Origin of the sequence: Sulfurimonas sp. HSL3-7 (assembly GCF_039645985.1) — a bacterium.
GTDB classification, from domain to species: Bacteria; Campylobacterota; Campylobacteria; order Campylobacterales; family Sulfurimonadaceae; genus Sulfonitrofixus; species Sulfonitrofixus jiaomeiensis.
This window is the reverse complement of sequence record NZ_CP147919.1, coordinates 2,410,456-2,525,798: the sequence shown is the minus strand read 5'-3', so window position 1 is coordinate 2,525,798 and position 115,343 is coordinate 2,410,456. Positions and strand designations below refer to the sequence as shown.

Genomic DNA, 115,343 nt, shown 5'->3' with positions numbered 1-115,343 from the left:
GACGATCACTACCGGGTCGTATTGCGCTTGGATAGAGTACACAACTACAATATAGAAAAAAGAAAATACGGTCAGCTGCTTAGAATCACAGACTAGTATGCATCATGCTGCTGAAACCGTCTGGCTCTGGCAGGTCCTTTCGGGATGGCAGAAGACCAGAGCCGAGGTAGACTGTTCGGTGTGGATCTGGAACGATATGCCATTAAAAGGGTGCTGAACGCACGCTTTTATGGCTAAAGTGATATCGATAAAAACCGTTCCGTCAGACGTTATAGTACGTTGCTTCGGGGTGGTAGACGACCAGAGCCGAGGTAGACTGTTCGGGGTGGATCTGGAATGTTTCCGATAACTCTATTCCGAACTCTTCCGGCTTCAAAAGATCGAAAAGGGGACGGTTCAGCTCAAGGTCCGGACAGGCGGCATAGCCGAATGAATAACGTGCGCCCTGGTACTTGCTCATCTGTACGTCTGAAAGTTTAGAACCTTCGTTTTCGGTGATGTTCAGGTCGAGTCGTATCTGTTTATGGACGATCTCAGCCAGGGCTTCAGCCAGTTCGACTCCAAGACCGTGCACCATGTAGTACTCGGTGAACTCGCCGGCATCATACAGGGTACGTTCATACTCGCTCAGTCTGGCACCGGCACTGACACAGGTCATAGCCAGTACGTCATGACGGTCGCTGTGGAAAAAATCGGAGAGCGCACGGTGCGGCTCTTTGCCCTGTCGAGGGAAGGTAAACTGCTGCTCGGCCCGTCCTATGACATGCTCAAGCGGTTCTCGGTTGACTTCATCCGGGTTATTCCACCCTTCGGATTCATCAAAGACAAGCAGGGTCGTGTCGTCGGAACGTACCGGCCAGTAACCGTAGATGATAGTCGGCTCGAAGAGTTTTTCATCAAGAAACTGTGCTTTGAGACGGTCGAATGCCGGCCAGAGTACATCGTCAACCTGTTTCTGCATCGCCTCTTTGGTCATCCCTTTGCCGTTATAGCCCCATCGCTGTCTGAAGAGCATGCGGTGGTTGATCCACTCGAAGGCCATCACCAACTGCGCTTCTGTGAGGGAGATGACTCGGCGTCCCCAAAAAGGAGGTGTCGGTACACGTACATCCCGATCTGGCATCTGGAGCTCTTCAAAAGGGGGAATAATCACCTCTTTTTTCGCTTTCTTTGCTTTTTTCGCTTTGCCTTCGCCGTGCAGATCGGTGTCAAAGTTCCCCGCTTCAATGCGGCTCATTGCCGTGACACCGTCAAAGGCGTCTTTGCAGTAGAAGATAGGACCGTCATATGCCGGACGGCAGAAATCGTCGATAAAGCTGCGTGTCAGCGCTGCTCCGCCAAGCAGAATCGGGGTGGTGATGCCTGCTGCTTTCATGGCGTCCAAATTCTCTTTCATCACCTGTGTCGATTTGACCAAAAGACCGCTCATACCGATAGCCTGGGCATTGGCCGTTTTTAACGTCTCGATGAAATCCTCAAGCGGCACCTTGATACCGAGGTTGATTACCTTATAGCCGTTGTTGGAGAGAATGATGTCAACCAGGTTCTTTCCGACGTCGTGGACATCGCCTTTGACCGTCCCCAGTACCAGTGTCGTATCGACCGTTTTGTCCACTTTTGGCAGATAGGGGTTGAGATGGTCGACGGTTTTTTTCATCGTCTCGGCGCTCTGCAGGACGAAAGGCAGCTGCATCTCGCCGGCACCGAAGAGCTCGCCGACCACTTTCATCGCATCGATCAGTATCTCGTTGACGATCACTTCGGGTCTGATGCGGTGGCGTGCCTCTTCGACCAGCGGGATCATACGCTCTTTGTCCCCGTCCATCAGCAGTTTGGCGATCTTCTCCTCGTCGCTCATCGCAAGATAGGCTTCATCGACTTGTTCGCTGCTGGCTTTGACATTTTTGCTGAAGTAGTCGATAAACTCAAAGAGCGCTTCGCCGTTTGGTTTCTTGTCAAAAAGAAGGTTGTTACAGACCTCCAGCTCCTCTTCGCTGATCTTGTTGCTTGGAATGATGTGTTTGACGTTGATGATAACGGTACTTAGTCCCGCATCTAGACAGTGGTTCAAAAAGACTGTGTTCAGGTAGGGGCGGGCATCCTTGTCAAGACCGAAAGAGATGTTGGAGAGGCCGAGCGTCGTCCCGACTTCGGGGTGGCGGCGGGTCAGTTCGCGGATAGCATCGATGGTCTGAACAGCCGCATCACGGTACTCTTCATCGCCCGAACCGACCGTAAAGGTCAAAAGGTCGAAGACAAGATCCTCGGGGTTCAGCCCGTGCTTCTGCGTAGCCAGTTCATAGATGCGCTCCGCGACCTCGAGTTTGCGCTCTGCCGTCTTTGCCATCCCAACTTCATCGATGGTGAGACAGACAAGTGATGTCCCGTATTTTTTGGCAAGCTGACAGATGGTGTCAAACTTTTCAATGCCGTCTTCAAGGTTGACCGAGTTGATTATGGGTTTGCCGCCGATGAGTTTCAGCGCCGTTTCGATCCCCGTCACCTGCGTCGAGTCGACCATTAGCGGCAGGGGTATCTTCTGCGCGTAAAGCGCGCCAACGGCATTCATGTCCTTGGTCTCGTCACGGCCGGCAAAACCGACAGAGAGGTCGATGGCATGCGCCCCTGCGCGGACCTGCTGCTGGGCAACGCTGAGGGTACCCTCGTAATCCTCGGCCAAAAGTAATTCCCTGAAGGCTTTGGAACCGGTCGCATTGGAGCGTTCACCGATAAGCAGCGGGGCCGGGTCCTGCACCAGCGGTGTCGTGCCGAAGAGCGAAGCCAATGCGGTAGGCTGTGATCCGGAGGCCGGTTTAGGCGTGATGGTGCCGACACGGTTGGTGAGGGCACGGATGTGCTGCGGCGTTGTTCCGCAGCAGCCGCCCAGAAATGAGACGCCGTCATAAGCCAAGAAAGCCTCCTGACGGTCGGCGAACTCATCAGGCCCCATCGGATAGTAGCTGTAACCGCCGCGGTTTTGCGGCAGTCCGGCATTGGCATGAACCGAGATCGGTTTGCCCCACACCTCGGAAAGGGTCTTGACATGTTTGAGCACCTGTTCCGGTCCGGTCCCGCAGTTAAAACCGAGCGAGAGGATGTCGAAAGGCTCCAAAATGGCGGCTATCGTCTGGGCATCGGTACCGATAAGCATCGTACCGGCAAGTTCGATGGTGACAGAGACCATCACAGGTATACGGGTACCGCGGTTCTTGTTAGCTGCTTCACAGGCGTGAAGTGCCGCTTTGATCTGGAGCGGGTCCTGGCAGGTCTCGAGCAGAAAAACGTCAACGCCGCCGTCGATCAGCCCTTCGGCACAGACGGTGTAGCCTGCAAGCATCTCGTCGTAGTGGATGTGGCCGAGTGAAGGGAGCTTTGTACCGGGGCCAATGGAACCCAGAACATAACGCGGCTGTTCGGGGGTGCTGAAGCGATCGCACATCTTGCGGACAATAGCAGCCCCCGCTTTGGAAAGTTCATAAGAGCGTTCACCGATCTGATACTCGTCGAGGACCCAGGGAAAGGCCCCAAAGGTGTTGGTCGTGATGAGATCGGCGCCTGCCGTCAGATAAGCGCTGAAAATGCTCTCCAAAACTTCAGGTGCTGTAACGTTTAGCAGTTCATTACACCCTTCGTTCCCTTCCCAGGCGTCTTGAGAGATCTGATCTTCTTTGGCCTGAAGCTGGGTGCCCATTGCGCCATCGATGATCAGCGGACGTTTTTTAATTGTTTCTAATATCTGTTCTTTTACTGACATAGTGCTCTTTCCGATAATTCATGACATTTTTGAGATACTCTTGCCAAAAGAACATGTCAAAAATGTTATTTAATTTTAACAGATGCGAGCATAAAAGGGGGTGAGGAGCGGATCTAATATCTGTTTGTATGTTTTTTTTAAGCGGATGCAACTGATACAGCGTCTAGCAAATCGTTCCTATTTATGATAGACTCAAGTACGGACTTTCGAATTATTAAAAGACAGGTCATGAAATATCTTTTTCTCTTTTTTTTTATTATAAACATTGCTGCTGCAGAAGAGGGGGAGTGGGAAGCTGAACGCATCAATTTCTATTTTGAAAATGATGTTTTTTTTGGGACCGACAGCGACTATACGGACGGGTCCCGTCTCTCTATTTTGATGTACCGTCCCGATGCAGACGAGGAGTGGCTTAAGATCCCTTTTTTAGAGGGGTCGGACAGAGTAGATTTCATCTCTTTTTCGCTGACACAGAAGATCTTTACACCTGATGACCTGTTACAGAAAGAGCTGATCGAAGATGATCGCCCCTACGCCGGATGGCTCTACTTCGAGATGGGGCTGCACCAGAGTTCCGAAACAGATCTGGACTCACTGATGATACAGGCGGGAGTCGTCGGCCCCGCTTCGGGCATGGAAGAGCTGCAGCATTTCATACACAAGCTGATTGGTTCGGAAATACCGCAGGGTTGGGACAATCAATTGAAAAACGAAGCGGGAATACAGCTCAATTATCAGCATAAATGGCGATATGTGCCTGAACCTCTCTGGGGTATTGAGTCGAGTGTTGTTCCCTATCTCGGGGGTGAGCTCGGCAACGTCGCCATCAAAGCGAATGCCGGCGTCCTGCTGCGTTTTGGATGGAATGTCCCTGAAGATTTCGGTTCCAGTGCGATCAACGGTGCCAGCGAGAACGGGATACCTGTTCGCAGGCGATGTCTCTTCACGCCTTTCGAGCCCTGGAGCTTTAGTCTATCTTTCTCTGCAGGAGGCTCCGTGGTGGCAAGAGATATCTTTCTCGATGGAAACAGCTTCAGGGAAAGTCACTCCGTAGAAAAGAATTTCCTGAAAGGTTTTGGCAGTTTCGGTTTTTCAGGACGATACAAAAATTACAATATCGACTATATCGGTACCTACAACAGCAAGGAGTTTAAGACCGAAGACAGCAGCCACAGTGTCGGCAGTATCATCTTCTCCTATATCTACTCTCTGTAGCCAGGCCGCTGTGTTAACGGGAAAATTGATGCAGCAGGTCGCTGAACCCGCCGATCAGAACGCCCAGCAGTACAACGGAACGCATAAAGCCTATTGATCGCGTAAGGACTCGGTCCATGTTGTCATCGCCTCGTTTGCCGCCGGATTAGGCGCTTTTAAAAAAGAGATCACAAAATCATTTTTGCGCTCCGCAATACCGATAGAACGGGGTCTGACGGCCAGTACCTCCGGTACAAGGAGCTCTTTGCCGAAGCAGAAGAGGATGTTCTGCGCATCGATGATCTCCGGCGAGACTTCACCGCTCTCCAGGCCGGAGGTGTGCTCATAATGATTAAAAAGACCGATATAGGTCGCTACCGGATGCGCCTCTATGTTTGATCGCAACTGCTCAAGAATGTTACTCAGTGTCTTTACGGAAGTTTCGTTTTTTGCCAGAGTCATTGTGAAAATCGGATATTCGTCTTTGAACTGTATTTGTGTCATGAGGGTACTGCCTTTAGTTATGGCACCACATTGATGGAGTAAATGCGATGGTTTTTATAATTATAATAAGCTGAAGTTAAATGGCGGTTTAAATATGAAAATTAGTTTATTTTAACGTCAGATTTAAATGGGGGTTTTTGCGTCAGAAGATAAAGAGCGCTTCTCTTGGCTCTTGTGTCAATGGGTTTACAGCACTAGCTATGTTTCGGTTCAAGCATCCAGATGTTTTTCTTTGAACCCTGCAGCTTTTTCATGATCACTTTCTCAAGTGCACTGATTTCGCGTTTTTTTTCAGGACGTTTAGTCTGGTACGGCATGATGGCCTCCTCTGTTTTCGCTTTAGGAGATGATCTTCTAAAGTGTAAAGAAAGGTTAGCATATCCGGATTACAAGCGGATTACATTTTATATAAAGGGGTGGTTACAGGGGCGGAATTGTCGAGAGAGGAGAGAACCTGCGGTTTCTTATTTGTGTTAAGCCGCCGTCGGTGCTTCGTGCATCGACACTGGTTTCCCCTGAAGGGATTTCCTTTGGTCACGTTCGCTGTAAAGCCCAGAAATGGGCTTTACTTATCGTGAACTCACATCCCAGGGAGTCTTGGGATCTTGCCGAGTTTGGTGTTGCGGCAGTACCAGCCCCACCCTTTTTTCATCATGTGGCCGACGATCGGCATCGGGAACATAAAGGCTTTTTTGTCGTTTCTGAAGATAAAACCGGCACCGTCACCGGTGTCCATAACGCAGAGGATATTGAGGTGTTCCTGATACCCTTTGCGTTCATCGGAGCCTTTGTCGCGTTCCTGAATGTTAAAGGCGACGTTTTTGGCCATGACTTCGGCAACGTGTCCCTGTTTGGCACGCCAGTCCGGCCCTTCGAGCGCGGCGGTGTCGCCGATGGCATAAACGTTGCTGACGGCATTGTCGATAGTGACCTCGCAGTAGTCGTTGACCGTTACAAATCCGGCTTCATTGGTCGGCAGATCGGAGGCGGTGACGACCTCATGGCCGGCACCGGCGGGAATGAACATCGTAAAATCGGATTCGAGCTTGCTGTCATCTTCAAAGCGGACACCATTCTCTTCAAACTGCTTGATCTTTTTGCCGAGATATTTATGGATATTCTGTTTTTTAAACATCATATCCATCATGGCAAGGGCCTGTTTGCCCATTCTTGCTCCCGGTTCTGCCATCGGTGCAAAAAAGGAGATCTCATAGTTGTCGCGGATTCCTTTTTTCTTGAGCATATTGTGGACGTTGAACATCAGCTCAAATCCCGGTCCGCCCCGGACCGCAGAGCTGTCTTTCGGGTTGCCGCCGAAACCGAAGGCGATCTTACCGCTCCCCTTTTCGATCAGCTTGTCCAGCGCGTCGCGGATCTGCAGTGACTGCTCGGGTACCGCACAGATCGAGAGGGTGTTCTCGATGCCCGGGTGTTTCATCTTCTGCGCCCCGATGGCGACGACAAGGTAGTCGTAGTCATCAAGGACCTTGCCGGAGCGGAGTGTGACACGGTTCTCTTTTGCCGCGATCTCGGTCACCCCGTCAACAACGAGGTTGAAACCGTGTGCGGCCTGAAGCGCTTTAAGGTCGACGCAGACATCTTCAAATTTGCTTTCATGCGTCGGTATCCAGATGGAGGTCGGGTAGATGTAGAAGTAGTCGCGGTCACTCACCAATGTTACGTCATAACCGGCTTTGCAGAGGTATCCGGCCGCATCGACACCTGCAAAACCGCCGCCTAAAATCAATACTTTCTTCATAGAAACTCCTATGCTACAATATCACCAAACTTTATATTTGCAGATATTATAATATATATTATTTGAGTAATGATACATCATATGACGATAAAAGTCAATAGATTTTTTATTTTTTTCGTCATTTGTGATTTTTTAGTGGAGAAAGGCGGAGTATGCGCATAGTAGTAGCAGGGATCGGCGGCGTCGGCGGTTATATCGGAGCACACTTATGTGCGCTCGATGATGAGGTGGTCTTCATTGCCAGAGGTGATCATGCGGCGGCGATCAGAGAAAACGGGTTGCTGATCAAGGAAGACGAAGGTTCATTTACGGCGCATCCCGATGCTGTTATGTCAGCCGGAGAGCTCGTAGGCGATATTGACCTGCTGCTGCTCTGCGTCAAAAGCTATGATATTGCGTCGGCTTTAGCGGAACTCTCCGGCAACATCACCCCTTCAACGGTTATCGTCCCTTTTGCCAACGGGGTTGAGCATAAAGAGAAGATAGCGTCGCTTGTCGAGGCCAAAGTGTTGCACGGGGCGCTCCATATTTTGGCGCATAAAGAGTCGGATGGTGTGATTATAAAGAAAGGGAAGGTCTTTGCCGCCATTTTCGGCAGCAGGGAGTATCCTGCTGAGACGGCGGCAGTGGCCGCCTTGTTTGAGAAGGCGGGACTGCGCCATAAAACGCCGGAGAAGATCGAAGAGGCGCTCTGGCGAAAATACCTCTTTATCAGTGCCTTTGCGGCACTCACCACCTATTTTGATACCAGTATGCGCAAAGTATACGAACAGCATAGGAACTGGGCGGACACCCTTTTAAAAGAGATTGCCGATGTCGCCGATGCCAAAGGCATCCATATTCAGGACGAGGTCGAAAAAGCGCTCCGTGTTGCTTCGGTACTGCCTGAAGAGGCCTCAAGCTCAATGCATCTTGATTTCCAGCACGGGCGTAAAACCGAACTGGAGACTCTCTGCGGTTACGTGGTACGGGAGGGCAAGAAATTACGTCTGCCGACACCGCTGATGGCAAAGATATACGGGGTTCTGAAAGGGAAAGTCGTTTAGCAAGAGAGAGAACAAAAAGAGGGTTCTTAAACTATCTTTCCGATTTTTTTTCATCTTGGAACGATAGGGGTACTAAAGCCAATAGTGCGCATAATTGCCGCTAAAAATAGAGGATGTTAATGATGGAAAACATACTAAGAACTAAAGTTCAATGCAGGGAGGCACTAAATGTCGAGTCGTGAAAAAGCGCTTTTGGGCGGAGGATGTTTCTGGTGTATCGAAGCGGTTTACAGCCGAGTCAAGGGGGTTGAATCGGCGATCAGCGGGTATGCGGGCGGAGCGAATCCGAACCCGACCTACCGTGATGTCTGCAGCGGGACAACGGGGCACGCCGAGGTGGTCGAGATCACTTTCGATGCCGATGTTATCAGCTTCAGCGAGCTGCTTGATATTTTCTGGGTGATCCATGATCCGACCACGCTCAACTATCAGGGCGCTGACAGGGGTACGCAGTACCGTTCGGTGATCTTCTATCAGGATGAAGCGCAGAAAGAGGCGGCGATCGCCTCGGCAAAGGCAGTGCAGGAGCACTTCCGTGATCCGATTGTGACAGAACTCTCGCCGGCTCCGGTCTTTTACCCGGCAGAAGCGTACCACCAGCACTATTTCGAACTCAACCCGACGCAGGGGTACTGCCAGGCGGTCGTTGCGCCGAAGGTTCAGAAGTTCATGATGAAATTCAGCGATAAACTGGAACGCTAGATGGTGTTCGGAACCTCTTCCTATACCCACCTGGCCGAGGTGATCTTTGTCGGGGACCCGATGTGCTCCTGGTGTTACGGTTTTGGTCCGGAACTCTTCAAACTGCGTGCGGAGCTCAAAGGCGTACCTTTTTCGATGATCATGGGCGGTTTGCGCGACGGCGAGATATTTGACGCAGAGAAGCTCAAAAATCATCTGGGGTATTGGCAGGCCGTACATGATGCGACGGGACTGCCGTTTGATGCGACAGCCCTTTCGCAGGAAGCGTTCAACTACACGACAGAACCGGCCTGCAGGGCTGTTGTTACCGTGCGGGCTTTGGACAGTTCCAAAGCGTACGCCGCTTATGCCGCTCTGCAGAAGGCTTTTTATGCCGAAGGCCGAGACATCACCCGTGAAGAGGTGATCGCAGAAGTGATCGCTTCGATCGGTTTCGATATAATGGCGTTTTCAAAAATGTTCCGAAGCGATGCGATGAAAAAAGCGACGGCAGCCGACAAGCAGAAAGCACGCACCTACGGCGTGAGCTCCTTTCCGACGCTGATCGTTATTGACAAGCAGGGACACCTCTCCCAGATTCGCGGGTATAAAAAATATGAAGAGCTGATAGCTCTGATCAAAAGGTAGACAATGTTTGAAGCAGGTTTTTTAGGGACAAGAGCCCCTCTTTTTATGGATCTGGTAACGATCTATTTCGGGCTCCTGCCTTTTTTGGTGGGCTATGCCATTGTATTGGCGGTTAAAGGCAATTACCGTGCCCATTTCAAAACGCAGGCGACACTCTTTTTGATCACGATGGTGATGGTGGTTATTTTCGAGATCGGTGTCCGTTTCGACGGCGGATTCAACAGCTACATGCAGGGCAGTGATCTCACCTATGTCTGGGTGCTGGGCTATCTGATCGTGCATATCATCATTGCGCTCATTACCGTCGTCGCCTGGGGGATCACGATCTATAAATCAATGAAAGTCTTTGTTAAAGAAGGTCCCTCTTCTCCCTATTTTTCGCAGCATAAGGCCAAAGCAAAATGGCTCTACCTGGCAATAGTCGTCACCTCTGTGATGGGGTGTTCGATGTACCCGATATTATTCATTCTCTAGCCGGGAATCAAGCGAGAGATACTGTTCTGCAGTGTAAAACAATAAAAATCCAACAGCCTCAAATCGTAGGCATTTGAGAAAGCGACGTTTATGTTAAGTGTAAAATCATTTTTACTACTGTTAAAAGAGGCTTTTCGCGATCTTTTACCGATAATACTGGTGATCCTCTTTTTTCAATTGGCTATTATTCAGAGCATCCCTGCAGGATGGTTGGCAACAACGATCGGGCTGGGTATTGTTGCCGTCGGTCTGGCAGTCTTTTTACTGGGGCTCGAAGTGGCTATCTTCCCCGTAGGTGAGAGGCTTGCAAGTGACTTTGCCCACAAGGGATCGACCTTCTGGATCATTATCTTTGCCTTTCTCATCGGTTTCGGTACGACCATTGCCGAGCCGGCTCTCTATGTCATCGCGCAGAAAGCGGCCGCGATCAGCAGCGGCAGGATCGACGCGGGTGTACTGCGCGGCGTCGTGGCCTTTTCGGTCGGTTTTGCGATCGTTCTCGGGGTCTGGCGTATTATCAAAGGGCACCCGATCCAGTACTACATCATTGCCGGCTATATTCTGGTGGTGGCGACAACCGCATTTGCGCCGCATGAGATCGTCGGTCTGGCCTATGACCTCGGCGGGGTAACGACCTCGACGGTGACGGTACCTCTTGTGGCCGCTCTTGGCATCGGGCTGGCGAGCACCATCAAGGGGCGGAACCCGGTACTGGACGGTTTCGGACTGATCGCTTTCGCCTCGTTGACACCGATGATCTTTGTCCAGGTATACGGCATTGTCGTGTATGAGATGGTCGATGCCAAAAGTGTGGTGGAGGTCATTGCAATGCCTGAAAAAGCGGCGGTGATCGACCATTCGCCTTACGGTATGTTGATGGGGCTGTTCGGCGTGGTCAAAGATGTCCTGCCGATCCTTGCGATCATTCTCTTCTTTCAGTACGGCGTGCTTAAAAAACCGATCGAAAACATCAAGGCGGTCGCTATCGGTTTTGCGCTTGTCATCATCGGTCTTTACGCGTTCATTCTGGGGCTGGAGATGGGACTTTTTTCTCTGGGCGAGACGATGGCGTACCAGCTTACATTGCAGGACAACCACTTCATCATTTACGCCTTCGGTTTTGCGATCGGTTTTGCAACGACCATGGCTGAACCGGCACTGACCGCGATCGCCAAAAAGGCGAAAGAGATCAGTGACGGCAAGATCAATGATTTCGGTCTGCGCCTCTTTGTCGCCTTCGGTGTTGCCATCGGTATTGCGTTGGGGTCGTTTCGTATTGTCGACGGCGGGCATATCGTCTATTACATCATTGCCGGTTATATCGTCGTCATCGCCTTGACAGTGATCGCTCCGAAATACATTATCGGTATCGCCTATGACAGCGGCGGTGTGACAACCTCGACGGTGACGGTACCGCTGGTCGCGGCGCTAGGGCTTGGACTTGCCAGCAACATTCCGGGACGCGACCCGCTGGTCGACGGGTTCGGTCTGATCGCATTTGCCTCGCTGTTCCCGATGATAACGGTGATGCTCTACGGGGTTATCTCCGACAAACTCGGTATCAAAGGCGAACAGGAGAGGGAAGAAGAACAACTTTTCGAACTGCGTCAGGCGATCGAGGATGCCCAGGACATGGGGCTGGCAACCGTCAATGTCGACGGTTTCGGTCAGCGCCACTCCTATCAGGCGCATTTTTCAGCGGTCTATATCATCGTACCGAAAGAAAAACGTGAAAAAGCGCTGCGTGTTGCCCGTGAAGCCGGTGCAACCGGGGTGACGGTGACGCAGGCGCACGGCATGGGGCTGCAGCACAACGAAGAGCAGTTTTATAACCGTTTGGAGCAGGAGAATACCGATGTCAAACTGATGTTCCTGATGCCGACAAAACTGGTGAACAATGTCATCCGTCAGGCGATGGATGAACTCGACATTGTCGGTGAAGGGCACGGGGTCATCTATGCCTACCCGTTATCGCATATCAAAGGGATCACCATCAAACGCGAGCACCTTTAAAAAGTCCCAGCTTCAGCGCATCTTGCGTCCAACTCAGACTCTCCGCGCACAGCAGCACGACTCACGATTTAGTCGTTCGCTGCAGTGAGCTGTTGGCTCTTCTGCGCTATCGGTCTGAGTTAAACACAATCTGCACCAAATCTGGAACTTTTACGACTTTCAGGTTTGGTTGGGATGAGTTGGGTCTGCCCCCTTGGGTATCGCCATCTTAACTCTTAACTTAACGCTTAACTCAGCCCTTATAGTCTTCCCTGTTTGACCAGTGAAAGCACCATCGCCAGGGAATAGCCGTCGTTCTCGTACCCCTCTTCATGACAGCTTTCGCATTTGTCGCCGACCGGGCACTCCTGGTTCTCCAACAGTGCTTCCAATGTTGTAATGTCGTTTTTTTTGATGCATTCGGCGATCTCCTGCATTGAGAGTGAGTTACAGACGCATATCTCTCTGTTTTTGTCGAACATGGCTACTCTTTTTTTGCTGGTATAATATCGAAAAAAAGAGAATATTATGAGCCGTACAGAATCGCAGTTGACTGATCCGCTGAAAGGATTCGGCAAAAAGATATTTCTATTATTGCTGTTTGCCTCTGCTCTTTACGGGGAGTTTAAAGAGGCTGAAGGCGACCACTACACCTATGCGATGGCAGAAAGTTATTGCCACCGTTTGGAAGGTGGAGCGTGGAGACTGCCGTCGATAAAAGAGCTCTTTCCTCTTCGCGGGCAGAGTGACAGATTCAGCAGTGAACGCGCCTACTGGTCAGCCAACAGCACCCGTGATGGAAAGTCTCAGATGGGCACCGGTGGCGAAGGCGAGGACGGTTCTCAGGAGGGAAGGGAGATCGGCTACACCTTTTACCTCCAAGACGGTGACGTCACGCTTTCGCCGCTCAACAAAAGAGCCGGTGTCATCTGCACCAATACCGTGCTGTCGTCCGAAAAATCCGCATACATCGAAACGGAAGCCGGCGTAAAAGATCCGGAAAACGAGATCCTCTGGATGCCCCTAACAGCGGGCAATAAAAAGAAAAAATATACCTATGAAGCGGCGCAAGCATTTTGTGAAGAGAGCAGCTACCAAGGGAGAGAGTGGCGGCTTCCTAGTGTGGATGAGCTTTACAGCATCGTGGATTATGCCTATACCCGCCCGGCTGTCGATACGTCTCTCTTTGGCGTGATGATGAACCGCTACTATTGGAGCGATGATGAGTTCGGCGAAGATCAAGCCTATGTCGTTGGTTTTAAACTGGGTTCGGTGGCCACAAGTTTGAAAAAGAACAGCTCCTACGTCCGCTGTGTCAGCGATACACAGGAATAGCCTTTTATTTTTCTTTAGAATTTTTTTTTGTCATAATTTTTGTAAAAATATAGCTTTTCTTCGTTATTATCCGCTTTTATTTTTTTATGAAAGGAAATATGATGGTCGTTATCGATTTTATCGCCATGTTTTATGCTGCAGCGGCTGTAACAGCAGGAAGCATGTTCGTCTACCACAACACCGGTGCGCGCAAGCACTAATATATAGGGGGCTTTCCCTATCTCCTCTTCTTTAAACCACCGTTACACGCTCTCAAAACAATCGCTCATCCGTCATTGATAAAATCCTGCTAAAATACAACATACTCACGATTGGAGATTCTATGTCAGAAAAAATGTATCAACTTGCTATTATCGGCGCCGGGCCGGCGGGAATCGCTGCCGCGGTGGAGTGTTACCTGCTTGGAATGCGCGATATCATCCTGATCGAAAAGGATGAAAACCATAATGCGACCATCCGTAAATTTTACAAAGACAAAAAACGTGTCGACAAGGACTGGAAGGGACAGACGGTCGAACTTGACGGCAACATCCGTTTTCTGGACGGAACCAAAGAGAGCACTTTGGACTTTTTTGATGAGATCCTGGAAAAACATTCTGTCGAGTTAAGGACCCATACCGAAGTGCAGAAGATCGTTAAGACAGGGGATGATTTCGAGGTGATGATCGCAGGCGGATCGGTAAAGGCGAAACATGTTGTTGTGACGATCGGACGCATGGGCAAACCGAACAAGCCTGACTACAAGATCCCGACCGCGATTAAAAAACAGGTTGCCTATACGCTCGACAGCTGTTCCGAAGGCGAAAAGATCATGGTCGTCGGCGGCGGCGACTCAGCGGTAGAGTATGCTGTCGATCTGTGTGAGAAAAACGATGTGACCATCTGCTACCGTCGGGAGAACTTTCGCCGTGCCAATCCGACCAACCAGAAAGATATCGCCGAGGCCACTGAAAACGGCAGTGTCCGTGCGATCATGGGGGCCAACATATTGGGCCTTGAAGCGGAGGACGGCAAAGTCAAAGTCCTGCTCGACGAGGGCGATGACGAGTGCTATGACCGGGTCATCTATGCGATCGGCGGTACAACACCCAGTGCTTTTTTGACATCATCAGGTATCGAGATCGAAGACGGTAAGCCGGTGCATGACGAAAACTATGAGACCAACATCAAAGAGCTCTATGTCGCGGGCGACATCACGCAGGAGTCCGGCGGTTCAATCGCTCTTGGTCTTAACCACGGCTTTGCGATCGCGAACCATATCCTAAAAGAAAAAAAATAGTATATACGTTTCTTCTCAAAAAAAGTCGGATCAGCCACAGTCAATAGGATTGGGGTTGTTCCGATTTGCTTTCACATGTCTTGATAACATCGAATAATAGATATGAATAAAATTTATTTCAAAGTAAGCTTTAAGGGACTAAACTCTTGGTAAACAGTCACACCTGCTTATTTGACGATGTCACATCGGGTTTGTAGAGTAAATAAGCATTATAAAGGAGAGCTGCATGAAAAAAGTTGAGAAACGGACATGTTCCATTATAAGACCATATCTCTATTTTATTTTGGAAGTTGTATCTTTGCTTCTGATTGCTTATATATTCTCTATGGGTAATGTCTACAGTGCTGTCTGGTTTGTTACCCTTGCTGTCGGTCTGGTCTATCCTGTCGGAAAACTTCCTCGCTATGTCTCAAGAGCAATAGAATGCAACCGGTATAAAAAATCTACGGAAGGTTTGCATCGTTCCTGACATCGCATAAAACAGAACGCCTACTAATTTATAAATAGAGAGCTTGCCTGTTTATCTTTTCTGCTGATTAAACGCGTTGGGCAAAGATGCCGGACTCGGCTCTTTGTGGATCAGTTTGATCATAAGCGTCACAACGATAACCTGGAAGAGTGATGCCAAAATAAAGGCGAAATAGTGGAGCTTGTCGATACTGCTGCTGTGATAGGCAATGGTGGCAACGGCAATCAGCAGCGTCAACGGCATGGAGTGGCTCAGCCCCAGGAGTATCGCAGAACGAAAGCCCAAAATATTTTTAAAGACAAGGGCTCCGACAACACGCATCGCGACCATGGCTGCGGTAATGATCAGGGCGGTTGTGACCAGCCCTTCCATCAAGAGTGATTCAAGGTTGAAGGTGCTGCCGATATTGATAAAAAAGACCGGGATCAGAAAGCCGAAGCCGTAGCTCGCGAGGCGGTGAGGGAGGTCCTGTTTATGGGTAAAGAAAGTCGGGATAAAGATCCCTGCGATAAAGGCGCCGAAAGCGAGCTCAAGATGCAGGTAGAGCATAACGGCGACAAGAATAAAGAGGACACCCATCGAGATGCGTAAGTCCTGCTCCTTGTTATCATCGTGCGGCATCAGTGCGGTACCGACCTCCGGAAACCACCAGAAGAGAATCTGCAGGGCGCGAAAAAGCAGGTAGATGATAAAGATGAAAAGAACCAAGGCACCCATCGATTTGAGAAAGGCAAGTCCAAATCCCTCCTGCAGTGCGGTGGCGGTCATGGTCAGCACCGCGATACTGATCACCTCGCCGATGCCGCCTGCTGTCATCCCCAGTGTCAGCCAGGGTGTCTTTCCGTACTCTTTGGAGAGCGTTACAACCAGTCCGACGGAGATAAGCGGCAACAGTACGATAAATATCTTGCCAAGGTCAAAATAGAGGGTGAACCCGATAGAGAAAAGGTAGAGCAGCGAGAGATAGATGAGAATACGCCTCATCAGGGCCCTGTTGGTGCGAAGTACCTTTTTCAGGTCGACCTCTGTTCCGGCAATAAACATCAGATAGAGAAAACCGACCTCGGCGACAAGCTCGAAAAGATAGTGGTGATGCAAAAATCCCGCATATGCAAAAATCGCCCCGAGAATGATCTCCACAGGGGTTGTCGGCAACCTTATGATTTTTGCAATAAAAGGTGAGAAAATAACGATCAGCGATAAGGTGATCAGCAATAAAACATCATCAAACATAGTGGGGATTATAGCACGATATACAGTTGTAGAACTTATGATAAAATATTTGCACAAAGGGGTTGATGATGAAATTACAGAAGATAGCGTGTATGACACTTGTTTCAATACTGATGCTGGGTTTCAGCGCCTGTTCCAGTGGCCCTAAACCTGATGAGATCGATGCCGATGAAGACCTGAAATGTACCAAAAACGGTGCGCCGGCACCGGAGTGGGTCTGTAAAAATGTTGTCGGTGATGCGATGCAGACGGCAGTCGGCCATAGCGATTACAGCCGCATAGGTGATAACTTTATGCTTCAGGAAGCGACTGACAACGGCCAGAAAGAGATGCAACAGGTCGTGTCGCATTACATCGAGGACAAGCTGGCTACGTTTTCGCGCAAGATAGGCGGGAAGGCGGCTGTATTGACCGATGGTATCGCGTCTAGCATTGCCTCCGAGGTAAGTGGAGCCAAAAAAGAAGATTACAAACAGATCAAATTATGGCGCAACCCCACAGACAGCTCCATCGAAGTGCTGATGGCGGTACAGGAGAAAAACATCAACAAGGATGTCCGTCAAAAACTGCTGCTTGCACTGAAGAAGGATGACGCCGTTTATAAAGAGTATGAAGAGAATGACGGCGAAGATCTGCTGGATGATCTTCTGCCTCTCGATTAAAAAAGAGATTGTCTTCATGATAGTCTGAATGTTAAGGCGTTCTCTCTCTTTACCCCACTATAGAAAGTCAGCTAACAAGAAGAGCGGTCTCCGGACAAGAAATCCAAGTAGGCAATCAGGTGGGGACAGGTCAGCAGGAGTGGACACATTTGAGTGAAGAGGGCGTTGCAAATTCGATGGGGTTTGACTATCAGAGCAATTGGAAAATCCTCTCTTCATGTATCCGAAAAGCGATTGAGAAGGCCAGTATCAAAGCGGTGACGGCCACCAGTATGCGTGAAGGGATCGTTCTTTACGACAGAGAGGGGAAAGAGCTCTTTGGTGTCGCCAATGTGGATGCGAGAGCAGACCGCGAGGTGGCAGAGCTTAACGGAATGTTCCCAGAACGTGAAGCGGAATTTTATGTGAAGAGCGGTCAGACCTATGCCCTTGGAGCACTGCCGCGCCTGTTGTGGCTGAAGAAAAACAGACGTGACCATTTCAACAGCAAAGATACCGAGATCATTGATATCTCGCCGATGGGCTGCCGTACCGGTTTCTATATGAGCACGATCGGCACACCGGCGGAAGAGACGGTTGCCGAAGCGTGGAAAGCATCGATGGAAGATGTCCTGCATGTCGATTCGCAAAAGGACATCCCGGAACTCAACCTCTACCAGTGCGGCACAGCCAAGATACATTCGCTCAAAGAGGTGCAGGAGATAGCGCAGAAAGTGCTCAATGCCGGTATCGGCATCATGGACAACGAAGCACTGAAACTCGACTTTTCAAAAGTCGCTCAGGCATAGACGTGAAGATCCTTTTACCGATGGACAGCGACGATACGCAGGAGGGGCAGGTTGTTGAGATCAACTATTTCGACACTAAAGAGGATGTCGATGACTGGGTGGATGCAGTCGTCGTCATAGGCAATTTCGAGCCGGTCATGGAGTTCATCGAACAGCAGATGATGGTGCTGGTCGCCCACACCAAGCGCAGCATCGACGACATCGTCGAAGCCTTCCTCTTCAAAGAGCTGCACGATCTGGCGATCTGATAGCAAAAGGGGCAGGTGATGGCGGATTATCAGCAGTTTCTAGAGCTTATCCACCCGCAACCGGGCTTTAAAGTGCTCGACGTCACCGCCCACGCTGACGGGTTGACGGCGGCGCTGATCGAACACCTCAAACCCTACCCGAAACACCGTCTCGCCGTAGCGGAGTACCCGGGTGAACACCAGCCCTTTACGGAGTCCGAGCATCTTAAGCTCCAGACGGTTCCCCACTACAAAGCCCCCTTCCGGGCTCTGCCGAGAGATAACGACATCGTTATTATCCGCGACGTTCTGCACCGACACGAATTCGCCGAACGGATTTTGAAGTCGATCTACACCACACTGGCCAACACCGGCAACATTATCGTTATCAGCGAAAAGGGGACGGTGGATGTCGAAGCTCAGAAGGCCCTGCTTGAAGCACATGAGTTTCGAGCCGCCAATGCAATCGAGATTCATGAGGGGTACGACCTGGTGACGGCGAAGAAGATACACATGTGGGGCAACGGGCTTTAGTCGTACACCCCTTTGTGTGTCGGTGTATTGTTAGGCTAATGCCGTATTACTGCATGATCTTATCGCGCAGCTGATCGACACTCAGTGCTTGCAGCACGCGGGTGTCATACAGCTCGAACGATTCGCCCTCAAGACGTTCGTTGACATAGAGTGCGACGATCTTTTTGACGACCTCTTTGGCCTCGGTCAGGGGCACCGCTTTAAAGACCTGCCGCGCCTCTACCGCTTCAAAACTCGCTTTGCCTCCGACAAAGATATGCACGCCGAAACAGCTTTTGTCTTCGGCATCTTTCGCCTTGCACCCTTCAAAGCCGATGTCGGCGATACCGTGAATACCGCACCCCTTCGGGCAGGCCGACCAGTGCATCCGGATCTTGCCGCTCTCCATCGGCAGCTCGCGGTCGAGAAACTCCGCCATTTCGATTGCGTCGGGTTTGTTCGGAATGACGCCGAAGCTGCAGGTCTCTGTACCGGCACAGGCGATCTGGTGGGTAAAGTAGACGTTGTGAAACTTCTTATATTTGGTATAAAGTGCACTAGCCTTCAGCTGGCCGATCTTGGACGCATCGTTAATGAGGTAGAAACTCTGCTCGATCGAGAGGCGGATATGGCTGCCGGTCGAACGTGCCAGTGCTGCCGTTTCGATCAGGTCGCTGCCGCTGAAGATACCCGAAGGGATCGCAAAGAGCAGGGCCTTTTTACCTTCCGCAAGCTCGACACACCCGTCATCGCCGAGGCAGTGCTCGGTCGTGAGCAGCAGCTCACCGCTTTCGGCAAGGTTCAGACCGCTCTGTTCGGCAAGTGCCTTGGCAAAGTTCTCCATACCGACCGACTCCACGAGAAAGTGGAGACGGTTCTTATTACGGTTGTCCCGGAAGCCGTAGGTCTTGAAGAGATGGATCAGCGCTTCGAAGACCGTTGTCAGTTCGTCGGGTTTGATAAACAGTCCGCTCTCCTGGGCCTGTACCGCGACCTTACCGCCGAGGTAAAGATTGAAACCGTAGATACCGTCGCGTTGTGCCGGCAGGAAACAGCAGTCGTGGCCATAGATATTGCAGTCGTTGGTACCGCTGCCGAGGATAGCGGTGTTGAACTTGCGCGGCAGGATGCCGATCCACTCTTCGCGTTTGAGAAAGATCGTCTGCAGGGCTTCTATGATGGGCATACACGCGATGTATTGCGTTTTGTCATAGCCGTCGAACGGGGAGGTGACGACATTACGGAAGTTGTCGATCCCCGTCTGAAAGGTGGTGATGCCGACGGTATCGAGGCGCTGGAGCACCTCGGCCAGGGCGGCAAAGGGGATGTAGCGCAGTTCGATCTGCTGGCGTGTCGTAATGTCGATGTAATCCCGGCTGTACTGTTGCGCGATCTCACCGATCGTTGCCGCCTGCTGCGGTTCGAGCTGGCCGCCGGCGATACGCAGGCGGATCATAAACTCCCCTTCGCCTTTGTCAAACAGGCCGAAACATTTCAGAAAGAACTTGCTGTCCTCATCTTTGAGGTTTTCATAGCCCTCTGCACAGATCTGTTCGAGTTGGTCATAGACCGACTGCGGTGTTTTGAGTGTTTTGAGCCCTTCGATCTTGTTGATCTTTTTGTTACGGGTTTCATAGGCTTCATGCAATTTTGTCATGGAGCAGCTCCTCTTCTAGATTTTCATGTTGCGGCAGGACGGCATGCAGGTTGACGACATCGCCGAAGACGATGATGCCGGGACGCTCTGCAGTTTCGGCCGCTGCAGCCAGCCTTGCGAGCGTGGTGATGACACGTGTCTGGTTCGGTCGTGATGCATTGGAGACGATTGCCGTCGGCATCTGCGGATCGGCCCCTTTCTCTATCGCGGCTTTGACGATCTCCTCGGCGCGGGAGAGGCCCATCAGTACGATCGTCGTGTGGTTTTTGAGGGTGAGCAGGTCGATCCACTCCCGGTTGAAACGGTTGCCGGAAAGATGAGCCGAAACGACCGACAGGTTAGTGGCGTAACCGCGGGCCGTCGGCGCGATACCGGCACTGAGCGGTCCGGCGATCGCCGAAGAGACGCCAGGGATGACATCAACGCGGATATTTGCTGCGATCAGGGCCTGCGCCTCCTCGGCACCGCGGCCGAAGATGTAGGGGTCACCCGCTTTGAGACGGGCGACTTCATAACCCTTGGCGGCGTAGTCGATCAGCATCGCGTTGATGGCCTCCTGTTTGACACTGTGGTGGCCTTTGCGTTTGCCCACCGAAATTCTGAGCGTACGCTCCGGAATAGTCGCTTCGATCTCGTCACTGATAAGGTGGTCGACAAACACCACATCGGCCTCCTGGATGACCCGGTAGGCCTTGAGCGTCAGCAGTTCGACATCCCCGGTGCCGCAACCGACCAGGGAAACTTTACCCAGTGCCTTCTTGGCCGAATTGCGGGCGGCATGGATATCAATGATCCCCTGGTGGCGTTTCTGCTGTAAAGTATGACCAAGCGTTTCGAGCGATTTCGGCAGCATACGGTCGATCTTGTCGCGCACCTGTTGGGCGAGTGTCGGACTGCCTCCCGATGAGGAGACCGCGACTTTCAGCGGCCCGTACTCGAGCAGTGCCGCAAAAAAGAAGTCGCAGTGTTCCGGTGCATCGACGACGTTGAGCATGAACGGCCGTTTTGCTTTCTCGTTCAGCAGCATTTGTGTGACCTCGGGGTTGCCGGTGGCATCGATGATTATCGGGTAAGGCGCCAGGTCGTCTGCCGAAACACGGCGTTGTTGGATCGTATCGACGCTGGGCATGAGGTCACTGCGTGTTTCGGCAATAACATCAAAGGTGATCTGGTTGCGCAGCATCACTTCGGCTTTTTGCGCTGCTACGGCTCCGGCACCGATAAGCAGGACTTTGGGGTTATGGAGGACAATCGGCAGGGTGAATCGCATGGGAATCCTTTTTGTCATGATCACAGTGGATCGTTATGAATGATTCTGGATTCTAAACACAAAAAAGAGGAAAAAAGTGGGAAATCCCCCTGTTATGTTGCATCCGTATTTATGCCCGGCTGTTTTTCGTACCGGCTGACCGTGTCGACTGCCTCCGTTTCCTGCCGGTGTGTCAGCGACCCACGATGCTCTTCGACCTTGATGGCTATCCCCTGGGGAACCTGTTGCGAATGCAGCTGAACCGCCGTCTGTTTATAGTTCGGTTCGCCGGATTTCGGGCAGAACGAGGGTTGGGTCAGGGCGTTGACTAGCTGGGTATTGAAATGAAACGGTACGAAAACAGAACCCGGGGCCACGGTCTGCGTCACTCTGACCACGACGTTATCCACTTTTCCGCGTGGCGATGAGATGCTCAGGCAGTCACCGCTTTTCACCTCAAGTTGCGCCGCATCGGCCGGATTGATGTCCACCCAGGCTTCCGGGGCAAGATCGTTCAAAATATCGATGCTGCGTGTCTTGGTCCGGGTATGCCACTGCTCCACGGTCCGCCCGGTATTGAGCATGAGCGGGAAGGCTTCGCTCTGGGGCTCCTGCATCGGCAGCCAGTCAACACACATCAGATTTGCTTTTGCATCGGGGGTCGTGAACGCGATCTCTTCGGTATAGAGGCGCTTCTGCCCTTTGGGGAACTGTTCGTTACACGGCCATTGGACACCGCCCTCAGCCTCCAGCAGTTCATAGGTGATGCCCGAGTAGTCGCAGAGCCGTCCGCGGCTCACTTCTCGCCATTCGTTAAAGGCATCTTCGGGTTTGCTCCACCCCGGGAAGATGACCGGTTGGATGCCGTCAAAATAGCCGCTCAGCTCGACAAAGATATCGAAGTCGCTCTTGGCTTTGCCCGGAGGGTTGACCGCTTTGTTGGCGCGGTTGCAGCGCCGTTCGGAGTTGGTGTAAACCCCCTCTTTCTCGCCCCAGGTAGCCGCCGAGAAGATGACGTCGGCCACCTCGGCCGTATCGCTCATAAAGGCGTCCTGGACGACCAGAAGATCCAGCTTGTCAAAGGCGTTGCGCAGCCGCTCCTGATCGACGAAACTGACCAGCGGGTTGGTCGCGACGATCCAGAGGGCCTTGATCTCGCCGCGTTCAATGGCCTCGATGATCTCGGCATATTTGTAGCCGCGTTTTGTCGGTACCCATTCCAAAGGCACATTGACCAGTTCGGCATACTCTTTCGCAGCCGCCTTGTCGCCGAAGTTGCGATACCCCGGCAATGACGAGGTGAATCCTGTTTCACGGGTACCCATGGCGTTGCACTGCCCCGTGATGGAGAACGGCCCCGCGCCGTGACGGCCGATCTGGCCTGTGAGAAGGTGCAGGTTAATGATGGCACTGACCGTGTCGGTCCCAAGGAATGACTGGTTGACCCCCATGGTCCAGGCGCTCAATGCCGCATCGGCGTTGGCAAACTGGCGGGCCAGTTCGTACAGGGTCTTGACGTCGATGCCGGTGATGTTGGCGACCTCCTGCGGCGGGTAGCTCTGCAGATGCTTTTTCAGATCGCCGAAGCCGTTGCAGTGGGATCTGACATAGGCCTCGTCTTCCCACCCCTGTTCGAGGATGATGTAGGCAAGGCCGTTGAAAAGGGCCAGGTCGCTGCGGGGTTTCAGCGGCACATAGGTGGTTGCCATCTGGCTCGTTTTGGAGCGGCGCGGGTCGATCACGATGATCTTGGGTTGCTTTTTATTTTTGTTGATATGGAGTTTCAGGATCGGGTGGTTGTCGGCGATGTTGGCCCCGATCAGAAAGATGACATCGGCGTGTTCAAAATCCTCGTAGGCACCGACCGGTCCGTCGGAACCGAGCGACTGTTTGTATCCCATAACAGCCGAGGCCATGCAGAGTGTCGTATTGCCGTCGTAGTTGTTGGTCTTCAGCCCCAGTTGCGCCAGTTTGCCCAGGGTGTAGAACTCTTCGGTCAGCAGCTGGCCTGTTGAGATAATCCCCACGGCCGCCGGTCCGTGGTCGGCGGCGATCTTTTTGAAGGTGTCGCTGACTTTGGTGTAGGCTTGGTCCCATGAGACGTCTTCCAGTTTGCTGTTGGAACGGATTTTCGGTGAAAGCACGCGTTCGGAGGAGTTGATCATCTCATGTTCGCTCAGGCCTTTCGGACAGAGCGTCCCCATGTTGACAGGGTGGGCCGGGTTGCCTTTGGTGTAGACGGCTTTGCCCTCTTTGACCCCGATATAGAGCCCGCAGCCGACACCGCAGTAGCCGCAGGTGGAGAAGACCCATTCGTCGGGCTTCTTGGCATCGCTGATGAGGCCGAAGCGGGGATCAGCACTGAGCTTGTATTTGTCGGCCTTGATGTCGAACCCGAGATAGTTTTTGATCTTGTTAAACATGTTCAATCCTTAGTGACGCTGTTTGCCAGCGAAAAATGCCCCGGCCATCTGCAGCGGGACGGCGGTGACATAAAAGAGGAACCGGTCGGTCAGTTCACTGGCGGTTGCGAGCAGCAGGGCGATGGCCAGAGCGGCAATGGCACCGCCGGTGTACCCGGCACTCCACATGACGCTGGCGACCATCGGCAGCAGCAGGGCACCGGCGGCAAAGAGCCAGTAACGCATCTTGGTATGCACCGGGAACTGCTCCCGGTAGAGTCTGCGGGTGCGCTCGAGCTGGTAGGCGCTCTCGGAGCTGTCTTGCAACGAGCGATGATCCTCATAGGTAAAAAAGGCCTGGGCAACGGCAATGACCAGCCCCAGGCTGATCAGCGAGAGGGCGCTGCCCGTCTCCATGACCATCGCCGCCATCGCCAGGGTAAAGACCCCGATATAGGCGGTGCCGAAGAACTTGAGATTGGTCGCGATGCGGTCCCATGACGGGCGCGCCTTGATACGGTAGATCATCGCCTGCGAATGGATACCTGCGATACCGATGAGCAGTGTAACGGCTTCAATAACCATGATCAGGACCGGCGGTACATGGGCAAGGTAGAGGCCGACATTGACCGTCATCAGCAGGGTAAAGAGCCCCAGCGCCAGCGCTTCGCGGCTGAGCCAGCTGTTTCTGATGTTTTTCATGGCACTCATCGCCTTGAAAGGGCGCCCGAGGTGCAATGCCGACAGCGGCAGTCCGAGAGCAGCAGGCAGCATCACGATCAGCGCCATAACCCAGTTGGGCCCCTGCAGTCCGAAAAGCGAGAGCAGCTGGCCTAAAAAGAGAGCGCAGAAGCCGCCGAGTGATATCTGTGTCAGGACGGTCATGAAGACCAGGGGCAGCTCGGCGTGCGAGCGCTTGAGATGGTGTTCATCCGCCTCTTTGAGGTTTTCGGGCAGCTGCTCTGGCAGAGTATAACGTGTGGTTGACTGTGTCACGCGGGCATCGACACTGAAAGGGATGTTTCCCTGTGTATCGATATCATGTTCCAGCCACGCGTTGACATTGACGGTCTCGATCTCGATGGCACCGGCCGGACAGGCCTGCACACAGGCAGGACTCTGTCCCACCGCAAGCCGTTCGTGGCACATGTGGCATTTGGTGACGATCTTGCGCTCTTCATGGTAGGTCGGAACACCGTAGGGGCAGTTCCAGGTGCAGTACTGGCAGCCTATACAGGCATCGTCATCATGAAACACGATGCCGTTGTCAAACTTGATATAACTCTCTGTAGGGCAGCCGTTGAGACAGGCGGGATCGGCACAGTGGTTGCAGCTCATCGACTGAAAGAGCTGCAGCACGTCAGGGAAGGAGCCCCCTTCCATCCCGCCGACGCGGCGCCATTTGATATCGGCCGGGTTGTTGTTCTGTTCATTACATGCGACTTCGCAGCAGCGGCAGCCGACGCACTTGGTCGCATCAAAGTGGAAACGGTACTGCTCCCCCTGGCCTAGCTCGGGCAGGTCGATCGAGTAGTTGCCGCACTGCATGCCTGTATCGGCTTTGTGGTTGATAAAACTTTCTAACGGGGTCGCTTGCATGTGTTCCTCCACGTGTACAGATTCAGATCAGGTTACCGCTGCCAGAGAACCGGCATTAGAACTTGTAATCGAGCTGGAGCCAGGCCAGTGTTTTGTTGCCGTTGTATGATGTGGCGCCGTTGATGGCGTCATCATTCATAAAGTAGGCACCCTTGACAAGCGCGTTGAGACCGTTGACCCCCGGGACGCTTCTGGTGTAGAGCAGATCGATCTCCGAACCGTATGCATCTCCGGCTTTTGAGGTCAGACCGTCCTCGACCGAATTGTACATGTGGTAGACGGCAAGCACTTTGCCCACCGGCTTGGAGGCATACCCGCCGCGCAGGTTGAAGTCGGCCAGACCTGTCGTCGGCGTCGAAAGGAACTGGTCGGCCCAGCCGTTGAACTTGTGCTTGGTCGCCAACGGCGTCTGAAACTGTGACGTGTCGGCATCGCCGAGATCCGCACCGCCAAGGTATTCATAATTGATACCGGCCAGGAAACCGGAGATATTTGCGCCGACGTCCAGGTTGGCATACATCGCATCGCCGAAGAGGCTGGTGTCGCCTGAGACCCCGTCAACCGTCTCCAGTGTCGCCTGCGTCTGCATGGCCACCTCGGCACGATAGTCAAGCTTGACAGTGTCAGTGACCGCGACATTACCCGTTGCCGCGACACCGTAGGTATCGCTGTAGCTTCCCAAAAGGTAGGCATATGCGGTCACTTTGATTGGGTCTGCTATCTTATAGGAGGCATTCACTACGGCCGAGTTCGTACGGCCCGAAGAGGTCGTCCCGACATAAGACGTGTTGACGCCGTAATCATGACCGTCATCGCCGATCGCATTGACAGCGTAGACATACGCTACAAGAAGGTTGAAATCGCCCACGCCGTACGCCACCGCCGCAAGGTCGAGTGTCTGGAAGTTCTGTTTCCAGCCGACCGAACCGACAAAACGCTGGTTATCGATGTTGACGGTTTTACGGCCGACGATTCCCGTTGCCCCGGCGGCAGAATAGGCGATATTTGCCTGGGAGATCTTTGCGACGGTGGCTTCGCCGCCGACCTGCGCATCGGAGCTCTGCTCCGTTCCGAAATCATTGACGGCATTCAGCTCCATCGTTCCGCTCAAACCGTCGATCTCCAGCAGCTTCGCCGTAAAATTCAGGTTGGTACGGTTCGTCACCTGGTTACCCGCATCTTTGGTGCTGGTCTCCGCATCGGTAAACTGGTAACGCGGACGCAGTTCGCCGCTGAACTTCACCTCACTGAAGATATTGAAACCCTCATCTGCTGCAGAGAGGGAAGATGGTGTTGCTGCCAGAAGAGTGATGGCTGCGAGTGATAGAATATGGGCTTTCATGAATGAGTCTCCTTGTTTGTAATGAATCGTATGGTCGGTATTCGTTTGACAGTATCTTCGCAAACAAAACAAGGAAAAATATGGGAAATGATACGGTGTCGGCGATTCGTATGGAACATCGGCCAAATGATCGCTGGTTAACGTATTATGTGGGCGTTTCAATACCCCTGATAGTGCAGAAGGGTAATGATTTCGAGGATCAGCATAAGGAAAAAAACCATTTTATAGAATGTTTTGGGGACCCTGTCCAGTTTGGAACTGTCTTTAGGGTAGAAAGGCCGGACATTTTCGGGTTTTTGCAGTTCGTAAAAGAGTTCGGAATAGTGCTCATAACGCTCATCCGCAGTGATGGCAACGGCACGTAGAATGACCGAATCAAGCCAGAACGGAATGTTGGCATTGTATTTGCTTGGCGGATAGGCCTGCTTGAAAACCGGGTTTTGAAACGGCTCGATCTCCCCGTAAGGGTATTTGCCGGTCAAGGCCCAGTAGATGGTGACGCCGATCGAGAAGATCTCTGTCGACTCGTTGATCGCATGCCCTGTGAAGCGCTCCGGGGCCAGATAGCTTGGTGTCCCCGCCCGGGAATTTTCCGAGAAGATGCGGACAACAGAACCGAAATCGATCATTTTGAAACGGGTGCCCATCGTATCTTTTTCACGATAGACGATGATGTTTTCGGGTTTGATGTCACCGTGTACCAACCCCAGATTTAAAAGGTGCGCTTCGACTTTATGGAGGAACTTGGCTAGAAGGATGGCACTGTCGACAGAGAGATGTTTGTCTTTGATAAACGCTTTAAGATTGGTGCCCTCTACCAGTTCCATCAGGTAGTAGCGTACAGTACGGTTCTCCGGGATCCAGGCATGTCCGAAGGCTTTATGGGTGATCTGGCCGGCATACCAGGCTTCTGTGGCAAATTTGTCAATGGCTTCGGGATCGTCCGACATGGGAAATTTGATAACCACGGTGGTGCCGTCACTGTGGCACTTGGCTTTCCAGATGCGGCCGTGGGGCATCATCGGCTCGAGCAACTCGATGTCGTCGAAACGGTCGCCTGCGGCAAGGGTTTCGGGGATAGGGAGTTCGGCATGGCGCAAAGCATAGCGGCTGTCCCGTTTTTCGATTTTGAAGATCTGCAGCGAGGCGTCGTCGCGGTGATAATCTTTGTAGTCATTGGTGATACTGTTGATGATCACTTTGGCGCCTAGACCGGAGGCCGCCTTTTCCGCCAACAGATCATCGGAGACAATATTGCTGACACCGTCGCTGCAGAGGATGATACGGTCCCCTTCACTGATAGCAGTGGTGCGGATCTTGGGTGTGACATGTTCATTCAGGCCGCAGGCCTGGGTTAAGACATGCGAAAGGTTCTCTTCATCCATGGTCTGATCGGTGCTGAGCTGCTGCAAAGGGCCGTTGTCATGTTGAAGATAGATCCTCGAGTCGCCGAGGTTCATGGTGTAGAGCGTCGGCCCCTCGACGACGGCGATGCAGAGTGTTGTCAGGTACTCGATCCGTTCGTATTGTGTCATGGACTCTTTGAAAAGCATCCGGTTGATGTGCTGGGTAAAGATGGTGATGGTTTGGGGGATGTCCCAACTTTGGGGACGGTTTTGGAACTGTTTGAGAAGGTACTTGACCGTCTGTCTGGCCGCTTCGCCGCCATGTCTGGCACCGCCGACGCCGTCGCAGAGAACAGCGACCAGCAGCGCGTCGTCGATGAGAACATAGTCACAGGCATCATCTCCCGTGATCTCTTCAGCCTTCGGCCGGATAAATTGGGATGATGTGATCTGCAACATGATCGATCCTTTTAGATTCTGGCGGCGACAGCGGCACCCCATGTTGTACGCCAGCGTGTTTTGACCAGGCTGATACCGGAGATGGCGACCAGCACGACAGCGGCAAAGATCAGGAAGCCTGCCGTGTACCCGTCAAAGGCACCTTTGGACCATCCAAGGGTCTTGATCAGTGCTGTACCGCCGAGACCGCCGGCCGCACCGATGATACCTGTCATGATACCGATATCTTTGCCAAAACGCTGTGGTACCAGCTGGAAGACCGCACCGTTGGCCATTCCCAGGTTGGCCATGATCAGGAACAAGACGATGATCGCCGCCCAGAACGGAAGCGGTACCAATGCGTTGATAACCGCAAGTATCGCTACCGTACCGTAGAAGATATAGAGTGATTTGATACCGCCCATCTTGTCGGCGATCGCACCGCCGACAGGACGAAGGACAGCACCGGCAAAGATACAGACCGCTCCAAAATAACCTGCCATGACTTTGACGTTCTCTTCAGCAAGCCAGTCCAGACCCAGAGCGCTCATCTCCGGCTGGTAGGTGTTCATCAGGTAGACTTTCATATACCCTGCGAAACCGACAAACCCGCCGAATGAGACGGCATAAAAGAGGTTGAACCACCAGGTGTCTCTGTCTTTCAGCAGTTTAGCGTAATCGGAAAGTTTTTTAGGGTTGGGTTTATAGACATCCTCCGGTGCATCTTTGGCCATGAACAGGTAGGTGACAAAGATGATGCTTGACAGGACGGCGCCGACAAGGAAGACCGAATCCCAGCCCCAGATCTCGGCGATCTTCGGTGCGAACAGAAAGTCGATAACGACACCGATATTACCGGCACCGGCAATCCCGAGAACGACCCCCTGCAGTTTCGGCGGGTACCACTGTCCCGCCTGCGGAAGGGCTACGGCAAACGAAGCACCGGCGAAACCGAGGCCGAAAGCGACGACAAGCAGCTGGCCGTAGGTGATTGCCTCAGCCTGCAGATAGGTAAAAAAGAGTGCCGCGATAACGATCCCCTGGGAGACCAGTGCCGTCTTTTTGGCGCCGAATTTGTCAACGCCGAACCCGAGCAGGATACGAAGCAGGGCTCCGGCCAGGATAGGCAGAGAGAGCAGGGTGGCTTTCTGGTCCGGCGTCATCATGAAACCGTTGACGGCCAGTGCCTCCGTGATCTCTGTTGAAAGTGGCCCGAGCATTGTCCACACCATAAACGAAAAATCGAAATAGAGAAACGCAGCCAACAGCGTCGGCCAGTGTCCCTCTCCTTTTAAAGCTTTAAGACTTGCCATGCAGTCCTCCTTGTATGAGTGAATTTTTATATCTGGCAGTATCTTCGCAATAAAAGTGAGGAAAAAAGTGGGAACCGTGTGTATAAATATTGGTCACGATTAATCAACTTTGAAATGCTATACTTCACTCATGTGGAATAGATAGCTAACAAACGGCGGATAAGCTTTCCATTGCTATAAAGGGTACAACTATGTTTGAGAAACTGCAAAACAAAACGATTCTGCTGGTTGAAGATGAGGAGGTCATACGTGAGAACATCGCCTCGATGCTGGGGTTTTTCTTTAAAAAGGTGTATACAGCGAGTGACGGTTTCGACGGGCTGGATCAATACGAAGAGCATCTTCCCGATATTGTGATGACCGATCTTAAAATGCCGAACATGGGTGGTTTTGAACTGCTCGAGGAGCTAAAGAAACGTTCCAGCCATGCCTACACCATTATTGTTTCTGCCCATACCGATAAAGAGCTGCTTATCCAGGCGATTCATGACGGTGTCGACCGCTATTTGGTCAAGCCGCTGACAGAGGATGAACTCTTTGATGCCTTTAACGCCTACCTTGAAAAGATTGACAATGAAACGCCTGACGTGGTCCAGCTCTCGGAACGCGTCACGATTAATTTCGACCGTGCCGAAGCGACTAAGGACGACCAGACAGCACACCTGAATAAAAAAGAGATGTTGCTGTTAAAACTTTTGCTGCTCGATGTCGAACGCATCTTTACCTACGAGGAGATCGAGAACCAGGTGTGGGGGAGCAAATCGATGAGTCTCGCGGCACTTCGCAGTGTCGTGCGTGACCTGCGCAAGAAGATAGGTCAGGAGTTTATCGTGAATATCTCCGGAACGGGTTACCGGATGCAGTAAGGGGCTGTAAAGGCTATTCGCCAGTTACAGGGTGCAAGGCAAGTTTGATCGTAAAGACGGCACCGACATCGGAGTTTGAAACGCTGAGTGTACCTTCCATATTCTTCTCAATAATGATCTTTGACATGTATAGTCCCATCCCTGTTCCCCGAGCTTTGAACTTGGTGGTGAAGTAGGGATCAAAGATCTTCTGTATGATCTCTTTGGAGATACCGCCACCGTTGTCTTTGATCTCACAGTAGACATTAGTCAGATCTTTTTCCAAAAAGATATCGATGCGCGGCTTTTCGACCTTTCGTTCAAACATGACATCCCTGGCATTGGAGATGATGTTGAGAATGACTTGTGAAAACTCGTTGGGGTAGCCGTAACTCGTGATACCCTCTGCACGGTGGATCTCCATCTTGATGTTTTTGGACTCCAGGTTGTCTTTGAGGATCTTATACGCCTTTTCACAGGCGGTAAAGAGGTCGAAAGGCTCCTTCTCTTTATCCGGTTTGAAGAAGTTTCTGAAATCCTCGATGGTCTGGGACATGTATTTGAGCTGTTCGTTTGCCTCCCGCATCCTCTCATCGAGAAACTTCGTGTCCATTCCCTGGTGGATAGCTGTCCATTTGATATTCATCATGATCGCACTGACGGCACTGATGGGCTGACGCCACTGGTGGGCGATATTGCCGATCATCTCGCCAAGTGCGGCGAGTTTGGATTGCTGGACCATGAGCTCTTCCTGTTCACGGTTTTTAGCGACGGAGGCTTGAACCTTTTGTTCGAGGGTCAGGTTTGCCTCTTCGAGCTGGCGGTAGCTCTGTTCCAGCCGTTTAGCAGAGGTACGGAAAACGAAGAACCATGAAAAGGTGATTACAAGCAGAAAACTGATGGTCTCACCCAGTTTGATCCACTGCTGGCTGTGGAGATTGGCTTCGTACTGCTCCTGGTGCAGGACGACGGCGCTGTCAAGATCACGCAGAAGCTGTTTTGAGATCAGCTTGATCGCATTGAAACGCTCCTGCCCCGGATGCAGAATAAAGGCTTTGTGTTGGGTGATATAGTTTTCGACTTCGTCGTTGAGAGCCGGCGTATGTTCGTAGTAGTTCCGCTCTTTGGTGCTGAGGTCCATCGCATTGATTTGGGCGTTGTCGCTCTCCATCAGTTGGATGTAGCGCTGATAGCGCTCTTTGTTAGCAGCCGAGGGGTCGTGCAGGTAGTCGGAAGATTCGATTACAAGACGTTGCGACAGCATACGCTGTTTCCCGGCGATATTGATCAGTTCCCCGAAATATTGGTTACTGAAATAGAGGCGTTCAAAGGTCAGCAGACTGACGATCATCATGATCAGCAGTTGTATGAGTACAGGGATATAACGGTAAATCTCTTTTTTTTCTTCTGTTTTCATAAGCGCTTTGTCGGTGTCAGATGTGACTTCTTGGATTGATTCTGTCATGATAACATACTCATACCGCTCTTCTGACAGTGTACCGGAGTACTTTTATGTTATTAATAAATATGGGAGAATCGAAGATGCGGTTGTTTTCCAGGTATACAAGAGGTTGGCAGGAGATACAAATAAACGATCCTGTATGATTAGGGATCCGGAGGTCATATGGGATTCGATTCAGATAAACACCACTTGGTTAAAAGTGACGATGGCAGTTTCACCGCCTACAGTAGCGAATTTGACGAGCACTACCACTCCACACGCGACGGGGCGCTGCATGAATCGCTATACAAGCATGTTATCCCGGCATTTGAACACCACAAAGAGAAAGATGAGGTGACCATCCTCGACATCTGTTTCGGTTTGGGATTCAATACCCTTGCTACGCTCCATTATATGCGTAAAAACAGTATTCGCAAAAAAGTGCGCATCTTTTCACCGGAGTTTGATGCCGAGCTGATCGCATCGCTGCGGTCGTTTACCTACCCGGAGATTTTCAGACCTTTTCTACCGATCATCGAAGCGCTCAGTACAAAAAACGTTTATGAGGACGAACAGCTCTATATCGAACTCTATATCGGTGATGCAAGAGAGTTCCTGCGAACGACGACAGAACGGTTTGACATCGTCTATCAGGACGCTTTCAGCCCCGCCGTAAACCCCGTTCTCTGGACAAAAGAGTATTTTAGCGATATCGCCCGTCTGATCAAGGAAGACGGCATTCTTACCACCTATTCGATGGCATTGAAAACACGGTTGGCACTCTATGAGAACGGGTTCAATATCTATATCAACAGAGGGGAGGGGTATCGCGACGCCACCCTCGCATCAAAGACAGAGCTGAGCGGTTATGAAGCAGTGGACATGGCGCACAAGATCGCCTGCAACCCCGATGTCGAACCGCTTCATGATCATGAGATTTTGTCTAAAAGCTGAAAGAGCGGTATCCGCACTTTTTATCAGTAGAGCGCACTCATCCGATTGACGGTATTCCAGTCAAGTGAACTTTTCTTATGCTGCAGAATATGGTCAATATAGCGGGCGAACATATCGGTCTCTATATTGACACGAGTCCCTTTCTGATAGCTTCCGAAAAGGGTCTCTTTCATGGTGATGGGGATGATGGTGAGGCGAAAAGAGCTTTCAAAGACCTCGTTGACTGTCAGGCTGACACCGTCAATGGTGATGGAGCCTTTGGGCACGATATAGGCAATGAACTTCGGATCGATCTCGACGAAAACATCGTAGCTGTTGCCGTTGTTCTTGATCTGGGTGATGGTGCCGACGGTATCGACATGCCCCTGGACGATATGGCCTTCGAAGCGGTCTCCCATCATCATCGCCGGTTCTATATGCACCTTCCCTTTCAGGTTTTCCAGTGCGACGGTACCCTGGGTTTCAGGAGAGAGCTCAACGCTGAAGCCGTCGTTTGAGATTGCCGTGACACTGAGACAGACGCCGTTGATGGCGATGGAGTCCCCCATTTTGGGACGATAAGAGGCTTGCAGGGTCAATGTATTGTTGGCAAAACTTTTGACAGTCGCCATTTCGCGGATCAGGCCAGTAAACATCTAGTGGACCTCTGCGTGTGTGTTCTGGAAAGAGGCGAAGAAAAAATCGTTCATTATAGGACTCTCTTTGTTTGATAAAGCAATTATAGCAGAGACCTTGCCCGAGATCGGCTTCCGGATCAGAAAACGATCTTGCCGTCGGCCTGGAGGCCGGCAATGATCTGTTTGGCTTTCGTGTGCCCTTTGTAGGCGGCTTTACGGCAGAGATCGAGCGCTTTGTCATGATCCTCTTCGACACCGAGCCCCTGATCGTAGAGAAGACCAAGGTTGTAAAGTGCCTCCGGGAGCTCCTTCTCTGCCGCGCGGGAGAAACAGATATAGGCGCGTTGATAGTCCTGATGGACGCCGTGCCCCTCCTTGTAGAGCGCGCCAAGATTGTTAAAGGCCTCCACATGGCCGCGTTTTGCCGCCTCTTCGTACCAGAAAGCCGCTTCTGAATAGTTCTGTATACATCCAAGCCCGCGTTCAAGCATCAGCGCGACTTCATACATCGCCGGCGGCACTTCGCGTTCCGCTGCTTCGAGATAGAGTTCAAAGGCCTTGAACTGATCATGCATTACCCCGCCGGTGCCGTTGCTGTAGAGCAGGGCCAGGTTAAAGAGGGCATAGGGCTGTTTTTGCTCGGCCGCCTGGGTGTAAAGAGCGAGGGCCTTGGCATCATCTTTTTCAGTACCCAATGCATTTTGGTACATAAAGGCTAAAGAGGTCATGGCTGTTGCGTCGCCGTTCTCTGACAAAGCTTCATAGAGTTTTAAAGCTTTTTTGTAATCTTGACTGTTGTAGGCATCGTGTGCTTGCTGGATCATTGATATGCTCGATTTTTTATTAATTGACGGAATTTTAGTGCCTTTGGGGTTAAGAGGGACTAAATGCTAAAAAGGGGTAAAAGGTTTTAGCCTGCGTAAAGCTTTATTGCTTGGCAGCGAAAGGTAGATTGGCAGGATAGTTTTCGCTTTAAACTATCTGCGCACTTTTCGGTCACCGCGGTTTTTCTGTTTGAGACGGGTGATGACATCTTTAAGACGCTCTTTTTCGCTGAGAAGTTCTTCCCGAATAAGGTGTTCATCACCGCCATCGACTTGGGGATCGTAATACATTACCTCGGGCACATAGTTTTGAAGCAGCTCTTCGATGTTTCTTCCTCCCGCTGCTTTCTCCGCCTCTTCTTTCGTTTTGAGACGGATAAGGTCATCGCGCAGCCGCTCTTCTTCACTGAGATGACTGGTAGGTGTGATAGCCGTTTTCCCGCTTTCTGTGGCGGGGTCATAGGTCATGATCTCCGGGACATAATCTTTAAACAGCTCTTTGGCACTTTTTTTCTCAGCCATATCAAACCTCCAGAAGCGTAATTCAATCCTAATTGTAGAGTGCTCTCACTTATATATTTTATAAATCTTGCGTTAGATCAAATCTTTTTACATAATAAAAGCGTAAAGTACTGTTTATGAATCTAGTTTTGTTTATCCATATCTTGTCAGCCACCGCCTGGATCGGCGGCGCACTGCTGCTGTTTGCGTTGGGAATCTTCCTTCGGGACAAGCAGGCGCAATCAAATGTTTATGATCACCTGGGTCCGATCTACGGCTATTTTGAGAGTTTTTGGCTTGTTACGCTTTTGACTACAGGCAGCTATATGTTCATTCATCACGGTATCGGAGAGGTGCTGCTCTATGCACCGGGTTCCCAACTGGGACAAAACATGCTTCATAAACTTTATGCCGTCGGACTGATCGCGCTTTTTACCGTTGTGCATATGGTGATTGCTTTTAAAGTACATAAATCAACGCGGACCACCTTTCAAAATATCCTTATGCGCGGCAGTTCGCTGCTGATTTTCATTTTGAACATTGTGATTCTCTGGTATGCGATCAGGATTAGGTCGTTGTTATAAGCAAATATGGAAAAGCTGGGCCTGTTTAGCAGTGAGAACGTATTTTTACTTGGCAAGAGAATGGCAGATCTCAAGAGGGCCATGTACTTTGCCTGGTAGAAGAGACCCGGTAAGGGGCCTGATTGACTTACTTTTTGATCTCCAGTAGTTCGATATCAAAAATAAGTGTTGAGTTCGGTGCGATTGTCTGTCCGGCACCGCGTTCACCATAGGCAAGTTCAGCAGGGATGAACAGCTGCCATTTTGCGCCGACTTTCATATGCTGCAGCGCTTCTGTCCAACCTGCGATCACGCCATTGACCGGAAAGGTCGCTGGCTCACCGCGTTGCACCGAGCTGTCAAAGACCTGACCGTTGATCAATGTACCGGTATAGTGGGTTACGACGGTGTCGGTAGCTGTCGGTGTCGCACCTGTTCCTGCCTGAACCACTTTGTATTGAAGACCGCTAGGCAGGGTGACGACACCTTCTTTGGTTTTGTTCTCAGCCAGGAACTTCTCCCCTTCGGCTTTGTTCTTTTCGGCCAATTCCATCATCTCTTTTTGTGCTTTTTCCTGAACCTTTTTCTGGAAAGCCATCTTTGCCTCTTGCATCTGCTGATCCGTCAGTTTAAGTTCTGTGCCGTTCATGGCATCGGTGAGACCTGCAACAAGGGCTTTGCTGTCAATATCCTCTTTAGTCATCGCAAGCTGCGCACCGATCTGTGCACCGATGGCATAACCGACCTTCTGCTCTTGTGTCGTAAGCGCAGGTGCAGCTGTTTCAGCTTTTTTTTCTTCGTTACAGCCGGCCATAGTGATACCGACTAAAGCGATTGCAAGTGTGGAGAGATAGATTTTTTTCATGGAGTTCTTCTTTCGTTTAGATTTTAATGCTGAGAAATATAACGAAAGATAATTAATAAAAGTAAATGAGAGCCGATTGGCTCTCGAGTGTGATTATTCTGAGATATACGAGCAGCAGTAGTCTGTCGGTGTTTTGATGACCAGGTCAAACGAACTCTTGGCAGGAACTTCAAAGGTGCAGGGTGCTTTCATCGCTTTGAAACTCTCTTCGCCGGGCAGTTTCAGGTCGAACTCGCCGGCCATGATCTCCATCACCTCATATTCGTCCGTACCGAATGTGTACTCACCCGGCATCATAAAGCCCAGCGTCTTGCGGCTGCCGTCGTCAAACTTGACGGTACGGCTAGAGACCTTGCCGTCAAAATAGACATTGGCCTCTTTGACGATGGTTACATTATTAAATTCACTCATAATTTTCCTTCTTTAGAGTTGGTTTGGAATTTTAGCACTATTTGTGTTGTTTGCTTATTTTTTCAGAGGTTTGATCAGCTGTTTGATCTCTTTGGGCAGATGGGCGAAGGCGACGGTGTGTGTCCCTTTTGCCCCTTCATCGAGACACTTCAGCTCTACCTCTTGCAGGTTGGGATTAAAACGCATCAGTTTCTCCTGGCGTTTTTCCAGCTCGAAGATGATGTCGTCCGAACTGTAGTCGATGCTCTTTTTCTTTTTTGCCATCGTCTCGTCCTACTTTCTATAGATGCCGGTCTCGTTGACCTCGATCTTGCCCGCATCGATAAGGGTGGTCAGGGCACGCTTATAGTTTTTCTTGCTCAGTCCGAACACTTCGGTGATGAGGTCTGCGTCGCTTTTGTAGTTGTAGGGGAGCGAACCGTTGTTCTCTTCCAAAAGCTGCATGATCTTCTCGGTAGCAATGTCTGTTTTGGCCGCTGTTCCGATAGGCTGCAGAGAGATGTCCATATTACCGTCTTTGCGAACAAGTTTAACAAAACCTTTTTTGGTGTCACCGACAGCGATATCCTCAAAGATCTCATTGGTAAAGAGCATCCCGGAGTATTTGTCGTCTACGATGACTTTGAAACCCAGCGGTGTTTTGGCAATGACCAGAAGTTTGACAGGTCGGTTTTTATAGTATCCGTCTTCAACCTCATGGGAGAGAAACTGCTTGATCTTCTCGACACCAAGAAGCCGATCGCTCTGCTCGTCTCTGACAACACGCAGTATGCGTTTGTCTCCTACTCTAAAAGGTGTCTTTTGCCGGTTTCTTGGGACAAAAAGATCTTTGGGCAGGCCCCAGTCGACAAAGGCGCCGAAATCGGCAACGTCGACGACCTCGAAAAAGCCGAATTCGTCAACCATCGCCTTCGGCGCATCTGTCGTAGCCACAAGACGGTCTTCACTGTCGGTATAGACAAAGACCTGGATCTCCTGGTCGACTGCCATACTCTCTGTGACATATTGTCCGGGAAGAAGCAAGTCCTCTTCGTTTTGCGCCATTAGATAGGCCCCTGGTTCTGTAAATCGGTCGATTCTCAGGGTATTTAACTTCCCTAGTTCTATTTTTTCATTAATCATAAGAAGAATTATAGCGGATAATTTGATGGCGGAGAGGTGAAGGACTCTTGAAAGTCTGTTAAGGGAGAATGTCTTAGGAAACAATCACATCAGAGTATTGCATTGGACTTTCGCAAGGATAAATGGGGAGGGACAAGCTGGTTGAATATTTCTATGATCTAAAAATACATATGCCCTAATTGTTCTATAAAGTTTAAACAAGCTATAATTTATGTAATTAAAAATAACAGGAAATAATATGTATAAATATAGAAGTTTTATATCGACTGTGCTTTTACTTGTATTGATCTTCATAAGCGGATGCAGTCAGAGTAATGGATATTCAACGAGTGAACAGCGTTCCACAGCAGATATTGAGCCCTTTGAAAAACATGATAATAACACAACTACTGACGTGTCGCTAATCATTAACGGTCACGTACTGCCGTCTGAGCCAGATCCTACAATTAATAATTCCACACTGCTCGGCATTGACGCAAATACCAATGGTGTTAGAGATGATGTTGAGATCTGGATCTTCGAAACGTATGAACATCCCATTGTTCAAGCTTTGGCTATGCAAAATGCCAGAGCATTTCAGATAATTTTGGCGAATCCTTCTAAAGCTAAGAGACTGTAAAGTATATGCATGATCAAACAGATTGTCAATCGTATTACAAATATCAAGATACTCAACATCGCATATTTAAAGAGGAAGATTTGTATGAAGAGTCAAGACCACATATCTTAAATACCAGAGAACGTTCCCGTGCTTATTATGAATATAATCAAGCGCTAAGTGGAGGTGCTTATTCTAGCAGAGATAGAAGTACACATAAAAACAGATGTGACTTTAATGAAACAAAGGTACTTCGAGGTGAGTGGTGAGTAGCTCAATAGTGAGACTTTAAAGATTAAATAGAGCTAAAACCATTAGTAAGTAATATCTTTAATAAAGCTTTTAAGTCTTTTTTTGTAATATACGCGTCCACTTTGCCGTTTTAAACAAAATGGTTGAGTATTTGTACCTATATATAATATATATCAGATACAAGTATTGGCAGGGTGAAACCGCGCTGCCTAAAACGGTAGAAGTGATTAAAATTAAAGGGCTTACAATGAAAGTACGCGCTTCAGTAAAGAAGATGTGTGACGATTGTAAAATCGTTAAACGCAAAGGGATTGTCAGAGTGATCTGCAAGAATCCAAAACATAAACAGAGACAAGGATAAGCATGGCACGTATTGCTGGTGTGGACTTACCTAAGAAAAAACGTGTAGAGTATGGTCTGACATACATCTATGGTGTTGGTCTTCATGCTTCTCGTCAAATTCTTGACGCAACAGGCATTGACTATAACAAACGTGTTCATGAGCTAAACGAAGCTGATGTAGCAGCAATTACTGCAGAGATCCGTGAAAACCACATGGTTGAGGGTGATCTTCGCAAAAAAGTTGCAATGGACATTAAAGCATTGATGGACCTTGGTTCTTACCGTGGTCTACGTCACCGTCGTGGTCTTCCATGTCGCGGTCAAAAAACTAAGACAAACGCGCGTACTCGTAAGGGTAAACGCAAAACTGTCGGCGCAGCGTAAGGAGCTATTGAATGGCAAAAAGAAAAGCAACGCGTAAAAAAGTAGTTAAAAAGAATATTGCACGCGGTATCGTTCATATCGCTGCATCATTCAACAACACTCTTGTAACTATTACGGATGAGATGGGCAACATGGTAGCATGGAGTTCAGCTGGTCACCTTGGTTTCAAAGGTTCTAAAAAATCTACTCCGTTTGCAGCGCAGGCAGCAGTAGAAGATGCTGTTGAAAAAGCAAAAGTTCATGGCATTAAAGAGCTTGGTATTAAAGTTCAAGGTCCTGGTTCAGGTCGTGAAACAGCAGTTAAAGCTGTAGGTGCTATCGAAGGTATCCGTGTTACATTTATGAAAGATGTTACACCACTACCACACAACGGTTGTCGCGCGCCTAAGCGTCGTAGAGTTTAAGGAGATTACTGATGGCAAGATATAGAGGTCCAGTAGAAAAAATCGAAAGAAGATTCGGTGTAAGCCTTAACCTTAAAGGTGAGCGTCGCCTTGCAGGTAAGTCTGCTTTAGAAAAACGTCCTTACGGCCCAGGTCAACATGGCCAACGTCGTAAAAAAGTTTCAGAGTACGGTCTGCAACTAAATGAAAAACAAAAAGCAAAATTCATGTACGGTGTTTCTGAGAAACAGATGCGTGCACTCTTTGCTGAAGCTAAACGTCGCGCAGGGAATACAGGTACAAACCTTGTTGTTCTTCTTGAGCAGCGTCTTGACAACGTTGTTTACAGAATGGGATTTGCATCGACTCGTCGTTTTGCACGTCAATTCGTAAACCACGGTCATGTGCTTGTAGACGGTAAACGTGTCGATATCGCATCTTACCGTGTAAAACCGGGTCAAAAAGTAGAGATCCGTGAGAAAAGCAAACAAAATAACCAAGTACAACGTGCTATCGAGTTGAGCAACCAAACTGGTATCTCTCCATGGGTTGACATCGATGCAGAGAAAGTATTTGGTATCTTTACACGTCTTCCGGAGCGTGAAGAGATCGTTATCCCTGTTGAAGAACGTTTAATCGTTGAGCTTTACTCGAAATAATTTATAAAAAGGCGTTGTGAATGAAAAAAATCAAAACATCTCCGCTTCTTCCACAAGAGTTTGTGGTTGAGCAAATTAGCGAAAATGAAGCAAACATCATTGCATACCCGTTTGAAACAGGTTATGCCGTGTCACTTGCGCATCCATTACGCCGCTTTTTGCTCAGCAGCTCTGTAGGTTATGCGCCGGTAGCAATCAAAATCGAGGGTGCCAAGCACGAGTTTGACTCTGTACGCGGTATGCTTGAAGATATTTCTGATTTCATTATCAACCTTAAAGGGATCCGTTTTAAACTTAAAAACGATGCCAAAGAGGCTGAGATCACATACAGCTTTGCTGGTCCATGTGAGATCAAAGGCAGTGACCTTGATAATGATGAAGTGGAGATTGTTACCCCGGATGCATTCCTTGCGACTCTTAACGATGATGCAACGCTGAACTTTACAATCAAAATCTATCAAGGTATCGGTTATGTACCGAGTGAAGATATTCGTGAAGAACTGGATGAAGGTTACATCGCTCTTGATGCATTCTTTACGCCGGTTCGCAAAGCGACTTACGCTATCGAAAATGTTCTTGTAGAAGACAATCCGAACTTTGAAAAAGTTGTATTGAACATTGTGACAGATGGTCAAATCTCTCCACTGGATGCATTTAGAAATGCTCTAGAGGTGATGCACGCGCAATTGAACGTGTTTAGCAGTGAGATCAGCATTCAGGCTCCGGCGACAATCGAACGCGTTGAAGAGTCTCCTGAATTAAAGAAACTGACTGCGCGTATTGATGATCTTGGTTTGAGTGCTCGTTCATTCAACTGTCTTGATCGTTCAAACATCAAATATATCGGCGAAATCGTGTTGATGAGCCAAAACGATCTTAAGAACGTTAAAAACCTGGGTAAAAAATCTTACGAGGAGATCCTTGAAAAACTGGCTGAAACCGGTTTCTCTGTAGGTGAAAACTTGTCTGATGACCTTGTTAGCGCACTTAAGAAAAAAATTGAAGCTGAATAAGGAAGTATCATGAGACACCGTCATGGATACCGCAAACTAAGTCGTACAAGCTCACACCGTGCTGCTTTGCTTAAAAACTTGAGTATTGCGTTGATCGAAAACGAAAAAATTGAAACAACTGTTCCGAAAGCAAAAGAACTTCGTTCTTATGTTGAGAAACTAATCACTGCAGCGGCTAAAGGTGACTCTAACGCTCACCGTACAGTGTTCGCTGCACTACAAAGCAAAGAAGCTACAAATAAACTTGTAACTGAGATTGCTCCAAAATACGCAGACCGTAAAGGTGGATACACTCGTATCACGCGTACCCGTATTCGTCGCGGCGACGCAACGACTATGGCTTTCATCGAATTAGTCTAATTCGATACCGTCACGCTTCGGCGTGACACCCAATTTTACTACCCACTTTCACAATTTACCTTCTAACTAATATTTTTCTGAAAACAACCATAACCAACTTCTAACAATTTCCTTCTATTTTAACCCTTACCAATATTGATTAAAGTCAACTTTTGAAAACGGCTGTGCTGGTATGATACTGCTGTTAATGTTTATAGAACAGATCAAGCTAAAGGCAGAAGATGCTTATACGACAAGAAGAGTTGCCGATGGTTGCACTGGCAAGTATGAACGATACCCATCTTGAAGATATTATTATGATCAACGAGTTGGCGCAATTAATAGAAGACAAGAAGGTCGATGAGATAAGCCGAAAACTTGACGTCATGCTGGCGCATACTGTTGAGCACTTTGGCGCAGAAGAGAAGATGATGCTGGAAAAAGCGTTCCCCGCATATTTGATGCATAAAAATGAGCATGAACGTGCATTGGCACAGATGAAAGAGGCGGTCGAGAGTTGGAAGAAGCACAAGAACCTGGAGGAACTGCGTGACTACATCGAAGCGGTTATGCCTGCATGGCTGGTCCAGCATGTCAGTACTATGGACACGGTTACGGCACGTTTCCTGGCCTCTTGATCTGATGCGTTTGAACTCCTTATATAAAGCAACGAATGAGCGTTATATTTACAAATTTCAAGAAATTTGACAATTCGCGCGAAAAGCTCTTGACATAGGGTTTTGATTTGTCTATAATTCCCGTCCACAAACGATGAGTCGCTTGAAAGAGAGACGAGAAAGACTTCGAGTTGAAGCTTTTTAAAAGTTTGAGATCATTGAAAACTAAGTAAGTTTGACACTGACCTTTCGGGGTTGGAAGTTAACTTTATAAGACACAAAAACACAACCGTCTATTTCAGTTGAAGTTTAAATACTTAGATTGAAATTGACACTATTTTTTATAGCCAATGATTTTAAAATCTTGGGCATAAGATCAGTAATCTGCTTAGGCAGTCTTTACATAATTAATTATGGAGAGTTTGATCCTGGCTCAGAATGAACGCTGGCGGCGTGCTTAACACATGCAAGTCGAACGGTAACAGGAGAAGCTTGCTTCTTGCTGACGAGTGGCGCACGGGTGAGTAATATATAGGTAATGTGCCCCTTAGTCTGGGATAGCCACTGGAAACGGTGATTAATACCGGATACTCCTTCTTGTTTAATGCAAGTCGGGAAAGGTTTTTCGCTAAGGGATCGGCCTATATTGTATCAGCTAGTTGGTGAGGTAATGGCTCACCAAGGCGATGACACATAGCGGGTTTGAGAGGATGATCCGCCACACTGGTACTGAGACACGGACCAGACTCCTACGGGAGGCAGCAGTGAGGAATATTGCACAATGGGGGAAACCCTGATGCAGCAACGCCGCGTGGAGGATGACGCATTTCGGTGTGTAAACTCCTTTTATCAGAGAAGAAAATGACGGTATCTGATGAATAAGCTCCGGCTAACTCCGTGCCAGCAGCCGCGGTAATACGGAGGGAGCAAGCGTTATTCGGAATCACTGGGCGTAAAGGACGCGTAGGCGGGTTTTTAAGTCAGGTGTGAAATCCTATGGCTCAACCATAGAACTGCACTTGAAACTGGGAACCTAGAGTATGGAAGGGGCAGGTGGAATTAGTGGTGTAGGGGTAAAATCCGTAGATATCACTAGGAATACCGAAAGCGAAGGCGACCTGCTGGGACATTACTGACGCTGAGGCGTGAAAGCGTGGGGAGCAAACAGGATTAGATACCCTGGTAGTCCACGCCCTAAACGATGAATGCTAGTCGTCGGGGAGCTTGTCTCTTCGGTGATGCACTTAACAGATTAAGCATTCCGCCTGGGGAGTACGGTCGCAAGATTAAAACTCAAAGGAATAGACGGGGACCCGCACAAGTGGTGGAGCATGTGGTTTAATTCGAAGATACGCGAAGAACCTTACCTAGCCTTGACATTGATAGAATCTTTCAGAGATGAGAGAGTGCCCTTCGGGGAGCTTGAAAACAGGTGCTGCACGGCTGTCGTCAGCTCGTGTCGTGAGATGTTGGGTTAAGTCCCGCAACGAGCGCAACCCTCGTCGTTAGTTGCTAACAGTTCGGCTGAGCACTCTAGCGAGACTGCCTTCGCAAGGAGGAGGAAGGTGAGGACGACGTCAAGTCATCATGGCCCTTATGGCTAGGGCTACACACGTGCTACAATGGGGCGTACAGAGAGTTGCGATACCGCGAGGTGGAGCCAATCTCACAAAGCGTCTCTCAGTTCGGATTGTTCTCTGCAACTCGAGAACATGAAGCTGGAATCACTAGTAATCGTAGATCAGCAATGCTACGGTGAATACGTTCCCGGGTCTTGTACTCACCGCCCGTCACACCATGGGAGTTGATTTCGCCCGAAGCGGGGATGCTAAAGTAGCTACCCTCTACGGCGGAATTAGCGACTGGGGTGAAGTCGTAACAAGGTAACCGTAGGAGAACCTGCGGTTGGATCACCTCCTTTCTAGAGTAACGAGTTCGCATTCGATTGACGAACTCAAGAGAAAATCTCACGTCTTAGAAGAGTTAACGTGTCTACTTACTTAGTTTTCAGTGATCTATGTTATTTGAACATATTAATTAGGGCCTATAGCTCAGCTGGTTAGAGTGCACCCCTGATAAGGGTGAGGTCGGAGGTTCAAGTCCTCCTAGGCCCACCATGTAAAGATCACGAAGACCGGATGGGGAATTAGCTCAGCTGGGAGAGCGCCTGCCTTGCACGCAGGAGGTCAGCGGTTCGATCCCGCTATTCTCCACCATTAGAGGTTAGAAGTTTAATTCAAGTACTAAACGAAGTATTTGAATTAGACTTTTAGAAGTCTAGATGTTATTTAACTTATTATTGTCAAAGTCAACAAAATTGTAACTACAATTAATTCATTGACTGCTTTATTTGATGTATATTGAATAAGGTAGTGAATACGCAAATTAGAATAAAGATATTAAGGGCCATAGGTGGATGCCTTGGCTGGTAGAGGCGATGAAGGACGTACTAGGCTGCGAAAAGCCTCGGGGAGCTGCCAAGAAGCTTTGATCCGGGGATTTCCGAATGGGGCAACCCAGCATGGAGCGATTCATGTTACCCTACGGGGGGCGAACTCAGGGAAGTGAAACATCTCAGTACCTGAAGGAAGAGAAATCAAACGAGATTCCCATAGTAGCGGCGAGCGAAATGGGATTAGGACAAACCAGGCACTTGTGCTTGGGGTTGCGGACTGCGATATGTAGTTTGGATGATAGACGAACCGTCTGGAAAGTCGGGCCATAGCGAGTGATAGCCTCGTAGTCGAAATCAGAAGAACGCTAGCAGGATCCAGAGTAGGTCGGGACACGTGTTATCTTGACTGAAGCCGGGGGGACCACCCTCCAATCCTAAATACTACTACCAGACCGATAGTGAACCAGTACCGTGAGGGAAAGGTGAAAAGAACTGCGGTGAGCAGAGTGAAATAGAACCTGAAACCTATGGCTTACAATCATTCGGAGCACGATTATATATACGTGTGACGGACTGCCTTTTGCATAATGAGCCTGCGAGTTGTGGTATCTGGCAAGGTTAATCAAACGAGAAGCCGTAGCGAAAGCGAGTCTTAATAGGGCGAATTAGTCAGATGCTGCAGACCCGAAACTAAGTGATCTATCCATGAGCAGGTTGAAGCCGGTGTAAGAGCCGGTGGAGGACCGAACCGGTAGGCGTTGAAAAGTCTTCGGATGACTTGTGGATAGGGGTGAAAGGCCAATCAAACTTAGTGATAGCTGGTTCTCTCCGAAATATATTTAGGTATAGCCTCGAGCAGTAGCATGAAGGGGTAGAGCACTGACAGGGCTAGGGCTGCATACAGCGGTACCAAACCCTATCAAACTCCGAATACTTCATGTGTAACCTCGGGAGTCAGGCGTAGGGTGATAAAATCCTATGTCGAGAGGGGAACAACCCAGACTAGCAGCTAAGGTCCCTAAGTACTGTCTAAGTGGAAAAGGATGTGGAGTTGCTGTGACAACCAGGAGGTTGGCTTAGAAGCAGCCATCCTTTAAAGAAAGCGTAACAGCTCACTGGTCTAGCGATTCTGCGCCGAAAATATAACGGGGCTAAGACAGTCACCGAAGCTCTAGATTCGTACTTGTACGAGTGGTAGGAGAGCGTTCCAAACAGCGTTGAAGGTATACCGGTAAGGAGTGCTGGAGCGTTTGGAAGTGAGCATGCAGGCATGAGTAGCGATAAAAGAGGTGAGAATCCTCTTCGCCGTAAACCCAAGGTTTCCTACGCGATGCTCGTCATCGTAGGGTTAGTCGGGACCTAAGTCGAGTCCGAAAGGGGTAGACGATGGCAAATCGGTTAATATTCCGATACCGACGGTTGTTTGTTTGAATGATGGGGGGACGCATAGGGCTAATCGAGCTCACTGATGGAATAGTGGGTCGAAGGACGTAGGTTGTACAGTAGGAAAATCCGCTGTACATTAGACCGAGATCTTACAGGCTCTTCAATAGCTTCGGCTAGCGAGGAGAATCGATGATGCCGTCGTGCCGAGAAAAGCCTCTAAATGAGAACAACCGTTGCCCGTACCGTAAACCGACACAGGTGGGTGAGATGAGTATTCTAAGGCGCGTGGAAGAATTACTGTTAAGGAACTCTGCAAACTAGCACCGTAACTTCGGAATAAGGTGTGCCATAAATGTTTAGGGACTTGCTCCCGAAAGCATTACATGGTCGCAGCAAAGAGTCCCTCCCGACTGTTTACCAAAAACACAGCACTCTGCTAACTCGTAAGAGGATGTATAGGGTGTGACGCCTGCCCGGTGCTTGAATGTTAAAAGGATCCGTTAGCTTTGCGAAGCGGTGAATTGAAGCACAAGTAAACGGCGGCCGTAACTATAACGGTCCTAAGGTAGCGAAATTCCTTGTCGGTTAAATACCGACCTGCATGAATGGCGTAACGAGATGGGAGCTGTCTCAACAGTAAATCCAGTGAAATTGTAGTGGAGGTGAAAATTCCTCCTACCCGCGGAAAGACGGAAAGACCCCGTGCACCTTTACTATAGCTTGACACTGCTATTGGGATATTCATGTGCAGGATAGGTGGGAGCCTTTGATTCATGGACGCCAGTTCATGATGAGGCATCCTTGAGATACCACCCTTGAATATTCTGATAGCTAACTTGGTACGATTATCTCGTGCGAGGACAATGTCTGGTGGGTAGTTTGACTGGGGCGGTCGCCTCCTAAAAAGTAACGGAGGCTTACAAAGGTTAGCTCAGATGGGTTGGAAATCCATCGTAGAGTATAATGGCATAAGCTAGCCTGACTGTGAGACATACACGTCGAGCAGAGACGAAAGTCGGTCATAGTGATCCGGTGGTTCTGTGTGGAAGGGCCATCGCTCAAAGGATAAAAGGTACGCCGGGGATAACAGGCTGATCTCCCCCAAGAGCTCACATCGACGGGGAGGTTTGGCACCTCGATGTCGGCTCATCGCATCCTGGGGCTGGAGCAGGTCCCAAGGGTATGGCTGTTCGCCATTTAAAGCGGTACGCGAGCTGGGTTCAGAACGTCGTGAGACAGTTCGGTCCCTATCTTCCGTGGGCGTAGGAAAGTTGAGGAGAGTTGCCCCTAGTACGAGAGGACCGGGGTGAACGTGCCACTGGTGCACCAGTTGTTCTGCCAAGAGCATCGCTGGGTAGCTACGCACGGATGTGATAACCGCTGAAAGCATCTAAGCGGGAAGCCAACTCCAAGATGAACTTTCCCTGAAGGACGCTTGAAGACTACAAGCTTGATAGGCTGGGTGTGTACGCATAGCAATATGTTTAGCTGACCAGTACTAATAGTCCGTTCGTCTTTTTCTTTCATAATTGCGTAATCACTGCCTTATTCAGTATATATCGAATGAGCAGCATGAATCGATTATAGTTACAAAACCTGTTGACTGACAATAATTAACTACTCCAATATATCCAAGCAGTTGGAAGTAAGATCATCTCGATGCTTTTACTTCCGATTGTCTAGGTGGCTATAGAGAGAGGGAAACGCCTGGCTCCATTCCGAACCCAGAAGCTAAGCCTCCCTTCGCTGATGATACTGCACCTTTCAGGTGTGGAAACGTAGGTCGCCGCCTAGTTCTCGGATTTACTTCAATTTTTAAACTTCAATCATTTACAATTATTATAAACTTTTTCACATCCATATCGGCGGCTATTGTCTGCGTATTCACTTCGTTCATTTGCTCCATCTTATGCGACTTTACTCAGATAAAACCTGACATTTAGTCAGCTTTTCTATGAGATATCCTAGTTCTCGGATTATACAAACTCCCATAAACTACATTTACTCTTAACAATCATAACTTTTATCATATACAAATCGCCGGCTATTGATCGTTACACTCTCTATTTATTGCTACTTTACTCATACAAAACATGCCTTTGGGCATCTTTTCTATGAGATATCCCAGTTCTCGGATTTATCTCACATCCCTATAATCATTTAATTACAAACTATCTGTGCGCTATATCTTTATCCACACATAAAACATGCCTCTGCACATCTTTTCTGTGCATGTATCAGGTCTATTTTATGCCGCGATGTTGACGTTGATGTTGATCGCAGTATACGAGAGCCTACTTCTCTGTCGGTTCTCTTTTTATTTTAAATTCAAATTAGCTATTTCCCTACAAGACATGCCTCTGGGACCATATCTGTTTATATTGCAGGCCGTAGCGTGTCTTGTCCTATTATATTGTTTCACTTCGTTCATTTGCTCCATCTTGTGCTACTGTACTCATTACAAATCATCCTTTGGGATTATTTTTTATCTGATATCCTACTCTTCAAATCAATCAATCACTTCAAATACTGCTTATATACCAAACAATCATTACTTTCATATTCTGATGTACGTTCATCCTTTCGTACTGGCTGCTCGTTTCTTTATGATATTGCAACTCATCATCCGTATAATTTCTTATTAGATATCCTAGTTCTTTGTCTCTCATGATCATATTGTGTGTTCTTCTGCTCAGTTTGTTTAAGATGTTTATACGAAACCCATTTTATGTATCTATAACAGTCGATACGACGATATTATTTTTCCTATTACATCGTTGAAGTATGATCAATGCATATTTACGAGTTCCAAAATATAAATGTTGCGTAAATATAATGTTTGAGTGAGCTGTACACCGGCGTTATAAAGGCTAAATATTCAAATGTATTATGTACAGGTGCAGCAGTGTCTGCATTTTAATTTATCGATTTATACCGTGTATATAAGGCAAGCAGGGAATTTCAACGAATTTATACATGAAGATACTATCAGAATTTATGATATATATTTTTCATATATTGACCGCTGAAGTATGTAAGTATTTACTAGGTGTTTCTTTTCTACACATGTACTTGCAACTTGATTTAATATAATAATAATACATATACTAGTCGATATAATGTTAATTTGTTATAAATTGTTAATTTTGTGGCTTATTTCAATAGTATCAAAATAATTGTCATTATGTCGACTTATTTAATAAAGAATGTAGTAATTATTATAATAATTTGTTATTACATTTACTTTTCATTTAAGTTTCAGTTTATTTTTACTGACCTATAATGAACGCAGTCAAAATTCGAGAGTTCGGATTTTAAACTTTTCAATTCTTAGGAGAATTAACGTATGAGAAAAACAATTAAATTGGCTCTTGCAGCTTCAATGGTACTTGGTGCAACATCTGCATTCGCAACAAATGGTTCAAATCTAATTGGTATTGGTGCTAAAGCACGTGCTATGGGTGGTGTTGGAATCGGTATGGCTCATGGGGCTGAATCTGCATTAGTGAATCCTGCTCTTATCTCTTCAGTTGAAAGTACTGAAATTCAATTCGGCGGCACCATTTTTATGCCAAATGTTAAAAGCACAAATAACATAGGTGGTGGAGATTCAACTGAGACTAGTGCAGCAGATCTAAGCGTTATTCCTTCAATCTCTATCGCTACCAAAGTAAACGAGAATTTCTACTGGGGTATCGGTATGTGGGGTACAGCCGGTATGGGTGTAGATTACCGTGATGCAGACAAAGCAGCTGATGGCGGAACTCAAATGCAAATGGTTACTAACTTACAACTTATGCAATTTGGTGTACCTCTAACATACGCTAATAGCGGTTTCAGTATTGGTGTTACACCAGTTTTACAATATGGTGCGTTAGATATTAACTATGAATACCCAGGTAATCCGAACCCAGCTGCACCTGCACAAGGAACAAACTTTGGAGCCGGTGTGGGTCAAGATCTTGCTTTCGGTGTGAATATCGGTGCTGCTTATCAGATCGCAGGTGTGACAATCGGTGCTTCATATAAATCTCAAATCGATATGGAATATAGAAACGTATTATCCACGACTGTTAGCCCTTTTTCAACAACTGGATCGTATGACAATGACAAACTGTCAACACCAGCGGAAATTGGTCTTGGTGTAAGTTATGAAATTGCAGGCAATACGATTGCACTTGATTACAAACAGATCAAATGGTCAGACGCTGAGGGTTATAAAGACTTTGACTGGGTTGACCAAGATGTCATCGCAATCGGTTATGAGTATGCTGCTGATTCTTGGGCTGCACGTGTCGGTTATAACTACTCTGCAAGCCCTATTGAAGAACAAAAAGTTGCTTTTGGTGCTGCAGGAGAAACTAATGTTAATAGTGCCGGCCTAACTGCGGGAACAGTAAACACATTTAACTTGCTAGGTTTCCCAGCTACGACAGAATCACACGTAACAGTCGGTGGTACATATGGCTTTACTAAGCAAGCATCAGTTGATGTTGCTCTTGCATATGCACCAGAAATCAGCAAAACTTTCACGAACTTTGCAGGTCAAGACATCACAGCGAAACACTCACAGACAAGTGTTGCTATCGGTCTTAACTATGTATTCTAATTAGAAGCTGATTTATACTTTCTTTACCTATTCCCATCGTTTTGATGGGAATACAGACACTTCTATATCTTGCTCTACTCTCTATAAAATCAATTAATCAAACCTTTTTCATCACCTTCAAGTTGCACTATGTACAAAAGCATTTTGACAGAGTTAATGATAGAGGATCAAAAGTAGTGATAAAACTGAATTAAGTTAGGCAATCGGTTATAAGTAAAAACCATAAGTTAAAGACACTCCACAACCATTCCACAATTATTAGCTACATTCATAATAGTCATAGAGTCAATTTATGCATACAATCACCGATGCTGTCATAATGCTACATTTGGTAAAAATCATATGTAAATATAGGTTTTGTCAATGGTTGTTGATACATTTGTGATAAAATTACTCAGCAAAATTTTTGTGCAAAAAACACAAGAAGCTTAAAAAAGGGAGATTCATGTTTACAAAACTAGTAACAGGTGCATTAGCACTAAGCCTTGCAGCGACAATGGCAATGGGGCAAGAGTTCGGTGTGCGTTTCAACGCTATTAACGATACAATGTTGAAAGACAAGCCTAAGGATGAGAAAGCGGTTTCTGAAGTAGAGAAAAAATACAATGAGATGGTCAACAATGACCTTGAAGATATCGGTTTTATCCTTTCTGACCCGCACGAACGTATCAGTGACGGTTATGCGACAAAATACGGTTCAACGAATCTTGACAATCTTGGCTTCTTCTCTATTGCTGCAGATGAGGCGCTTCGTCCGCTGCTTCTTCAGGCACCGGAACTTGGTGGTTTCAGTCCGTTCAACCTTCATATCTATAAAAACCAGAACGAGAATATCTCATATGTCGGTCATATTACACCGGAGACAATGCTTGACATCGTCGGTGTACAGGACAAAACGATCCGTAAAGAGTTCGCAGAGACCTTCAAACCGCTTGACGATCTTATCGATGAGAAACTTGGCGGTAAAGTGGAAATGGTCTCATATGACAAAATCCCGGCAAACCCTATGATGAAATTCGAAGTGACTTTTGACCGTCCGGAAGATCTTTCCGAATTTATCGATGAGTTCCAGGAAGAGTTCGAAGCAGCATTCGAAGAGCACAAATATATCATCGCGGGCTACAAAAACTTTAAAGAAGCCTATACAGACTTGGAGCTAGACTTCGGCAAATACGATGCATACTTTGTCTACTCGCTATGCCACTTCAAATTCTCTGAAGGTATTTTCAATAAAGAGGGTGGTCGTCCGGATGCCGGTGTTTTTGCACCATGTTCAATGTACATGTACATCGAAAAAGGAAGCAATAAAATGGTCGTCGGTATGCCGAAACTTGAAAACTGGATCGCTGTAATGGGGATCAAAGATCAGAAAAAAGTCGATGCAATCCATACGCTTGACAAAGAGATCGTTTCGATTATGGAAGGTCTTGGAGCAAAAAGTATATGAGAAAAGTATTAGCGTTCATCGTCGCAGCACTCGTTCTATCGTTCAGCGGTTGTTCGTCCAAGTCGGCTGAAGCCGCTGATACGACATTGAGTGCACCGGCTGAAAAAGAGGTAAGTACCTACCTTCTAGGAGCCTATGTTGATGTTGAAACGGCAGAGGCGAAACTGAAAGAAGCAGGTTTTGATGTTGTGACAGCCTATAAAGTCGATAAAAAGGGTCTTTATACGTCTATCGTTTTCACAAATGATGCATTGAAAGTGGCAGCGAACAAACCTGGTCGCGGCTACGCGGCAGTGCTTCGCCTTCTTGTCAATGGTGAGAAACAAGAGATCAGCATTACAAACCCGACATACTACGGTAAAGCATTCCTGCAGGATGAATTTGATTATCAAGCTGCTTTAGCGATCGAAAAAAGCCTCAGCACTGCATTTGGCGAGCTGAAAGGATCTGATGACAAATGGGCATTCGACGGTCTTGCAGACTACCACTTTATGATGGGTATGCCGTATTACAACGAGCAGGCTCTTCTTGCAGAAGGCGACAGCTCGGAACTTTTGGAAAAAGCCAAAGGTTACAAAAAAGGCAAAGGGTTGCTGTTCGAACTTCAGCTTGCTGAAGGACGTACACTTATCGGCTATGCATTGGGGACAAAGACCTCCAAGTTTGTCAAAAAGATCGGCTTCCAGAATGCAAATATCCTTCCTTATACTGTCTTGATCGAAGATGGCAAAGCGAAGGCATTGGCACCGAAATACTATATCGCTATCAGCTATCCTAGACTTACAATGGGTGAGTTTATGACGATTGCCAGTGTTCCGGGCGCAATTGAAAAAGACCTGGCTAAACCGTTTAAATAATTCGTAACTTCAGGTGCATCTTGCACCGAAGTTCGCCTCCTACTGTGCCGATAACACTTTCGGGGCAACTTTGGCACAAAATCTACAATATATAAAGTTCTCTCTCTTTATAGATCAAATTGGCTACCTACAGACACTCTTTTACCGATACAAAGCATCTTTGCTATAATTGCACGAACATTCACACAAGGAAGAATTGTGGCAAAAATCGGATTTGGAACCTATCGAATAAGTGACCGTAACCCCGAGCATATTCAAGCTATCAAGACAGCTGTTGAAGAGGGTGTTGATCTCATTGACACATCGACAAACTATATGGACGGAGGGGCCGAGAGAGCGATTGCATTGGCGTTTCAACCTATGCCGACAAGTGCGATTGAACATGTCGAGATCGTCAGTAAGTTTGGTTACATCCAGGGCTCAACTCTTCAGCGTATTCAAGAGGGGGAACACTTTCCGGAGATCGTCAAGTATGCCGACCATATCTATCACTGCATCTCCCCGGAGTTTATGGAAGATCAGTTGACACGATCTCTGGAACGTTTGAATATGGATAGTATAGGTTGCTATTTGATTCATAATCCGGAGTACTTTATCTTGGATGCCATCAACCATGATCTTGATAGAAATGAGACCCTGGACAGGATGTTTGAGCGTATAGAAAAAGCTTTTGTCGCACTTGAAAAAGAGGTACAAAGGGGTCGTATCAAGAGTTATGGCATAAGTTCAAATTCGTTTGCTAAAGAGAGCAAGGATCCGGAGTTTTTACCGTATGAGGACCTTGTTACGATTGCCAAGCGCGCGGCAAAAGAGGCCGGCGTTGAGAATCATCACTTCTCAACGCTGCAATTACCAATCAATCTACTCGAGACAGAAGGGCTGAAATGTGCGGCGTGGGCAAAGAAAAATGGCCTGCGTGTCCTTGCCAATCGTCCATTCAATGCACAGGCAAACAATTTGATGTTCAGACTGGCCACTTATGAGGAGCCGCACGACTATTACCACCATCTCAATGAGATTCTGACGATGACAGATGACGACAGTTTGCGGAGTGTGCACAATATGATCGCACAGCTTGATGATGTAAAGCACCGTTTTGGATATGTCGGAGAGTACGAACAGTTTTTGCATACACAAGTTATACCCCATCTACAAAACGGGTTACGCGAACTTGATCCCGGTGCGGTCGAACTGCTTGCTGAATCTTTGGACCTCTTCTTGCAGGAGTATGCAAAGATGGTGGCATTCGAGTGCACAAAGATGACCAAGGTGCAACTCAAAGAGAAGCTGGCGGGATGTGACAAAGCGCTTCAGGAGTGCGCACTGAAGTTCCTGTTCGAAGAAGAAAACATCGATTATATTTTAGTTGGAATGCGAAAACCGAGTTACGTGATGCAGGTGCTGAGCATCGTGGAATCCTTTTAAAAAACTTTGTAATAAAGCCATAGCAGTCGCTTTATAGCTTGTTAAGCGCTTTTAGATTATTTTATGTTTATATATTAGGATTATTCCATATAGTCAAAAACAAGGTTTTATATGATTCCATTTACAGATGAAGAGTTAATCTCGCCAGTTAAAAATACAATTGAAAAAGTACGTCCTTCACTGGCCCTTGATGGTGGCGATATTCAATTCCTGGCAGTGAAAAATGGTACAGTCTATGTACAACTGCAAGGTGCATGTGTCGGATGCGGCAGTGCCGGAAATACATTGAAATACGGTGTTGAAAGACAGCTGCGTATGGATATCCATCCGGAGCTTACGGTAATAAATGTACCGCACGGTATGGAAAATCAGATCGATTCAATGTAACAATAATTTGCTAAAAAAGGAAGAGTTATGAAAACAGTAAACAAATATAAAACTCTTGCCCTAGCTAATGAGAGCTTCTCAAAATCAGATTTTGAACAGGCTTTGCGTACTTATGCGCTTGTTTTAAAAGATTATCCAAATTCCAAAGAAGCTTATAACGGGGCGATCTTATCTGAGATGGCAATGAGTGGGGAAAGCGGTGCAGAAGCACTGTTTGACTATTACTCGGTTTTGAGGGAGGATGATGCGGAGCAGGCCGATCTTATTATCTCCGAGATCCTGGAGACGATGGACGGTACGCTTGAGCAGTTGGGCGATATCATCACGCAACCTCTGAAAGAACATTTGGCATTCGAAGACGGCATCATGTATGAGGAATTCAAAGCGATCGTTGATGATGAGGGTGATTTCAGACGCATTTTTGAGAATATTATGTTCTCTACCCGCGTCATCATCACAGAAAAAGAGGATTTTGTAGATTTCTTGGATAAGCTTATGCAAAATAACTACCATGAGATGGCGATGAGTTATCTGGAGGGTGCTTTGGCCGTCCATCCTAACGATAAGGAGCTGCGTAAGCTGCTTCGCCGTCTTGCCAAAGGCAAAACTGTTGAAAATTGAGCTTCCTTCTCAACCTTTTCGTTACGTCACTGAAAACTCGAAAGAGTGTGACGCTGAGACCGCGTTTATAAAAACGAAACAAAATGAGAACTATGTAGAGGATGCCCAGAAAAACGGTGCACACTCCATCATCACCGCTTCTGACATTGCGCCTCTTTTCGGGGTAAACCGTATTAAGATCATTGGCATTACCGGTACCAACGGCAAGACCACTACCGCAAGTGCCATCTATTCGATGCTGCTCGATCTTGGATACAAGGCAGCGATGCAGGGCACCCGGGGGTTCTTTTTAAATGACACGGTTGCCGAGGGTAAAAGTCTGACGACACCGAGCGTCTTAAATACCTACCGTCATATCTATCAGGCTGTTATGGCCGGATGTGAATACTTTGTGATGGAAGTCAGCTCGCATGCTATTGTCCAGAAACGGATTGAAGGAATAGAGTTCGCACTGAAGGTCCTGACGAATATTACACAGGACCATCTGGATTACCATAAAAGTCTTGAGGATTATATCTACGTTAAGAACAGTTTTTTTGCCGACGAGAGCAAAAAACTGATCAACAAAGATGAGCCTCGTGCAGAATTCAATTATAAAAATGCCTTCAGTTACGGCGCAGAACATCCTGCTACCTACAAAGTAATGGCCTACTCTCTGAACGAAGGTGTCAGTGCTGTGATCAAACATTTTGAGGAGGTGGAGAGTTTTAACAGCCCGATGCACGGTTTTTTCAACCTCTACAACCTGACAGCGGCTGTCGCAGCGGTTCACCTGGTGACAGACAAGAAGCTCAGCGAGATCTGTGAAGTGGTCGAACATTTCGGCGGTGTCAGCGGGCGCATGGAGAAGGTAAGCGAAGAGCCTCTGGTCATTGTCGATTTTGCCCACACCCCGGACGGCATGGAACAGGTCCTCAACGCGCTGAGAGAGAAAGAGATCCTGGTCGTCTTCGGCGCGGGCGGCGATCGCGATATATCAAAACGCCCGTTGATGGGCAAGGTGGCGTCAAAGTTTGCCAAAAAGATCTATGTGACAAGCGACAACCCACGTACGGAAGACCCTGACAAGATCATCGAAGATATTTTAAAAGGCATTGATGATCAGAGCGACGTCTATGTGGATGTCAACCGCCGCAATGCCATTGCCAAAGCGATCGAGGACCAAAACGGTGATGAGATCGTACTGATCCTTGGCAAAGGCGATGAAGCCTATCAGATTATCTATGACAAGAAACTGCCGTTTGATGATCGGGAAGTGGCCCGTGAGCTTTTAGCTGCGCGTTAAACACTAATGCGATAGCCGGCGCTTCTTTCCCTCTTCAGCCGGCTTTTTGAAACACTTTTCTTCTATACATTCTCTATATAAAATATTTGTAATAAAAGCAGGAACGAAAAGAGTGAAGCGCAGCGCGCTGAAATCTGATGAGGAAGAGCAGACTTTTATTGGACGGTAACGTTGAGCTCCAACGTACTGTTTATTTCATCGTAAACAGAAACATTGATATCGACTATCCCTGCTGTACTTTGCACTGTAAGTAGACCTGTTGAATCGATTGTAGCAATCGTTGTGTTTGAGCTGCTCCATTGAATATTGCTGCTGATCGGGTCGACAGTTGTCTGATTGTCATCAAAAGTGCCGTTGGCTTTTAGCGTATAGCTGCTTCCGGTATAGACATTTGCACTGTTTTTATCGGTCGCATAGGTGATATTAATATCTTCTGATGTGATGTTGATGTCGTTCAATGGAATGATGGTCACTTTTTTATCTATTGTCGTAAAGAGCTTATTTCTGAATGAAGCCGAAATTGCGGCAGTACCACGATTGGCTGTCGGTGTCAGCAGGCCGTTCTGTACCTCCATGACCGTTGTATCATTGGAATCCCAGTCAAGCTGATAGGTCACGTTTGAACTGCTGCTGTTGTCATCATAAAAAACCGTTGCGCTTAGCTGGTTTTCATCATCTGGCAAAACGATAGCATGTATGCTGCTGTCGGTATCTGTGCCGTCAATCTCTATTGAAGCGATCTCGGGTACAAGCGGATCGCTGTCGGAGGTGGTCCCGCAGCCTGTCATGATGCCAGCGAGGCTCAATGTCAATAGCGCGTATTGTAGTCTTGTATTCATCTGCTTCCTCGCTTAAAAATGGTAGTTCAGCCCGATGTAGGGATTGATAAGGTGTGATGTGACTTTGACATTTTCTGAGACCAGTGTGATGGATTGCCAAGTGCGCAGTTTGTAGTTAAGTCCCAGATCAAAATCAACATCTTCGGTAATCATATAACGGACGCCGCCGCCAAAATTAAAACTGCTGAAAGTAAGCGCTTCCTCAAGCTCTCTATCCACCGGCATGTTCCCCATGCCGATGCCGATATCGAGATATGGATAGAGATCATATCCGGCATCCCACCCTTTGTACAGAGTGATATCGAGCATTAAAGCGGCACCGTCATTTTTAGAGAAGACATTAGTGGCATAATCCATATAGCTCAACGACGCTTCGACAGCAAAGTTGGAAATGTCGCCATAACCGGCTTTGATCTTGTACTGAGGTGTTGACGCATCCAGGTTCTCTTTTCCTTTAAGCACAAAGAACTCTGTTGAATCTTCGATAGAGAGACCGATGTAACCTGCCGGCTCAGCAAGAAGTGAGAAACACAGTGATAATAAAACAGCGATCATTCTCATCAACGTTTGTCTCCCTGATATAAGTTGTTCGCATTTTAGGCAATTTCATCTTAGAATGAGCAAAATCCGAAACTTAAAGATATTGCTTGACAGGCCGGGATAAACAATTGTCTTGAGAGTTTTAGATATAATACGCGGAAATTTTAATCAGATGGGTCAAAATGGGCCTGTCTTATGGAGAAAAAAATGGGCATACCACAGCCAGCTTTTTATATTTTCAAATGTGAACAATCTGCACCTCCTGGGATGCCAAAACCTTCATGCGTAAGACCGGAAACACAAGACCTTTTCCAGCATTTAGCGCAGTCTTTAATGAAAAAAGGTATTATTGGAACAGTTCAGCCGATTCGTTCGGCATGTCTTAACCGTTGTAATGTCGGTCCGGTTATGCTTGTTGAACCGGGTCACACAATGTACGCAGGCTTGACCAAAGATGCAATCGACCGTATCATTGATGAGCATATTATTGGCGGCAATGTTGTTGAAGAATTTGTCATTTCTGATGAGCTTTGGGATGCACCAATAGCGCCGGCAGACATGATGAAGCAGATGGGTAGATAAGGACAGATTTCGATGACCATTGAAATGTTATACAGTAAAATTCATCGCGCAACGGTAACCGATGCGAACCTCAATTATGTCGGGTCAATCACCATTGACGAAGAGCTTTTAGAAGCTTCGAAGATGCGGGTAGGCCAGAAAGTCGAGATCCTCAATATCAATAACGGTGAACGTTTCTCTACCTACATCATCTTAGGCGAACGCGGCAAACGTGATATCTGCCTTAACGGTGCAGCGGCTCGTAAGGTGCACAAAGGTGATAAAATCATTGTTGTCGCCTACGCCACATATGATGAAAAGGACCTTGAGACCTACAAACCACGTGTCGTCTTGTTAAATGACGATAACAACATCGATCATATCCTTGACGAGATTTAAGGATTTCAGCTGAGAAGCTGGGGTTCTTTCGTTACGCTCCTCTATTCATTCCATATGTTTATCTCTAGGCCGTTATCGAGATATAATAGTCCAATACATTGATCAGGATTTATCATGCAGCTAAAAAAACTTATTTATTCGATTCTTTTCGGGGGCGTCACGCTCAGTGCGGCAGGCAGTAGTCAGTACGTGGGCGTGAGCTTTATCGGCGGGCATTCCTTGATTGACCAAAAGGTCTCTGTGCATGGACAGGGTTCAGAAACCAATGCGATCGATCCAAACCTTTACGGTGGAAAGATAAACCTTGGTGTTGATAACGGGGAGCATGTCCGTACCAATATCTACCTGGGTATCGAAAAGTTTGATAAAGACATCTATAGTGATGTCACTAAAGACAATGCTGTTCTTGCCAGCGGCAGAGACGGTCTCTTATGGAGTGTCGGATTTGACATTATCAAAGGCTACGATATCGGATCTGGTTATGAGCCTTATCTATTGGGCGGCGTGGATTTTGCGTTTATGCCGGTTGACGGGTATGCGCAGAAATGGCCAAAGAATGTCGGTCTTAAGTTCGGAGGCGGAACGTTCCTGCATATGGGCGATGCCCTGGAGTTGCAGATAGGTGCGTACTATAAATACCGTATCTGGGGCAACTACAATCTCGATACACCGACAACGACCAATGTAGATCTCTCAGATCATTCATTAATGTTCGAGCTGGGTCTCAACTTTCATTATTAATATGTTAAAATTCCGCATCAAACAGTTAGGATGGAAATGCAGTCATTTGAAGCGTTCATAGCGGCACATAAACCCACCGCAGCAAGCTTTCATCCTCACTATGAAGAAGCCCTGTACACGATGCTTGAAGCGGGCGGTAAGCGTTTTCGCCCTGCGCTGCTTTTAGCTGTCGTCTCCGCTTATAATGAGCTCCTTATTGATGGTGCTTATCATGCGGCATATGCTATTGAACTACTGCATACCTACTCTTTGATCCACGATGACCTTCCTGCTATGGATGATGCTGACCTGCGGCGCGGCCACCTCACGCTGCACAAGCGTTATGATGAAGTGACGGCTATTTTGGTCGGTGACGCTCTTAACACCTACGCTTTCGAGGTGCTGTCAAACGCGCCTTTCTCTGATGCAACACGCGTCAAACTGATCCGTTCGCTCTCACACAATGGCGGTGTTGGCGGTATGGTGCTTGGTCAGGCCATCGACTGTTATTTTGAGAACCAGCCGCTCGACATTGAACAGGTGAAAGTCCTCCATATCAACAAAACAGCAAAGCTGATCGCCTGTGCCCTGGAGATGGGTGCGATTGTTGCCGGACAAAAGGCACTTGAAAGACCGATCTATGATTTCGGGATCAAGTTAGGTCTTCTTTTCCAGATTCAAGACGATATCCTGGATGTGACGCAGAGCGATGAAGAAGCAGGCAAGACGACCAATAACGATGAAGATAAAAACAGTTTTGTCACTTTGCTCGGTCTGGAAAAAGCGATGGATGAGGCTAACGTATTGGCTGCTGAGGTAGAAGATAAGTTGATGAGTTTTGATGAGAATCTACAGCGTAGGTTGTCACCAATACTTTCTACGTATATCAACAGGCACCGCTAGAGAGGATCTCCGGTTATTTGGATACAACGCCGCGTTAAACTCGGCGTTAGCGTCGTCTTCGGGGTTTTGGCTCCAGAGACGTGAAAATGATAATATTGATGAGAATTTGCAAGGTAAATTGTCACCAATACTTACGATTTATATTAACAGACATCGATAAAGGAATTACAATGTCAAACACTATGCGCCAAAAGATGGCCGACAGTATTCGTTTTTTAGCAGCCGATATGGTTCAGGCTGCCAACTCAGGCCACCCGGGTGCACCAATGGGTCTTGCCGATATCGCGGTGGTCCTGAGCGAGCACCTTTCACACAATCCCACAAATCCGGCATGGCTGAACCGTGACCGTCTCGTCTTTTCGGGCGGGCATGCATCTGCGCTGATCTACTCACTCTACTATCTCTGGGGATACGGTCTGGAGATCGAAGATCTCAAAAACTTCCGTCAGCTTGATTCCAAAACGCCGGGTCACCCGGAGTATGGTCATACCGAAGGGATAGAGATCACGACCGGACCACTGGGTCAGGGTGTTGCCAACGCGGTCGGTTTTTCAATGGCAAGTAAGTATGTGGGTGCACAGGTCAACTCCGATACGGCCGAAGCGATCGATCATCATGTCTACGTGCTTTGCGGCGACGGCGACCTGGAAGAGGGTGTTTCGTATGAGGCATGTTCGGTAGCAGGCCACCTCAAACTTGACAATCTGATCTGTATCTACGACTCTAACCGTATTACGATCGAAGGCTCAACGGACTTGAGTATTTCAGAAGATATCCGCAAGCGTTTTGAGTCGCAAAACTGGGAAGTGCTTGAGATAAACGGGCACGATTTTGACGAGATCGACAGCGCGATCAAGCAGGCAAAAGGGATTGATAAACCGGTGCTTATCATTGCGAACACAACGATCGCTAAAGGGGCATGTGAGCTTGAGGGGTCACACCACTCACACGGTTCACCGCTTGGCGATGCGATTATCAGAGAAGCAAAAGAGTGTGCAGGATTCGATCCTGAGAAAACATTTTTTGTTCCTGAAGATGTTCTTGCACGCTTCAGATGCGCTATCGAAGAGGGCGATCTTGCAGAACGTGCATGGAAACATTCACTTAAAACCCTGCCGTTGATGGAGCAGAACGAAGCGCTTGAGGCGCTTCTAAACCCGGATTTTTCGCGTATTCAGTGGCCGACGTTTGAGAAGGCCGATGCGACCCGCGGGACGAACGGTGTTATTCTTAATGCTATTGCCAAAGCGATCCCGGGCTTTATCGGCGGTTCGGCAGATCTGGGCCCGTCAAATAAGACAGAGCTGAAAAACATGGGTGATTTTCCTAAGGGCAAGAACATCCACTTCGGCATCCGTGAACATGCAATGGCGTCGATCACCAACGCGATGGCGCTATATGGACCGGTCATGCCGTTTTCGGCGACCTTCTTTGTCTTCTCGGATTACCTGAAACCGGCGGCGCGTATTGCGGCGCTCAGCGGTATACAGCAATTTTTTGTCTGGACACATGACAGTATCGGCGTCGGTGAAGACGGTCCGACCCACCAGCCGATCGAACACCTTTCACAGTTCCGCGCACTGCCGAACTTCTATGTCTGGCGTCCGGCTGACGGCATTGAAAACGTGGCGGCATGGCAGCAGGCGCTGGAGATGAAAAACTCTCCTTCCGCCTTTGTCTGTTCACGTCAGACGCTACCGATCCTCGGCGAAGCCAAAGTGGGTGACGCACGTAAAGGCGGCTACCTTCTTGAAGAAGAGGCGGAGGCGACCTATACGCTAATGGCATCGGGTTCCGAAGTCGCGTTGGCCCTGGAGGTCAAAGCGAAGCTTGCTGACAAAGGGGTCAAAGCCAATGTCGTATCGGTCCCGTGTTTCGATCTTTTTATTGAACAGGAACAAGACTACATCGATGCGATTATCAAGCCGGGAACCAAAACAGTCGCTATCGAAGCGGCGCGCGGCATGGAATGGTACCGACTTGCTGATGACGTGATCTGTATGGACAGCTTCGGTGCTTCGGCACCTGCCGGAGAGCTGTTTGACAAGTTCGGTTTCAATGCCGAAGCGATCGCGGCCAAGCTTTAAGAACCTCGACACTCCTCCAGCCCGGTTTGCCGGGCTGAATCCCATCTCTTTGCTTTAAGACCTCGTTATAGTCTATTGTTCAAAACAGAGTATTATTAAAGTAACAAAACATCAGGACCTCTTTAATGACGGCACTCAAACACTCTCTACTTGATTTTTTTAAAGGCGAATCGGCTGTCGGCATCTTGCTTATCTTAGCTACTTTTCTGGCGATGTTACTCGCGAACAGCCCCTTGGCACAAACGTATCAGGATTTTCTAGATATTCCGGTTGTCGTCAGTATCCATGAATTTGTGATTGCAAAGCCATTGCTTTTGTGGGTGAATGACGGTCTGATGGCCGTTTTTTTCTTTATGGTCGGTCTGGAGATAAAGAGAGAGGTGCTTGAAGGCAGTCTAAGCCATATATCCAAAGTAGTGGTACCCGCTTTCGCAGCTATAGGCGGTATGGTTGTACCGGCTGTTGTTTACAGTCTCTTTAACTGGGGTGACCCGACCGGGATGCAGGGGTGGGCTATCCCGATGGCGACGGACATCGCTTTTGCCTTGGGTATACTCTCTCTTTTGGGAAAACGCGTTCCTGTGGAACTGAAAGTTTTTTTGCTGGCTCTGGCTATCATCGATGACCTGGGGGCTATTATCGTAATAGCGCTTTTTTTCGGGCATGGCCTTACGATGACAGCTTTGGCTGTCTCGGGGATACTCATCGCTGTTTTGATGGTGATGAACTGGCGGGGTGTAACGAACAATACCGTTTATGTTCTTCTCGGTATCATCATATGGGCTGCTGTCCTGAAATCCGGGGTTCATGCGACGATAGCCGGTGTTATCGTCGGGCTTTTGATTCCGCTGCGCAACAATAGAAAGAGTTTCCACGAACTCGAAGAGTCGCTGCATGGACCAGTGAATTATGTGATATTGCCGCTGTTTGCTTTTGTCAATACAGGGGTCGGTTTCGGCAGCGTGAGTGTAAAAGACTTTGTGGACAACGTTACGATCGGCATTACCTTGGGACTGTTTTTAGGAAAGCAGATCGGTATCTTCAGCTTTGGTGCCCTGGCGGTGATGTTAAGGGTTGGCAAGTTGCCTGAAGGATTTACCTGGGGGCATCTCTACGGGATCTCTATTCTGGGCGGTATCGGTTTTACGATGAGTCTTTTTATCGGTTCACTTGCCTTTGAGTGCAGTGGCGATGCCTGTCTCAATATGACGGATGAGCGGATTGGTATTTTACTGGGTTCGCTATTCTCCGGCACTGTCGGATACCTGTTCCTACGGTCGCAATTCCACGGCCAAAAAGAGAGCAGCTGACGATATCTATTTGATCTCTAGACTGCTGTATCTGTAATTAATTCCTTCTGGTGCGCTACACCTCTTTAAACTGTTTGGCGGCATTGTGTCCAAATCTTATCGATTGGGAGTATAATAAAGAATGCGTATAGTAGTACTGCTTTTTTTATTTTTTTCATCCATAAAAGCAACAACGCTGGATGAGCAGTTGACACAGGATGCCTATCTGGCCACAGTGAACGCCGCGATTGTTTTTACTTCGCAAGACGGTCTAAGTTCAGGTGTTTACCGCTTTACCAAGATCGATACGCAAATGCGCATGTATAACCTCCCTCTCAGTTACCAGTTTGATCCTCTGACTGAAAACACAAATCTCTTTGTGCTCTTTGATCTGGGCTACAGTGATACCCGTAAAGCCGGTAATGTCCTGGACGAAAATGGAACGTTTCTGCATCTCAACAATAGAATGCAGACCTATGTCGGTGGTATTGGCGTCGGGATTCGCTACCGGGCTACCGCACACTCGGATCTGTCGTTCGGAGGGGAACTGCTCTATTCACGCGTCGGACTGACTGTCCGTCCGGAAGAAGATCTAGATGGAAGCAGTATCGAAAACTTTTTTTCCGATGATTTCAATGACAACTTCTCCTACAAGCTTTTTGCAGAGTATGATTATCATCGCGAATACAGAGGATATGAGATCTATATGAAGCTGAATTATAAACTCTATAAAACCTTGTCAAAATTTGATCTGACAGACCTTGCAGAAGATATTATCGGCGATATCACCTCTTTGCGTTCTCAGACATCGGTTGCGTCCTTGATAATGGGCTTTGAAACTGATCCTCTTTATAATTACCGTGATATGAGCCTGACGTTAGAGCCGTATTTGAAAGGAAATTACATCTGGGGGGACTTGGCCGAGGTGGCCAAGATGGGCAGTTATGCGACAGCAGGGGTAAGTATCTATTGGAATACGCCGGAAAAACGTGCTTATATCTATCGTTATTTTGTCGAGCCGAGCGTTTCAAGAGGAGAGGGACTTGCCGGTCTAAATCTAAGCCTTGGTTTCAGCCTCGATTTCTAGAGATTCTGGGCAGGGGACAAGCGTTTCTGTTCTGCGCTGTTTGCACATTAGGTGAACGGCATGAAAAACAAATATGGTTATAATGCGATTATGAAAGATACACAAGCCTATTTAGACAAAAAAAACTTTTTTGAGAATGTTATAACCCTGTACGGACGCAACGTTGTCCTGGAGATACTCCAAGATCCGTCACTGACGGTGCATAAGCTGCACCTTGCAAAGAGCAATCGAGAGGAGGGTGTGATCCTTGAGATCAAGAAGATCGCACAGCAGCGCGGCATCGAGGTCAAGATGCACGTTAAAGAGCAGCTTTCGCGCATCTCCAAGAACGCCAAGCAGGACCAGGGGGTGGCGATCGATATTATCGCCCCGAACTACCGCAAGAGCGACGACATCGAAGCACTGCTCGGTGACACCTTCCGTCTGCTGGCCCTGGACGGCGTCCAGAACCCGCAGAACCTGGGTATGATCGTCCGTTCGGCTGCCGCCGGGAAGATCGACGGCATCATCCTGCCGACCAACAGTAGTGCAAAGATCTCGCCGCTGGTCATCAAGGCAAGTGCCGGGACACTTTTCAAGATCCCTATCTTTCACTGCAAGACGCTCGAGGCCCCTCTGGCGCGTCTTGCCGAACGTGCCGAGGTCTATGCACTCTCTTCGCATGCCAAAGAGGATATCTACAGCCTGAAGATGGGCAAAGGGGTTGTATTCGTCCTAGGGAATGAGAGTGAAGGGGTAAGTCCGGCGGTCTCCAAGCTCTGTAACAAGTCACTCTCGATTCCGATGCAGCGCGGGGTAGAGTCTTTGAACGTTGCCGTTACGGCAGCGCTGCTCGCATTTTTACCAAACTAGAGCAGAACCTTACGATGTCATCATGTCGTAGGGGCGTTTGATCTCCTGTACGACCTCGCCGACGCTCATATGACGGCTTTTGCGTAAGAACTCTTTGCCGTCAAGATAGACCAGTAACGTGGGGATGGTAAAGACACTGAAGTGCGAGGCGATCTCCGGTGTCTCCGATATATCGATACTGATCACCTGCAGCTGCGGGAAGTTCTCCTCGAAAGCTGAAAGAAGTTTGGGTTTAAGCGCATGGCAGACGTTGCAGGTTGGTGCGCTGAAATAGAGGGCTACGGCGAGTTCTGATTGCAGGGTTTGTTCGATGGTCTCGATGCTCAACATAAGAGCTCCTTGGTCGTGATGAATGGATTAATGCATTTATATACTATAATGAAAAGAATTATAATATTTTACTCCAAAGAGTCTACATAATGTTGCGTCTTCTGTTTTTGCTGTTTACACTCACTCTCCTCTCCACTGCCGATGAACATAATCAAGCCGACCTCTATTTTCAAAATGAAGAGTATGACAAAGCCTATGGGCTCTATCTGGAGTACGCTAAAAAAGCTGAAAACCCGGATACGGCATTTAAACTTGGCTGGATGCATGAAAACGGCAAAGGGGTGGCACAAGACCCTGAAAAAGCGATCTATTGGTATAAAAAAGCGGCGAAGTGGGACTCTAGCGAGAGCAATAAAGAGCGGGTGATGGAGACCCTGTATCGAAATTTCGATCCGGTGGGCAACAGTGAATCGGCCGATACCCTGGTACAGCTGGCCAGCGGTGCTTTTGCTTTGCGGGCTTACGAACCGAATTATTGGCTCGTCTCTTATACGAATATTGTACCACGCGGCGATCCCGCTCTTGAAGAGACGGAATATATTCATACGGAGACGAAGTTCCAAATTTCGCTTCGTGCGGATTATGTGACAGAGTGGTTTGGATTTACGCAGATGTGGACGGGCGCCTATACCCAGAGCTCCTACTGGCAGATCTTCTTAGAATCATCTCCCTTTCGAGAGACCAACTATATGCCGGAGGTCTTTGTGACGTTCCCTTTTTATCATGCTTTGGATGCGATCCATATGAAGGCTATCTCTTTCGGCTACAAACATGCCTCCAACGGTCAGCCGGGTGAGGACGAGAATGCGACCCGAATTCGTTCGGATGGCCCGTTCGAGGGTTCTCGTTCACGTTCATGGAACCGTCTGTATGCACGCGGCTCTTTCCAGTGGGACAGTTTCTTTGCCGAACTGACACTGTGGCATCGTATGAAAGACAGGATAGAGAAGGATGACAATCCGGATATTGTGGACTATTACGGTCACGGGTCACTGGAACTCGGATATATTTATAAAAAACTGCTCGCGCGTTTGAAACTGCGTAAGAATTTCAAGAGCGGGTACAGTTCGGCAGAACTGGATATGAGCTATCCGATACCTCTGAGTGACACTATCTTTTTCTTTATTCAGGGATTCAGCGGGTATGGCCAGAGTTTGATCGATTATGACCACTATACCAACCAAGTCGGTTTTGGTCTAAGCATATCACGATAAAAGAGGGGACATGAAACTTTTTCTAAGCCGCAAATATGATAACTACATTCTCTTCTTTTCGTTGAGCGGGGTCCTGTTCCTGCTTCCTTTCGTCAATGCGATGCCCCTGTTGCGTTTTGCCTTGCTGGGACAGTACACCTTCGTGATGATCTATCTTATCTTCAGCGGACGCCATATGCGCAGCATCTTTTTTATTGATATGGCGTTTGTCGTCCCGGCCTTGATCGCGACCTGGCTTGAGAGTATCTATCCAAACAATATCACCTTCGCTGCATCACACGTGTTGATGCTGACCTTCTTTGCCTATCTCCTCTACCTGATCATCAATGAGATGGTACATGCGCATACAGTCAACACTAATACAATATTCGGAGCGATCAATATCTATCTGGTCGGGGGGCTGATCTGGGCTTACAGCTATGTCCTGCTGTACCATTTCGATACATCCGCTTTTGCAATCTCTGGCGGTGAGAGCAGTTCTAATACGATTGAACTGTTCACCTATTACAGCTACACGACCTTGACAACGTTGGGGTACGGTGACATCGTTGCACAGAATGCGCAGGCGAGAATGCTCTCGGTGCTTGAGGCGGTATTCGGTCAACTCTATCTGGCGATCGTCATCAGCAAGCTTGTTTCCATCTCGGTCAAAAGCAGAAAGAGCTAAACAGTCGACAGCGTATCAGCCGATGATGCTGTAGACAATCTCTTTTTTATTCTTTATCTCTCTGATCTCTTCGACCTTGAGCGTCTCGATCTCCATCTTCATAAAGGCATCAAGGTTGTTGATCTGGTGTTGTGCAAGTTCGCGCAGAACCAGACCTCTGTAAGCCTTTGCCCAGTGGCTTACGGTTTTGCCGTCTTTTAAAAATTTGAGTGTGGTATAGGGCTGCTTCGTCTTGTAGAACTTGTCATAGTAGCCGGCACGAAGGTCAAGGATCTCATGCTCCATCAGCAGCAGATCCAACTGGTAGGAGAAACGATCCTTGTAAAACTTGTCGGGTGCAATCCCTCCGATGCTGTTACCTTGCTTGACCTTGTAGTTGGCGATTTTGTCACCGCCAAGCACAGGGCCGTAGAGGTTGGAAAAGATAATGACCTGCTCTCGCAGGTAGGCTTTGGCCTCCGGTGCCAGCGAGGCATAGTCGAGGTAGTCGTAGGCAACGCCGCTGTAGCGCTCAATAGCCGCCATCTTCGGTGCCTTGAAAAGATCGTTAAGATAGGGCTGAATGTCACTCTCTTTCTTGATGCCGAAAAGCGCTTTGATCGCATCCATGTCGCCGGAGTTTACAATAGTGTTGTAGGTCAAGAGGATTTCATTGCGGGGTGCGTAGCCGAAGAGTATATTGCTCTGCTGAGAGCTGTCGCCGCCGGGAAGCTTGCCTTCGGAAGGGGAGAATAGGGTATATAGCATGGTCACTCTTTTTTGACAGGATTGTACTCTATAAGAGGAAAAAACAGGCTAAGAGAAAAAAAATCGAAACTTCTTGTAAAAACTCTTGACATTGAAAAAAAAAGTGCCTATAATTGCAGCTCGATTTCAGATGCCGACATAGCTCAGTTGGCTAGAGCAGCTGATTTGTAATCAGCAGGCCCGGGGTTCAAATCCTCGTGTCGGCACCATTTGATTTCGAATATTAGAAACAGTGTTAGACCAAATTAATACAATCGGTGAGATAGTCAAGTGGCCAACGACGGCAGACTGTAAATCTGCTCCCTATGGGTTCCCAGGTTCGACTCCTGGTCTCACCACCATCAATGATGACGCGGGCGTAGCTCAGTTGGCTAGAGCGTCAGCCTTCCAAGCTGAGGGTCGAGGGTTCGAGTCCCTTCGCCCGCTCCATTGAAGACCGTATTATTTCTGGGAGCTGAAGTACAATAACTTATACTTCTTCTTATATAAATCTAATTACTTACTAATATATTTGTATACATAAAATTATGCATTGATTGCTTTGTTTTTAACTTTTTATGTCTGCTCACATGGCTCAGAGGTAGAGCACTTCCTTGGTAAGGAAGAGGTCCCGGGTTCAATTCCCGGTGTGAGCTCCATTATGTAAAATTTTTTTACTAAAAGTTTTTAAAGATATAAGCAATAATTGAATAGTTTTTTGGTATCATTCCATTTCTATTTACTAAAAAGTCGGAGGACACTATGGCAAAAGAAAAGTTTGAACGTACGAAACCGCACGTCAATATTGGTACAATCGGTCACGTTGACCACGGTAAAACTACACTAACAGCAGCTATTACAGCAGTACTGGCTGTAACAAATAATGCAGCGCTTATGGATTACGATCAAATCGATAACGCACCGGAAGAGCGCGAGCGTGGTATTACGATCGCAACTTCACACGTTGAGTATGAAACAGACAATCGTCACTATGCACACGTTGACTGTCCAGGTCACGCGGATTATGTTAAGAACATGATCACAGGTGCTGCTCAAATGGACGGCGCGATCCTAGTTGTATCTGCAGCGGATGGCCCAATGCCACAAACACGTGAGCATATCCTTCTTTCTCGCCAGGTTGGTGTTCCATACATCGTTGTTTTCATGAACAAAGAAGACATGGTTGACGATGAAGAACTTCTTGAACTAGTAGAGATGGAAATCCGTGAACTACTAGACCAATACGAGTTCCCAGGTGACGATACTCCAATCGTAGCTGGTTCTGCTCTTAAAGCTCTTGAAGAAGCAAAAACTGGTACTCTTGGTGAGTGGTCAGAAAAAATTCTTAAGCTTATGGCTGAAGTAGATGCTTACATTCCTGAGCCTACTCGTGAAACAGACAAAGACTTCCTAATGCCGGTTGAGGACGTATTCTCAATCTCTGGTCGTGGTACAGTTGTAACTGGTCGTGTTGAGCGTGGTCAAGTTTGTGTTGGTGAACAAATCGAGATCGTTGGTATCAAAGATACTCAGTCTACTACGGTAACTGGTGTTGAGATGTTCCGTAAAGAGATGGATTGTGGTGTTGCCGGTGATAACTGTGGTGTCCTTCTACGTGGTATCGGTAAAGATGATGTTGAGCGTGGTCAAGTTCTTTGTAAGCCGGGCTCAATCACTCCGCACACAACTTTCGAAGCTGAGATCTATGTACTAAGTAAAGAAGAGGGTGGTCGTCACACGCCATTCTTCTCTAACTACCGTCCACAGTTCTACGTTCGTACAACAGACGTAACAGGTGCAATCACTCTACCAGAAGGTACTGAGATGGTTATGCCAGGTGACAACGTAAAAATTACTGCAGAACTGATCAACCCGATCGCGATGGAAGAGGGAACTCGTTTCGCTATCCGTGAAGGTGGACGTACAGTTGGTGCAGGTGTTGTTTCTAAAATCATCAAGTAATTGATGTCATCTCCTTCGGGGGATGAATTTTAAAACTAGGTAGACACTATGCGTGAAAATATCCACTTGGCTTGTGAGAAGTGTACTCGTCGTAACTATCACACAAGTAAAAACAAAAAGACTCACACTGAGAAGTTTTCAGTAACTAAATACTGTAAATGGTGTCGTGAGCACACTGTTCACAAAGAAGCGAAATTATAATTTCGCCTTCTGGTGAATGTCGAGAGATCTGAAGCCTGGCTTCAAATTTCTTTTACAGGCGTATAGCTCCAATGGTAGAGCACCGGATTCCAAATCCGGGTGTTGGGAGTTCGAGTCTCTCTACGCCTGCCACATATAACGTATCATTTATGATCAATGCAGCTAATGAGCTCTATTGATTGCAAATGTAATAGAGGAATCAGAGATGAAAAACAGTTTAACAGGCGCATTCAGAAATGCAAAAAGTGAATTAGCTAAGGTCATCTTCCCGACACAAGGGCAGGTGAAGCAGGCATTTTTTGCAGTTTTTTTGGTAGTCACTGTCATCTCTATCTTTTTGGCATTGGTTGACTTGTTGATGTCAACCGTGCTATCTGCAATTCTAGGATAAGGATCGGTCAATGGCACACAAATGGTACTCAATTCAGACCTATGGTAGTGAGCGTAAAGTTCGTGAGGCGATTCTTAACCTGATCGAAGAGAACAATCTTCAGGACCGAATCGCCGAAGTGATCGTTCCGACAGAAGATGTTGTCGAGATGAAGAGCGGTAAAAAAAAGCTTTCTGAGCGCTCGCTTTACTCAGGATACGTTTTTATCAATGTAGACCTTGATACTGAGCTGCAGACACTGATTCAAAGTGTTCCGAAAGTATCCGGTTTTATCGGTGAAGGGAATACACCTACACCGTTGAGTGAAAACGATATTAACACGATTCTTGACCGTGTCAATAACCGTCCGGCACCAAAACCGAAAGTCTATTTTGAAAATGGGGAAATGGTTCGCATTATTGACGGCCCGTTTGCCAACTTCACAGGGACTGTCGACGAATACGATGTCGAACACGGAACACTTAAGCTCAACGTTTCGATCTTTGGTCGTTCAACACCGGTGGATATCTCATATTCACAAGTTGAAAAAATTATTTAATCTCAAAAAAGGAAAGAACTATGGCAAAAAAGGTTATGGGTTATATTAAGCTTCAGATTCAAGCCGGCGCAGCTAACCCTGCACCACCGGTTGGACCTGCGCTAGGTCAACGCGGTGTCAATATCATGGAATTCTGTAAAGCATTCAATGAAAAAACAAAAGATAAGATGGGATTCAAAGTTCCAACGATTATCACGGTTTACAGCGACAGAAGTTTCACTTTTGTCACGAAACAACCACCGGCATCTGCACTTCTTATGAAAGCAGCCGGTCTTAAAAAAGGGACTGACAATCCACTTAAAAACAAAGTTGGTCAGATCACCAAAGCACAGCTTATGGAAGTTGTAAAAATGAAGATCGCAGACCTTAATACAGACGACGAAGAACAAGCGGCAAACACTATCGCTGGTTCTGCACGTTCAATGGGTATTGAGATCGTAGACTAAAACCTGCGAAAATGATCATCGACCGCAGTGATCTTAAACTATGCGGCAGATTTATAACGGAGAATCAAAATGGCAAGCAAACGCTATAAACAATTGAGCGAAAAAATTGATAATACAAAAAAATATTCTGTTGCTGAAGCAGCAGCTTTTATGCAAGAGCTAAAATCAGCAAACTTTGATGAAACAGTAGAGATCGCGATGAACCTTAATGTTGATCCGCGTCACGCTGATCAAATGGTTCGTGGTGCAATCGTACTACCTCACGGTACTGGTAAAGTAGTACGTGTTGCTGTATTTGCTAAAGGTGCCAAAGCCGATGAAGCTAAAGCAGCAGGTGCCGATATTGTTGGTACTGATGACCTTGTAGAGCAGATCCAAGCCGGTGACATCAACTTCGACGTTGTTGTCGCAGCACCTGACTGTATGGGTCTTGTTGGTAAGATTGGTCGTATTCTGGGGCCAAAAGGTATGATGCCAAACCCTAAGACAGGTACAGTTACTCCAGATGTAGCAACGGCTGTTAACAATGTAAAAGGCGGTCAGGTCGCGTTCCGTGTTGACAAAAAAGGTAACATCCACGCCGGTATCGGTAAAGTTAGCTTCGATGCAGAGAAAATCAGTGAGAACATCAAAGCATTTGTTACAGCGATCAACAAGCAGAAACCAGCTTCAGCTAAAGGTCGTTATATCAAAAATGCAGCACTTTCATTGACTATGAGCCCTGCAATTAAATTTGATGTTGCAGAACTAGCTGACATTAAATAATTATACTTTTTATCTAAAAAGGCGATTTGATTTTAGAGCGGTTTTTCGCTATAATTTCGTTCGCCTTTTTTGGGTTATGAAGCTTTTTAGTCTGAATTCATCGGAATCCAGCCTAAAGATTTTCATTTTGGAGATCTGAATTACTTGGACTGAAGAGAGTTGGGGGTATCTGCAGAGTATGCAGTGAGCTTAATCGGCCTTTCCCGCCCCGCTTGAAGTTAAAGTCTGGAAAGGAGAATGAACATGCTTAAAGCTAAAAAAGCTGAAGTAATTGCGCAACTTACCTCTTCGTTTGAGAATACGACTGCCGTAGTCATTTGTGACTACAAAGGTCTTGGTGTTAGCGAACTGGAAGCGTTACGTAAAGCGGCAAAAACTAAAGATACAAGTGTTCAGGTTGTTAAAAATACTTTGGCAACAATCGCATTGAATAATGCGGGAATGAGCGGTGTAGAGATTAAAGATACAAACATCTTCCTATGGTCTGATGATGTTATTTCTGCCTCTAAAATCGCTGCTGATTTCGCGAAGACTAACGATAAATTTGTAATTAAGTCTGGTTACCTTGACGGTGAACCGGCTGACGTTGCAAAGATCGAAGCATTCGCAAAACTACCGGGTCGCGAAGAACTACTCGGTATGCTTGCTGCGACATGGATGGCCCCGGTTGCGAATTTCACAATTGGCCTCGATGCGCTTAAACGTAAAAAAGAAGAAGAGGCGTAGCCCCTCCTTCAAGAGATTTGTGGCTTAACCACTCAAAATTAAAAAAAATATATTCATGGAGAATACTATGGCTGTAACTAAAGAAGACGTATTAGAATTCATTTCTGGTCTATCTGTTCTTGAGCTTTCTGAGCTTGTAAAAGAATTCGAAGAAAAATTCGGTGTATCTGCTCAACCTGTAGCGGTTGCCGGTGGTGCTGTTGCTGCTGAAGCTGCAGAAGAAAAAACTGAGTTTGATGTTGTACTTGTTGACGCTGGTGCGAAAAAAATCAACGTTATTAAAGCGGTACGTGCACTAACAGGTCTTGGTCTTAAAGAGGCTAAAGAAGCTGCTGAGGGTACTCCATCAACAATCAAAGAAGGCGTTGATAAAGAGACTGCTGAAGCTGCTAAAAAAGAGCTTGAAGAAGCTGGTGCAACAGTCGAAGTTAAGTAATTACATTACTTACGGGCAAGGAAATCTCCTTGTTCCCGACATTCTGGCCACTTTAGTTTAGTGATATCGTCACTAGGCTAAAGTGGCCTTTGTGCGTTAAAGAGCACAGACATTCATTACTTGTGATCTGTCCAAAGACGTTTGGACTTGACCCGATTGAATCAAACAAAACCTTATTATCAACGCTGAATTATGCAGCAGAAATTGCATTCAGTTTTTTACTGATCCACTTTATTGCATTTTCTACTGCATAAACAGTAGGGATGACCAGCCCCCGAACACCGTTTCGACTGGTCTACGCCTGGTTTTGTCTGATTTTTAAAAATTTACCTTAGAGGTTGCCTATGTTAAATAGCTTGTATTCTGGAAACCGTTTACGCGTTGACTTCGCTAAAACTCCACAACAAATCGAAATCCCTAACTTATTACAACTTCAGCAAAGTTCATATGACAACTTTTTGATGATCGATAAGAAAAATCGTGATGCCAGCGGTATTGAGAAGGTGTTCGCATCTGCATTTCCTATTCACGACGCACAGAACCGTCTTACTATCGAGTATCTGGGTTCTGAAGTAGCAACACCGAAATATACGGTGCGAGAGTGTATGGAGCGCGGTCTTACATACGCTGTCTCACTCAAGATGAAAACGCGTCTTGTCCTTTGGGACCGTGACGAAAACACGAAAGAAAAACTGGGTGTCAAAGATATCAAAGAACAGTCTATCTTTGTCCGTGATATCCCGCTGATGACAGACCGTACCTCTTTTGTCGTCAACGGCGTCGAACGTGTTGTCGTTAACCAGCTGCACCGTTCACCGGGTGTTATCTTCAAAGAGGAAGAGTCAACGACTGCCGGGAACAAACTGATCTACACAGGTCAGATCATTCCGGATCGCGGTTCATGGCTCTACTTTGAGTATGACCCGAAAGACATTCTTTACATGCGTATCAACAAGCGTCGTAAGGTGCCTGTCACGATCATGTTCCGTGCTATGGGGTACTCTAAGCAAGACATTCTGAAGATGTTCTACCCGCTTCAGAAGATCAATGTTTCTGAGAACCAGTTCACTATGGACTTCAAGCCGGAAGATTTTACGGGTCGTCTTGATTACGATCTTGTAAGCGAGAGCGGTGAAGTTCTACTTGCAGCCGGCAAGCGTTTGACTGCTAAAAAGGCTCAAAAGTTTCTTGAAGACGGGATGAAAGCGGTTCAATACCCTGTTGAAGTCTTGGTTGAGCGTTATTTGGCTGAGCCGATCATTGATCCGGAAACAGGCGAAGTGCTGTTCGACACAATGACAGCAATTGATGAGATCAAACTCAAGAAGATGGCTGAAGCCGGTGTTACGGAGTTCATTATTGCCAATGACCTGGCGGAAGGTGTGGATGCATCTATCATCAATGCCTTTAATGCCGATGCCGATTCGCTTAAACTGCTTAAGCAGACAGAAGAGATCGAGGACGAAAACGATCTTTCAGCGATTCGTATCTACAAAGTCATGCGTCCAGGTGAGCCGGTTACCAAAGATGCAGCCAAAGCATTTGTAAACCAGCTTTTCTTTGATCCAGAACGTTATGACCTGACAAAAGTCGGCCGTATGAAGATGAACCATAAACTTGGTCTTGATATTCCTGAGTATGTCACGGTACTGACAAACGAAGATATCATCAACACGGTTAAATACGTCATCAAGGTCAAAAACGGTCAAGGCCATATCGATGACCGTGACCACCTTGGAAACCGTCGTATCCGTTCGATCGGTGAGCTGCTGGGCAACGAGCTTCACAACGGTCTGATCAAGATGCAGAAAGCGATCAAAGACAAGCTTTCAACGATGAGCGGTCCAATGTCCGAGTTGATGCCGCATGATCTTATCAACTCTAAGATGATCACGTCGACCATTATGGAGTTCTTCTCAGGCGGTCAGTTATCACAGTTTATGGACCAGACCAACCCGCTTTCAGAAGTCACACACAAACGCCGTCTTTCGGCACTTGGTGAGGGTGGTCTTGTCAAAGAACGTGCAGGCTTTGAAGTGCGTGACGTTCACCCGACACACTACGGACGTATCTGTCCGATTGAGACGCCGGAGGGTCAGAACATTGGTCTGATCAATACATTGGCTGCGTACTCAAAAGTAAATGAGCTTGGTTTCATCGAAGCACCGTACAATATCGTCAAAGACGGTAAAGTATTGACAGGTCCTGAAAATGTTGTTTATCTGACTGCAACACAGGAAGAGGGCAAAACGATTGCGGCAGCATCAAATGCTGTCGATGAAAACGGGAAATTTGTTGAAGAGCTGATCGAGATCCGTAAAGACGGTGAGATCATGCTCGGCAATCCTAAAGATTGTGAGTACATGGACCTCTCTTCACAGATGGTTGTCGGTGTCGCTGCATCACTGATCCCGTTCCTTGAACATGACGATGCGAACCGTGCTCTGATGGGATCGAACATGCAACGTCAAGCCGTGCCGCTTCTTAAGCCGCAGGCACCGATGGTCGGTACAGGTATTGAAAAACTTGTCGCCCGTGATTCGTGGGAATGTATTAAAGCGAAACGTGCCGGACGTGTTGAAAAAGTTGATGCGAAGCATATCTTTATCCTTGGTGAAGACGAAGGCGGTACCTTTATCGATTACTACCCGCTTCAAAAGAACCTCCGTACCAACCAAAATACGACATTCAGCCAAAAGGCAAGTGTCAAAGTCGGTCAGGAAGTCGAAGCAGGCCAGATCATCGCAGATGGTCCGAATATGGATCACGGAGAGCTGGCACTGGGTATCAATGCCATGGTCGCTTTCATGCCATGGAACGGATACAACTATGAGGATGCGATCGTTATCTCCGAGCGTATGATCCGTGAAGATGCCTATACCTCTGTTCACGTCTATGAAAAAGAGTGTGAAGCGCGCGAACTTAAACATGGTATCGAAGAGATCACACGTGATATCCCGAATGTCCGTGACGATGAGCTTTCTCACCTTGACGAGAGCGGTATCGTCAAGATCGGTACAAACGTTAGCGGCGGTATGATCCTTGTCGGTAAAGTCTCGCCTAAGGGTGAAGTGAAGCCGACACCGGAAGAGCGCCTTTTACGTGCGATTTTCGGCGAAAAAGCAGGTCACGTTGTGAACAAATCACTCTACTGTCCGCCATCGATGGAAGGTGTTGTCGTTGATATCAAGATCTTCACGAAAAAAGGGTATGACAAAGACCCTCGTGCTCTTGAACTAGAGAAGCAGGAGCGTGACGAACTTGAACGCGAGCACTACGACCGCCTTCTGATGATCGACAAAGAGGAGATGATCCGCATCGAGTCGATCCTGACAAAAGCGGAATTGCTTGCCGATGTGACGGTCAACGGTGTTGAATACAAAATCGGTGACAACATCAAGGCGGAAGACCTTGCGAATGTCAACCGTTTTGCGATGAACAACATTGTCAAATCGTTCTCAGAAGAGGTTCAGGCACAGTATAACAGTACCAAAAACCATTTCCAAAAACAGAAGAAAAAATTCCGTGATGAACACGAAGAGAAACTTTCTATCCTGGAAAAAGATGACATCCTTCCTAACGGTGTAACGAAATTTGTCAAGGTCTATATTGCGACAAAACGTAAACTTAAGGTCGGGGATAAGATGGCGGGGCGCCACGGTAACAAGGGTATCGTCTCTATTATCGTTCCTGAAGTCGACATGCCGTACATGGCAGACGGCCGCTCAGTCGATGTCTGTCTGAATCCGCTGGGGGTACCGTCGCGTATGAACATCGGTCAGATCCTTGAGATGCACCTCGGTATGGCAGGGCGCGAGCTAGGTCACCAGATCCAGGATATCTTTGAAGCGAAACAGGCTGATTTTATTGCTCAGCTTCGTGCCAAGCTGATTGAGATCGCTGACGTTGCCCGTTTCATGAACGCTGCGGAAGTGGTCGGCAAGATGTCGGACGAAGAGCTTCTTGCATTCGCTCGGGACTGGGCGAAGGGTGTCAAGTTCGCATCACCGATCTTTGAAGGTGTTGACACGAAAGAGTTCGAAAAACTGTTCGAACTTGCCAAACTTGATGCTGACGGCAAGACAGTACTGTACAACGGTAAGACCGGTGAGCAGATCAAAGAACGTGTCAATGTCGGGTACATGTACATTCTTAAGCTGCATCACCTGGTTGATGAAAAAGTTCACGCACGTTCGACTGGACCTTACTCACTGGTTACACAGCAGCCGGTCGGTGGTAAAGCTCTGTTCGGTGGACAAAGATTCGGTGAGATGGAAGTATGGGCTCTTGAGGCCTATGGAGCATCAGCAGTACTTAAAGAGATGCTGACGATCAAATCGGATGATGTTGAAGGCCGTGTAAGTGCTTACAAAGCATTGACAAAAGGCGAAGCGGTTCCTGCATCAGGAATCCCTGAGACCTTATTTGTATTGACAAAAGAGTTGCAAGCGCTTGCACTTGACATAGAGATTTTTGACGAGGTGGAAGATAATGAGTAAATTGGTACCTATTGAAGTAACAGAAGAGAACCGTCCTAAAGACATTAAACAGCTTCAATTTCGCTTGGCCAGTCCGGAGAAAGTTCTCTCCTGGAGTCATGGTGAGGTTAAAAAACCGGAGACGATCAACTACCGTACGTTAAAGCCTGAGCGCGACGGTCTGTTCTGTGCAAAGATCTTTGGTCCGGTTCGTGACTACGAGTGTCTTTGTGGTAAATACAAAAAGATGCGTTACAAAGGTGTGGTCTGTGAGAAGTGTGGTGTTGAAGTAACAACCACCAAAGTACGTCGTACGCGTATGGGACATATCGACCTTGTCACGCCGGTAGCGCATATCTGGTATGTCAGCTCACTTCCGTCACGTATCGGTACGCTTCTTGGCGTTAAGATGAAAGACCTTGAGCGCGTACTCTATTATGAAGCGTATATTGTAAGACAAGCTGGTGAAGCATTTTATGACGGTGACGAGTCTTCGCCTGTCGCTAAATATGATGTTCTAAATGAAGAGCAGTACCGTATTTTGATGTCTCGCTACTCTGAGACTGGGTTCCAGGCAGAGATGGGTGGTGAAGCGATCCGTAATATGCTGGATGATATCGATCTTGTCGAGATCTTCTCTCAACTTAAAGAGGAGATGGACAACACTAAATCGGTAGCGAAGACAAAAACACTGGTCAAGCGTCTTAAAGTCATCGAATCGTTCCTGAACTCGGGTAACAACCCGGCATGGATGATGCTGACAGCGCTGCCTGTTCTTCCGCCGGACCTTCGTCCGTTGGTAAGTCTAGACGGCGGCAAGTTCGCAGTTTCTGATGTCAATGACCTTTACCGTCGTGTTATTAACCGTAACCAGCGTCTTAAGCGTCTTATCGAGCTGGAAGCACCTGAAATTATTGTCCGTAATGAGAAACGTATGCTTCAGGAATCGGTTGATGCCCTGTTTGACAACGGCCGTCGTGCCAATGCCGTCAAGGGTGCCAACAAACGTCCGTTGAAATCTCTTTCAGAGATCATTAAAGGTAAACAGGGACGTTTCCGTCAGAATCTTCTGGGTAAACGTGTTGACTTTTCCGGCCGTTCGGTTATCGTTGTCGGTCCAAGCCTGCGTATGGACCAGTGTGGTCTTCCTAAGAAGATGGCGCTTGAACTGTTCAAGCCGCACTTGATCGCGAAACTCGAAGATAAAGGGTATGCGACAACGGTCAAAGCTGCAAAGAAGATGATCGAAGATCAGACAAACGAAGTATGGGAGTGTCTGAACGAGATCGTTGACGGTTACCCGATCATGCTGAACCGTGCACCGACACTGCACAAATTGTCTATTCAGGCGTTTCACCCGAAACTGATCGACGGTAAAGCGATTCAGCTTCACCCGCTCGTCTGTGCGGCCTTTAATGCCGACTTCGATGGTGACCAGATGGCGGTACACGTACCGCTTTCTGCCGAAGCGATTGCCGAAGCAAAAGTTCTGATGCTTGCATCGATGAACATCCTGCTTCCGGCATCGGGTAAAGCGATCGCGACACCTTCACAGGATATGGTCCTTGGTCTTTATTATATCACTTTGGAGAAAAACGGGGTTAAAGGTTCTAACAAACTGTTTGCCAACGTAGACGAGATCAAGATCGCACTTGAGTCAGGTTCTCTGGATATCCATGCTAAAGTACGCACAAAAGTCGACGGGCGTATGATTCATACGACTGCCGGCCGTATGTTGCTTAAAGAGATCCTTCCTGATTTTGTTCCTGTAGACGTATGGAACAAAGTGATGAAAAAGAAAGCGATCAATGCGATGGCTGACTATGTGCAAAAACATGGTGGTATTGCTGTTACTGCAGGCTTCTTGGACCGTTTGAAAGATCTCGGTTTCAAACAGGCTACTGACGCCGGTGTATCGATCTCTGTTGCGGACATTATCATCCCTGAAGAGAAGAAAGAACTGATTGCAAGCTCGAAAAACAAGGTTATCGAGATTCAGAAACAGTTTGATGCGGGTCTATTGACAGAGCAGGAACGTTACAACAAGATCATCGACGTCTGGTCAGACACGAACAACACGGTCGCAGGTCAGATGATGGAGCTGGTTGAAAATGATAAAGAAGGTTTCAACTCGATCCACATGATGGCAGATTCAGGGGCACGTGGTTCGGCTGCGCAGATCCGTCAGCTGGCAGGTATGCGTGGTCTGATGGCCAAACCAAGCGGTGACATTATTGAGACGCCGATTGTCTCGAACTTTAAAGAGGGTCTAAACGTCCTCGAGTACTTTATTTCTACCCACGGTGCGCGTAAAGGTCTTGCGGATACGGCTCTTAAAACAGCGAATGCAGGTTATCTGACGCGTAAACTTGTTGATGTTGCCCAAAACGTAAAAATCGTTGAGCATGACTGTGGTACGCACGAAGGTATCGAGATCACTGAGATTTCAGACGGTAATGTGATGATCGAGCCGTTGGAAGACCGTGTTTACGGCCGTGTACTTGCTGAAGATGCGATTGACCCGATCACGAATGAGATCCTCTATCCTGAGGGAACTCTGATCGATGAGATCTCTGCGGCGAAGATGAGTGAAGCGGGTATCAAATCGGCACACATCCGAACACCGACGACCTGTAAGTCCGAAGGCGGTATCTGTGCACTTTGTTACGGTCTGAACCTTGGTACAGGACATATGGTACGTAAAGGTGAGGCTGTCGGTATTGTCGCAGCACAATCGATTGGTGAACCGGGTACGCAGCTGACACTACGTACCTTCCACGTCGGTGGTACGGCATCAAGCACACGTGAAGAGCGTCAGGTCTTTGCAGACAAAGAGGGATTCATCCGTTACTACAACATGAAGACCTATAAATCGAAAGAAGGTAAGACTATTGTTGCCAACCGTCGTAACGCAGCGGTACTTCTGGTCGAACCTAAGATCAAGGCACCGTTTGCCGGTAAACTTGAGATCCAGACGATCCATGATGAGATCCTGGTAACGGTAACTGATACAAAAGATCCTAAAAACGTGGTTCGCTACACACTTCGTAAATTTGAAGTCGCGAAACCGGGTGAGATCGCGGGTGTAAGCGGTAAGATCGAAGGTAAGATCTATCTTCCATATGAAAGTGGTGTCGAGGTCGAGGCGCACGAATCTATTGTTGAGAAGATCAAAGACGGTTGGAATGTACCAAACCGTATTCCATATGCGTCTGAAGTCATGGTCAAAGACGGTGCACCGATCACGCAGAAGATCAAAGCCAAAGAAGCCGGGACTGTTAAGTTCTTCTTGCTTAAAGGTGACTACCTAGAGCGTTATAATGAGATCGAAGCAGGCTACACGGTAACAGAAAAAGGACTTTTTGCTGTTGTTGTCGACAATGATGACCGTGAAGCGATCCGTCACTATATCGCACGTGGTTCTATCGTGGATATCGATGATGATGCTGTGGTTGAAGCGGACTCTGTTCTTGCTCACCCTGCAACTGACGAATCGATTGTGATCGCGGAGTGGGATCCATACTCTAACCCGATCATATCGGAAGCGAACGGTACGGTAACATTTGAGGATATTATCCCGGGTGTAACGGCATCTGAGCAGTTTGACGAATTGACAGGAAAGACGCGTCTGATGGTCAATGAGCACATTGTTTCTGAATACAAACCGGCGATCGTTCTTGCAACGGAAGACGGCGAGATTATCCGTTATGCGATCAGCCCTAAAACAGCGGTTTATGCGCAGAACAACTCGGAAGTCAAAGTGGCGGATATTCTGGCTAAAACGCCTAAAGCACTTCAGAAATCACGCGATATCACCGGGGGTCTTCCTCGTGTATCCGAGCTTTTTGAAGCACGTCGTCCAAAAGAGATCGCATTAATCGCAGAGATCGACGGTGTGGTCAGCTTTGGTAAACCGCTACGTGGTAAGCAGCGTATTATCATTGCTTCTGAAAACGGTATTATCAAAGAGTACTTTGTCGACAAAAGTCTGCATGCACTTGTAAGCACGGGTGACTTCGTTCACGCAGGTGAGCAGTTGACGACAGGTCACATGTCTTCACATGAGATCCTGCGTATTATGGGTACGAAAGCACTGTACAACTATCTGGTAACAGAAGTTCAGCAGGTCTACCGCTCTCAAGGGGTAAGCATTGCCGACAAACATATCGAGGTAATCTTTACGCAGATGCTTCGTCAGATCAAGATTGTTGCTTCGGGCGATACCAAGTTCATCGTCGGCGACCTGATCTCCCGTAACAAATTCCAGGAAGAGAATGAGAAGATTCTGCGTCTTGGCGGTGAACCTGCGATCGCGGAACCGTTCCTTGTCGGTATTACACGTGCTTCGGTCAGTGCCGACTCAATTATCTCGGCAGCATCCTTCCAGGATACGACAAAAGTCTTGACTGAAGCAGCCGTTTCAGCGAAGATCGATGATCTTACGGATCTTAAAGAGAACGTTATTATCGGCCGTACTATCCCGGTCGGTACAGGTATCTACAAAGACCAGACGATTCAATTCAACGAAGACGAGGAAGCTTAAGCCCCTTCTTTGTCGCTGCATGTCTGTCCTACCCGTCAAGGGCAAGGCAGATGGCTTTTTTGTGAAATGACGGCAACGCTATTTCCGCATTTTACTTTCATTCACTTTCATTTCTTCAAAATCATTTAACTGTTTACTTAAAGCTACTATTTATCATTATTTGTGTATTATTGCGCGTTTATTACTCCCTTAAGAGTAATCTACTGGAACATTTTAAGAAAGGAATTGTATGCCTACAATCAACCAATTGATTCGTAAAGAGCGCAAACAAGTGATTAAAAAATCAAAATCACCAGCTCTTGTGAACTGTCCACAACGTCGTGGTGTATGTACACGTGTTTATACAACTACACCAAAAAAACCAAACTCGGCGCTTCGTAAAGTTGCCAAAGTCCGTTTAACTTCAGGATTCGAAGTTATTTCGTATATCGGTGGTGAGGGTCACAACCTTCAAGAGCACTCAATCGTACTCGTACGTGGCGGCCGTATCAAAGATTTACCTGGTGTTAAGTATCACATCGTCCGTGGTGCACTCGATACAGCTGGTGTTGCCAACCGTAAAGTAGCCCGTTCTAAATACGGTACTAAGAAGCCTAAATAATCAGGCCAGAACAGAAGCTGTAAGGCTTTTGAGTAAATTATTCATTAATTGAAGTAAGGAAAACTTATGAGAAGAAGAAAAGCGCCCGTACGTGAGATCATGCCTGATCCGGTTTACGGAAGTAAAGTTTTAACTAAATTCATCAACAAAGTTATGCTTGATGGTAAAAAGAGTACTGCAGAGAAAATTCTGTACAGTGCATTAGATATCGTATCATCACGTGGTGAAACAAAAGGTATCGAAGTATTTAATGCAGCGATTGACAACGTCAAACCGGTGATCGAAGTTAAATCTCGCCGTGTTGGTGGGGCAACATACCAAGTTCCAGTAGAAGTTCGTCCTGTTCGTCAACTCTCTTTAGCTATCCGTTGGATCATTGACGCAGCGCGCAAGCGTAACGAGCGTACAATGGCAGAGCGCTTGGCAAATGAACTTATGGATGCGGCAACTGACAAAGGTTCAGCATTCAAGAAGAAAGAAGATACTTACCGTATGGCAGAAGCGAATAAAGCATTCGCTCACTACCGCTGGTAACAGTTACGTTTACACTTACCAGCAGGTAAGTGTTTTCGGAAAATGGATAACGGAAAGCGGAAAATAGATCACGGTCTGATTTCCGATTTCCGCTTCCCCATTTTCACATTTTAATACAGATAATAGGACATTAATTATGGCAAGATCTCATAAACTTGAAGATGTAAGAAACATCGGTATTGCTGCGCACATTGATGCCGGTAAGACAACAACAACAGAACGTATTCTTTTCTATACGGGTGTTGAGCACAAGATCGGTGAAGTTCACGACGGTGCAGCAACTATGGACTGGATGGAACAAGAACAAGAGCGCGGTATTACGATTACGTCTGCTGCAACAACATGTGAATGGTCTGGTAAACAGATCAACATTATCGATACTCCGGGCCACGTTGACTTCACGATCGAAGTTGAGCGTTCTATGCGTGTACTTGACGGTGCAGTCTCTGTATTCTGTGCGGTCGGTGGTGTTCAGCCGCAGTCTGAGACAGTATGGCGTCAACGTAACCGTTACGGCGTACCATCAATTGTTTTTGTTAACAAGATGGACCGTACGGGTGCTGATTTCTACGAAGTAGAGAACCAGATCCGTGACCGTTTGAAAGGTAACCCGGTTCCAATTCAGCTGCCAATCGGCGCTGAAGATAACTTCCAGGGTGTTGTAGACCTTGTGAAAATGAAAGCGATCGTTTGGGATCAAGATGCGGCGATGGGTTCTAACTATCACGTTGAAGAGATTCCTGCTGATATGCTTGACAAAGCTACTGAGTACCGCGAAAAGATGATCGAAGAGATCTCTTCTGTTGACGGTAACGAAGAGCTTATGGAAAAATTCCTAGAAGGCGAAGAAGTTTCTGAAGAAGAGATCGTTGCAGGTATCAAAGCAGCGACTATCGCTATGCACATCGTTCCGATGACAGCAGGTACTGCGTTTAAGAACAAAGGTGTTCAGACACTTCTTGACGCTGTTGTTGCTTACCTTCCTTCACCGGTTGAAGCTCCGGCGATCAAAGGTACGATGATGGATAATGAAGAAGAAGAGGTTACCGTACCATCGACTGATAACGGTGCATTCGCTTCATTGGCATTCAAGATCATGACGGATCCATTCGTAGGTCAATTGACATTTATCCGTGTTTACCGTGGTTCTCTTGAGTCTGGATCATATGTCCATAACTCGACTAAAGACAAGAAAGAGCGTATCGGTCGTATCATGAAGATGCACGCGATCAAACGTGAAGAAGTTAAAGAGATTTACGCTGGTGAGATCGGTGCGGTTGTTGGTCTTAAATCAACAACGACTGGTGATACACTGTGTGCACCGGAAGATAAAGTCGTACTAGAGCGTATGGACTTCCCGGAACCGGTTATCTCTGTTGCTGTTGAGCCTAAGACTAAAGCTGACCAGGAAAAAATGGGTATCGCACTTGGTAAACTTGCTGCAGAAGATCCATCTTTCCGTGTACACACTGATGAAGAGTCTGGCCAGACGATTATTTCGGGTATGGGTGAGCTACACCTTGAGATCCTTGTAGATCGTATGTTCCGCGAGTTCAAAGTTGAAGCGGAAGTTGGTGCGCCACAGGTTTCTTACCGTGAAACGATCAAAAAAGAAGTTAACCAAGAATACAAATATGCTAAGCAGTCTGGTGGACGCGGTCAGTTCGGACACGTATATCTTACGATCAAGCCGGGTGAACCAGGTACAGGTTATGTCTTCCACAATGAGATCAAAGGTGGTACGGTTCCTCGCGAATATATCCCGGCGGTTGAAAAAGGTTGTGAAGAGGCGATGCAAAACGGTGTTCTTGCCGGTTACCCTATCGAAGATGTCGATGTAACACTTTATGACGGTTCATACCACGATGTCGACTCGAATGAGATGGCATTTAAATTGGCTGCATCTATGGGATTCAAAGAGGGTGCAAGAAAAGCTGATCCAGCGATCCTTGAGCCGTTGATGAAAGTCGAAGTCGAAGTTCCAGAAGATTTCATGGGTGACGTTATCGGTGACCTTAACCGTCGTCGCGGTCAGGTTAACAACATGGGTGACCGTGCGGGCAACAAGATCGTTGATGCATTCGTACCGCTTTCTGAGATGTTCGGTTACTCGACTGACCTTCGTTCTGCGACTCAGGGACGTGCAACATATGCAATGGAATTCGATCACTACGAAGAAGTTCCACGCAACGTTGCCGAAGAGATCATCAAAAAACGTAACGGTTAATTCTTACAGCGTTTATGCGTCTGAGAGTTTGGCAATAGCCAGGCTCTTCTCTTTTATTTCCCCTTTTTTTTTAATTTTTGTGCCACTAACAGCTGATGGGATACGCTTCCAATAGCACTTCTGCTAAAAAACTCTTTCCGAAATAAAATCATTTTGAGTGCAGCAAATAGAATTCCTTCAACAATCATTGATTTTTGTTCCTATTAACACCAACTTTAACTATTTGGATGTAAAATATAAAATTAAAATATAATTATGGGCGTTGTAATGCAAAAATATCTATTCTCTCTCATCTTCTCCGTTGTTCTTTATGCCGAAAATCCGGTCTCTTTTGCAGCTCTGGGTGATGTCGTCTATAACGACATTGAAAAATTCGAGCAGTTAAAAGAGCTGGCGTCAATGTGTGATTACATACCGTTTATTGATACGTATATAGAAGAGGCCGAGCAGAGTAAAACAATGGGCTTTGCCGTAGATGCGAAGAAGCCATCGGTCAACGCAAAAGCCTATCTCAATAAGCTGCGGGCACTCTCTACAGAACACGATACCATCGTATCGGGCGCACGCGAGCGTTTTGAAGAAGCGATGCAGGATGAAGACGGAGAAACAGTGACAGCGATGATTACGATTGGCATCATCGATCCTCAAGCATACAACAGTCAACTGATCCAATATTATGAAGAGTTTTCTGAGGAACAAAACCTTACTGTCATTGAACCGCTCTACAGAGCGTATGAACGTACATTGACGGATGATCAGAATCGCACTCAAAGTGTTAATGCTGAAGCGTTGAGAAAAGAAGCGCTCCTTAAACGCATGCGCGCAACAGAGAAGGCCAGAAGCGAGGCCCTGGAACGTTCTGTCAGCGAAGAGAGGGAACGTGAAAAGAAGAAAGTAATGAACGAACAGAAAAAAGAGCTGGGAATGGAGTAGGGCGCATCATTGCGTTACACTTTTTCATACCATAGAGGTTCGTCACCTTCTTTGGGGCTGCCATCCAAAGTGAGGTAGGGTTTATAGTCTCCTTTATAGGCAAGGCTACGGCACTCTTTCACATAATATCCCATATAGATCCACTCCAGATGATTGGTCTTGGCGTATATGATCTGTCGCAGCATGGAATACTTTCCGAGGGAGAGATGCTGATAGTCCGGGTCATAATAGAAATAGATCGATGAGACCCCGTTTGGCAGTATATCGATGAGATCGACGGCTATGAGCTTATCACCATCAAAGTAGAGCACCTCATAGCCATACTCATTAAACCCGTTGACAAAAGACATGTAATAGTTTTTGATGTTGATCGGCTGCTGTTCCCAACCCCGTTTGTTGTGCATAAACTCATGATATTTTTCAAACAGTGCAATGTGGCTTTGGGATGCAGAAGGTCTGCGGATCAAGGTTTTAAGATGGGCATTTTTTTTGATGACACGTTTTTCAGATTTGGAAAAAACATACCCGTTGACATCGATCTTAATGCTTTCACAGGCACTGCACCCCGTACACATCGGACGAAAAAACATATTACCGAAGCGACGCCAGCCGCGTTCGATAAGCAGTTCATTGTACTCAATACTACACTTCTCTATGATTTTGTAGTGCGTGGTTTGTTCAAGGCCCGGAAGATAGGAGCACTGCTCGGATAGAGCACACTCTTTTAAGAGATGATTCATTGCGGAATATTGCCACAGCAGAGGTAAAACAGAGGTAAAGCAATAGATCAATGCTGCCATTCTAAGCAAGTGTAAAACAGCGATGATGACACTTTTTTCGCTGCTGCAGGTATATAAAAAATTCATTGTTTTTGAGCTATACTGCCGCCAAAATTCAAAAGGATGATAAATGGCTGCCTTGGCTACAGGTACTGTCCGATGGTTCAATGAGGTCAAAGGATACGGGTTTATTGAACAAGACAGCGGCGGAGAGGACCTTTTTGTCCATTTTCGCAATATCAATCTCAATAGCGATAAAAAACGTTACACGCTTAATGAGGGGCTGAGAGTCACATTTGAAGTATGTGAAGGGCCCAAAGGGTTGATGGCGCAAAATGTTGCGCCGATAGCGCAGGTCTAGCTGCGGCTTTGTGCGATAAGTACGCCTTCGAGCATTTTGTCGATGTCGCCGTCGAGGATGGCATTGACCTGTGAATAGGCTTCGTTAGAACGGGTGTCTTTAACCTGTTGATAGGGCTGCATGACATAAGAACGTATCTGATGTCCCCAGCCGATCTCACTCTTTTCGACTCCATCCAGTTCTGCCTGCTTCAGCGCCATCTGGTACTCATAAAGACGCGACTTCAGCATCTTCATCGCGGCCGCTTTGTTTTTGTGCTGTGAGCGGTCGTTTTGACACTGTACGACGATCCCGGTGTCGATATGGGTGATACGGATAGCCGACTCGGTCTTATTAACGTGTTGGCCGCCTGCACCCGAAGCGCGGTAGGTGTCGATGCGGATATCCTTGTCTTCGATAACGATATCGATGTCATCGTCGATCTCTGGTGAGACCATCACCGAAGCAAATGAGGTGTGGCGTTTGGCATTGGAGTCAAATGGGCTGATGCGGACAAGACGGTGTATACCGTTCTCGACTTTCAGGTAGCCGTAGGCATTCTCGCCGCGGATGATGATGGTCGCATCTTTGATGCCGGCCTCATCACCTGCCTGGTAATCCATCTTCTCCACTTTAAAGTCATGGCGCTCTGCCCAGCGGGTGTACATGCGAAGCAGTATCGATGCCCAATCCTGGGACTCGGTACCGCCGGCACCCGGGTGAATGGAGACGATGGCATTGTTAGCGTCTTGCGGGCCGCTGAGCAGCATCGAGACCTCCATGCTTTTTACCTGCTCATCCAGAGAATCGGCTTCGGCAAAGAGTGTCTCAATTGTCTCTTCGTCACCCTCCTCTTTGCCCATCTCGTAAAGATCTTCCGCATCTGTCAGGGCCGTTAGCGCTACATTGAACTTATCGAGTTTACGCTCGAGCTGGGTCTTCTCTTTTTGTACGTTGGCAGCATTGGCCGCATCGTTCCAAAAACCGTCAGAGTTTTCAAGGCGTTCAATCTCCTTGAGCTCCTCTCTGATCTTTTCCGGCTGGACAACACCGGCAATGTTATCCATTTTTGTATGTAAGGTTTTAAGCAGTTCACTGTATTCGTAGTGGTCCATAAATTGTCCAGTAATTCTTGATATAATTGCGTTTTATAGAAGTAGATTATAGTGTATAAGGGCTTAAAATATGAGGGTTGTTCATTCACCGTTGGAGTTGAAAAAACTGTTGAAAGAGGAGCAGGGAACGATCGGGTTCGTGCCGACGATGGGCGCGCTGCATCTAGGCCACCGGAGCCTTATCGAGGCGGCACGGGAGGCTAATGACCTTGTCGTTGTCTCGATCTTTGTCAACCCGACACAGTTTTTAGAAGGTGAAGATCTTGATGCCTACCCGCGCCGTGAAGAGGCAGACAAAAAAGTGTGCGAACTCAGCGGGGTCGATTACCTTTTCTACCCGGATGCAAGCGAGATGTACGGCGAGGACGAGGTGAGCCTCAATGCGCCCAGCGTACGCGGCTATATTATGGAGGGGAACTCCCGTCCCGGGCACTTTTCGGGTGTCCTGACCGTCGTCAATAAGCTGTTCAATATCGTCAATCCGACACGCGCCTATTTCGGTAAAAAAGATGCGCAGCAGTTGATGCTGATCGAGACGATGGTGGCAAATCTTTTTATGAACGTCGAGATCGTTCCGATGGCCACGCTGCGGGAGAAAGACGGTCTGGCGATGAGCTCGCGAAATGTGTATCTGAGCGAGCAAGAGCGGGAGGAGGCACTTAAGATCATCAAGTCCCTGCGTACTGCAACACAGATGGTGATGAAAAATGAATTGCATGTCTCCAGGATCAGAGAAGAGATGCTGGCTATTTTAGCGCCGCTGGATGTTGAGTATGTGACCATTGTGAACCGCTCTTTCGAACCGATTGAACATGTTGAGATAGGCAACACTATCATTCTTGTCGAGGCGATCAGCGGAACGACAAGATTACTGGATAATATTTGGATTTGATAGTATAAAATACAAGACCATTTTTGATAGCAAGTTGTGTTTTCTGAGATATTCTCAAATATGATCAAGATATTTTAGATATACGGTTTTACTCATAAGCTACAATGCTCTTTTTTCTCCATAACGCTTTATACCTCTTTATTTTGACAGGCTGTACTTACGGTACAGGATCCATACCGCATAGAAACTAGTGTATAAAAGGCTTATATTTCCATTAGGCGTTAAAGAGATTCTGATGTGTGTACCGAATTTCAGATCGGATTATGTTCAGGGCGTTATTTTTAAAGGGTCCTCCTGTTTATGCTGTTCATTTATTTTTAAGGAGGATGGATTTATACTGAAAATGATTGCATTTTCACAGCTATTATTCGGCCTGAAAGGATGGATTATGAAATCACGGTATATTTTGACAACGGTAGCGGTACTTGTAGCGATGATGTTCGCCTTAAGCGGATGTTCAAGCAGTGATAATAACAATGACAGCGAGAAGGTCGAAACGACCATTGACAGTGACGGTGGTGTCATAACGCTTTCATCAGGTTTTAGCGTGACTTTTCCGGAAGGAGCTGTTGATCAGCCTTTGTTGGTCAGTGTTGAAGAAACAAAACTGCCTGCGCCACTGCCGGGAATTATTACGGCTTCATCACCTGTGTATAAAATTGATGCAAATAACATTAAGCTTGCCGTGCCGGCAACGATCACTTTCCCGGCAACAGGAATCGACCCCTCTACGCAAGAAGGAGAGGTTGGTATCTATCGATGGGACGGCGGTCAGTGGACGTTTGTTGGCGGCGGTCTGAAGGAGAATGCCGTCACAACTTCAGTGGACAGCTTTTCGGTTTTTATCATCGGTACCGGTCGGGCTTTGCATTTTCCGGTCGAATTTGAACCCCATTTCAATACCTATGATCCGATAGTCAAACCCTATCGGTATATTCTCGCCCATCCTGATCTGGATGCTCCGATTGCGGCGAACAAGGCAGTAGCCGTTCTCGCGCCGCCGTTTGATTATCCGACGGCAAGAATGTACCTGCCGCAGGGAAGTTATACATTCTGTATGGAGTGGATCCAAGACACTATTGACGGACCAAAGCGTTATTTTGGTTTCCTTGGATCGTTGCCTTCCAGTCCGGCCGTCAGTTTGAACGAGAATTCATCGTATGTCGCACCGGCATATGTATTATTGTACGACAATATAGACGGGGAAGGCCGATGTCCTGTGCCCCAGGCCTGGGTTGAAGGCGAAATTTCTGTTGATGATGCGCAGGAATCCGATTTTGTCGGCACCTATAACGCGCTGGACCCCAACCGGACGAGTGCCGCATATCGGGCTATATTTACGTTCAACATTGACGGGACATTCACGGGAACCGAATGGATCGACGGGGTGCAGGGAACATTTAGCGGTGAATGGTCTTATGATGCTTCAACGCATATATTCAGCTTTGCAGTACCTGGCGGCGGGGCATTTTCCGGCGAGGTTGTCGGAAGTATCACAAACTTCATTATCGGGGGAACCTGGAATAACGGTAGTGCCGGCCAACTTCAGCTCTACCGATAGATCTCTTGGGCAGCCATTATTCTATGAATGAATCAGAGTTTCGCTCTGGTTTGTTGTGCATCAGAATCACTCTTGACTTTCTCCCTAATGTTTTGATGGCGGAAAGGGAAGGGCGTAATGTACCAACTATCGCATTTAGAAGTTAACAGTGAGAAGACGGTTACATCTGCTGCTGTACTTCTGATTAGTACTCCATACATCTGAATTTTGAATAGAAACAGCAGACAGCGTTATTAAGATGATTTTGCAGAGAGTGTACAGGAAAAAAACGCATCTAAATATTAGATGAAATTTTATTTATCACATTTAGGTTTCAGTAATCCCTCTTCTATCAGCAGTTCCACCGTTTCTCTAAAAACAGGTGCCGCGCTCTGCGCAGCAAAGCGGTAAGCGATTTTTGGGCGTATGACGGTGACACCGATCGTGTAGTTGTGGGCGCTATCATTGGCGAACCCGATAAAGGAGGTGTTGTACTTCTGTTGGTAGTGGCCGCGCTCGGAGATCTGTGCCGTACCTGTTTTACCGCCGATCTCGATGCCGTCGACCAGGGCCTTCTGCCCGGTCCCCTCTACGGCTGTTTTGACAAGAATACGCTTAATGCGTTCCGCCGTTTCGGGGTTAAGCAGTTGCATAGGCTCTTCCTGTTCCAGAGGGATACTGCGCCCAGTTTCATCAATATACTCCTGGGTCAAACGCGGTGTGACCATACGCCCGCTATTGTTGAAGACGTTGTAGGCTTTAAGCAGCTGGATGAGGTTGGCCCGCACGGCATACCCATACGAAGCACTGGCTTTGTAGGTCTCGGAGTCGAGTTGACGCATGGTCGGGATCTTGCCGAGGTACTCATTGGTCAGATCGATGCCCGAGGGTTGTGTGAACCCGAAATCGAGCAGGCCTTGATGATAGTCACTTGCATTGAGTCGCTGGGCAAGTTGTGCGATCCCGATATTGGAGGAGTGCACGATGACGTTCTCGGCACTCATGTAGTGCATTTTATGCTCATCGGTGATGATGCGTTTGCCGATTTTAAATCGGCCGTTATGGGTATTGACCACTTCGAAAGGGTTGACAAGCTTGTGTTTCATCAATAGGGCAAAAATAATGGGTTTTAAGACCGAACCCGGCTCAAAACTGTATTCGACGGCATGTACCTGAAGGGAGGGAATGTCTTCGGGTTGGATATCTTTGGGTTTAAAACGGTTTGATGTGGCCAGAACGCGCATCCTGCCTGTCTCCGACTCCATGACGGTGACGATGATCTGTCTTGCACCCATCTTCTCCTGCATCTTGTCGCACATCCGTTCGACGCGAGACTGGAGGGTGACCGGGATGGTGAGTTTGACATCAAGTCCGTTGAGCGCGTATTTGGTGTGGCTCTCTTTGTTGAGGATCATATAACCGTTGACGTCACGCGGACCGCGCTGCAGACCATCCTGACGGGGGGAAAGATCATCATTGTACTTGCGTTCGATCCCTTTCATACCGTGCGAACGGGTATAGCCGTGGTCTTCATGCTTTTTGGGGTAACCGATCACCGGGGTAAGGAGATCGCCATAGGGATAGATCCTCGCCTCACCGCTTTCGATAATGTCAAGACCTTGCAAAATATGGCGGCCGTTTGGCGTTTGGTACTCTTGAAAGACATTGAGGCGGCGCAGTTCAAAAGCGAGGGATTTGAGGTACTGCGCGCGTTGTTCGGAGATGCTGTAACTGAGTGTCACAGCTCCTTTTCTGCGGCGGATCTTTCTGCGGATCGTCTCGGCAGGAATATTGCTGTAGATCGAGAAAAGTTGGATAAAAAGTTCTTTTTTATCGGGATCAAGATTTTTGGTGTTGATCATCGCCTTGTAGACTTTTTTGCTGATAGCAAGATGGAAGCCATCGGCGCTGATGATACTGCTGCGTTCCGCTTTTGTCGTGTCTGAAATAAAACGCGAAGGCAGGTCACGCGGTTTGACGGCGGTATAGAACATGGTGCTCAGAAAGATCAAAAAGCCGATAACGAGAAAAATAAATAACAGCAGGACCTTGGAGGCTTTTTTATCGTCGTCTACCATCTGGGAATTTGGCCTTATTTGTGAATGCAAAAATATATCGAGAATAACTTTATAAAGGGGTTATAGCGATGTCTATCCGCTCACGATTGTTTAGGGCTTTATGTTATAGTTAGGTCAGCAACAGAAGGAGTTGATAGATGCGCCTGCTTTTAACCTTTTTAGTGTCGGTTACAGTGCTCTGCGGCACCGAACTGGAATTTGACAAGGTTTACAGCGGGCCGAAGAAACTGACTGTCTCTTCTTTGGGCGCAAGCATGGGGCTGCCTCCGCACTGGAATGCCGTCGCGAAACAAGGCGAAGGGCTGCTGCTGTTTCAAGACGACACCAATGACACGATCGTTATGCGTTCAAAAACGATGAACAGTGTCGAGGCGATCCGTTATCTGAATGAGGTGCATTATCTTGGCGATGATCGCAGGATCTTCCCGCAGGAACACATCATGAAAGTCAGCTCGCGCATTTATCGCCGAAACTATAGTCCTTCCGGCGCTCAGCATAAGAGATCGGTTTTGGTCTATATTATTTTGGGGCCGCAGGAGAGGGCGGTAGCGATAACAGCGGATTATGACGTTTCCAAGGACAGTGCGTTCAAGGTACTCACCATGAATATCGCGCAAGCGCTCGTATTTATACCGACAAGACAGCTGCAAAACGCTCTGGACGATCTGGAGATGCGTCTAAAAGGTGCCCATATCGTTTATGTCAAAGATGCCGGTACTTATGATGAAAAACGTGAACTTTGGCTCTGCTCAGACCGACGATACCTACTGAAAGAGGAGCATACGCTTGAAGGAGGGATGTCGCGGATACAAGAGCAAAAAAGCGGAACCTGGTCTGTCGAGTCCTCGCGTCTGATCCTTCAGGGAAATAATGGGCAGGAGCAGACAATCGACATCACACGTGAAGACAAGGCCCTGTTATTTGACGGTCACCGCAGTTATGAACTTGCGAACCATCACTGCAGGTAAGATTTGCAAGATGAGGCCTCTAGTTTAAACCCAAAACGCTAAAATATCAACACAAATTTTCATCGTGGAACATAATGGCTGATCGACAACTTTTTATCTTGACATCACTGCTTATCGGCATCAGTATTATCTTCACCTATTCTCTCTCGAGTTATGTCGTTGTCTTGTTCGACTACAGCGATTTTCATTTTGTGATTCGCCAGTTTGCCTTTGGGCTGCTCTCGATTCTCATCATGTGGTCGCTGGCGCAGTTGAACCCCGATATATGGCTGGCACGTCTCGGGTTTGCACTCTTTTTCGGGGCACTTTTTTTGATGATCGCTATGCCGTTCATGCCGGCAAGTCTCGTTAGCGAAGTGGGCGGGGCGAAACGGTGGATCAAGGTGGCAGGCTTCTCTTTGGCGCCGGTGGAGTTTTTCAAGATCGGTTTTGTCTATTTCCTGGCGTGGAGCTTTTCGCGAAAGATGGGGCATCACGGCGGTATGGGGCTTAAAGAGGAGTTCTCGCGCTTTGCGCCGTATGCCGTTTTCTTCGTTGTTGTCATGGTGCTGATCGCGGTGCTGCAGAAAGATCTTGGACAGGTCGTTGTCCTGAGCATGGCACTGCTGTTTATGCTGATGTTCGCAGGAAGCAGTTTTAAGTTTTTTATCACCCTTTTGGGGAGCGCATCGGCTTTTTTCCTTATCTTTATCTTTACGGCAGAGCACAGGATAATGCGGATCAAGTCCTGGTGGTCTCTGGCGCAAAACCAGATACTCGCTTTTTTCCCCGAGTCCATTGCTTCGAAATTACGGATCGAGAGCTACTCCGAGCCATACCAGATCTCGCATTCGCTCAACGCGATCCATAACGGCGGGCTCTTCGGTTCGGGACTGGCCAACGGAACCTTCAAGCTGGGCTTTTTGTCCGAGGTCCATACCGACTTTGTGTTGGCCGGCATTGCAGAGGAGTTCGGTTTCCTTGGCGTACTGCTGGTGACGATCATCTTCTTGGCTATTTTGCAGCGCATCTTCAGGGTCGCCAACCGTACCCAAGATGAAAAAAGCTATCTGTTCAGTATGGGCATCGGTCTGCTGATCGCGTTCACCTTTTTGATCAACGCGTACGGCATCAGCGGCCTGACGCCGATCAAGGGGATCTCCGTACCGTTTTTGAGCTACGGCGGTTCAGCGATGATCGCCGCATCTGTCGGCATAGGCATGGTCCTGATGGCCTCACGAAAAGTAAAATTGAAACGTTAGGAATACAATGAGAGTAGCGATTACAGGCGGCGGAACAGGCGGTCATCTGGCCATTGCGGCAGCACTGCTTGAAGCCCTGAAACAAAAAGGGCATGAGGCGATCTATATCGGTTCGGTCTCAGGCCAGGACCGGGCCTGGTTTGGTGAGGAAACACGTTTTGAAAAACGCTTTTTTCTCGATACAAGCGGTGTGGTCAACCGTCGATACATAGGCAAGTTGTGGGCATTGTGGAAGATATTCCGCGCGGTGTTAAAGTCGCGCAGCATCTTAAAAAATGAGAAGATCGATGCCGTGGTCTCGGTCGGCGGTTATTCGGCTGCGGCGGCCACCTTTGGTGCCTATACCAAACATATTCCCTTTTTTATTCACGAACAAAACGCGGTGATGGGACGGCTTAACGCCATGATGAAACCCTATGCCCGTGCTTTTTACAGCTCCTACGATGAAAAATCACCTGTAAAAGGCTACCCCGTGCGTGATCTCTTTTTTGAGACGGCGCATCTGCGTAAAAAGATCAATACGGTCATCTTTCTGGGCGGTTCGCAAGGGGCGAAGTTCATCAATGATCTGGCGCTGGAGACATCCGCCGCCTGCATTGCCAAAGGGATCAAGGTCATTCACCAATGCGGCGAAAGAGATTATGAACGGGTCAAAAAAGCGTATGAAGAGCAGAAGCTCGAAGTCGAACTGTACAGTTTCACAAAAGAGCTTCCGGCCTTGATAGAACGCGCGGACCTGGCAGTCAGCCGTGCAGGTGCCAGTACGCTTTGGGAACTTGCGGCGAACGGGCTGCCGGCACTCTTTGTGCCGTACCCGTATGCGGCAGGGGACCATCAATACCACAATGCGCTCTTTTTGGTTGAGAAAGCGTTGGCGTGGTCCTATCGGGAGAGCCCTTCGTATGCGCGTAACCTCTTGGCTCTTTTGGATGATGACCTCGAAGAGAAGAGTCGTGGCTTGATGAAACTCGGGAATAAAGGTGCCGCTGCGGCAATTATTGATGATATAGAGGAGCGTTTGGATGTTAGCTGATCTTGCCCAGTGGCTTGTACAAAATATATTGGATATGGGCTATCTAGGCATCTTTCTTCTGATGATGATCGAAAGCTCTTTTATCCCTTTTCCGAGCGAGATCGTCTTGATACCTGCCGGCTATCTGGCCCAGCAGGGTGAGATGAATATCGTTATTGTTTTTGTAGTCGCACTGTTTGGCTCACTGAGCGGTGCCTTTATCAACTACTTTGGCGCATTCATCATCGGCAGGCGCTTGTTGCTGAAATTCGGAAAATATATCTTTATCCCAAGCAGTACGATGGATAAGATGGATAACTTCTTTCAAAAGCATGGCCCCATCTCAACATTTACAGGCCGTTTGATTCCGGGGATACGTCAGCTTATCTCGATTCCGGCAGGCCTTTCCCAGATGCCGCTGCTGTCTTTTAGTCTTTACACTGCATTGGGGGCGGGTATCTGGAGTTTGATCCTGATCATGCTGGGGTATTTCTTGGGTCAGAACATAGAGTTGGTGGAAACCTATCTGCATCAGATCACAATTGCTGTTCTGGGAGCGTTGGTTGTGCTTGTATTTGTTTATATTCGTCGTTTAAAAAACGGAAATAATCAGAACTGACGGTTTTTTAGCTTTTTTTCATGTATTAATCTCTATACTTCTTGTAAAAATATCATATAAGGATTTTTTATGATAGAGACGATACAGACTGTTGAAAAACAATTCAGAACCATCGATGCTATGGTCAATACGCAATCGTATGGAATGCAGTTGAAAGACCCGAGTTTTATTGAAGAGCTTTCCATCGTCGTTGAAGAGGCGTACGTATGCCTTAATGACGGGATGTGCGAAGAGATAAAAGTGTGTCATACCTGTAGTTATCAACGCAACTATCTGCGTAATATTATGGCTTTGTTAAGTGAGATCGAGGGTGGCGGCAGTATTTCAAGTACCGTCAAACGGGAGCTTTTTACTTTTCCTGAGAAGATCAGTGAGGTATTGGTACGTATAGAACAGGCGCTCAAAGAGCTCAAAGGCTAGTCTATAAACTTAATGTTCTAAAGCCAACTCTTACATCTTTTAGAATATTTAGCCCTATTACAGCATCCAGAAGTTATACTTCTGGCAAAATATTTGATTATAAAGGAGACCTATGCCAAGTATTCCAGGCGGGTTCGAACTTATTTTAATCCTTGCAGTCGTACTGCTCCTTTTTGGAGGCAAGAAGATCCCTCAACTTGCAAAAGGGTTGGGTGAAGGTATACGTAACTTCAAAAAATCGGTTAAAGATGATGAGCCGGAGGTCGCAAAGAACGACTCGGTTGAGGAGCCTAAAAAAGTAGAGGCTTCAGAAGAAGGTGCAAGTAAAGAAGCACCTAAAGAAACAAAACAAGCATAATCATTGAAACAACGTGTTGCAGCGCTCCTTAGAGAGCAGTTTGATCGAGATGTTGTTTTAGAGAAGCCGAAAGATCGTTCTTTTGGCCACTTCGCAACACCAGTCGCATTTTCCCTAGCCAAAGAATTCCGCAAATCACCGATGGCCATTGCCGATGAACTGGCCTCTTCGTTTGGCGAAGACCCGATGTTCTCGGCGGTTGAATCGGTAAAGGGCTACATTAACCTACGTCTCTCCGAGTCATTTCTGGATGAGTACGCTTCATGGGCGCTTGAGAACGAAGAGCAGTTCGGTTCTGTCAATGCCAATGAGAAGATCCTGCTGGAGTTCGTCAGTGCCAACCCGACAGGCCCGTTACATATCGGCCACGCACGCGGTGCGGTCTACGGTGACACACTGTTGCGTTTAGGGCGTAAGCTCGGTTTTGATATCACTGCCGAGTACTATGTCAACGATGCCGGTAACCAGATCGATCTTCTGGGGCTCTCTATTCAACTTGAGGGACGTTCCTCCATCCTCAATGAAGAGGTCGAATACCCTGAGAGCTTCTATCGCGGCGAGTATATGACAGACCTTGCAAAGGAAGCGGTAGCGGTTTTCGGAACAGAGATCTTTCATGACGAGAACCGTCAGAAAGAGCTGGCGCTCTGGGCAAAAGACAAGGTGATGGAGATCATCATTAAGGATCTTGCCGATGCGAACATCCATTTCGATACCTTTGTCTCCGAAGCGTCACTTTACAAAGAGTGGGATCGTGTCATGGCCAAGATGGCCGGGGGTGTCTACCATCTCGAAGATAAGATCTGGCTCCGTTCAACCGATTACGACGATGCGAAAGACCGTGTCGTTGTGCGCGAAGACGGCCGTCCGACCTATCTGGCCGGCGATATCATCTACCATAACCAGAAGTTCGAGCGCGGTTACGACCACCACATCAATATCTGGGGTGCCGACCACCACGGCTATATCCCCCGGGTAAAGGCTGCAGCCGAGTTCCTGGGCCATGACAGCAGCAAACTCGAAGTACAGCTCTCGCAGATGGTCAGCCTGCTCAAAGACGGCGAGCCGTACAAGATGAGCAAACGGGCGGGCAACGTCATACTGATGAGCGATATCATCGAAGAGATCGGTTCCGATGCCCTTCGTTTTATTTTCGCGAGCAAAAAGAGCGACACGCCGCTCGAGTTCGATGTCGAAGAGCTCAAAAAAGAGGACAGTTCGAACCCGATCTACTATATCAACTACGCGCATGCGCGTATTCAGACGATACTCGGCAAGAGTGAACTCTCGAGAGATGAGATCATGGCGAGTGATCTCAAAGGACTCAACGAGGATGCCGACGGGCTCCTTTTCGAGGCTCTTTTGTTGCCGGAAGTGATCGAAGACGCGTTTATGACGCGCCAGGTCCAGAAACTGCCGGAGTACCTCAAGTCACTTGCGGCAAGACTGCACAAATTTTACTACGACTACCGCATCATCGGCGAAAAAGACGAGGCGAAGATGCTCAAGCTTTTCCTTGTCGTCGCACTCTCACTGCGTACCGGTCTCTCCCTGCTGGGCATCACCGCAAAAGATAGGATGTGAGTTCGCGATAAGAAAAGCCAATTTCTTGGCTTTTCAGCGAACGAAACCAGAGTCGATGTGCGAAGCACCGACGCCGGCTTGAACATCAATAGAAACAAAGGCAAATAGCCTTTGGAACAAATTTAGGTGGCGAACCCGAAGTCGGTGTGTTCACGAAAGTGAATACCGACGAAGGGAGAGCTCCATTAAAGCCAATTTCTTGGCTTTTCAGCGAACGAAACCAGAGTCGATGTGCGAAGCACCGACGCCGGCTTGAACATCAATAGAAACAAAGGCAAATAGCCTTTGGAACAAATTTAGGTGGCGAACCCGAAGTCGATGTGTTCACGAAAGTGAATACCGACGCCGGAGACTTTATAAAAAGCCAACTCTCCTTTTTTATTTGAAAACCCACCATTTTCAGTAAACCGTTTATACGCTAGAATGGTTGTATGAAGCGCATAATCCTTTCAATTTTTCTTTTGTTGATGTCTTTGAAAGCAGATGAGTGTGCAGAGATGAAGCGCTCTTTTGAAAAAGAGGAGTCTGCCTACGATACGGTAGCAAGCATCGCTGTAGCCGGCAATGAAGCCTATGCAATTATCGGAAAATTTGTCAAAGAAGGGGAACTGTTATTACAAAGATGTCCGGACCTCTATTCCCTGGACCGTCAATATACACTCAAACGCAAACTCAAAACGGCAAAACAGAATCGTAAGAGCTATGACGTGTTTACCCAGTCAGAGGTTAGCAGTTATGCGTTCAGGCACCCTGAAGAGATCATTGTCTATAAATGGGGCACGATAAGGCCGGTACCGTGAAACGGGTAGCGATCGCAGCGGGACTGCTGTTACTGATGCTTGACAGTGCTCTTGCGGCAACGGATTGCGAGGCGTATGAAGAGGCCTATGCTACGGCAAAGTACAGAATGGAGGAGATCGGCGGCAGCTCTTACCGGGAACGCTATGACCTGGTCAATGATCTCATCGATGCGGCAATCGTCTATCTGGCATACTGCAAAGAGCAGATCTCTTTGGATGAGCAATACCAGATCCGGCAGGTGATCAAAAAAGGGGACCGGAAGCGTAGAGCATATTTTAGAGGAGCGGTCAGGGAGTATCATGTGCTCTACGGTATTCGTCCCAATGTTAGTGAGATATACCAGGACGGCAGCGGCGAAAATGGCGGAGGCAGCCCGTCGAAAGAACGTTCAGCACCACAATCGCCACCGCGTTTCCCTCCGGTTCAGCAACCGATGATGCCGCCTGTGGAACATTAAAAGTTAGCTTCGTTATAATATCGGCCTCTTTTCTCCTCATCGCTTAACTGGATAAAGCAGGGCCCTCCTAAGGCCTAGCTCGAGGTTCGAGTCCTCGTGGGGAGACCATCTACTACAAAATCCCACAAACCCTTAAATTTATAACAGTTGATTACTGAATGCTGTGTTCATCATTCAAGCCGAAAATATCGCTGCGTTCGATGGCATCTTCCTGAAAATATTCGATGCGTTCTTCCGCTACTTCGAGGTTGTCCGAACGGGCGATATGGAAAACAGCATCCCCCTCCTGAACAAGAGGAATCTGGCTTTTACCGATGATGATACCGTCAAACAGTGATCGCATCTCGATACTCTTCTCGCCGAGCGGCTCATCGATAAATGCGATGATTTCATCTTTTTTGACCGAATCGCCAAGCCCTTTGACCGTCCGCAGCATCCCGCCTTCTGTTGCCCGTATCCAGCTGCTCTGTTTAAAGATCAAAGGATTGCGGTAGCGCTTTTTTACCCTCGGCGGAAGCATTCCCAGTGATTGAAGGACATTGATGATACCTTTGACCCCTATCTTGATGGAGGTGTCGTCAAAACGCAGCGCTTCACCTGCTTCGTAGAGCAGAATAGGGACGCCGTACTCCTGGGCCTCAGCCCGAAGTGAGCCGTCTCTGAGCTCAGAGTGGAGAATGACCGGTGCTTCAAACGCTTTGGCCAGTTCCAGGGTCTGCTCATTGTTGATGTTCGTACGTATCTGCGGCAGGTTCGAACGGTGAATGGCTCCGGTATGCAGGTCGATGCCGAAATTGCATTTTTTGGTGATCTCGTCAAAAAAGATTTTTGCTATACGGGCGGCAAGGGAACCTTTGGTCGAGCCGGGGAAACTGCGGTTCAAGTCTCTGCGGTCAGGCAGGTATCTGGTCAGTGTATTGAGGCCGTAAACATTGACGACAGGGACAAGAATGAGGGTGCCTTTGATTTTTTTCAAAATGGAAAGCTGTTTTAACCGTCTGATAATCTCGATGCCATTGAGCTCATCGCCATGAATGGCAGCACTCACAAAGACCGTCGGTCCTGCTCTTTTGCCGCGAATTACCTGAACAGAGATCACCGCAGGAAGATTGTAGAGTTTTGGCAGTTCGATTTCCAGATTGGTGGTCCTGCCTGCAGGAATATCAATACCGTTGATTTGAAACGTATTGTTAGACATAAGCTCTCTTTATTACGCGATGATTTTGCATCAGATATTGAACGATTTTAGTGTAGAATATTAGCATAGATTAGCACAAGGGATATCAAATCAAAAAGTTAACCATAGGGCGGAATGAGTATGTTTCGCTTCCTGACCTCGGCTTTAACGAAATCGATGCAAAAATTGATACGGGAGCCTATTCCTGTTCAATCCACTGTGACGAGATCCGTCTTAACGACGACGGAACGGTCCATTTCAGACTTCTAGATGATTCGCATCCCGACTACCACGAAAAAGATATTGTGATGCCGGTACATGAGATTAGGCATGTCAAAAGTTCCAACGGTACGGTGCAGGAACGCATATTTATCATGACGACGTTGGAACTTTTTAATCAACAATTTGAGACGGAACTCTCTTTGACGGACAGAGCAAGTATGAAGTATCCGATGCTCATCGGCAGAAAATTTCTCGAAGACCGTTTTATTGTTGATGTCTCTTTAACCTATCAATCCGCAAAAAATTAAAAGGCCTGCTCTATGAAAGTCTACATTCTATCAAGAAAATCAACCCTCTATTCGACTAAAAGACTCCATGAGTCGGCCAAATCAAGAGGCTGGGATGTCCGGGTCCTTGACTATCTGAAGTTCAGTATCGAGATCGCAAAAGGCGAACTGATGATCAACTATAACGGCGAAATGCTTGAGGCGCCCGATGCCATCATCCCCCGGATAGGGGCGAGCCGTACCTTTTACGGCACGGCAATGGTGCGTCACCTTGAGATGATGAATGCCTTCAGCGTTGCCGGCTCTCTGGCGATCTCGCGCTCGCGCGACAAATTGCGCAGTCTTCAGATCTTGTCAAAGGCCGGTGTCGATATGCCCAAGACCGTTTTTGCCTCGAACAAGTCAAATGCAAAAGATATCATCGAGCTCAGCGGCGGTACCCCGCTGGTACTAAAGATCCTTGAAGGGACGCAGGGTGTGGGGGTGGTTCTTGTCGAGACGCAGAAAGCGGCCAAATCGGTTTTGGACGCCTTCTACGGGATGGATGTCAACCTGTTGGTCCAGGAGTTCATCGAAGAGGCGGGCGGTGCGGATATCCGTGTGATCGTTGTTGACGGCGAAGTGGTCGGTTCGATGAAACGTCAGGGTGCCGAAGGCGATTTCCGTTCCAACCTTCACCAGGGTGGCAGCGCAACGCTTCACAAACTGACACGCAAAGAGAAATCGACGGCCGTCGCGGCAGCCAAAGCGATGGGGCTAGGCGTCTGCGGTGTGGACATGATCCTTTCCAAACGCGGTCCGCTTGTGATGGAGGTGAACTCCTCCCCCGGGCTGGAAGGGATTGAAAAGGCGACGGGTATTGATATCGCCGGTAAGATCATGGATTACATCGAACGAAATGTCGATACGAACGAACCGACGAAACGAAGACGTGTGAAAAAAGACAAGATCGGCGCTTAACTGCCGATCGTTTCATTGAATGCATAACGCTTTTACTGGCGTTCGGCCGATCGTGCGGCGCTTTTCAGGGCTCTTTCTTGCGTATCAGGACTTTTCCACTTTGCTGCGCCACAGATAGAAAATGGCCGAACTCATTAAGATCAAGGCGCCCATCAGCAAAACAGCATTCAGCGTTCCCGAGCTCCCTCCGGTGAAGGGGAGGCCGCTGGTATTCATGCCGAAGAAACCGACTGCCAGGTTCAACGGAAGGAAGACGGCTGAGATGATGGTAAGCGTGTAGATAAGCCTGTTCATCTTTTCGTTGGTGCGTATGTTGTAGAAGTTGTAGAGGTAGTCGAGCTTGGAGAGCTGCAGCGCGGCTGAGCGCATGGTACGGTCGATGTGTTCATACAGGTCGGCGTAGCTGTTGATAGGGAATCCCGGGGCCTCCTCATAGGCGTCGATTACTTCTTTCATGGTGTCCAAAGCCCGCACCAGGACCCGTTCGATACGCAATATGTCGCGTTTGAGACCAAGCCACTCTGTCATGAAGTCGTTCGAAGCCTTGTCAGTATAGAGCTTCTCTTCCATAGCTGCTATCAGGTCCTGGTACCGGGTGAACGATTTTAACATCTGGTCCGTCACCCTGTCGATCAGTCCGTACGGCCCTTCAAAACGTTCTTCGAGAAGTTTGAACCTTTTCTCCTCTTTGTCATAGAAGTAGCTTTTCTCCGGCGTGATCACGAAACCTAAAGAGATGACCTGAAGTTCCTTTCCGATGACCGGCAGGCGGACGATCAGCATGTTGTAGGTCTCATTCTCGTCAAATATCGAAGGGTGCAGTTCATTGCGCAGATCTTCAAGATGCAGCGTGTCGATCAGCTGTTCCAAGTGTTCCATGACCACCTCGTGTTAGTTGATCTCTTATTGTAGCAGAACGAGGTGTATTTGTATTCAAAAGGGTTACCTTCGAATCACGATATTACAGTTATCCTCTGTGGCTTTTTTGATATGATATAACTGTTATCTTTTAGTTGAAGGCTGATCATGGAACCTCTCCTGCACATTCCAGAATATGTTCACTCTTTGAAAGTCGAAGAGACCATGGAAAAGCTGCAGAGCACTTCGAATGGCCTCAAAAGTGATGACGTCGTATCACGGCAGCGCGTGTTCGGAAAGAATATAATTGAACAGCAGAAGGTGAGCAGGCTCTCTGTTCTGGCAGGGCAGTTCAGGTCGCCGCTTGTCCTGATCCTCCTGTTTGCAGCGCTCATCGCTTTTTCGGTTGGCAGCTCCGCCGACGGTCTGCTGATCATGTTGATCGTCTGTATCAATACCGCACTCGGTTTCTGGCAGGAGCTCAAGGCCCTCACCTCGATCGAAGCCCTGAAAAAGATGACCGAAAGCAGGGTCACTGTGATACGTGACGGGGATGAGAAGAGGGTTGCCTCATCGGAGATCGTCCCTGGAGATCTCATTCTCCTGAGCGAAGGCGATCTCGTTCCGGCTGATCTTCGGCTGATCACGGTAGAGGGGTTGACTATCGACGAGTCCGTATTGACGGGGGAATCGGTACCGGTAACCAAAGAGGCTGCTGTTGCGCTTCCCAGGAAGACACTGCCGTACGAACTGGACAACATGGCCCTTTCGGGCACCGTCGTCGTCAAAGGAAGTGCCACGGCGGTGGCCGTCTATACCGCCCAGAAGAGCTACCTCGCCTCCATCGCGGAAAAGGCGCAGGAGGAGTCGCCCGAAAGTCCTTTGAGCCGGGCGCTCGGCACCTATACCAGAAAGCATCTTCTGCTTACCCTCTCCATTATTGCGATCGTCGGGATCATCGCCTATTTCCAGGGACGGGACCTTCTCGACATCACGATGCTGCTGATCGCGGAGATCGTATCGGCCATCCCGGAAGGGCTGCCGATCGTCGTGACCCTTGTCCTGACGATCGGGGCCATGGCGCTGAGCCGTAGAAATGTCCTGGTGCGATACCTTCCTACGGTAGAGACCCTCGGCAGCGCAACGGTGATCGCTTCGGACAAGACCGGCACGATCACCCAGGGAAAACTGGTCGTCAAAGAGAGTTTTGCGATCAACGAGAGCTTCACAAAGATCGCCGCCGCCCTGGCCAATGAGTCGGAGCAGGGCAGAGGCGACCCGATCGACACGGCACTGGCCCAATGGCTTGGCGTGCATTTTGAACAGATCAGAGAACGATTCCGACGTACCAGCTTCTACCCTTTCGATACCAAGTATCGGCTGATGGCAAGTGCGAACATTATTCATGAAGAGCACAAGATCGTCGTCAAAGGGGCGTATGAATCACTCAAAGAGTTTGCGCGCAACCGTGAAGATTTTGAAAAGCTCGAGGCGGTTCACGACGAATTCGCACGAAAAGGGCTGAGGGTTCTGGCTTTTGGTGTCGGCACTTATGAAAGCGACGACATCGAGACATGGGAGATCGACATCGTCGGACTGGTGGGTTTTCTTGATCCGCCGAAAGAGGATGTCAAAGCGGCGGTGGAGACTGCGGGAAATTCCGGCATACGCATCATGATGATCACCGGCGACAACGCCCTGACGGCTACCGCTATTGCCGAAGAGGTCGGCATCTACCGCGAAGGTGATCGGGTCGTGAGCGGCGAGGAGGTCGGCGATCTGGATGACGAAGCGCTGAAAACAAAACTTGCCGATACCACCGTCTGGGCCCGTATGTTGCCAGAACACAAATATCGCATCGTCAAACTGCTACAGGAGAGCGGTGAGATCGTCGCCGTCACAGGTGACGGCGCCAATGATGTCCCAGCACTTAAAGCAGCCGATCTCGGCATCGCGATGGGCAGCGGGGCTGAAGCGGCCAAGGCGACAGCGAACATGATCCTGCTCAATAACGACCTTTCAGTCATCATCGAAGCGGTACGCCAGGGGCGCATCATCGCCAACAACATCAGAAAGTCCATCTACTTCCTCGTGTCGACCAGCATCGACGAGATCATTCTGATCTCGGGAGCCATACTGATGGGCTACCCGCTGCCGCTCTATCCGCTGCAGATCCTCTGGATCAACATCGTAGCCGACAGCGCTCTGGACAAGACCTTCCCCTTTATCAGAGAGGAGGGTGATGTGATGAAAGGCAGCCCCAGAAAACCCGATACCCAGTTTTTCGACAAGATACAGATCGCCCGGACCCTCTACGCCTCGGCTGTCATCGGCCTTCTGGGGCTCTGGCTCTATCATGTGACCATCACGGCCCGGGGTCATGATGCTGCCGTCTCGACCGTCTTTACGGCGATGATCGTCGCCATCTGGGTCAACGGCCTGCAGTCGCTCAAAGAGCATGAACCGTTTCTAAAGCATATCCGCACCAGTCTGACCATCAGTCCCTATCTCTGGCTGGGAATCTCTATCGGCGTTTTTTTGCAGGGGGCCGTACTCTTTTTTGCGGGTGAATGGTTTCATGCCGAACTGCCGGATCTTGAAGCGTCGGGCTATATTCTGGCGATGGCGTTGAGCGTCTTTTGTCTCATCGAAGCCAGAAAATGGGCAGAGTTCGGATATCGGCACTATGTCCATACCAAAGTATGATGGCTGCTGCGGGAGAGTGGTGCAATGCGTCCGGATTTAGTGTATGATGTAGAAAAAAAGAGAGCTTATGTATGAGCGCGTGATTCTTCTTGTCGGCGAAGAGACTGACGACACCGTTATCGGCAATATTGAAGAGTATCTCGGTACGCAGTACCGGCTGAAGACAGAGACCGTCACATTCTCAAAATTTGACCAGCCGGCCGAGAAGACGCTCTACCTTTTATATCTATCCGATGGGGAGATCAGAGAACTCTTCAAGAATGAGGCGGTGGGTGCTATGGAGGTGGGTATTCTACCCAACGACCTCTGCCCCTATGCAATGCGAAGCTACGGTATCGTCCATGACCTGTTTGAAGCGATCGACGATGTATTGAAGGCGACGGAAGCGACCCCGGTCGATCTGTTGTTATGCAACGGCTTGCCTGTGATCGGCAATATCGTCATAGGAAACGTCCACGGGATGAACCGCGTACACGACGTCTATAGAGGGCTCTTCCAAAAGACAGCGGCTTTCTTCTCCTCATTCAGAGCGCTTTCGTTCCAGCACTATACGATCACCACGGCCAAGGGCAACATTACCAGTACCGCTGCAACCGGTATTATGATCTTCGAACACAATGTCAGCGGAGTGAGCCACAATTTGCTGAGAGAGAACCTTTCTCTCCACGACGGCAAGCTCAATGCACTGATCCTTGCACCGGCAAGTGTTTTTACCTACCTTTACTACCTCTTTTTGAGCTATTTTCTTAACAGGCTCTATATCGACCGCCTTCCCAAAAGTATCGGCCTGATCATCTCGTCCGGACTCGAGATCAGCAGTCCGAGACCCATCGAATATATGTTCGACGGGATTGTGGCGAGCGATACCCGGCTTACTCTGGAGGTGGCAAGGGATGGGGCCCGCATCTATCTCGGCCGGAAAATCACCGATGTCCCGGCTGAACAGTCGAAAGAGGAGAAGGAGACCATCCGGATACAGGGACTCCCCAAAGGCGAGATGGTCACGATGCTGGCAAGCGAACCTGTCCCCTTCTTTCCGAAGGCGGACGAAGAGGACTTCAAAGAGCTTTTTGTCGGCCTGCGCCAGAGTGCCAGGATCTCATCCGTCTTTATCATACTGATGATCCTCAGTACCCTGCTGGCGACGACAGGGCTCTTCCAGAATTCGGCACCCGTCATTATCGGTGCGATGATCCTTGCACCGTTGATGGCACCTATTGTCTCCTTTTCTATGGGTGTCGTACGGGGTGAAAAAGAGCTCATGAAAGAGAGTACGACAACCTTCCTTGTCGGGATCGTGACGGCGCTCGTCTTCTCCTGCCTCTATGCCTACCTGCTGCCGTTGAATCTTCTGACCGATGAGATGCAGAGCCGGTTAAACCCGAATCTTCTCGATCTTATGGTGGCGATCATCGCCGGTGTTGCGGGAGCTTACGCCCACGCCAAGTCTGAAGTGGCCAAAAGCCTCGCAGGAGTGGCGATCGCGGTCGCACTTGTGCCGCCGCTGAGCGTTGCGGGAATCGGTATCGGCTGGTGGGACGGCGAAGTCCTTTACGGGGCGTTTCTCCTCTTTATGACCAACCTGGCGGGGATTACCCTTTCGGCGGCGCTGACGTTCCTGCTGCTCGGTTTTGCACCCGTCAGGCGGGCGACGAAAGGGATCGTCCTGACGACCGTCTTCCTTGCTTTTGTGTCGGTGCCGCTGCTTTTTTCGTTCTATCAGGTGATAGAACAGCACAGGATCCTTACACAACTTAAAACTGTCGAACATCTGCAGCTCGACGGTCAGCCGGTCACCGTCCGCGCGCTTTCCGTCGATTTGAGCAGGGAGACCCCCGTCGTCTACATTGAGACAAGGAGCGCCTCAATGCTGGGAGGCGATCAGCTTCAGCGGCTCAAAGAGGCGATCGACAAGGCGCTGGAACGGCCTGTTGTCGTCAATGTGCTATCCGAGATCGAACTGCACTAGCGACGGAAAGTGAAAAAGAGGATGGGTGAGATTGGTTTTATCTGCTTTTGCGTAAGATGTCGTCAGGAGATGATATGACCGATATACCTATCTGGCTGGGCATCGCCTTTTGCGTTTCGCAATCGGCGATGTTCTCCGGGCTCAACCTCGCATTTTTCAGCATCAGCAAGATGCGGCTCAAGATCGAGATATCCCACGGCAACCGTGCCGCTGAGACTGTTCTGGCGATGCGCGAAGACGCCAACTTTCTTTTGACGACGATACTCTGGGGGAATGTCGGCATCAATGTCCTGATGGCCCTCCTTTCGAACTCGGTCATGGCGGGGGTGATGGCTTTCCTCTTCTCTACGGTCATCATCACGCTCTTCGGCGAGATCGCACCGCAGGCCTACTTCTCACGCCACGCTCTGCGTATGGCCTCCGGGCTCGCCCCGGTGTTGCGTTTTTATCAGCTTTTGCTGTGGCCGCTGGCCAGACCGTCGGCGAAGGTGCTTGACCTGTGGCTGGGCAGAGAAGCGGTACAGTTCTTTCGGGAGAACGAGATCGAAGAGATGCTCCGTATGCATATACGCGAGAGCGATTCCGAGATCACCCATGTCGAAGGCAAGGGAGCGCTGAACTTTCTGGCGATCGACGATCTAAAGGTGAGCGAGGAGGGCGAACGCATCGATCCGTTGAGCATCATTCCCCTGAAGTTCGAAGGGAAGTGGCCGATCTTCCCCTCTATCACCCCCTCTGCGAAGGACCGTTTCTTGCGCCGTATACACAGGTCAAAGAAGTCGTGGGTCATTCTAACCGATATGCGCGACAACCCCCGTCTGGTCATCGATGCTGACGGTTTTATCAATGCCGCGCTGTTTGAATTTGAGACCTTTAATCCGATGGAACACTGCCATCGGCCGATGATCATCTCCAACCTGGAGTCGACCCTCGGCGATACCCTGTCAGGGTTGCAGGTGGATGCGGAACATACGGAAGACGACGTCATTGACGAAGATATCATCCTGATCTGGGGAGAGGACCGCCGGATCATTACCGGTGCCGACATACTCGGGCGGCTTCTGCGGGGGATCGTGGCGAAATAAACACGGCCGTCTCCACTGTGATCTTCAAAAACCTATATGAGTGGGGTGCCGTTTTCAAGGTGCCAATGCAAGATGCCGTCCCAGATCTCCTGGGCAGTTTCAGCATACCAAAAAAGTTCCGTATCCTCAGGATCGATGACCCCCTCGTCGAGCAGATAGTCAAAATCGAGCACCCTTTCCCAGAACGCCTGTCCGACAAGGATAATGGGAAATGGTGCGATCTTGCGAGTCTGTACCAGCGTCAATGCCTCTGCAAGTTCGTCAAGCGTACCGAAACCTCCCGGGAACGCCACCAACGCCTTGGCCCTGCTAAAAAAGTGAAGTTTACGCATACTGAAGTAGTGGAGCTGGAAACAGAGTTCGGGCGAGATGTAGGGGTTGGGGAACTGTTCGCGGGGAAGGCTGATATTAAGTCCGATCGATTTGGCTCCAACGTCGAAAGCACCACGGTTTACAGCTTCCATGACCCCCGGTCCGCCGCCGGTCATGATGGTGATCCGGCAATCACTCGGCCCTTCCCCCGACCGGCCGACGATCTGACCGAACTCCCTTCCTATTGTATAAAAGCGGCTTTTATGCAGAATATTCTCGCAGCACTTGCATTTGTGGCGCAGCGCTTTATCATCAGGGTCGCGTTCAAGGGCCTTCTGCGCTTCATACAGGTTTCGACGTGCTTCGGCCTCCTCGGCAATCCGTGTTCCGCCGAAGACGGTTATCGTATGTTCAATCCCGTACTGCTGCAGCAGCAGTTCAGTCTTGAGATAATCCGCCTGCAGCCGAAGACCGCGTACGGCATCTTCTCTTAGAAAATCGGGGTCCTCATCGGCAGGACGGTAGTTCGGGCTTTGCAGCAATTCGTGCATCCGCTGGGGAGCACCGGGGTCTTCCATCGCGGGTTTGGGCCTTTCGCTGGGAAGCTGCTCTTCGCGTATTGTCACCTTCGGCGGTTTTGGAATGCCGAATTTTCTGTGGAACCCGTTGTGGTTTTTTCTGCCTTTTCGCATCGTCGTCTGTATCCTTTTATAATGTGACAGGAATGCCGCGTTTCATGATGTGTGCGTCTATTTTCAATGCTTCGTTGATCGCCTTCGCAAAGAGCTCCATCTTCTCTTCTTCGCCGTGGACCAGACAGAGGGTCTTCAGCCCTTTGATAGGACGTATCCAGTCGATGAGATCACTCTGGTCGGCATGGGCTGAAAATCCGTTGATCGTATAGACCTGCGCCTTGGTAATGATCTCTTCATTGTAGATTCTGACAAACTTCGCGCCGTCGATGATACGGCGTCCGAGTGTCCCCTCAACCTGATAACCCACGAAAATCACCGCATTTTTCGGGTTCCAGAGGCGGTTTTTGAGATGGTGCATGATGCGTCCGCCTGTACACATGCCGCTGCCGGCAATGATGATCGCCCGTTCTCTGACCCGGTTGATCTCCATGGACTCATCCCTGGTCGAGGTCATTTCAAGCCACTTGAAGGAAAAAGGGTCACTGCCGATGGCCGCCTCCCATTCAACCTCGTCGCTGAGCTGGAGCGGGTATTTGTTGTAGAGCTCGGTCGCTTTGATAGCCAGCGGGCTGTCGAGAAAAACACGGCACTCCGGCAGTGTATGGGCCTTAAACATTTCGTGCAGCAGCCAGAGGATCTCCTGGGTACGCTCAAGCGCAAAGGAGGGGATCAGCACGTTTCCGCCGCGTTCAAGGGTCTCGGTGACGGCCTTTTTGAATTCGTGTACACTTTCCAGCAACGGCTTATGGTCGCGGTCGCCGTAAGTCGATTCGATAAAAAGCGCATCGGCTTTGTCGACCGTATCGGCACTGTCGATGATCAGCCGGTGGGGACTGCCGATGTCGCCGGAAAAGACGATGCGTTTTGGTTCACTCTCCTCGTGGTAGTCGAGAATGACGAAAGCACTCCCCATAATATGCCCCGCATTGCCCAAAGAGACTCTGATATGCTGGCGCAGTTTATGGTGCTCGAAATATTCGAGCGTATGCCATTTTTTTTCAAATACCTGATGGACATGCTCCTGGGTATAGAGCGGTTCGGAAACACTCTCCTCCTCGCCGCGGCGGCGTGCCTTTCTTTTCAGGGTTCTGTACTCCTCTTCGAGGATCCCGGCACTGTCGAGCAGCATGATCTTGGCAATATCGTAGGTGGGCTGGGTCGCAATGATCTCGCCGTCAAAGCCCTCTTTGACCAGCTTGGCGACCCTTCCGATATGGTCAAGGTGGGCATGGGTCAGGATGAGATACTGTATCTTGGCCGGATCGAACGCAAAGGGTTCATAGTTGCTCATACCGCCGGTGTCCCCCTGGAACATGCCGCAGTCGATCAGAATCTCTACCGAATTGATCTTAACGAGGTGACATGAGCCTGTGACGGTCTGGGCCGCTCCGTATGATGTTACTTTTGCCATCGCTTCTCCTTTATTTCAGTGTGTCTGCAGGCAGCTGCTTGACGTAGAGATCAAGTTGCGGAAACGGTATCTGAATACCGTGTTTGTACAGCGCATTGTAGATCAGAATCAGAAAATCCGACCGCAGCGAGTTGGGGCGTAGTTTACTAGCCCATTCTACCCAAACAAGCAGCTCAAAATCAACGCTGCTGCTGTTCATGGCGACCATCCAGACTTCTGGTTTTTTCTCACTATTGTCCTTAATATAGGTCAACGCACTTTTTTCGAGCTCTTCGAGGATCACTTTTTTGACGCGTTCGACTTCGGTACCGTACGCGACGCCAAAAGGGATGTGCAGGCGTCTGGTCGGGTCATCCAGCGTCCAGTTGATGACATTGTTCTGGATGAACGAGGAGTTGGGAACGACGATGTCGATGTTGTCGAAAGTTTTGATCGTGGTCGATCGGATACGCATGTCGGTCACCCTGCCGCGCAGCATATCGCTGATCTCGATCGTGTCGCCGATGCGGATGGTGCGTTCGAACATTAGAATGATCCCCGCGATCAGGTTGGAGACAACGGTCTGAAGCCCGAAACCGATACCGATGGAGAGCGCCCCGGCGATCAACGAGATGGAGGTCATGTCGATGCCGATACTGCCGATGGCAATGATGAAGGTGATGATCACGATCAGGTAATATCCGATATTGGAGGCCAGCCGGATGGACATCTGGCTCATGTCGGGCCACCGGCGGGCCACACGCGCTATCCACCGTTTGTACAGCACGCCCAGAAAAAATCCGAGAATAACCCAGATAAGGGCTTTAAGAAGACTCAGCAGACTGATGGGCTGTTCGTTATAGACGAACAGCGGTGCAGTGAACGTCTCTTTGATCTTCGTCAGGGCGGCCATGCTTTCGTGCTGGGTGTCTCCGATGAAGAGTTTTGTCGAACCGAACACCTCCTTGGCGAGTTCCCTGAGGATGGCAAGTATCTGCTCATAGCGGGGTCGCTCCTCTTTGGAAAGGTTTTCCGAGAGAGTCTGTATCTCCTCAAGCCGGGCAAAAAAAGCTTTATTTCGCTTCTGTTTCAACATGCAGAGAGACTGCTGTACCTCTGCACCGATCTTTGCAGTCAGCGCCTGCTGGTATTGCGTTTCGGCAGCATTGATCTTCTGTTGAAGCGGCGCTGATTTACCGCTGCCTTCAATCATCGCCTTTTCAAGGCTGATCTGCAGTGCGACCTTCTGCTGAAGGGCCTGTTCGAGCGCTGCAGTGCTGCGGGCCAATGCCTCATCAACTGTTTTGTGAACATCGCACTGCAGCAGGGCGAGATGCTTAACAAGCAGATCCATGACCTCCTGTCCGTGGGTCTGCAGAAGATCCACTCTCGCTTCAAGGTTTTTCTGCTGGAGTTTATAGTAGGCATACTGGAGCT

Annotated in this window: 106 protein-coding genes, 8 tRNA genes and 3 rRNA genes (2 of these 117 only partly in view); 84 read left to right on the top strand and 33 right to left on the bottom strand. The window is 48.3% G+C overall.

Going from position 1 to position 115,343, the window contains the following annotated elements; translation table 11 throughout:
- On the top strand, positions 1 to 96 hold the 3' end of the coding sequence (locus tag WCY20_RS12450) for an AMIN domain-containing protein (RefSeq protein WP_345975569.1). It extends 384 nt beyond the left edge of the window; 96 of the gene's 480 nt are visible here — the last part of the coding sequence; its start codon lies off the left edge, out of view; it ends in the stop codon at positions 94 to 96.
- 166 nt (positions 97 to 262) lie between these two features.
- On the opposite strand, the gene metH is transcribed toward WCY20_RS12450, so the two are convergent.
- Positions 263 to 3,754 carry a methionine synthase gene (gene metH, locus WCY20_RS12445; RefSeq protein ID WP_345975567.1) on the bottom strand — a complete coding sequence of 1,164 codons (3,492 nt, stop codon included), beginning with the start codon at positions 3,752 to 3,754 and terminating at the stop codon, positions 263 to 265.
- 228 nt (positions 3,755 to 3,982) lie between these two features.
- Between metH and WCY20_RS12440 the strand changes: the two genes are divergently transcribed.
- The gene (locus WCY20_RS12440; RefSeq protein ID WP_345975565.1) at positions 3,983 to 4,969 is read left to right on the top strand and encodes a lipid A deacylase LpxR family protein; all 987 of its coding nucleotides are present in this window, start codon (positions 3,983 to 3,985) and stop codon (positions 4,967 to 4,969) included.
- Positions 4,970 to 5,059: 90 nt separating this feature from the next.
- Here WCY20_RS12440 and WCY20_RS12435 read toward each other — a convergent pair whose 3' ends face one another.
- The 3 genes from WCY20_RS12435 to WCY20_RS12425 all read right to left on the bottom strand — a co-directional run bounded on the left by WCY20_RS12435 (position 5,060) and on the right by WCY20_RS12425 (position 7,211).
- Complete coding sequence (locus tag WCY20_RS12435; protein WP_345975563.1) at positions 5,060 to 5,452, bottom strand: DUF6858 family protein; 393 nt, start codon at positions 5,450 to 5,452, stop codon at positions 5,060 to 5,062.
- A gap of 194 nt (positions 5,453 to 5,646) precedes the next feature.
- Positions 5,647 to 5,769 carry a hypothetical protein gene (locus WCY20_RS12430; RefSeq protein ID WP_345975561.1) on the bottom strand — a complete coding sequence of 41 codons (123 nt, stop codon included), beginning with the start codon at positions 5,767 to 5,769 and terminating at the stop codon, positions 5,647 to 5,649.
- 263 nt (positions 5,770 to 6,032) lie between these two features.
- On the bottom strand, positions 6,033 to 7,211 hold the full coding sequence (locus WCY20_RS12425) for an FAD-dependent oxidoreductase (protein ID WP_345975560.1): 1,179 nt from the start codon (positions 7,209 to 7,211) through the stop codon (positions 6,033 to 6,035).
- A 152-nt stretch (positions 7,212 to 7,363) separates the two neighbouring features.
- Between WCY20_RS12425 and WCY20_RS12420 the strand changes: the two genes are divergently transcribed.
- The 5 genes from WCY20_RS12420 to WCY20_RS12400 all read left to right on the top strand — a co-directional run bounded on the left by WCY20_RS12420 (position 7,364) and on the right by WCY20_RS12400 (position 12,073).
- Entirely contained in the window at positions 7,364 to 8,257 is an 894-nt protein-coding gene (locus WCY20_RS12420) for a 2-dehydropantoate 2-reductase (RefSeq protein WP_345975558.1), read from the top strand.
- Between the two features lie 168 nt (positions 8,258 to 8,425).
- Positions 8,426 to 8,959 (top strand): peptide-methionine (S)-S-oxide reductase MsrA, encoded by a 534-nt coding sequence (gene msrA / locus WCY20_RS12415; RefSeq protein WP_345975557.1) that lies wholly within the window; start codon positions 8,426 to 8,428, stop codon positions 8,957 to 8,959.
- Positions 8,960 to 9,586 carry a DsbA family protein gene (locus WCY20_RS12410; protein ID WP_345975555.1) on the top strand — a complete coding sequence of 209 codons (627 nt, stop codon included), beginning with the start codon at positions 8,960 to 8,962 and terminating at the stop codon, positions 9,584 to 9,586.
- 3 nt (positions 9,587 to 9,589) lie between these two features.
- Entirely contained in the window at positions 9,590 to 10,060 is a 471-nt protein-coding gene (locus WCY20_RS12405; protein WP_345975553.1) for a DUF420 domain-containing protein, read from the top strand.
- 90 nt (positions 10,061 to 10,150) lie between these two features.
- On the top strand, positions 10,151 to 12,073 hold the full coding sequence (locus WCY20_RS12400) for a DUF1538 family protein (protein WP_345975551.1): 1,923 nt from the start codon (positions 10,151 to 10,153) through the stop codon (positions 12,071 to 12,073).
- Between the two features lie 239 nt (positions 12,074 to 12,312).
- On the opposite strand, the gene WCY20_RS12395 is transcribed toward WCY20_RS12400, so the two are convergent.
- Positions 12,313 to 12,534 (bottom strand): (2Fe-2S)-binding protein, encoded by a 222-nt coding sequence (locus WCY20_RS12395; RefSeq protein ID WP_345975549.1) that lies wholly within the window; start codon positions 12,532 to 12,534, stop codon positions 12,313 to 12,315.
- 46 nt (positions 12,535 to 12,580) lie between these two features.
- Here WCY20_RS12395 and WCY20_RS12390 point away from each other — a divergent pair, with 46 nt between their 5' ends.
- From WCY20_RS12390 to WCY20_RS12380, 3 genes are all read left to right on the top strand, one after another.
- Complete coding sequence (locus WCY20_RS12390; RefSeq protein ID WP_345975547.1) at positions 12,581 to 13,387, top strand: DUF1566 domain-containing protein; 807 nt, start codon at positions 12,581 to 12,583, stop codon at positions 13,385 to 13,387.
- A gap of 322 nt (positions 13,388 to 13,709) precedes the next feature.
- Complete coding sequence (locus tag WCY20_RS12385; RefSeq protein ID WP_345975546.1) at positions 13,710 to 14,666, top strand: NAD(P)-binding domain-containing protein; 957 nt, start codon at positions 13,710 to 13,712, stop codon at positions 14,664 to 14,666.
- A 226-nt stretch (positions 14,667 to 14,892) separates the two neighbouring features.
- Positions 14,893 to 15,135, top strand: a complete 243-nt coding sequence (locus tag WCY20_RS12380) for a hypothetical protein (RefSeq protein ID WP_345975545.1) — start codon at positions 14,893 to 14,895, stop codon at positions 15,133 to 15,135.
- A 51-nt stretch (positions 15,136 to 15,186) separates the two neighbouring features.
- On the opposite strand, the gene WCY20_RS12375 is transcribed toward WCY20_RS12380, so the two are convergent.
- Positions 15,187 to 16,368: a cation:proton antiporter gene (locus WCY20_RS12375; RefSeq protein WP_345975543.1), complete on the bottom strand. Its 1,182-nt coding sequence runs from the start codon at positions 16,366 to 16,368 to the stop codon at positions 15,187 to 15,189.
- 65 nt (positions 16,369 to 16,433) lie between these two features.
- Between WCY20_RS12375 and WCY20_RS12370 the strand changes: the two genes are divergently transcribed.
- The 4 genes from WCY20_RS12370 to WCY20_RS12355 all read left to right on the top strand — a co-directional run bounded on the left by WCY20_RS12370 (position 16,434) and on the right by WCY20_RS12355 (position 18,579).
- The gene (locus WCY20_RS12370) at positions 16,434 to 17,030 is read left to right on the top strand and encodes a hypothetical protein (protein ID WP_345975541.1); all 597 of its coding nucleotides are present in this window, start codon (positions 16,434 to 16,436) and stop codon (positions 17,028 to 17,030) included.
- 119 nt (positions 17,031 to 17,149) lie between these two features.
- Entirely contained in the window at positions 17,150 to 17,818 is a 669-nt protein-coding gene (locus tag WCY20_RS12365) for an S-ribosylhomocysteine lyase (RefSeq protein WP_345975539.1), read from the top strand.
- Between the two features lie 2 nt (positions 17,819 to 17,820).
- The gene (locus WCY20_RS12360; protein ID WP_345975537.1) at positions 17,821 to 18,066 is read left to right on the top strand and encodes a hypothetical protein; all 246 of its coding nucleotides are present in this window, start codon (positions 17,821 to 17,823) and stop codon (positions 18,064 to 18,066) included.
- An 18-nt stretch (positions 18,067 to 18,084) separates the two neighbouring features.
- Complete coding sequence (locus WCY20_RS12355) at positions 18,085 to 18,579, top strand: hypothetical protein (RefSeq protein WP_345975535.1); 495 nt, start codon at positions 18,085 to 18,087, stop codon at positions 18,577 to 18,579.
- A 46-nt stretch (positions 18,580 to 18,625) separates the two neighbouring features.
- Here WCY20_RS12355 and WCY20_RS12350 read toward each other — a convergent pair whose 3' ends face one another.
- The 7 genes from WCY20_RS12350 to WCY20_RS12320 form a co-directional block, all read right to left on the bottom strand.
- Entirely contained in the window at positions 18,626 to 20,215 is a 1,590-nt protein-coding gene (locus WCY20_RS12350) for a ferredoxin--nitrite reductase (RefSeq protein ID WP_345975533.1), read from the bottom strand.
- A complete protein-coding gene (cobA, locus tag WCY20_RS12345; protein WP_345975531.1) occupies positions 20,199 to 21,485 on the bottom strand; it encodes a uroporphyrinogen-III C-methyltransferase in 1,287 nt (428 codons plus the stop codon). Before cobA ends, WCY20_RS12350 begins: the two co-directional genes overlap by 17 nt.
- A 92-nt stretch (positions 21,486 to 21,577) precedes the next feature.
- Positions 21,578 to 23,887 (bottom strand): nitrate reductase, encoded by a 2,310-nt coding sequence (locus WCY20_RS12340; RefSeq protein ID WP_345975529.1) that lies wholly within the window; start codon positions 23,885 to 23,887, stop codon positions 21,578 to 21,580.
- A 9-nt stretch (positions 23,888 to 23,896) separates the two neighbouring features.
- Positions 23,897 to 25,465, bottom strand: coding sequence for a DmsC/YnfH family molybdoenzyme membrane anchor subunit (locus tag WCY20_RS12335; RefSeq protein ID WP_345975527.1), 1,569 nt, complete (start codon positions 25,463 to 25,465; stop codon positions 23,897 to 23,899).
- Positions 25,466 to 25,520: 55 nt separating this feature from the next.
- Positions 25,521 to 26,807: a hypothetical protein gene (locus WCY20_RS12330; RefSeq protein ID WP_345975525.1), complete on the bottom strand. Its 1,287-nt coding sequence runs from the start codon at positions 26,805 to 26,807 to the stop codon at positions 25,521 to 25,523.
- A 158-nt stretch (positions 26,808 to 26,965) separates the two neighbouring features.
- Positions 26,966 to 28,612, bottom strand: a complete 1,647-nt coding sequence (locus tag WCY20_RS12325; protein WP_345975523.1) for a bifunctional protein-serine/threonine kinase/phosphatase — start codon at positions 28,610 to 28,612, stop codon at positions 26,966 to 26,968.
- An 11-nt stretch (positions 28,613 to 28,623) separates the two neighbouring features.
- A complete protein-coding gene (locus WCY20_RS12320) occupies positions 28,624 to 29,904 on the bottom strand; it encodes an MFS transporter (RefSeq protein WP_345975521.1) in 1,281 nt (426 codons plus the stop codon).
- A gap of 191 nt (positions 29,905 to 30,095) precedes the next feature.
- Between WCY20_RS12320 and WCY20_RS12315 the strand changes: the two genes are divergently transcribed.
- Positions 30,096 to 30,770 carry a response regulator gene (locus WCY20_RS12315; RefSeq protein WP_345975519.1) on the top strand — a complete coding sequence of 225 codons (675 nt, stop codon included), beginning with the start codon at positions 30,096 to 30,098 and terminating at the stop codon, positions 30,768 to 30,770.
- Positions 30,771 to 30,783: 13 nt separating this feature from the next.
- On the opposite strand, the gene WCY20_RS12310 is transcribed toward WCY20_RS12315, so the two are convergent.
- Complete coding sequence (locus WCY20_RS12310; RefSeq protein WP_345975518.1) at positions 30,784 to 32,166, bottom strand: ATP-binding protein; 1,383 nt, start codon at positions 32,164 to 32,166, stop codon at positions 30,784 to 30,786.
- A gap of 207 nt (positions 32,167 to 32,373) precedes the next feature.
- On the opposite strand from WCY20_RS12310, the gene WCY20_RS12305 reads away from it, so the two are divergent.
- Positions 32,374 to 33,144 carry an MnmC family methyltransferase gene (locus WCY20_RS12305; protein ID WP_345975516.1) on the top strand — a complete coding sequence of 257 codons (771 nt, stop codon included), beginning with the start codon at positions 32,374 to 32,376 and terminating at the stop codon, positions 33,142 to 33,144.
- 23 nt (positions 33,145 to 33,167) lie between these two features.
- Here WCY20_RS12305 and ribE read toward each other — a convergent pair whose 3' ends face one another.
- The 3 genes from ribE to WCY20_RS12290 all read right to left on the bottom strand — a co-directional run bounded on the left by ribE (position 33,168) and on the right by WCY20_RS12290 (position 35,107).
- Positions 33,168 to 33,779, bottom strand: coding sequence for a riboflavin synthase (gene ribE, locus WCY20_RS12300; RefSeq protein ID WP_345975514.1), 612 nt, complete (start codon positions 33,777 to 33,779; stop codon positions 33,168 to 33,170).
- Between the two features lie 119 nt (positions 33,780 to 33,898).
- Positions 33,899 to 34,585, bottom strand: a complete 687-nt coding sequence (locus WCY20_RS12295) for a tetratricopeptide repeat protein (RefSeq protein ID WP_345975512.1) — start codon at positions 34,583 to 34,585, stop codon at positions 33,899 to 33,901.
- A 153-nt stretch (positions 34,586 to 34,738) separates the two neighbouring features.
- Positions 34,739 to 35,107, bottom strand: coding sequence for a hypothetical protein (locus WCY20_RS12290; RefSeq protein WP_345975511.1), 369 nt, complete (start codon positions 35,105 to 35,107; stop codon positions 34,739 to 34,741).
- Positions 35,108 to 35,223: 116 nt separating this feature from the next.
- On the opposite strand from WCY20_RS12290, the gene WCY20_RS12285 reads away from it, so the two are divergent.
- Positions 35,224 to 35,670: a hypothetical protein gene (locus WCY20_RS12285; protein WP_345975509.1), complete on the top strand. Its 447-nt coding sequence runs from the start codon at positions 35,224 to 35,226 to the stop codon at positions 35,668 to 35,670.
- Between the two features lie 127 nt (positions 35,671 to 35,797).
- On the opposite strand, the gene WCY20_RS12280 is transcribed toward WCY20_RS12285, so the two are convergent.
- The 4 genes from WCY20_RS12280 to WCY20_RS12265 all read right to left on the bottom strand — a co-directional run bounded on the left by WCY20_RS12280 (position 35,798) and on the right by WCY20_RS12265 (position 38,047).
- Positions 35,798 to 36,463, bottom strand: a complete 666-nt coding sequence (locus WCY20_RS12280) for an FKBP-type peptidyl-prolyl cis-trans isomerase (protein ID WP_345978270.1) — start codon at positions 36,461 to 36,463, stop codon at positions 35,798 to 35,800.
- A 144-nt stretch (positions 36,464 to 36,607) separates the two neighbouring features.
- Positions 36,608 to 36,925, bottom strand: coding sequence for a pyrimidine/purine nucleoside phosphorylase (locus WCY20_RS12275; protein WP_345975507.1), 318 nt, complete (start codon positions 36,923 to 36,925; stop codon positions 36,608 to 36,610).
- A gap of 54 nt (positions 36,926 to 36,979) precedes the next feature.
- Entirely contained in the window at positions 36,980 to 37,189 is a 210-nt protein-coding gene (locus tag WCY20_RS12270; RefSeq protein WP_345975506.1) for a hypothetical protein, read from the bottom strand.
- A 9-nt stretch (positions 37,190 to 37,198) separates the two neighbouring features.
- The gene (locus WCY20_RS12265) at positions 37,199 to 38,047 is read right to left on the bottom strand and encodes a S1-like domain-containing RNA-binding protein (protein WP_345975505.1); all 849 of its coding nucleotides are present in this window, start codon (positions 38,045 to 38,047) and stop codon (positions 37,199 to 37,201) included.
- A gap of 238 nt (positions 38,048 to 38,285) precedes the next feature.
- Here WCY20_RS12265 and WCY20_RS12260 point away from each other — a divergent pair, with 238 nt between their 5' ends.
- The 20 genes from WCY20_RS12260 (at position 38,286) to WCY20_RS12165 (ending at position 57,046) form a co-directional block, all read left to right on the top strand.
- Positions 38,286 to 38,666, top strand: a complete 381-nt coding sequence (locus WCY20_RS12260) for a hypothetical protein (protein ID WP_345975503.1) — start codon at positions 38,286 to 38,288, stop codon at positions 38,664 to 38,666.
- Between the two features lie 478 nt (positions 38,667 to 39,144).
- Positions 39,145 to 39,258, top strand: a complete 114-nt coding sequence (rpmJ, locus tag WCY20_RS12255) for a 50S ribosomal protein L36 (RefSeq protein WP_345975502.1) — start codon at positions 39,145 to 39,147, stop codon at positions 39,256 to 39,258.
- A gap of 2 nt (positions 39,259 to 39,260) precedes the next feature.
- Positions 39,261 to 39,623, top strand: coding sequence for a 30S ribosomal protein S13 (rpsM, locus tag WCY20_RS12250; RefSeq protein WP_345975500.1), 363 nt, complete (start codon positions 39,261 to 39,263; stop codon positions 39,621 to 39,623).
- Between the two features lie 11 nt (positions 39,624 to 39,634).
- Positions 39,635 to 40,027, top strand: coding sequence for a 30S ribosomal protein S11 (rpsK, locus tag WCY20_RS12245; RefSeq protein ID WP_345975498.1), 393 nt, complete (start codon positions 39,635 to 39,637; stop codon positions 40,025 to 40,027).
- An 11-nt stretch (positions 40,028 to 40,038) separates the two neighbouring features.
- Positions 40,039 to 40,665 carry a 30S ribosomal protein S4 gene (rpsD, locus tag WCY20_RS12240; RefSeq protein ID WP_345975496.1) on the top strand — a complete coding sequence of 209 codons (627 nt, stop codon included), beginning with the start codon at positions 40,039 to 40,041 and terminating at the stop codon, positions 40,663 to 40,665.
- A 20-nt stretch (positions 40,666 to 40,685) separates the two neighbouring features.
- Entirely contained in the window at positions 40,686 to 41,678 is a 993-nt protein-coding gene (locus WCY20_RS12235) for a DNA-directed RNA polymerase subunit alpha (protein WP_345975494.1), read from the top strand.
- Positions 41,679 to 41,687: 9 nt separating this feature from the next.
- Positions 41,688 to 42,038, top strand: coding sequence for a 50S ribosomal protein L17 (gene rplQ / locus WCY20_RS12230; protein WP_345975493.1), 351 nt, complete (start codon positions 41,688 to 41,690; stop codon positions 42,036 to 42,038).
- A 221-nt stretch (positions 42,039 to 42,259) separates the two neighbouring features.
- On the top strand, positions 42,260 to 42,655 hold the full coding sequence (locus WCY20_RS12225; RefSeq protein WP_345975491.1) for a hemerythrin family protein: 396 nt from the start codon (positions 42,260 to 42,262) through the stop codon (positions 42,653 to 42,655).
- Between the two features lie 389 nt (positions 42,656 to 43,044).
- Positions 43,045 to 44,555 (top strand): 16S ribosomal RNA (locus WCY20_RS12220).
- Between the two features lie 119 nt (positions 44,556 to 44,674).
- Positions 44,675 to 44,751: transfer RNA gene (locus tag WCY20_RS12215), tRNA-Ile, on the top strand.
- Between the two features lie 23 nt (positions 44,752 to 44,774).
- A tRNA-Ala gene (locus WCY20_RS12210) sits at positions 44,775 to 44,850 on the top strand.
- Positions 44,851 to 45,023: 173 nt separating this feature from the next.
- Positions 45,024 to 47,938 (top strand): 23S ribosomal RNA (locus tag WCY20_RS12205).
- Positions 47,939 to 48,094: 156 nt separating this feature from the next.
- A 5S ribosomal RNA gene (gene rrf / locus WCY20_RS12200) occupies positions 48,095 to 48,210 on the top strand.
- Together the 16S, 23S and 5S rRNA genes with 2 tRNA genes alongside form the textbook arrangement of a ribosomal RNA operon.
- 1,551 nt (positions 48,211 to 49,761) lie before the next feature.
- Positions 49,762 to 51,024 carry an outer membrane protein transport protein gene (locus WCY20_RS12195; protein WP_345975490.1) on the top strand — a complete coding sequence of 421 codons (1,263 nt, stop codon included), beginning with the start codon at positions 49,762 to 49,764 and terminating at the stop codon, positions 51,022 to 51,024.
- 445 nt (positions 51,025 to 51,469) lie between these two features.
- Positions 51,470 to 52,471 carry a hypothetical protein gene (locus WCY20_RS12190; RefSeq protein WP_345975488.1) on the top strand — a complete coding sequence of 334 codons (1,002 nt, stop codon included), beginning with the start codon at positions 51,470 to 51,472 and terminating at the stop codon, positions 52,469 to 52,471.
- A complete protein-coding gene (locus WCY20_RS12185) occupies positions 52,468 to 53,328 on the top strand; it encodes a hypothetical protein (protein ID WP_345975486.1) in 861 nt (286 codons plus the stop codon). The genes WCY20_RS12190 and WCY20_RS12185 overlap by 4 nt, the downstream gene beginning before the upstream one ends.
- Before the next feature lie 198 nt (positions 53,329 to 53,526).
- Positions 53,527 to 54,753, top strand: coding sequence for an aldo/keto reductase (locus WCY20_RS12180; protein ID WP_345975484.1), 1,227 nt, complete (start codon positions 53,527 to 53,529; stop codon positions 54,751 to 54,753).
- Between the two features lie 111 nt (positions 54,754 to 54,864).
- Positions 54,865 to 55,140 carry a NifU family protein gene (locus WCY20_RS12175; protein ID WP_345975482.1) on the top strand — a complete coding sequence of 92 codons (276 nt, stop codon included), beginning with the start codon at positions 54,865 to 54,867 and terminating at the stop codon, positions 55,138 to 55,140.
- Between the two features lie 27 nt (positions 55,141 to 55,167).
- Entirely contained in the window at positions 55,168 to 55,761 is a 594-nt protein-coding gene (locus WCY20_RS12170; RefSeq protein ID WP_345975481.1) for a hypothetical protein, read from the top strand.
- On the top strand, positions 55,751 to 57,046 hold the full coding sequence (locus WCY20_RS12165; RefSeq protein ID WP_345975479.1) for a UDP-N-acetylmuramoyl-L-alanyl-D-glutamate--2,6-diaminopimelate ligase: 1,296 nt from the start codon (positions 55,751 to 55,753) through the stop codon (positions 57,044 to 57,046). Before WCY20_RS12170 ends, WCY20_RS12165 begins: the two co-directional genes overlap by 11 nt.
- A 155-nt stretch (positions 57,047 to 57,201) precedes the next feature.
- Here the strand turns inward: WCY20_RS12165 and WCY20_RS12160 are convergent, their stop codons facing one another.
- Positions 57,202 to 57,885: an Ig-like domain-containing protein gene (locus tag WCY20_RS12160; RefSeq protein ID WP_345975477.1), complete on the bottom strand. Its 684-nt coding sequence runs from the start codon at positions 57,883 to 57,885 to the stop codon at positions 57,202 to 57,204.
- Positions 57,886 to 57,897: 12 nt separating this feature from the next.
- The gene (locus tag WCY20_RS12155; RefSeq protein WP_345978269.1) at positions 57,898 to 58,446 is read right to left on the bottom strand and encodes an outer membrane beta-barrel protein; all 549 of its coding nucleotides are present in this window, start codon (positions 58,444 to 58,446) and stop codon (positions 57,898 to 57,900) included.
- A gap of 186 nt (positions 58,447 to 58,632) precedes the next feature.
- Between WCY20_RS12155 and WCY20_RS12150 the strand changes: the two genes are divergently transcribed.
- From WCY20_RS12150 to WCY20_RS12115, 8 genes are all read left to right on the top strand, one after another.
- On the top strand, positions 58,633 to 59,007 hold the full coding sequence (locus WCY20_RS12150) for a (2Fe-2S) ferredoxin domain-containing protein (protein ID WP_345978267.1): 375 nt from the start codon (positions 58,633 to 58,635) through the stop codon (positions 59,005 to 59,007).
- A gap of 12 nt (positions 59,008 to 59,019) precedes the next feature.
- On the top strand, positions 59,020 to 59,385 hold the full coding sequence (gene panD, locus WCY20_RS12145) for an aspartate 1-decarboxylase (protein ID WP_345975475.1): 366 nt from the start codon (positions 59,020 to 59,022) through the stop codon (positions 59,383 to 59,385).
- A 114-nt stretch (positions 59,386 to 59,499) separates the two neighbouring features.
- On the top strand, positions 59,500 to 60,126 hold the full coding sequence (locus tag WCY20_RS12140; protein WP_345975474.1) for a hypothetical protein: 627 nt from the start codon (positions 59,500 to 59,502) through the stop codon (positions 60,124 to 60,126).
- A 36-nt stretch (positions 60,127 to 60,162) separates the two neighbouring features.
- Positions 60,163 to 61,008 carry a polyprenyl synthetase family protein gene (locus WCY20_RS12135; RefSeq protein WP_345975472.1) on the top strand — a complete coding sequence of 282 codons (846 nt, stop codon included), beginning with the start codon at positions 60,163 to 60,165 and terminating at the stop codon, positions 61,006 to 61,008.
- A gap of 170 nt (positions 61,009 to 61,178) precedes the next feature.
- Positions 61,179 to 63,095 (top strand): transketolase, encoded by a 1,917-nt coding sequence (gene tkt / locus WCY20_RS12130; RefSeq protein ID WP_345975470.1) that lies wholly within the window; start codon positions 61,179 to 61,181, stop codon positions 63,093 to 63,095.
- 125 nt (positions 63,096 to 63,220) lie between these two features.
- The gene (gene nhaA, locus WCY20_RS12125) at positions 63,221 to 64,405 is read left to right on the top strand and encodes a Na+/H+ antiporter NhaA (RefSeq protein ID WP_345975468.1); all 1,185 of its coding nucleotides are present in this window, start codon (positions 63,221 to 63,223) and stop codon (positions 64,403 to 64,405) included.
- Positions 64,406 to 64,526: 121 nt separating this feature from the next.
- The gene (locus WCY20_RS12120; protein WP_345975466.1) at positions 64,527 to 65,471 is read left to right on the top strand and encodes a hypothetical protein; all 945 of its coding nucleotides are present in this window, start codon (positions 64,527 to 64,529) and stop codon (positions 65,469 to 65,471) included.
- A gap of 90 nt (positions 65,472 to 65,561) precedes the next feature.
- Positions 65,562 to 66,323, top strand: a complete 762-nt coding sequence (locus tag WCY20_RS12115) for an RNA methyltransferase (protein WP_345975464.1) — start codon at positions 65,562 to 65,564, stop codon at positions 66,321 to 66,323.
- A gap of 9 nt (positions 66,324 to 66,332) precedes the next feature.
- On the opposite strand, the gene WCY20_RS12110 is transcribed toward WCY20_RS12115, so the two are convergent.
- Entirely contained in the window at positions 66,333 to 66,653 is a 321-nt protein-coding gene (locus WCY20_RS12110) for a thioredoxin family protein (RefSeq protein WP_345975462.1), read from the bottom strand.
- Positions 66,654 to 66,742: 89 nt separating this feature from the next.
- Between WCY20_RS12110 and WCY20_RS12105 the strand changes: the two genes are divergently transcribed.
- Together WCY20_RS12105 and WCY20_RS12100 are read left to right on the top strand one after the other, a co-directional pair.
- Positions 66,743 to 67,867: a phospholipase A gene (locus WCY20_RS12105; RefSeq protein WP_345975460.1), complete on the top strand. Its 1,125-nt coding sequence runs from the start codon at positions 66,743 to 66,745 to the stop codon at positions 67,865 to 67,867.
- A 10-nt stretch (positions 67,868 to 67,877) separates the two neighbouring features.
- A complete protein-coding gene (locus WCY20_RS12100) occupies positions 67,878 to 68,534 on the top strand; it encodes an ion channel (protein WP_345975459.1) in 657 nt (218 codons plus the stop codon).
- A gap of 15 nt (positions 68,535 to 68,549) precedes the next feature.
- On the opposite strand, the gene WCY20_RS12095 is transcribed toward WCY20_RS12100, so the two are convergent.
- On the bottom strand, positions 68,550 to 69,281 hold the full coding sequence (locus WCY20_RS12095; RefSeq protein ID WP_345975457.1) for a YaaA family protein: 732 nt from the start codon (positions 69,279 to 69,281) through the stop codon (positions 68,550 to 68,552).
- Between the two features lie 132 nt (positions 69,282 to 69,413).
- On the opposite strand from WCY20_RS12095, the gene WCY20_RS12090 reads away from it, so the two are divergent.
- The 19 genes from WCY20_RS12090 to WCY20_RS12000 all read left to right on the top strand — a co-directional run bounded on the left by WCY20_RS12090 (position 69,414) and on the right by WCY20_RS12000 (position 88,041).
- Positions 69,414 to 69,490, top strand: a tRNA-Thr gene (locus tag WCY20_RS12090).
- A gap of 47 nt (positions 69,491 to 69,537) precedes the next feature.
- A tRNA-Tyr gene (locus WCY20_RS12085) sits at positions 69,538 to 69,622 on the top strand.
- 11 nt (positions 69,623 to 69,633) lie between these two features.
- A tRNA-Gly gene (locus WCY20_RS12080) sits at positions 69,634 to 69,710 on the top strand.
- Positions 69,711 to 69,844: 134 nt separating this feature from the next.
- Positions 69,845 to 69,919: transfer RNA gene (locus WCY20_RS12075), tRNA-Thr, on the top strand.
- Positions 69,920 to 70,022: 103 nt separating this feature from the next.
- Positions 70,023 to 71,222, top strand: a complete 1,200-nt coding sequence (tuf, locus tag WCY20_RS12070; RefSeq protein ID WP_345975455.1) for an elongation factor Tu — start codon at positions 70,023 to 70,025, stop codon at positions 71,220 to 71,222.
- A gap of 48 nt (positions 71,223 to 71,270) precedes the next feature.
- Positions 71,271 to 71,423 (top strand): 50S ribosomal protein L33, encoded by a 153-nt coding sequence (gene rpmG, locus WCY20_RS12065; RefSeq protein WP_345975454.1) that lies wholly within the window; start codon positions 71,271 to 71,273, stop codon positions 71,421 to 71,423.
- A gap of 56 nt (positions 71,424 to 71,479) precedes the next feature.
- A tRNA-Trp gene (locus WCY20_RS12060) sits at positions 71,480 to 71,555 on the top strand.
- Positions 71,556 to 71,628: 73 nt separating this feature from the next.
- Complete coding sequence (secE, locus tag WCY20_RS12055; protein ID WP_345975452.1) at positions 71,629 to 71,814, top strand: preprotein translocase subunit SecE; 186 nt, start codon at positions 71,629 to 71,631, stop codon at positions 71,812 to 71,814.
- Between the two features lie 10 nt (positions 71,815 to 71,824).
- Positions 71,825 to 72,352: a transcription termination/antitermination protein NusG gene (nusG, locus tag WCY20_RS12050; protein WP_345975451.1), complete on the top strand. Its 528-nt coding sequence runs from the start codon at positions 71,825 to 71,827 to the stop codon at positions 72,350 to 72,352.
- A gap of 20 nt (positions 72,353 to 72,372) precedes the next feature.
- Positions 72,373 to 72,798: a 50S ribosomal protein L11 gene (gene rplK, locus WCY20_RS12045; RefSeq protein ID WP_345975449.1), complete on the top strand. Its 426-nt coding sequence runs from the start codon at positions 72,373 to 72,375 to the stop codon at positions 72,796 to 72,798.
- A gap of 69 nt (positions 72,799 to 72,867) precedes the next feature.
- On the top strand, positions 72,868 to 73,563 hold the full coding sequence (gene rplA, locus WCY20_RS12040; protein ID WP_345975448.1) for a 50S ribosomal protein L1: 696 nt from the start codon (positions 72,868 to 72,870) through the stop codon (positions 73,561 to 73,563).
- A 243-nt stretch (positions 73,564 to 73,806) separates the two neighbouring features.
- Positions 73,807 to 74,289: a 50S ribosomal protein L10 gene (gene rplJ, locus WCY20_RS12035; protein ID WP_345975446.1), complete on the top strand. Its 483-nt coding sequence runs from the start codon at positions 73,807 to 73,809 to the stop codon at positions 74,287 to 74,289.
- Between the two features lie 67 nt (positions 74,290 to 74,356).
- The gene (gene rplL / locus WCY20_RS12030; protein WP_345978265.1) at positions 74,357 to 74,725 is read left to right on the top strand and encodes a 50S ribosomal protein L7/L12; all 369 of its coding nucleotides are present in this window, start codon (positions 74,357 to 74,359) and stop codon (positions 74,723 to 74,725) included.
- A gap of 344 nt (positions 74,726 to 75,069) precedes the next feature.
- Positions 75,070 to 79,224, top strand: coding sequence for a DNA-directed RNA polymerase subunit beta (rpoB, locus tag WCY20_RS12025; RefSeq protein WP_345975445.1), 4,155 nt, complete (start codon positions 75,070 to 75,072; stop codon positions 79,222 to 79,224).
- A complete protein-coding gene (gene rpoC, locus WCY20_RS12020; RefSeq protein ID WP_345975444.1) occupies positions 79,217 to 83,746 on the top strand; it encodes a DNA-directed RNA polymerase subunit beta' in 4,530 nt (1,509 codons plus the stop codon). The genes rpoB and rpoC overlap by 8 nt, the downstream gene beginning before the upstream one ends.
- A 229-nt stretch (positions 83,747 to 83,975) precedes the next feature.
- Positions 83,976 to 84,347: a 30S ribosomal protein S12 gene (rpsL, locus tag WCY20_RS12015; RefSeq protein ID WP_345975442.1), complete on the top strand. Its 372-nt coding sequence runs from the start codon at positions 83,976 to 83,978 to the stop codon at positions 84,345 to 84,347.
- A 66-nt stretch (positions 84,348 to 84,413) separates the two neighbouring features.
- Positions 84,414 to 84,881, top strand: a complete 468-nt coding sequence (gene rpsG / locus WCY20_RS12010) for a 30S ribosomal protein S7 (protein WP_345975440.1) — start codon at positions 84,414 to 84,416, stop codon at positions 84,879 to 84,881.
- Between the two features lie 136 nt (positions 84,882 to 85,017).
- Entirely contained in the window at positions 85,018 to 87,108 is a 2,091-nt protein-coding gene (gene fusA / locus WCY20_RS12005) for an elongation factor G (RefSeq protein WP_345975438.1), read from the top strand.
- A 267-nt stretch (positions 87,109 to 87,375) separates the two neighbouring features.
- On the top strand, positions 87,376 to 88,041 hold the full coding sequence (locus WCY20_RS12000) for a hypothetical protein (protein WP_345975437.1): 666 nt from the start codon (positions 87,376 to 87,378) through the stop codon (positions 88,039 to 88,041).
- 14 nt (positions 88,042 to 88,055) lie between these two features.
- Here the strand turns inward: WCY20_RS12000 and WCY20_RS11995 are convergent, their stop codons facing one another.
- Positions 88,056 to 88,781: an arginyltransferase gene (locus tag WCY20_RS11995; RefSeq protein ID WP_345975435.1), complete on the bottom strand. Its 726-nt coding sequence runs from the start codon at positions 88,779 to 88,781 to the stop codon at positions 88,056 to 88,058.
- A gap of 169 nt (positions 88,782 to 88,950) precedes the next feature.
- Here WCY20_RS11995 and WCY20_RS11990 point away from each other — a divergent pair, with 169 nt between their 5' ends.
- A complete protein-coding gene (locus tag WCY20_RS11990; RefSeq protein ID WP_345975434.1) occupies positions 88,951 to 89,181 on the top strand; it encodes a cold-shock protein in 231 nt (76 codons plus the stop codon).
- Here WCY20_RS11990 and prfB read toward each other — a convergent pair.
- A complete protein-coding gene (prfB, locus tag WCY20_RS11985; RefSeq protein WP_345975432.1) occupies positions 89,178 to 90,275 on the bottom strand; it encodes a peptide chain release factor 2 in 1,098 nt (365 codons plus the stop codon). The two genes, WCY20_RS11990 and prfB, sit on opposite strands and share 4 nt — an antisense overlap.
- Positions 90,276 to 90,345: 70 nt before the next feature.
- On the opposite strand from prfB, the gene panC reads away from it, so the two are divergent.
- Together panC and WCY20_RS11975 are read left to right on the top strand one after the other, a co-directional pair.
- Positions 90,346 to 91,167, top strand: coding sequence for a pantoate--beta-alanine ligase (panC, locus tag WCY20_RS11980; RefSeq protein WP_345975430.1), 822 nt, complete (start codon positions 90,346 to 90,348; stop codon positions 91,165 to 91,167).
- A 388-nt stretch (positions 91,168 to 91,555) separates the two neighbouring features.
- Entirely contained in the window at positions 91,556 to 92,728 is a 1,173-nt protein-coding gene (locus WCY20_RS11975; RefSeq protein WP_345975428.1) for a hypothetical protein, read from the top strand.
- Between the two features lie 293 nt (positions 92,729 to 93,021).
- Here the strand turns inward: WCY20_RS11975 and WCY20_RS11970 are convergent, their stop codons facing one another.
- Positions 93,022 to 94,785, bottom strand: coding sequence for a penicillin-binding protein 2 (locus tag WCY20_RS11970; RefSeq protein WP_345975426.1), 1,764 nt, complete (start codon positions 94,783 to 94,785; stop codon positions 93,022 to 93,024).
- Positions 94,786 to 94,922: 137 nt separating this feature from the next.
- Here WCY20_RS11970 and WCY20_RS11965 point away from each other — a divergent pair, with 137 nt between their 5' ends.
- From WCY20_RS11965 to WCY20_RS11920, 10 genes are all read left to right on the top strand, one after another.
- Positions 94,923 to 95,753, top strand: a complete 831-nt coding sequence (locus tag WCY20_RS11965) for a hypothetical protein (RefSeq protein WP_345975424.1) — start codon at positions 94,923 to 94,925, stop codon at positions 95,751 to 95,753.
- Between the two features lie 74 nt (positions 95,754 to 95,827).
- A complete protein-coding gene (locus WCY20_RS11960; RefSeq protein ID WP_345975423.1) occupies positions 95,828 to 96,994 on the top strand; it encodes an FtsW/RodA/SpoVE family cell cycle protein in 1,167 nt (388 codons plus the stop codon).
- 7 nt (positions 96,995 to 97,001) lie between these two features.
- Positions 97,002 to 98,027 (top strand): UDP-N-acetylglucosamine--N-acetylmuramyl-(pentapeptide) pyrophosphoryl-undecaprenol N-acetylglucosamine transferase, encoded by a 1,026-nt coding sequence (locus WCY20_RS11955; RefSeq protein ID WP_345975421.1) that lies wholly within the window; start codon positions 97,002 to 97,004, stop codon positions 98,025 to 98,027.
- On the top strand, positions 98,017 to 98,625 hold the full coding sequence (locus tag WCY20_RS11950) for a DedA family protein (protein WP_345975419.1): 609 nt from the start codon (positions 98,017 to 98,019) through the stop codon (positions 98,623 to 98,625). The genes WCY20_RS11955 and WCY20_RS11950 overlap by 11 nt, the downstream gene beginning before the upstream one ends.
- 69 nt (positions 98,626 to 98,694) lie before the next feature.
- Positions 98,695 to 99,045, top strand: a complete 351-nt coding sequence (locus WCY20_RS11945; protein ID WP_345975417.1) for a hypothetical protein — start codon at positions 98,695 to 98,697, stop codon at positions 99,043 to 99,045.
- A 112-nt stretch (positions 99,046 to 99,157) separates the two neighbouring features.
- On the top strand, positions 99,158 to 99,403 hold the full coding sequence (gene tatA / locus WCY20_RS11940) for a twin-arginine translocase TatA/TatE family subunit (protein WP_345975416.1): 246 nt from the start codon (positions 99,158 to 99,160) through the stop codon (positions 99,401 to 99,403).
- 3 nt (positions 99,404 to 99,406) lie between these two features.
- Positions 99,407 to 100,987: an arginine--tRNA ligase gene (argS, locus tag WCY20_RS11935; protein ID WP_345975414.1), complete on the top strand. Its 1,581-nt coding sequence runs from the start codon at positions 99,407 to 99,409 to the stop codon at positions 100,985 to 100,987.
- Between the two features lie 431 nt (positions 100,988 to 101,418).
- Positions 101,419 to 101,787, top strand: coding sequence for a hypothetical protein (locus WCY20_RS11930; RefSeq protein ID WP_345975412.1), 369 nt, complete (start codon positions 101,419 to 101,421; stop codon positions 101,785 to 101,787).
- Positions 101,784 to 102,245 (top strand): hypothetical protein, encoded by a 462-nt coding sequence (locus tag WCY20_RS11925; RefSeq protein ID WP_345975410.1) that lies wholly within the window; start codon positions 101,784 to 101,786, stop codon positions 102,243 to 102,245. Before WCY20_RS11930 ends, WCY20_RS11925 begins: the two co-directional genes overlap by 4 nt.
- 32 nt (positions 102,246 to 102,277) lie before the next feature.
- Positions 102,278 to 102,353, top strand: a tRNA-Arg gene (locus WCY20_RS11920).
- 43 nt (positions 102,354 to 102,396) lie between these two features.
- Here the strand turns inward: WCY20_RS11920 and WCY20_RS11915 are convergent.
- Positions 102,397 to 103,443, bottom strand: coding sequence for a succinylglutamate desuccinylase/aspartoacylase family protein (locus tag WCY20_RS11915; protein WP_345975408.1), 1,047 nt, complete (start codon positions 103,441 to 103,443; stop codon positions 102,397 to 102,399).
- An 89-nt stretch (positions 103,444 to 103,532) separates the two neighbouring features.
- Between WCY20_RS11915 and WCY20_RS11910 the strand changes: the two genes are divergently transcribed.
- Together WCY20_RS11910 and rimK are read left to right on the top strand one after the other, a co-directional pair.
- Positions 103,533 to 103,952, top strand: coding sequence for a RimK/LysX family protein (locus WCY20_RS11910; protein ID WP_345978264.1), 420 nt, complete (start codon positions 103,533 to 103,535; stop codon positions 103,950 to 103,952).
- A 12-nt stretch (positions 103,953 to 103,964) separates the two neighbouring features.
- The gene (rimK, locus tag WCY20_RS11905) at positions 103,965 to 104,891 is read left to right on the top strand and encodes a 30S ribosomal protein S6--L-glutamate ligase (RefSeq protein ID WP_345975406.1); all 927 of its coding nucleotides are present in this window, start codon (positions 103,965 to 103,967) and stop codon (positions 104,889 to 104,891) included.
- A gap of 84 nt (positions 104,892 to 104,975) precedes the next feature.
- Here rimK and WCY20_RS11900 read toward each other — a convergent pair whose 3' ends face one another.
- Positions 104,976 to 105,770 carry a CorA family divalent cation transporter gene (locus WCY20_RS11900; RefSeq protein WP_345975404.1) on the bottom strand — a complete coding sequence of 265 codons (795 nt, stop codon included), beginning with the start codon at positions 105,768 to 105,770 and terminating at the stop codon, positions 104,976 to 104,978.
- 147 nt (positions 105,771 to 105,917) lie between these two features.
- Here WCY20_RS11900 and WCY20_RS11895 point away from each other — a divergent pair, with 147 nt between their 5' ends.
- The 3 genes from WCY20_RS11895 (at position 105,918) to WCY20_RS11885 (ending at position 111,509) form a co-directional block, all read left to right on the top strand.
- Positions 105,918 to 108,455, top strand: coding sequence for a cation-transporting P-type ATPase (locus WCY20_RS11895; RefSeq protein ID WP_345975402.1), 2,538 nt, complete (start codon positions 105,918 to 105,920; stop codon positions 108,453 to 108,455).
- Between the two features lie 67 nt (positions 108,456 to 108,522).
- Positions 108,523 to 110,424 (top strand): TIGR00341 family protein, encoded by a 1,902-nt coding sequence (locus WCY20_RS11890; protein ID WP_345975401.1) that lies wholly within the window; start codon positions 108,523 to 108,525, stop codon positions 110,422 to 110,424.
- Between the two features lie 74 nt (positions 110,425 to 110,498).
- The gene (locus tag WCY20_RS11885; protein WP_345975399.1) at positions 110,499 to 111,509 is read left to right on the top strand and encodes a DUF21 domain-containing protein; all 1,011 of its coding nucleotides are present in this window, start codon (positions 110,499 to 110,501) and stop codon (positions 111,507 to 111,509) included.
- Between the two features lie 32 nt (positions 111,510 to 111,541).
- Here WCY20_RS11885 and WCY20_RS11880 read toward each other — a convergent pair whose 3' ends face one another.
- The 3 genes in view from WCY20_RS11880 to WCY20_RS11870 are tightly spaced (at most 16 nt apart) and all read right to left on the bottom strand, a layout consistent with a single transcriptional unit that may run on beyond the window.
- A complete protein-coding gene (locus tag WCY20_RS11880; RefSeq protein WP_345975398.1) occupies positions 111,542 to 112,513 on the bottom strand; it encodes an LOG family protein in 972 nt (323 codons plus the stop codon).
- 16 nt (positions 112,514 to 112,529) lie between these two features.
- Positions 112,530 to 113,927: an MBL fold metallo-hydrolase gene (locus tag WCY20_RS11875; RefSeq protein ID WP_345975397.1), complete on the bottom strand. Its 1,398-nt coding sequence runs from the start codon at positions 113,925 to 113,927 to the stop codon at positions 112,530 to 112,532.
- A gap of 10 nt (positions 113,928 to 113,937) precedes the next feature.
- Positions 113,938 to 115,343, bottom strand: partial view of a mechanosensitive ion channel domain-containing protein gene (locus WCY20_RS11870; RefSeq protein WP_345975395.1) — the 3' portion only. 424 nt of this gene lie beyond the right edge of the window; only the last 1,406 of its 1,830 coding nucleotides appear in the window; the start codon falls outside the window, past its right edge; it ends in the stop codon at positions 113,938 to 113,940.

Excerpts from the sequence above, each read along its gene's own strand:
- WCY20_RS12275 (WP_345975507.1), bottom strand. The coding sequence starts at position 36,925 with ATGAGTGAATTTAATAATGTAACCATCGTCAAAGAGGCCAATGTCTAT.
- WCY20_RS12395 (WP_345975549.1), bottom strand. The coding sequence starts at position 12,534 with ATGTTCGACAAAAACAGAGAGATATGCGTCTGTAACTCACTCTCAATG.
- WCY20_RS11890 (WP_345975401.1), top strand. The coding sequence starts at position 108,523 with ATGTATGAGCGCGTGATTCTTCTTGTCGGCGAAGAGACTGACGACACC.
- tkt (WP_345975470.1), top strand. The coding sequence starts at position 61,179 with ATGTCAAACACTATGCGCCAAAAGATGGCCGACAGTATTCGTTTTTTA.
- ribE (WP_345975514.1), bottom strand. The coding sequence starts at position 33,779 with ATGTTTACTGGCCTGATCCGCGAAATGGCGACTGTCAAAAGTTTTGCC.
- WCY20_RS12175 (WP_345975482.1), top strand. The coding sequence starts at position 54,865 with ATGATTCCATTTACAGATGAAGAGTTAATCTCGCCAGTTAAAAATACA.
- WCY20_RS12340 (WP_345975529.1), bottom strand. The coding sequence starts at position 23,887 with ATGTTTAACAAGATCAAAAACTATCTCGGGTTCGACATCAAGGCCGAC.
- WCY20_RS12400 (WP_345975551.1), top strand. The coding sequence starts at position 10,151 with ATGTTAAGTGTAAAATCATTTTTACTACTGTTAAAAGAGGCTTTTCGC.
- rpsK (WP_345975498.1), top strand. The coding sequence starts at position 39,635 with ATGGCAAAAAGAAAAGCAACGCGTAAAAAAGTAGTTAAAAAGAATATT.
- WCY20_RS12110 (WP_345975462.1), bottom strand. The coding sequence starts at position 66,653 with ATGTTGAGCATCGAGACCATCGAACAAACCCTGCAATCAGAACTCGCC.
- msrA (WP_345975557.1), top strand. The coding sequence starts at position 8,426 with ATGTCGAGTCGTGAAAAAGCGCTTTTGGGCGGAGGATGTTTCTGGTGT.
- WCY20_RS12150 (WP_345978267.1), top strand. The coding sequence starts at position 58,633 with ATGGGCATACCACAGCCAGCTTTTTATATTTTCAAATGTGAACAATCT.
- WCY20_RS12155 (WP_345978269.1), bottom strand. The coding sequence starts at position 58,446 with ATGAGAATGATCGCTGTTTTATTATCACTGTGTTTCTCACTTCTTGCT.
- rpmJ (WP_345975502.1), top strand. The coding sequence starts at position 39,145 with ATGAAAGTACGCGCTTCAGTAAAGAAGATGTGTGACGATTGTAAAATC.
- WCY20_RS12295 (WP_345975512.1), bottom strand. The coding sequence starts at position 34,585 with ATGATCCAGCAAGCACACGATGCCTACAACAGTCAAGATTACAAAAAA.
- WCY20_RS12420 (WP_345975558.1), top strand. The coding sequence starts at position 7,364 with ATGCGCATAGTAGTAGCAGGGATCGGCGGCGTCGGCGGTTATATCGGA.
- WCY20_RS12310 (WP_345975518.1), bottom strand. The coding sequence starts at position 32,166 with ATGAAAACAGAAGAAAAAAAAGAGATTTACCGTTATATCCCTGTACTC.
- WCY20_RS12370 (WP_345975541.1), top strand. The coding sequence starts at position 16,434 with ATGATGAAATTACAGAAGATAGCGTGTATGACACTTGTTTCAATACTG.
- WCY20_RS12330 (WP_345975525.1), bottom strand. The coding sequence starts at position 26,807 with ATGAAAGCCCATATTCTATCACTCGCAGCCATCACTCTTCTGGCAGCA.
- WCY20_RS12195 (WP_345975490.1), top strand. The coding sequence starts at position 49,762 with ATGAGAAAAACAATTAAATTGGCTCTTGCAGCTTCAATGGTACTTGGT.
- rimK (WP_345975406.1), top strand. The coding sequence starts at position 103,965 with ATGAAAGTCTACATTCTATCAAGAAAATCAACCCTCTATTCGACTAAA.
- rpsL (WP_345975442.1), top strand. The coding sequence starts at position 83,976 with ATGCCTACAATCAACCAATTGATTCGTAAAGAGCGCAAACAAGTGATT.
- WCY20_RS12140 (WP_345975474.1), top strand. The coding sequence starts at position 59,500 with ATGCAGCTAAAAAAACTTATTTATTCGATTCTTTTCGGGGGCGTCACG.
- WCY20_RS12115 (WP_345975464.1), top strand. The coding sequence starts at position 65,562 with ATGAAAGATACACAAGCCTATTTAGACAAAAAAAACTTTTTTGAGAAT.
- metH (WP_345975567.1), bottom strand. The coding sequence starts at position 3,754 with ATGTCAGTAAAAGAACAGATATTAGAAACAATTAAAAAACGTCCGCTG.
- nhaA (WP_345975468.1), top strand. The coding sequence starts at position 63,221 with ATGACGGCACTCAAACACTCTCTACTTGATTTTTTTAAAGGCGAATCG.
- WCY20_RS12235 (WP_345975494.1), top strand. The coding sequence starts at position 40,686 with ATGAAAAAAATCAAAACATCTCCGCTTCTTCCACAAGAGTTTGTGGTT.
- rplQ (WP_345975493.1), top strand. The coding sequence starts at position 41,688 with ATGAGACACCGTCATGGATACCGCAAACTAAGTCGTACAAGCTCACAC.
- rplA (WP_345975448.1), top strand. The coding sequence starts at position 72,868 with ATGGCAAGCAAACGCTATAAACAATTGAGCGAAAAAATTGATAATACA.
- rplJ (WP_345975446.1), top strand. The coding sequence starts at position 73,807 with ATGCTTAAAGCTAAAAAAGCTGAAGTAATTGCGCAACTTACCTCTTCG.
- WCY20_RS12435 (WP_345975563.1), bottom strand. The coding sequence starts at position 5,452 with ATGACACAAATACAGTTCAAAGACGAATATCCGATTTTCACAATGACT.
- rpoB (WP_345975445.1), top strand. The coding sequence starts at position 75,070 with ATGTTAAATAGCTTGTATTCTGGAAACCGTTTACGCGTTGACTTCGCT.
- WCY20_RS11995 (WP_345975435.1), bottom strand. The coding sequence starts at position 88,781 with ATGAATCATCTCTTAAAAGAGTGTGCTCTATCCGAGCAGTGCTCCTAT.
- WCY20_RS11875 (WP_345975397.1), bottom strand. The coding sequence starts at position 113,927 with ATGGCAAAAGTAACATCATACGGAGCGGCCCAGACCGTCACAGGCTCA.
- WCY20_RS12350 (WP_345975533.1), bottom strand. The coding sequence starts at position 20,215 with ATGACAAAATTGCATGAAGCCTATGAAACCCGTAACAAAAAGATCAAC.
- rpmG (WP_345975454.1), top strand. The coding sequence starts at position 71,271 with ATGCGTGAAAATATCCACTTGGCTTGTGAGAAGTGTACTCGTCGTAAC.
- WCY20_RS11895 (WP_345975402.1), top strand. The coding sequence starts at position 105,918 with ATGGAACCTCTCCTGCACATTCCAGAATATGTTCACTCTTTGAAAGTC.
- rpsM (WP_345975500.1), top strand. The coding sequence starts at position 39,261 with ATGGCACGTATTGCTGGTGTGGACTTACCTAAGAAAAAACGTGTAGAG.
- WCY20_RS12290 (WP_345975511.1), bottom strand. The coding sequence starts at position 35,107 with ATGGCTGAGAAAAAAAGTGCCAAAGAGCTGTTTAAAGATTATGTCCCG.
- WCY20_RS12170 (WP_345975481.1), top strand. The coding sequence starts at position 55,168 with ATGAAAACAGTAAACAAATATAAAACTCTTGCCCTAGCTAATGAGAGC.
- WCY20_RS11955 (WP_345975421.1), top strand. The coding sequence starts at position 97,002 with ATGAGAGTAGCGATTACAGGCGGCGGAACAGGCGGTCATCTGGCCATT.
- WCY20_RS12260 (WP_345975503.1), top strand. The coding sequence starts at position 38,286 with ATGTATAAATATAGAAGTTTTATATCGACTGTGCTTTTACTTGTATTG.
- WCY20_RS12100 (WP_345975459.1), top strand. The coding sequence starts at position 67,878 with ATGAAACTTTTTCTAAGCCGCAAATATGATAACTACATTCTCTTCTTT.
- tatA (WP_345975416.1), top strand. The coding sequence starts at position 99,158 with ATGCCAAGTATTCCAGGCGGGTTCGAACTTATTTTAATCCTTGCAGTC.
- WCY20_RS12335 (WP_345975527.1), bottom strand. The coding sequence starts at position 25,465 with ATGCAAGCGACCCCGTTAGAAAGTTTTATCAACCACAAAGCCGATACA.
- rpsD (WP_345975496.1), top strand. The coding sequence starts at position 40,039 with ATGGCAAGATATAGAGGTCCAGTAGAAAAAATCGAAAGAAGATTCGGT.
- WCY20_RS11950 (WP_345975419.1), top strand. The coding sequence starts at position 98,017 with ATGTTAGCTGATCTTGCCCAGTGGCTTGTACAAAATATATTGGATATG.
- WCY20_RS11900 (WP_345975404.1), bottom strand. The coding sequence starts at position 105,770 with ATGGAACACTTGGAACAGCTGATCGACACGCTGCATCTTGAAGATCTG.
- WCY20_RS12285 (WP_345975509.1), top strand. The coding sequence starts at position 35,224 with ATGAATCTAGTTTTGTTTATCCATATCTTGTCAGCCACCGCCTGGATC.
- WCY20_RS12385 (WP_345975546.1), top strand. The coding sequence starts at position 13,710 with ATGTCAGAAAAAATGTATCAACTTGCTATTATCGGCGCCGGGCCGGCG.
- WCY20_RS11965 (WP_345975424.1), top strand. The coding sequence starts at position 94,923 with ATGCGCCTGCTTTTAACCTTTTTAGTGTCGGTTACAGTGCTCTGCGGC.
- fusA (WP_345975438.1), top strand. The coding sequence starts at position 85,018 with ATGGCAAGATCTCATAAACTTGAAGATGTAAGAAACATCGGTATTGCT.
- WCY20_RS11915 (WP_345975408.1), bottom strand. The coding sequence starts at position 103,443 with ATGTCTAACAATACGTTTCAAATCAACGGTATTGATATTCCTGCAGGC.
- WCY20_RS12120 (WP_345975466.1), top strand. The coding sequence starts at position 64,527 with ATGCGTATAGTAGTACTGCTTTTTTTATTTTTTTCATCCATAAAAGCA.
- WCY20_RS12405 (WP_345975553.1), top strand. The coding sequence starts at position 9,590 with ATGTTTGAAGCAGGTTTTTTAGGGACAAGAGCCCCTCTTTTTATGGAT.
- WCY20_RS12320 (WP_345975521.1), bottom strand. The coding sequence starts at position 29,904 with ATGGCAAGTCTTAAAGCTTTAAAAGGAGAGGGACACTGGCCGACGCTG.
- rplL (WP_345978265.1), top strand. The coding sequence starts at position 74,357 with ATGGCTGTAACTAAAGAAGACGTATTAGAATTCATTTCTGGTCTATCT.
- WCY20_RS12325 (WP_345975523.1), bottom strand. The coding sequence starts at position 28,612 with ATGTTGCAGATCACATCATCCCAATTTATCCGGCCGAAGGCTGAAGAG.
- WCY20_RS11960 (WP_345975423.1), top strand. The coding sequence starts at position 95,828 with ATGGCTGATCGACAACTTTTTATCTTGACATCACTGCTTATCGGCATC.
- WCY20_RS12390 (WP_345975547.1), top strand. The coding sequence starts at position 12,581 with ATGAGCCGTACAGAATCGCAGTTGACTGATCCGCTGAAAGGATTCGGC.
- WCY20_RS11990 (WP_345975434.1), top strand. The coding sequence starts at position 88,951 with ATGGCTGCCTTGGCTACAGGTACTGTCCGATGGTTCAATGAGGTCAAA.
- WCY20_RS11930 (WP_345975412.1), top strand. The coding sequence starts at position 101,419 with ATGAAGCGCATAATCCTTTCAATTTTTCTTTTGTTGATGTCTTTGAAA.
- WCY20_RS11970 (WP_345975426.1), bottom strand. The coding sequence starts at position 94,785 with ATGGTAGACGACGATAAAAAAGCCTCCAAGGTCCTGCTGTTATTTATT.
- WCY20_RS12265 (WP_345975505.1), bottom strand. The coding sequence starts at position 38,047 with ATGATTAATGAAAAAATAGAACTAGGGAAGTTAAATACCCTGAGAATC.
- WCY20_RS12095 (WP_345975457.1), bottom strand. The coding sequence starts at position 69,281 with ATGCTATATACCCTATTCTCCCCTTCCGAAGGCAAGCTTCCCGGCGGC.
- tuf (WP_345975455.1), top strand. The coding sequence starts at position 70,023 with ATGGCAAAAGAAAAGTTTGAACGTACGAAACCGCACGTCAATATTGGT.
- WCY20_RS12440 (WP_345975565.1), top strand. The coding sequence starts at position 3,983 with ATGAAATATCTTTTTCTCTTTTTTTTTATTATAAACATTGCTGCTGCA.
- WCY20_RS12305 (WP_345975516.1), top strand. The coding sequence starts at position 32,374 with ATGGGATTCGATTCAGATAAACACCACTTGGTTAAAAGTGACGATGGC.
- rplK (WP_345975449.1), top strand. The coding sequence starts at position 72,373 with ATGGCAAAAAAGGTTATGGGTTATATTAAGCTTCAGATTCAAGCCGGC.
- panC (WP_345975430.1), top strand. The coding sequence starts at position 90,346 with ATGAGGGTTGTTCATTCACCGTTGGAGTTGAAAAAACTGTTGAAAGAG.
- WCY20_RS12280 (WP_345978270.1), bottom strand. The coding sequence starts at position 36,463 with ATGGCCGGCTGTAACGAAGAAAAAAAAGCTGAAACAGCTGCACCTGCG.
- rpsG (WP_345975440.1), top strand. The coding sequence starts at position 84,414 with ATGAGAAGAAGAAAAGCGCCCGTACGTGAGATCATGCCTGATCCGGTT.
- prfB (WP_345975432.1), bottom strand. The coding sequence starts at position 90,275 with ATGGACCACTACGAATACAGTGAACTGCTTAAAACCTTACATACAAAA.
- WCY20_RS11975 (WP_345975428.1), top strand. The coding sequence starts at position 91,556 with ATGAAATCACGGTATATTTTGACAACGGTAGCGGTACTTGTAGCGATG.
- WCY20_RS12225 (WP_345975491.1), top strand. The coding sequence starts at position 42,260 with ATGCTTATACGACAAGAAGAGTTGCCGATGGTTGCACTGGCAAGTATG.
- WCY20_RS12430 (WP_345975561.1), bottom strand. The coding sequence starts at position 5,769 with ATGCCGTACCAGACTAAACGTCCTGAAAAAAAACGCGAAATCAGTGCA.
- WCY20_RS12270 (WP_345975506.1), bottom strand. The coding sequence starts at position 37,189 with ATGGCAAAAAAGAAAAAGAGCATCGACTACAGTTCGGACGACATCATC.
- WCY20_RS11880 (WP_345975398.1), bottom strand. The coding sequence starts at position 112,513 with ATGCGAAAAGGCAGAAAAAACCACAACGGGTTCCACAGAAAATTCGGC.
- WCY20_RS12355 (WP_345975535.1), top strand. The coding sequence starts at position 18,085 with ATGGCGGATTATCAGCAGTTTCTAGAGCTTATCCACCCGCAACCGGGC.
- cobA (WP_345975531.1), bottom strand. The coding sequence starts at position 21,485 with ATGCGATTCACCCTGCCGATTGTCCTCCATAACCCCAAAGTCCTGCTT.
- WCY20_RS12315 (WP_345975519.1), top strand. The coding sequence starts at position 30,096 with ATGTTTGAGAAACTGCAAAACAAAACGATTCTGCTGGTTGAAGATGAG.
- WCY20_RS12185 (WP_345975486.1), top strand. The coding sequence starts at position 52,468 with ATGAGAAAAGTATTAGCGTTCATCGTCGCAGCACTCGTTCTATCGTTC.
- WCY20_RS12160 (WP_345975477.1), bottom strand. The coding sequence starts at position 57,885 with ATGAATACAAGACTACAATACGCGCTATTGACATTGAGCCTCGCTGGC.
- WCY20_RS12375 (WP_345975543.1), bottom strand. The coding sequence starts at position 16,368 with ATGTTTGATGATGTTTTATTGCTGATCACCTTATCGCTGATCGTTATT.
- panD (WP_345975475.1), top strand. The coding sequence starts at position 59,020 with ATGACCATTGAAATGTTATACAGTAAAATTCATCGCGCAACGGTAACC.
- WCY20_RS12135 (WP_345975472.1), top strand. The coding sequence starts at position 60,163 with ATGCAGTCATTTGAAGCGTTCATAGCGGCACATAAACCCACCGCAGCA.
- nusG (WP_345975451.1), top strand. The coding sequence starts at position 71,825 with ATGGCACACAAATGGTACTCAATTCAGACCTATGGTAGTGAGCGTAAA.
- WCY20_RS12190 (WP_345975488.1), top strand. The coding sequence starts at position 51,470 with ATGTTTACAAAACTAGTAACAGGTGCATTAGCACTAAGCCTTGCAGCG.
- WCY20_RS12380 (WP_345975545.1), top strand. The coding sequence starts at position 14,893 with ATGAAAAAAGTTGAGAAACGGACATGTTCCATTATAAGACCATATCTC.
- WCY20_RS12105 (WP_345975460.1), top strand. The coding sequence starts at position 66,743 with ATGTTGCGTCTTCTGTTTTTGCTGTTTACACTCACTCTCCTCTCCACT.
- WCY20_RS12000 (WP_345975437.1), top strand. The coding sequence starts at position 87,376 with ATGCAAAAATATCTATTCTCTCTCATCTTCTCCGTTGTTCTTTATGCC.
- WCY20_RS12410 (WP_345975555.1), top strand. The coding sequence starts at position 8,960 with ATGGTGTTCGGAACCTCTTCCTATACCCACCTGGCCGAGGTGATCTTT.
- WCY20_RS12425 (WP_345975560.1), bottom strand. The coding sequence starts at position 7,211 with ATGAAGAAAGTATTGATTTTAGGCGGCGGTTTTGCAGGTGTCGATGCG.
- WCY20_RS11945 (WP_345975417.1), top strand. The coding sequence starts at position 98,695 with ATGATAGAGACGATACAGACTGTTGAAAAACAATTCAGAACCATCGAT.
- rpoC (WP_345975444.1), top strand. The coding sequence starts at position 79,217 with ATGAGTAAATTGGTACCTATTGAAGTAACAGAAGAGAACCGTCCTAAA.
- WCY20_RS11885 (WP_345975399.1), top strand. The coding sequence starts at position 110,499 with ATGACCGATATACCTATCTGGCTGGGCATCGCCTTTTGCGTTTCGCAA.
- secE (WP_345975452.1), top strand. The coding sequence starts at position 71,629 with ATGAAAAACAGTTTAACAGGCGCATTCAGAAATGCAAAAAGTGAATTA.